This window comes from Corynebacterium lubricantis DSM 45231 (assembly GCF_000379425.1).
In the GTDB taxonomy this organism is placed as follows: domain Bacteria; phylum Actinomycetota; class Actinomycetes; order Mycobacteriales; family Mycobacteriaceae; genus Corynebacterium; species Corynebacterium lubricantis.
In genome coordinates this window covers 1-115,343 of sequence record NZ_KB902236.1, presented here as the reverse complement: position 1 = coordinate 115,343, position 115,343 = coordinate 1, and the positions used below count along the sequence as shown (strand labels likewise).

General features: G+C 60.1%; 103 protein-coding genes, 1 tRNA gene, 2 pseudogenes and 2 riboswitches (1 of these 108 running past the window's edge). Of the genes and pseudogenes, 69 read left to right on the top strand and 37 right to left on the bottom strand.

From position 1 onward, the window contains the following. From ssd to A37O_RS0112880, 7 genes are all read left to right on the top strand, one after another. On the top strand, positions 1-549 hold the 3' portion of the coding sequence (ssd, locus tag A37O_RS0112910) for a septum site-determining protein Ssd (RefSeq protein ID WP_026196373.1). It extends 510 nt beyond the left edge of the window; only the last 549 of its 1,059 coding nucleotides appear in the window; its start codon lies off the left edge, out of view; its stop codon occupies positions 547-549. Next, entirely contained in the window at positions 546-1,706 is a 1,161-nt protein-coding gene (locus tag A37O_RS0112905; protein ID WP_018297924.1) for a TadA family conjugal transfer-associated ATPase, read from the top strand. The genes ssd and A37O_RS0112905 overlap by 4 nt, the downstream gene beginning before the upstream one ends. Beyond that, complete coding sequence (locus A37O_RS0112900) at positions 1,706-2,473, top strand: type II secretion system F family protein (RefSeq protein ID WP_018297923.1); 768 nt, start codon at positions 1,706-1,708, stop codon at positions 2,471-2,473. Before A37O_RS0112905 ends, A37O_RS0112900 begins: the two co-directional genes overlap by 1 nt. Continuing rightward, positions 2,473-3,063: a type II secretion system F family protein gene (locus tag A37O_RS0112895; RefSeq protein ID WP_018297922.1), complete on the top strand. Its 591-nt coding sequence runs from the start codon at positions 2,473-2,475 to the stop codon at positions 3,061-3,063. The genes A37O_RS0112900 and A37O_RS0112895 overlap by 1 nt, the downstream gene beginning before the upstream one ends. A 43-nt stretch (positions 3,064-3,106) precedes the next feature. Then, positions 3,107-3,325 carry a DUF4244 domain-containing protein gene (locus A37O_RS0112890; protein WP_018297921.1) on the top strand — a complete coding sequence of 73 codons (219 nt, stop codon included), beginning with the start codon at positions 3,107-3,109 and terminating at the stop codon, positions 3,323-3,325. Between the two features lie 74 nt (positions 3,326-3,399). Then, positions 3,400-3,693, top strand: a complete 294-nt coding sequence (locus tag A37O_RS0112885) for a hypothetical protein (protein WP_018297920.1) — start codon at positions 3,400-3,402, stop codon at positions 3,691-3,693. Beyond that, a complete protein-coding gene (locus tag A37O_RS0112880) occupies positions 3,690-4,013 on the top strand; it encodes an Rv3654c family TadE-like protein (protein ID WP_018297919.1) in 324 nt (107 codons plus the stop codon). The genes A37O_RS0112885 and A37O_RS0112880 overlap by 4 nt, the downstream gene beginning before the upstream one ends. Here the strand turns inward: A37O_RS0112880 and A37O_RS0112875 are convergent. Continuing rightward, a complete protein-coding gene (locus tag A37O_RS0112875) occupies positions 4,010-6,355 on the bottom strand; it encodes a DEAD/DEAH box helicase (RefSeq protein WP_018297918.1) in 2,346 nt (781 codons plus the stop codon). The genes A37O_RS0112880 and A37O_RS0112875 overlap by 4 nt on opposite strands. 251 nt (positions 6,356-6,606) lie before the next feature. Between A37O_RS0112875 and cspE the strand changes: the two genes are divergently transcribed. Beyond that, complete coding sequence (gene cspE / locus A37O_RS0112870) at positions 6,607-6,810, top strand: transcription antiterminator/RNA stability regulator CspE (protein WP_026196370.1); 204 nt, start codon at positions 6,607-6,609, stop codon at positions 6,808-6,810. A gap of 84 nt (positions 6,811-6,894) precedes the next feature. Here the strand turns inward: cspE and A37O_RS0112865 are convergent, their stop codons facing one another. Next, positions 6,895-7,521, bottom strand: coding sequence for a DedA family protein (locus A37O_RS0112865; protein WP_018297916.1), 627 nt, complete (start codon positions 7,519-7,521; stop codon positions 6,895-6,897). A gap of 309 nt (positions 7,522-7,830) precedes the next feature. Here A37O_RS0112865 and topA point away from each other — a divergent pair, with 309 nt between their 5' ends. Together topA and A37O_RS0112855 are read left to right on the top strand one after the other, a co-directional pair. Further along, positions 7,831-10,794, top strand: coding sequence for a type I DNA topoisomerase (gene topA / locus A37O_RS0112860; protein ID WP_018297915.1), 2,964 nt, complete (start codon positions 7,831-7,833; stop codon positions 10,792-10,794). Positions 10,795-10,797: 3 nt separating this feature from the next. Beyond that, on the top strand, positions 10,798-11,529 hold the full coding sequence (locus A37O_RS0112855) for a lysoplasmalogenase family protein (RefSeq protein ID WP_018297914.1): 732 nt from the start codon (positions 10,798-10,800) through the stop codon (positions 11,527-11,529). A 17-nt stretch (positions 11,530-11,546) separates the two neighbouring features. Here the strand turns inward: A37O_RS0112855 and A37O_RS0112850 are convergent, their stop codons facing one another. Continuing rightward, positions 11,547-13,073, bottom strand: coding sequence for an adenylate/guanylate cyclase domain-containing protein (locus tag A37O_RS0112850; RefSeq protein WP_026196369.1), 1,527 nt, complete (start codon positions 13,071-13,073; stop codon positions 11,547-11,549). 64 nt (positions 13,074-13,137) lie between these two features. Between A37O_RS0112850 and A37O_RS0112845 the strand changes: the two genes are divergently transcribed. The 3 genes from A37O_RS0112845 (at position 13,138) to adhP (ending at position 15,714) form a co-directional block, all read left to right on the top strand. Continuing rightward, entirely contained in the window at positions 13,138-14,346 is a 1,209-nt protein-coding gene (locus A37O_RS0112845; RefSeq protein ID WP_033378217.1) for a DNA polymerase III subunit delta', read from the top strand. A 65-nt stretch (positions 14,347-14,411) separates the two neighbouring features. Next, positions 14,412-14,484: transfer RNA gene (locus A37O_RS0112840), tRNA-Thr, on the top strand. A gap of 192 nt (positions 14,485-14,676) precedes the next feature. Continuing rightward, on the top strand, positions 14,677-15,714 hold the full coding sequence (gene adhP / locus A37O_RS0112835) for an alcohol dehydrogenase AdhP (RefSeq protein ID WP_018297911.1): 1,038 nt from the start codon (positions 14,677-14,679) through the stop codon (positions 15,712-15,714). A 111-nt stretch (positions 15,715-15,825) separates the two neighbouring features. On the opposite strand, the gene A37O_RS0112830 is transcribed toward adhP, so the two are convergent. Then, positions 15,826-17,490 carry an AMP-binding protein gene (locus A37O_RS0112830; protein WP_018297910.1) on the bottom strand — a complete coding sequence of 555 codons (1,665 nt, stop codon included), beginning with the start codon at positions 17,488-17,490 and terminating at the stop codon, positions 15,826-15,828. A 304-nt stretch (positions 17,491-17,794) separates the two neighbouring features. Between A37O_RS0112830 and A37O_RS0112825 the strand changes: the two genes are divergently transcribed. From A37O_RS0112825 to A37O_RS0112805, 5 genes are all read left to right on the top strand, one after another. After that, on the top strand, positions 17,795-18,643 hold the full coding sequence (locus tag A37O_RS0112825; protein ID WP_018297909.1) for a GDSL-type esterase/lipase family protein: 849 nt from the start codon (positions 17,795-17,797) through the stop codon (positions 18,641-18,643). Between the two features lie 207 nt (positions 18,644-18,850). Next, the gene (locus tag A37O_RS0112820) at positions 18,851-20,860 is read left to right on the top strand and encodes a glycoside hydrolase family 3 protein (protein WP_018297908.1); all 2,010 of its coding nucleotides are present in this window, start codon (positions 18,851-18,853) and stop codon (positions 20,858-20,860) included. 54 nt (positions 20,861-20,914) lie between these two features. Next, positions 20,915-22,015: an S-(hydroxymethyl)mycothiol dehydrogenase gene (locus A37O_RS0112815; protein WP_018297907.1), complete on the top strand. Its 1,101-nt coding sequence runs from the start codon at positions 20,915-20,917 to the stop codon at positions 22,013-22,015. Then, positions 22,015-22,641 (top strand): MBL fold metallo-hydrolase, encoded by a 627-nt coding sequence (locus tag A37O_RS0112810; protein WP_018297906.1) that lies wholly within the window; start codon positions 22,015-22,017, stop codon positions 22,639-22,641. Before A37O_RS0112815 ends, A37O_RS0112810 begins: the two co-directional genes overlap by 1 nt. 11 nt (positions 22,642-22,652) lie before the next feature. Then, positions 22,653-23,561 (top strand): NAD-dependent epimerase/dehydratase family protein, encoded by a 909-nt coding sequence (locus A37O_RS0112805; RefSeq protein ID WP_018297905.1) that lies wholly within the window; start codon positions 22,653-22,655, stop codon positions 23,559-23,561. Positions 23,562-23,572: 11 nt separating this feature from the next. Here A37O_RS0112805 and A37O_RS0112800 read toward each other — a convergent pair whose 3' ends face one another. Genes A37O_RS0112800 through rfbB form a run of 7 tightly spaced genes read right to left on the bottom strand, consistent with a single transcriptional unit; the run spans position 23,573 to position 29,585 of the window. Next, positions 23,573-24,439 carry a DsbA family protein gene (locus tag A37O_RS0112800; RefSeq protein ID WP_018297904.1) on the bottom strand — a complete coding sequence of 289 codons (867 nt, stop codon included), beginning with the start codon at positions 24,437-24,439 and terminating at the stop codon, positions 23,573-23,575. Positions 24,440-24,483: 44 nt separating this feature from the next. Then, positions 24,484-24,831, bottom strand: a complete 348-nt coding sequence (locus A37O_RS0112795) for a DUF2304 domain-containing protein (RefSeq protein WP_018297903.1) — start codon at positions 24,829-24,831, stop codon at positions 24,484-24,486. A 3-nt stretch (positions 24,832-24,834) separates the two neighbouring features. Then, positions 24,835-25,530: a glycosyltransferase family 2 protein gene (locus tag A37O_RS0112790; protein WP_018297902.1), complete on the bottom strand. Its 696-nt coding sequence runs from the start codon at positions 25,528-25,530 to the stop codon at positions 24,835-24,837. A gap of 7 nt (positions 25,531-25,537) precedes the next feature. Beyond that, positions 25,538-26,338, bottom strand: coding sequence for a glycosyltransferase (locus tag A37O_RS0112785; RefSeq protein ID WP_018297901.1), 801 nt, complete (start codon positions 26,336-26,338; stop codon positions 25,538-25,540). Beyond that, a complete protein-coding gene (gene rfbA, locus A37O_RS0112780) occupies positions 26,338-27,210 on the bottom strand; it encodes a glucose-1-phosphate thymidylyltransferase RfbA (RefSeq protein WP_018297900.1) in 873 nt (290 codons plus the stop codon). The genes A37O_RS0112785 and rfbA overlap by 1 nt, the downstream gene beginning before the upstream one ends. 22 nt (positions 27,211-27,232) lie before the next feature. After that, positions 27,233-28,588 carry a sugar nucleotide-binding protein gene (locus A37O_RS0112775; protein ID WP_018297899.1) on the bottom strand — a complete coding sequence of 452 codons (1,356 nt, stop codon included), beginning with the start codon at positions 28,586-28,588 and terminating at the stop codon, positions 27,233-27,235. 10 nt (positions 28,589-28,598) lie between these two features. Beyond that, positions 28,599-29,585: a dTDP-glucose 4,6-dehydratase gene (rfbB, locus tag A37O_RS0112770; RefSeq protein WP_018297898.1), complete on the bottom strand. Its 987-nt coding sequence runs from the start codon at positions 29,583-29,585 to the stop codon at positions 28,599-28,601. Positions 29,586-29,650: 65 nt separating this feature from the next. On the opposite strand from rfbB, the gene A37O_RS0112765 reads away from it, so the two are divergent. Beyond that, positions 29,651-30,790, top strand: coding sequence for an HNH endonuclease signature motif containing protein (locus tag A37O_RS0112765; RefSeq protein ID WP_245533845.1), 1,140 nt, complete (start codon positions 29,651-29,653; stop codon positions 30,788-30,790). Here the strand turns inward: A37O_RS0112765 and A37O_RS0112760 are convergent. From A37O_RS0112760 to A37O_RS0112745, 4 genes are read right to left on the bottom strand one after another with little or no spacing between them, the layout of a single operon-like run. Beyond that, positions 30,751-31,983 carry a hypothetical protein gene (locus A37O_RS0112760; protein WP_018297896.1) on the bottom strand — a complete coding sequence of 411 codons (1,233 nt, stop codon included), beginning with the start codon at positions 31,981-31,983 and terminating at the stop codon, positions 30,751-30,753. The two genes, A37O_RS0112765 and A37O_RS0112760, sit on opposite strands and share 40 nt — an antisense overlap. Positions 31,984-31,999: 16 nt before the next feature. Then, on the bottom strand, positions 32,000-33,337 hold the full coding sequence (locus A37O_RS0112755; protein WP_018297895.1) for a M1 family metallopeptidase: 1,338 nt from the start codon (positions 33,335-33,337) through the stop codon (positions 32,000-32,002). Then, entirely contained in the window at positions 33,334-35,301 is a 1,968-nt protein-coding gene (locus tag A37O_RS0112750; protein ID WP_018297894.1) for a prolyl oligopeptidase family serine peptidase, read from the bottom strand. The genes A37O_RS0112755 and A37O_RS0112750 overlap by 4 nt, the downstream gene beginning before the upstream one ends. A gap of 27 nt (positions 35,302-35,328) precedes the next feature. Further along, positions 35,329-36,465, bottom strand: a complete 1,137-nt coding sequence (locus A37O_RS0112745) for an alpha/beta hydrolase (RefSeq protein ID WP_018297893.1) — start codon at positions 36,463-36,465, stop codon at positions 35,329-35,331. Positions 36,466-36,970: 505 nt separating this feature from the next. Between A37O_RS0112745 and lpdA the strand changes: the two genes are divergently transcribed. After that, complete coding sequence (gene lpdA, locus A37O_RS0112735) at positions 36,971-38,383, top strand: dihydrolipoyl dehydrogenase (protein WP_018297891.1); 1,413 nt, start codon at positions 36,971-36,973, stop codon at positions 38,381-38,383. Positions 38,384-38,449: 66 nt separating this feature from the next. Here lpdA and ramB read toward each other — a convergent pair whose 3' ends face one another. Then, positions 38,450-39,853, bottom strand: a complete 1,404-nt coding sequence (ramB, locus tag A37O_RS0112730) for an acetate metabolism transcriptional regulator RamB (RefSeq protein WP_018297890.1) — start codon at positions 39,851-39,853, stop codon at positions 38,450-38,452. A 450-nt stretch (positions 39,854-40,303) separates the two neighbouring features. Between ramB and A37O_RS0112725 the strand changes: the two genes are divergently transcribed. The 8 genes from A37O_RS0112725 to A37O_RS15510 all read left to right on the top strand — a co-directional run bounded on the left by A37O_RS0112725 (position 40,304) and on the right by A37O_RS15510 (position 47,241). Then, positions 40,304-41,062: a succinate dehydrogenase cytochrome b subunit gene (locus A37O_RS0112725; RefSeq protein WP_018297889.1), complete on the top strand. Its 759-nt coding sequence runs from the start codon at positions 40,304-40,306 to the stop codon at positions 41,060-41,062. Positions 41,063-41,078: 16 nt separating this feature from the next. After that, on the top strand, positions 41,079-43,088 hold the full coding sequence (locus A37O_RS0112720; protein WP_018297888.1) for a fumarate reductase/succinate dehydrogenase flavoprotein subunit: 2,010 nt from the start codon (positions 41,079-41,081) through the stop codon (positions 43,086-43,088). Continuing rightward, positions 43,088-43,837 (top strand): succinate dehydrogenase/fumarate reductase iron-sulfur subunit, encoded by a 750-nt coding sequence (locus tag A37O_RS0112715; protein ID WP_018297887.1) that lies wholly within the window; start codon positions 43,088-43,090, stop codon positions 43,835-43,837. The genes A37O_RS0112720 and A37O_RS0112715 overlap by 1 nt, the downstream gene beginning before the upstream one ends. 77 nt (positions 43,838-43,914) lie before the next feature. Beyond that, positions 43,915-44,283: a hypothetical protein gene (locus tag A37O_RS0112710; RefSeq protein ID WP_018297886.1), complete on the top strand. Its 369-nt coding sequence runs from the start codon at positions 43,915-43,917 to the stop codon at positions 44,281-44,283. 115 nt (positions 44,284-44,398) lie between these two features. Further along, positions 44,399-45,727 carry a DUF445 domain-containing protein gene (locus tag A37O_RS0112705; RefSeq protein WP_026196366.1) on the top strand — a complete coding sequence of 443 codons (1,329 nt, stop codon included), beginning with the start codon at positions 44,399-44,401 and terminating at the stop codon, positions 45,725-45,727. Between the two features lie 30 nt (positions 45,728-45,757). Then, on the top strand, positions 45,758-46,387 hold the full coding sequence (locus A37O_RS0112700; protein ID WP_018297884.1) for a CGLAU_01105 family protein: 630 nt from the start codon (positions 45,758-45,760) through the stop codon (positions 46,385-46,387). Next, complete coding sequence (locus A37O_RS0112695) at positions 46,388-46,696, top strand: DUF2516 family protein (protein ID WP_018297883.1); 309 nt, start codon at positions 46,388-46,390, stop codon at positions 46,694-46,696. It abuts the gene before it with no gap. 5 nt (positions 46,697-46,701) lie between these two features. Continuing rightward, positions 46,702-47,241 (top strand): beta/alpha barrel domain-containing protein, encoded by a 540-nt coding sequence (locus tag A37O_RS15510; RefSeq protein ID WP_018297882.1) that lies wholly within the window; start codon positions 46,702-46,704, stop codon positions 47,239-47,241. Here the strand turns inward: A37O_RS15510 and A37O_RS0112685 are convergent. From A37O_RS0112685 to A37O_RS0112675, 3 genes are read right to left on the bottom strand one after another with little or no spacing between them, the layout of a single operon-like run. After that, the gene (locus tag A37O_RS0112685; RefSeq protein ID WP_018297881.1) at positions 47,210-48,046 is read right to left on the bottom strand and encodes an LmeA family phospholipid-binding protein; all 837 of its coding nucleotides are present in this window, start codon (positions 48,044-48,046) and stop codon (positions 47,210-47,212) included. The genes A37O_RS15510 and A37O_RS0112685 overlap by 32 nt on opposite strands. Positions 48,047-48,060: 14 nt before the next feature. Next, on the bottom strand, positions 48,061-48,876 hold the full coding sequence (locus A37O_RS0112680) for a class I SAM-dependent methyltransferase (RefSeq protein ID WP_018297880.1): 816 nt from the start codon (positions 48,874-48,876) through the stop codon (positions 48,061-48,063). Between the two features lie 20 nt (positions 48,877-48,896). After that, positions 48,897-49,388 (bottom strand): DUF2505 domain-containing protein, encoded by a 492-nt coding sequence (locus A37O_RS0112675; protein ID WP_018297879.1) that lies wholly within the window; start codon positions 49,386-49,388, stop codon positions 48,897-48,899. A gap of 24 nt (positions 49,389-49,412) precedes the next feature. Here A37O_RS0112675 and A37O_RS0112670 point away from each other — a divergent pair, with 24 nt between their 5' ends. Then, on the top strand, positions 49,413-50,498 hold the full coding sequence (locus A37O_RS0112670; protein ID WP_018297878.1) for a UDP-N-acetylmuramate dehydrogenase: 1,086 nt from the start codon (positions 49,413-49,415) through the stop codon (positions 50,496-50,498). On the opposite strand, the gene A37O_RS0112665 is transcribed toward A37O_RS0112670, so the two are convergent. From A37O_RS0112665 to A37O_RS0112650, 4 genes are all read right to left on the bottom strand, one after another. Continuing rightward, positions 50,495-51,331, bottom strand: a complete 837-nt coding sequence (locus A37O_RS0112665; RefSeq protein ID WP_018297877.1) for a carbohydrate ABC transporter permease — start codon at positions 51,329-51,331, stop codon at positions 50,495-50,497. The genes A37O_RS0112670 and A37O_RS0112665 overlap by 4 nt on opposite strands. Further along, positions 51,332-52,348: a carbohydrate ABC transporter permease gene (locus A37O_RS0112660; RefSeq protein ID WP_026196362.1), complete on the bottom strand. Its 1,017-nt coding sequence runs from the start codon at positions 52,346-52,348 to the stop codon at positions 51,332-51,334. Between the two features lie 83 nt (positions 52,349-52,431). Beyond that, complete coding sequence (locus A37O_RS0112655; RefSeq protein ID WP_018297875.1) at positions 52,432-53,718, bottom strand: ABC transporter substrate-binding protein; 1,287 nt, start codon at positions 53,716-53,718, stop codon at positions 52,432-52,434. A gap of 101 nt (positions 53,719-53,819) precedes the next feature. Beyond that, positions 53,820-54,839 (bottom strand): ABC transporter ATP-binding protein, encoded by a 1,020-nt coding sequence (locus A37O_RS0112650; RefSeq protein ID WP_018297874.1) that lies wholly within the window; start codon positions 54,837-54,839, stop codon positions 53,820-53,822. An 80-nt stretch (positions 54,840-54,919) separates the two neighbouring features. After that, positions 54,920-55,039: riboswitch (SAM riboswitch) on the top strand. A 15-nt stretch (positions 55,040-55,054) separates the two neighbouring features. Between A37O_RS0112650 and A37O_RS0112645 the strand changes: the two genes are divergently transcribed. Continuing rightward, positions 55,055-55,312: a hypothetical protein gene (locus tag A37O_RS0112645; RefSeq protein ID WP_156802603.1), complete on the top strand. Its 258-nt coding sequence runs from the start codon at positions 55,055-55,057 to the stop codon at positions 55,310-55,312. 81 nt (positions 55,313-55,393) lie between these two features. On the opposite strand, the gene A37O_RS0112640 is transcribed toward A37O_RS0112645, so the two are convergent. From A37O_RS0112640 to A37O_RS0112615, 6 genes are all read right to left on the bottom strand, one after another. Next, positions 55,394-64,423, bottom strand: coding sequence for a type I polyketide synthase (locus A37O_RS0112640; protein WP_026196361.1), 9,030 nt, complete (start codon positions 64,421-64,423; stop codon positions 55,394-55,396). 169 nt (positions 64,424-64,592) lie between these two features. Then, the gene (locus A37O_RS0112635; RefSeq protein ID WP_018297871.1) at positions 64,593-64,853 is read right to left on the bottom strand and encodes a metal-sensitive transcriptional regulator; all 261 of its coding nucleotides are present in this window, start codon (positions 64,851-64,853) and stop codon (positions 64,593-64,595) included. 5 nt (positions 64,854-64,858) lie between these two features. Continuing rightward, positions 64,859-66,460 (bottom strand): FAD-dependent oxidoreductase, encoded by a 1,602-nt coding sequence (locus tag A37O_RS0112630; RefSeq protein WP_018297870.1) that lies wholly within the window; start codon positions 66,458-66,460, stop codon positions 64,859-64,861. Positions 66,461-66,777: 317 nt separating this feature from the next. Continuing rightward, on the bottom strand, positions 66,778-68,487 hold the full coding sequence (locus A37O_RS0112625) for a long-chain-fatty-acid--CoA ligase (RefSeq protein ID WP_018297869.1): 1,710 nt from the start codon (positions 68,485-68,487) through the stop codon (positions 66,778-66,780). 99 nt (positions 68,488-68,586) lie between these two features. Continuing rightward, positions 68,587-70,299: a long-chain-fatty-acid--CoA ligase gene (locus A37O_RS0112620; protein ID WP_018297868.1), complete on the bottom strand. Its 1,713-nt coding sequence runs from the start codon at positions 70,297-70,299 to the stop codon at positions 68,587-68,589. 110 nt (positions 70,300-70,409) lie between these two features. Next, on the bottom strand, positions 70,410-71,912 hold the full coding sequence (locus A37O_RS0112615; protein WP_018297867.1) for an HNH endonuclease signature motif containing protein: 1,503 nt from the start codon (positions 71,910-71,912) through the stop codon (positions 70,410-70,412). Positions 71,913-72,162: 250 nt separating this feature from the next. On the opposite strand from A37O_RS0112615, the gene A37O_RS0112610 reads away from it, so the two are divergent. The 7 genes from A37O_RS0112610 (at position 72,163) to A37O_RS0112580 (ending at position 79,354) form a co-directional block, all read left to right on the top strand. After that, positions 72,163-72,966 carry a (Fe-S)-binding protein gene (locus A37O_RS0112610; protein WP_018297866.1) on the top strand — a complete coding sequence of 268 codons (804 nt, stop codon included), beginning with the start codon at positions 72,163-72,165 and terminating at the stop codon, positions 72,964-72,966. After that, the gene (locus A37O_RS0112605) at positions 72,966-74,609 is read left to right on the top strand and encodes a LutB/LldF family L-lactate oxidation iron-sulfur protein (RefSeq protein ID WP_018297865.1); all 1,644 of its coding nucleotides are present in this window, start codon (positions 72,966-72,968) and stop codon (positions 74,607-74,609) included. Before A37O_RS0112610 ends, A37O_RS0112605 begins: the two co-directional genes overlap by 1 nt. After that, positions 74,606-75,247: a LutC/YkgG family protein gene (locus tag A37O_RS0112600; protein ID WP_018297864.1), complete on the top strand. Its 642-nt coding sequence runs from the start codon at positions 74,606-74,608 to the stop codon at positions 75,245-75,247. The genes A37O_RS0112605 and A37O_RS0112600 overlap by 4 nt, the downstream gene beginning before the upstream one ends. Positions 75,248-75,314: 67 nt before the next feature. After that, a complete protein-coding gene (mshA, locus tag A37O_RS0112595; RefSeq protein WP_018297863.1) occupies positions 75,315-76,580 on the top strand; it encodes a D-inositol-3-phosphate glycosyltransferase in 1,266 nt (421 codons plus the stop codon). A 51-nt stretch (positions 76,581-76,631) separates the two neighbouring features. Continuing rightward, the gene (locus A37O_RS0112590) at positions 76,632-77,378 is read left to right on the top strand and encodes a phosphoglyceromutase (protein ID WP_018297862.1); all 747 of its coding nucleotides are present in this window, start codon (positions 76,632-76,634) and stop codon (positions 77,376-77,378) included. A 33-nt stretch (positions 77,379-77,411) separates the two neighbouring features. Next, positions 77,412-78,665: a sensor histidine kinase gene (locus tag A37O_RS0112585; protein WP_018297861.1), complete on the top strand. Its 1,254-nt coding sequence runs from the start codon at positions 77,412-77,414 to the stop codon at positions 78,663-78,665. Next, complete coding sequence (locus tag A37O_RS0112580; RefSeq protein ID WP_018297860.1) at positions 78,662-79,354, top strand: response regulator transcription factor; 693 nt, start codon at positions 78,662-78,664, stop codon at positions 79,352-79,354. Before A37O_RS0112585 ends, A37O_RS0112580 begins: the two co-directional genes overlap by 4 nt. Before the next feature lie 24 nt (positions 79,355-79,378). Here A37O_RS0112580 and A37O_RS0112575 read toward each other — a convergent pair whose 3' ends face one another. Then, complete coding sequence (locus A37O_RS0112575; RefSeq protein ID WP_018297859.1) at positions 79,379-80,257, bottom strand: DUF3109 family protein; 879 nt, start codon at positions 80,255-80,257, stop codon at positions 79,379-79,381. A gap of 34 nt (positions 80,258-80,291) precedes the next feature. On the opposite strand from A37O_RS0112575, the gene A37O_RS0112570 reads away from it, so the two are divergent. From A37O_RS0112570 to A37O_RS16295, 5 genes are all read left to right on the top strand, one after another. Next, positions 80,292-81,236, top strand: a complete 945-nt coding sequence (locus A37O_RS0112570; RefSeq protein WP_033378207.1) for a Ppx/GppA family phosphatase — start codon at positions 80,292-80,294, stop codon at positions 81,234-81,236. After that, positions 81,237-82,199 carry a hypothetical protein gene (locus A37O_RS0112565; RefSeq protein ID WP_018297857.1) on the top strand — a complete coding sequence of 321 codons (963 nt, stop codon included), beginning with the start codon at positions 81,237-81,239 and terminating at the stop codon, positions 82,197-82,199. A gap of 40 nt (positions 82,200-82,239) precedes the next feature. Further along, positions 82,240-83,055: a pyrroline-5-carboxylate reductase gene (gene proC / locus A37O_RS0112560; RefSeq protein WP_018297856.1), complete on the top strand. Its 816-nt coding sequence runs from the start codon at positions 82,240-82,242 to the stop codon at positions 83,053-83,055. Between the two features lie 143 nt (positions 83,056-83,198). Further along, a complete protein-coding gene (locus tag A37O_RS0112555) occupies positions 83,199-83,390 on the top strand; it encodes a helix-turn-helix domain-containing protein (RefSeq protein WP_018297855.1) in 192 nt (63 codons plus the stop codon). A gap of 259 nt (positions 83,391-83,649) precedes the next feature. Beyond that, positions 83,650-83,751: a 30S ribosomal protein bS22 gene (locus A37O_RS16295; RefSeq protein ID WP_012359487.1), complete on the top strand. Its 102-nt coding sequence runs from the start codon at positions 83,650-83,652 to the stop codon at positions 83,749-83,751. A gap of 63 nt (positions 83,752-83,814) precedes the next feature. Here A37O_RS16295 and A37O_RS0112545 read toward each other — a convergent pair whose 3' ends face one another. Next, the gene (locus tag A37O_RS0112545; protein WP_018297854.1) at positions 83,815-84,855 is read right to left on the bottom strand and encodes an HAD-IB family hydrolase; all 1,041 of its coding nucleotides are present in this window, start codon (positions 84,853-84,855) and stop codon (positions 83,815-83,817) included. A gap of 117 nt (positions 84,856-84,972) precedes the next feature. On the opposite strand from A37O_RS0112545, the gene A37O_RS0112540 reads away from it, so the two are divergent. The 22 genes and pseudogenes from A37O_RS0112540 to A37O_RS0112435 all read left to right on the top strand — a co-directional run. Beyond that, positions 84,973-85,194 carry a glutaredoxin family protein gene (locus tag A37O_RS0112540; RefSeq protein WP_051077998.1) on the top strand — a complete coding sequence of 74 codons (222 nt, stop codon included), beginning with the start codon at positions 84,973-84,975 and terminating at the stop codon, positions 85,192-85,194. A gap of 80 nt (positions 85,195-85,274) precedes the next feature. Further along, complete coding sequence (locus tag A37O_RS0112535; protein WP_083912662.1) at positions 85,275-86,609, top strand: glutamyl-tRNA reductase; 1,335 nt, start codon at positions 85,275-85,277, stop codon at positions 86,607-86,609. Continuing rightward, entirely contained in the window at positions 86,610-87,491 is an 882-nt protein-coding gene (hemC, locus tag A37O_RS0112530; RefSeq protein WP_018297851.1) for a hydroxymethylbilane synthase, read from the top strand. Between the two features lie 2 nt (positions 87,492-87,493). Beyond that, positions 87,494-87,853 (top strand): hypothetical protein, encoded by a 360-nt coding sequence (locus tag A37O_RS0112525; protein WP_018297850.1) that lies wholly within the window; start codon positions 87,494-87,496, stop codon positions 87,851-87,853. 341 nt (positions 87,854-88,194) lie between these two features. Continuing rightward, complete coding sequence (locus tag A37O_RS0112520; RefSeq protein ID WP_018297849.1) at positions 88,195-89,904, top strand: bifunctional uroporphyrinogen-III C-methyltransferase/uroporphyrinogen-III synthase; 1,710 nt, start codon at positions 88,195-88,197, stop codon at positions 89,902-89,904. 43 nt (positions 89,905-89,947) lie between these two features. Beyond that, positions 89,948-90,946, top strand: a complete 999-nt coding sequence (gene hemB / locus A37O_RS0112515; protein ID WP_026196357.1) for a porphobilinogen synthase — start codon at positions 89,948-89,950, stop codon at positions 90,944-90,946. Next, the gene (locus A37O_RS0112510) at positions 90,943-91,614 is read left to right on the top strand and encodes a hypothetical protein (protein WP_018297847.1); all 672 of its coding nucleotides are present in this window, start codon (positions 90,943-90,945) and stop codon (positions 91,612-91,614) included. Before hemB ends, A37O_RS0112510 begins: the two co-directional genes overlap by 4 nt. Continuing rightward, positions 91,614-92,096 carry a hypothetical protein gene (locus A37O_RS0112505; protein ID WP_018297846.1) on the top strand — a complete coding sequence of 161 codons (483 nt, stop codon included), beginning with the start codon at positions 91,614-91,616 and terminating at the stop codon, positions 92,094-92,096. The genes A37O_RS0112510 and A37O_RS0112505 overlap by 1 nt, the downstream gene beginning before the upstream one ends. Positions 92,097-92,138: 42 nt before the next feature. Further along, positions 92,139-94,730, top strand: coding sequence for a heavy metal translocating P-type ATPase (locus A37O_RS0112500; RefSeq protein WP_018297845.1), 2,592 nt, complete (start codon positions 92,139-92,141; stop codon positions 94,728-94,730). 3 nt (positions 94,731-94,733) lie between these two features. Beyond that, positions 94,734-95,654 carry an endonuclease/exonuclease/phosphatase family protein gene (locus A37O_RS0112495; protein WP_018297844.1) on the top strand — a complete coding sequence of 307 codons (921 nt, stop codon included), beginning with the start codon at positions 94,734-94,736 and terminating at the stop codon, positions 95,652-95,654. 10 nt (positions 95,655-95,664) lie between these two features. After that, complete coding sequence (locus A37O_RS0112490; protein WP_018297843.1) at positions 95,665-96,015, top strand: VOC family protein; 351 nt, start codon at positions 95,665-95,667, stop codon at positions 96,013-96,015. A gap of 45 nt (positions 96,016-96,060) precedes the next feature. Next, the gene (gene hemE, locus A37O_RS0112485; protein WP_026196356.1) at positions 96,061-97,107 is read left to right on the top strand and encodes a uroporphyrinogen decarboxylase; all 1,047 of its coding nucleotides are present in this window, start codon (positions 96,061-96,063) and stop codon (positions 97,105-97,107) included. A 21-nt stretch (positions 97,108-97,128) separates the two neighbouring features. Beyond that, positions 97,129-98,505, top strand: a complete 1,377-nt coding sequence (locus A37O_RS0112480; RefSeq protein ID WP_018297841.1) for a protoporphyrinogen oxidase — start codon at positions 97,129-97,131, stop codon at positions 98,503-98,505. Positions 98,506-98,516: 11 nt separating this feature from the next. Then, positions 98,517-99,281, top strand: coding sequence for a DedA family protein (locus tag A37O_RS0112475; protein ID WP_018297840.1), 765 nt, complete (start codon positions 98,517-98,519; stop codon positions 99,279-99,281). A gap of 35 nt (positions 99,282-99,316) precedes the next feature. Next, positions 99,317-99,385, top strand: a riboswitch (guanidine-III (ykkC-III) riboswitch). A gap of 8 nt (positions 99,386-99,393) precedes the next feature. Then, positions 99,394-99,708 (top strand): DMT family transporter, encoded by a 315-nt coding sequence (locus tag A37O_RS0112470; RefSeq protein WP_018297839.1) that lies wholly within the window; start codon positions 99,394-99,396, stop codon positions 99,706-99,708. 52 nt (positions 99,709-99,760) lie between these two features. After that, on the top strand, positions 99,761-101,086 hold the full coding sequence (hemL, locus tag A37O_RS0112465) for a glutamate-1-semialdehyde 2,1-aminomutase (protein WP_018297838.1): 1,326 nt from the start codon (positions 99,761-99,763) through the stop codon (positions 101,084-101,086). A 6-nt stretch (positions 101,087-101,092) separates the two neighbouring features. Continuing rightward, positions 101,093-101,701, top strand: coding sequence for a histidine phosphatase family protein (locus tag A37O_RS0112460; RefSeq protein WP_018297837.1), 609 nt, complete (start codon positions 101,093-101,095; stop codon positions 101,699-101,701). A gap of 1 nt (position 101,702) precedes the next feature. Further along, positions 101,703-102,269, top strand: coding sequence for a TlpA disulfide reductase family protein (locus tag A37O_RS0112455; RefSeq protein ID WP_018297836.1), 567 nt, complete (start codon positions 101,703-101,705; stop codon positions 102,267-102,269). Between the two features lie 2 nt (positions 102,270-102,271). After that, positions 102,272-103,057 carry a cytochrome c biogenesis CcdA family protein gene (locus A37O_RS0112450; protein WP_018297835.1) on the top strand — a complete coding sequence of 262 codons (786 nt, stop codon included), beginning with the start codon at positions 102,272-102,274 and terminating at the stop codon, positions 103,055-103,057. A 69-nt stretch (positions 103,058-103,126) separates the two neighbouring features. Then, entirely contained in the window at positions 103,127-104,728 is a 1,602-nt protein-coding gene (locus tag A37O_RS0112445; protein ID WP_051077997.1) for a cytochrome c biogenesis protein ResB, read from the top strand. 65 nt (positions 104,729-104,793) lie between these two features. Then, a complete protein-coding gene (gene ccsB / locus A37O_RS0112440; protein ID WP_018297833.1) occupies positions 104,794-105,867 on the top strand; it encodes a c-type cytochrome biogenesis protein CcsB in 1,074 nt (357 codons plus the stop codon). 321 nt (positions 105,868-106,188) lie between these two features. Beyond that, positions 106,189-106,422: pseudogene (locus A37O_RS0112435) on the top strand (helix-turn-helix domain-containing protein); the annotation flags it as partial. 80 nt (positions 106,423-106,502) lie between these two features. Here the strand turns inward: A37O_RS0112435 and A37O_RS0112430 are convergent. Continuing rightward, positions 106,503-106,787: a hypothetical protein gene (locus A37O_RS0112430; protein ID WP_018297831.1), complete on the bottom strand. Its 285-nt coding sequence runs from the start codon at positions 106,785-106,787 to the stop codon at positions 106,503-106,505. A 55-nt stretch (positions 106,788-106,842) separates the two neighbouring features. On the opposite strand from A37O_RS0112430, the gene A37O_RS0112425 reads away from it, so the two are divergent. Next, positions 106,843-107,166 (top strand): DUF4229 domain-containing protein, encoded by a 324-nt coding sequence (locus A37O_RS0112425; protein WP_018297830.1) that lies wholly within the window; start codon positions 106,843-106,845, stop codon positions 107,164-107,166. Between the two features lie 9 nt (positions 107,167-107,175). Here the strand turns inward: A37O_RS0112425 and A37O_RS0112420 are convergent, their stop codons facing one another. Next, the gene (locus A37O_RS0112420; RefSeq protein WP_018297829.1) at positions 107,176-108,111 is read right to left on the bottom strand and encodes an AEC family transporter; all 936 of its coding nucleotides are present in this window, start codon (positions 108,109-108,111) and stop codon (positions 107,176-107,178) included. Positions 108,112-108,352: 241 nt separating this feature from the next. On the opposite strand from A37O_RS0112420, the gene A37O_RS0112415 reads away from it, so the two are divergent. Further along, the gene (locus A37O_RS0112415; RefSeq protein WP_083912661.1) at positions 108,353-109,426 is read left to right on the top strand and encodes an Abi family protein; all 1,074 of its coding nucleotides are present in this window, start codon (positions 108,353-108,355) and stop codon (positions 109,424-109,426) included. Here the strand turns inward: A37O_RS0112415 and A37O_RS0112410 are convergent. The 4 genes from A37O_RS0112410 to A37O_RS16580 all read right to left on the bottom strand — a co-directional run bounded on the left by A37O_RS0112410 (position 109,423) and on the right by A37O_RS16580 (position 112,331). After that, positions 109,423-110,322 (bottom strand): 1,4-dihydroxy-2-naphthoate polyprenyltransferase, encoded by a 900-nt coding sequence (locus tag A37O_RS0112410; RefSeq protein ID WP_018297827.1) that lies wholly within the window; start codon positions 110,320-110,322, stop codon positions 109,423-109,425. The two genes, A37O_RS0112415 and A37O_RS0112410, sit on opposite strands and share 4 nt — an antisense overlap. A gap of 26 nt (positions 110,323-110,348) precedes the next feature. Further along, complete coding sequence (gene menE / locus A37O_RS0112405) at positions 110,349-111,485, bottom strand: o-succinylbenzoate--CoA ligase (RefSeq protein ID WP_018297826.1); 1,137 nt, start codon at positions 111,483-111,485, stop codon at positions 110,349-110,351. A 2-nt stretch (positions 111,486-111,487) separates the two neighbouring features. Beyond that, complete coding sequence (locus A37O_RS0112400) at positions 111,488-112,081, bottom strand: hypothetical protein (protein ID WP_018297825.1); 594 nt, start codon at positions 112,079-112,081, stop codon at positions 111,488-111,490. A gap of 100 nt (positions 112,082-112,181) precedes the next feature. After that, the gene (locus A37O_RS16580; RefSeq protein ID WP_169332164.1) at positions 112,182-112,331 is read right to left on the bottom strand and encodes a hypothetical protein; all 150 of its coding nucleotides are present in this window, start codon (positions 112,329-112,331) and stop codon (positions 112,182-112,184) included. Positions 112,332-112,875: 544 nt separating this feature from the next. On the opposite strand from A37O_RS16580, the gene A37O_RS0112385 reads away from it, so the two are divergent. The 3 genes and pseudogenes from A37O_RS0112385 to A37O_RS16575 form a co-directional block, all read left to right on the top strand. Next, on the top strand, positions 112,876-113,772 hold the full coding sequence (locus A37O_RS0112385; RefSeq protein ID WP_211208380.1) for a GIY-YIG nuclease family protein: 897 nt from the start codon (positions 112,876-112,878) through the stop codon (positions 113,770-113,772). A gap of 512 nt (positions 113,773-114,284) precedes the next feature. Continuing rightward, positions 114,285-115,112: a CRISPR-associated endonuclease Cas3'' gene (locus tag A37O_RS0112380; RefSeq protein WP_156802602.1), complete on the top strand. Its 828-nt coding sequence runs from the start codon at positions 114,285-114,287 to the stop codon at positions 115,110-115,112. Between the two features lie 80 nt (positions 115,113-115,192). Further along, positions 115,193-115,343 (top strand): annotated as a pseudogene (locus A37O_RS16575) (IS256 family transposase); the annotation flags it as partial.

The window sequence follows — 115,343 nt, the reverse complement described above, 5'->3', positions numbered from 1 at the left end:
TTATTTGGCATCGAGGAGACAACAGGTGCTCGGTGGGGTGAAATCTCTTTTGGGGAGGGAGACATTCACCGTGGCGATGTGAGGCAGGCATTGCCTCTCACGCCTACCGGTGTGGCAGTGCTGACGTCGCCGCGCACCAAGATTAATGCACCGCTCTCCCTCGGCCAGGAAGAAGTAGACAAGGTGGTCACGCCTTTGTCGACCAGTGGGCTTACTGTGGTGGACACCCCGCCCGGATTAATTCCCTCGAGATGCGATGGCGTTGTGGTGATTGTTCCACTCGAGGTGCGCGCTGCGGCTGCTGCCGCGCGCATTGTCGCCGAGTGTCGTGCTTCCTCCTTGGAGGTTTTTGCTGTGGCGCGCCACCGAGACTGGTCGGGTATGACGGTGCCTGAGTTAGAACGCATCACCAGTACCGATGTGTGCGCGGAGATCACCACAGTTGCTCGATTGACGAAAACCGTCGAGGTGTCAGGACTACCGGCGAAGCTGCCGAAAGTGCTCAAGCGTGCTGCTCGCGCGGTATTAACACAGGTAGGTGTCGCATGACCTCACCAACGCTTGACCGGGACATGATGGAAAGGATCCATCAACGATTAGCTGATGAACAGGTGCGAGATGAGCCCGCCAAGTTAGCGGCACTCATCCGCGAGGAAGCAGTGGTTATCAGCGACTTGGATGTCCTCGACATTATGCGCACGCTCCGCCATGACTCGGTGGGAATCGGCCAGCTCGAATCCCTGCTCGGGATCGACGGGGTCACTGATATCTGTGTCAACGGTCCCTCTGCAGTTTTTATTGACCGCGGGCAAGGGCTCGAACCCGCCGAAGTGTCTTTCGCGGATGAACAAGAAATAAGAAAGCTTGCTGCTCGACTGGCGTCAGCTTGTGGCAGTCGACTCGATGATGCGCAGCCTTTTTGCGACGGCCACCTCACCCGAGAAGACGGGACGATCATTCGTGTACACGCGGCCTTGGCCCCGCTCGCTGCGAACGGCACCTGTTTGTCTCTGCGGATCTTGCGCAGCGCGACCACCACATTGGACCAGCTCGTAGAGAAGGGAACAGCTCCAGCAGAGCTTGCCGACGTCCTGCGTGGTCTGATCCGAAACAAGGTGTCGTTCCTTGTCGTCGGCGGCACCGGAACCGGCAAGACCACCATGCTGGGAGCCTTGCTGGCGGAAGTACCACCCGCAGAGCGCATCATCGCCATAGAAGACACCGTGGAACTTTCCCCGCCACACCCGCACTTAGTCAGCCTGACAACCAGAGGGGCAAACACCGAAGGCACGGGCGAAATCAGCATGAGTGACCTGTTGAAACAGGCTCTTCGGATGCGCCCGGATCGCATCGTCGTGGGCGAGATCCGAGGACGAGAAGTCGTCGACCTCTTAGCAGCGCTAAACACCGGCCATGAAGGAGGAGCCGGAACCGTTCACGCCAACTCTTTGGCCGAGGTGCCCGCGCGCATGGAAGCGCTGGGAGCACTGGGAGGGCTAGGAGCAACGGCCTTGCACGCCCAATTGGCAGCAGCCGTCAAGGTCGTCATAGTCATGAAAAGGACGTCGGGAGGAAAACGGGTAGTTGATCAGGTGGGGCTGTTGAGAGGCACCCCGGTCATCCCTGAAGTGTGCTGGGAATCCGAGCACGGCTCCCTCCACGCATTTGCCGAACTCATGGAATTAGCGGGGAGGGGAGCAAAGTGATGTTTGGGCTCCTCGCATGTGCAATCTTGGTCTATCCGGGTGGCGTTGCTGCGCGCGTCGAACAGCGCAGACTGAAAATCTCTTCGCGGGCCATCATCAGCCTTGCTGTGATTGCTTTCGCCGTCATTGCCATCGTGGCTGATCGGGTCATGGTAATTATTTCGGGATGCCTGGCTGCGCTGACTGTGCTTTATGTGATCAGCAAAGGTCGGCAGATAAAAAACGAGGAAAGGATCCACAGCCTAGTCGCGGATTACCTAGGCCATCTGCTTGCAGATATCCGAGCAGGCGCGACTCTCTCGCATGCCTGCGCCCACGCGTTGGCAGAGGTACCTGCGGGAGCCCCTGCGATAGTTCGCTCAGACTTGAGCCAGTTGAGCAACCACGTTGCTCACGGCGGGAACGGGGCCGACATCCTGGCCACGTCTTCGGTCGCCGAGCTGCGAAATCTTGGCACGATGTGGGCGTTGACCGAATCCCACGGTCTGCCCATTGCCACGCTGCTGGGAAATAACCGCGACAGAATGGATAAAGCAACAAGGCACCGGCGCGCCACCGCGGCAGCATTAGCAGGACCCAAGACCACCGCATCGGTGTTGGCAGCATTGCCCTTGGCAGGGATTGGAATGGGCATGATGATGGGTGCCAACCCGGTCGGGTTTCTCACCACAACACAGCTCGGAGGCGTCCTGCTTCTCGTCGGAACAGGGCTGACCTGCGCCGGGATTATCGCATCCCACGTCATCATGGCACGGGCGGCAAGCTAATGAATATTGCATTCCTGCTCATTCTCGGTGCCGCTCTGTGCGTACCCGCGCCAATTCCCGCAGTGCGGATAACTCCGATAGTCAATAACGGACGGACTTCGAAAACACCGCGGGACGGGCCGGTGGACTATTTCCAGATCGCCGCCGATATCGAACTCTTCTCGGCCTGTCTCCGCGCCGGCCGATCAATTACAGCGGCGGTAGACATCGTCGCAGCTACCTACACTGCTGCTCACGACAACAGCTCACCAGCCACTCAACAGTTGGCAAGCGCTTGGCGCACTGCATCCTCGCTCCACGCTCTCGGCGCTACAACCGACACCGCATGGCAAGAACTAGCCACAATACCCGGGCTGAAAGAAGTAGCGGCACTAGTCAAGCTTTCGGCGACCTCGGGGGCCAGCCTTGCCGATGGATGCGCGCGCATCGCCATATCGCTTCACGACGATGCCGCTGATAATTCCACCGCCCGCGCAGAGCGCGCCGGGGTACTGATCAGCATCCCGCTCGCTCTCTGTTTCCTGCCCGCCTTTTTCGCCCTCGGCCTCGCTCCAGTAGTGATCAGCCTGGGAGCGGAGCTCATGTCCTAACTACCTACTCACGTTCAAATTCCACCTCAAAGGAGAAATGACAATGAATCTCACACATTACGCCATCAAAACCCGGATCTACCTGGCTAAACGTCTCCGTGAAATAGACAATGACCGCGGGATGTCGACAATTGAATACGCCATGGGCTCATTGGCGGCGGCAGCGCTTGCCGCTGTCTTGTACATGGTGATCAACGGCAATGGAGTAGTCGATGCCATCGAAGGCATTATCACCGATGCCCTGTCCAACACTCCGGGTTAACGACACTTCCGGAAGCGAGTGAATACGATGCCTGAAAATACTGCGAAAACTAGTGGGGGAAGGAGTTGAAATCCATGCTGCGAGATGAGCGTGGCTCCGTAACCGTCGAGGCGGCTTTGTCACTGGCCACGCTCATGATCGTCGCGGCTGCCCTCGTTGCGGCCTGTGCGACGATGGCAGCCCAGATTGCCGCGACAGATATCGCCGGCGCCGCCGCTCGAGCCCATGCGATTGGCGTGGACTACACGGCGGAAAACGCAGAAATAGTAGTCAGCGAATCCGGCGGGATTGTCACCGTGTCCGTCACGAAACCAGCTGCGATTGGAAAGGTCACCGCACAAGCGAGTTACCCCGTGGAGTACCGATGAAAAGTCCGCTTCTAGACGATCGCGGATACGCGACTATTGCCTCAGTCGGCATCATCGCGGCGCTAGCAACACTCCTAATTGCCATCGCTGGGATCGCGCAGCACACTATTACCGCGCACCGAGTCAGAACCGTCGCCGACCTCGCGGCGATCGCCGCGGCGACGGCGCTGTATGAGGGCTTCGATCCATGCTCCACAGCAGGCCAGACCGCCGAACTCAACGCTGCAACTGCCATCGGATGCAGATCAGAAGAATCCGATGTCGTCGTGACGGTGCGACTCGGGCGTGCGGAATCTCAATCCCGGGCAGGTCCGCTCTAATCCATTGGCTGCGCAGTCATCGTGACCAGTGCACCGAGCAATTTCAGCGCAGCTTGCTTATCTAAGGGTTGGTTTCCGTTGCCGCATTTGGGCGACTGAACACAACTCGGGCATCCTGATTCGCACGCGCAGGAATTGACGGTCTCATACGTTGCGGTCATCCACTCGTGGAATCGGGAGAACCCTTCGTCGGCAAAGCCGGCCCCGCCAGGATTGCCGTCATAGACAAACACGGTGGGCAACATCGTGTCCGGATGCAGAGCAGTAGAGACTCCACCGATGTCCCATCGGTCACAGGTAGCCAGGAGAGGGAGGAGTCCAATCGCAGCGTGCTCAGCAGCGTGAAGCGCACCCGGGATTTCTCCTGCAGCGATGCCCATTTTCTCAAGCACCAAAGGATCGATGGTGTAGGCCACCGCACGTGTGATCAACGTTTGCTCAGGTAGTTCCAGCGGAATATGGTCGCTGATTGTCCCGTCGGACAATCGGACCACGTAGCCCGTGACGTGATCGGTGACTTCGACATCAACATTGGCGACCCAAAGCCCCGGAGAGAAATTGACTAAGCGTTCTGCCTCTCCAAGGATGCTGATCTCTGTAGTCGAGCGTGCCTGTGTGGAATAGTCAGGCATCTCAGGTTTTGCCAGCGCAACGTAGTTCTCAAGGTCGAGTTCCTCAATAACGAAGTATTCGCCCTGGTGGATATATACGGCTCCGGTATGCACTTGGGAGGCGGCGCGGGCTGAATCGACAGTGCCTAATAGCCTTCCGTCGGAAATATCCACGATCATCACTTGTTCGCCAGATCCACCACGAATAGAGACCGAGGAATGTGCCGTTTCTGGACTGATCTCTCCCTCAAGTTGAGGGACCGCAAACCACCCATTGGCGCGCTTTCGCAGAAAACCGCGCCCCACGAGATCGTCGACGACATCCTGGGCATGAAAGATCTCAATATCGGCCTGGCTCAGGGGCTTCTCTACGGCAGCGCAATAGACATGGCCGCGCAGAATATAAGGATTTGATGGATTGAACACGCTGTTTTCTACTGGTTTACCGAGTAGCGCCTCGGGGTGGTTGACCAGGTAGGTATCCATAGGCTCATCGCGGGCGACCATGACTACCAAGGAGCTTTGGCCGCGGCGCCCGGTACGACCGGCCTGCTGAGTAAAAGAGGCGACCGTGCCCGGGAAACCAGCCATGACCACGGCATCAAGACCGCCCACATCGATGCCCAACTCGAGCGCATTGGTAGTGGCGACACCGAGCAAATCACCATCGTCGAGACGGCGTTCTAGCTTGCGGCGATCCTCCGCGAGGTAACCCGCACGATAGGATGCGATCCGGCTGGCAAAGTCGGCGCGTCCAGCGACGACAAGTTCCTCGGATGCTCGCATTGCGACGATTTCAGCGGCGCGCCGGGAACGCACAAAAGTTAAGGTGCGGGCACCCTCGCGGACGAGAAGAGACATGATTTCTGCCGCTTCCGTGGTTGCGGCACGACGCACGGGAGCGCCATGTTCTCCCTCGGCACCTTCAATGAACCCTGGCTCCCACAACACCACGGTGCGCTCGCCCTTCGGGGCGGTATCGGCGGTAACAGCAACGACATCTCTTCCGCTGAGGCGGCGAGCCTGGCCAGCCGGATCGGCTGCCGTGGCGGAGGCAAAGATGACGACCGGTTCAGATCCATATGCCTGGGCAATACGGAGCAGCCTGCGCAGGACGAGGGCAATATTGGCGCCGAACACTCCGCGGTAGGTATGGCACTCGTCGACCACGATGTATTTGAGGTGCCGAAACAACCGCGCCCACCGCGGATGCGCCGCCAAAATGCCCGCGTGCAGCATGTCGGGGTTGGTGAATACGAATCGGGTTTGTTCGCGGATGCCTGCCCTGGCCTCTGAGGGGGTGTCGCCGTCGTAGGGGGCTGGGTGCACCCCGTGGAGATCGGGAATCTCCTTGATCCGTTGGAGGATGGAGTGCAGCTGATCGGAACCGAGAGCCTTCGTCGGAGTGATGTACATGGCGCATGCGGTGGGATCGTTAGCCAGGGTGGTTAGGATTGGGAGCTGGTAGCCCAGTGACTTTCCAGAGGAAGTACCAGTGGCAATAACAACATCGCGACCAGAGTATGCAGCATCCGCGCACTGAATTTGGTGACGATACGGAAGCGCGATGCCATCGTCGATAAGCGAATTTAGTAACCCCGGGTGTATCCATTCGGACCATGTCGAGAATTCGGCGGGTTGGGCCTCGGAGGTGGTGATGTGGGTGGCCCGTGAACTGGGGAAATGGTGTTTGAGTTCGTCGAGGAGCTCGAAACCAAAAATGTTGGGCACGCGTTTTCCACTCTTTATGGTGTGATAATTCGGTTGGCTTGAGAAGTTTAATTGTAGCTAACTGCGAAATTCTTTAGAGTTTCTGGCATACTTACAGGTGGTCACAGATTCTGTGTGCGCCTACTAGGTGCTCGCGAAGGAACTTTATCCGCGGGCACCAGGTTTAGTTAGACCTGGTGATTCGGAAAGACCCGGAGTCGACAATCGTCGGCACCGCAAATACAACCGGCTACCTAGAAAGGTCTATTAATATGGCTACCGGAACTGTCAAGTGGTTCAACGCTGAAAAGGGCTTCGGCTTCATCGCTCCAGACGACGGCTCGTCCGACGTCTTCGTTCACTACTCCGAGATCCAGGGCAACGGCTTCCGTACCCTCGAGGAGAACCAGAAGGTTGAGTTCGAGATCGGTGAGGGCGCTAAGGGCCCACAGGCTCAGCAGGTTACTGCTCTCTAAGCCTTCGCTTTTCGCGACAATAAATTAAGCACCTAAGCATTGCGCTTAGGTGCTTTTTCGTGCCCGCTTACCTGCGTGACGGCATTAGAGGGTGGAGTAGCCACGACGCTCGTCTGCCCACTCGAACAAGCGCTCCTGCGCCTTTTGAATGAGCGCGCCGACCACGGTGCCCAAGGTGACACCGACAATCATGCCCAGCAGTGGGTTTTGCTGGAACATTGCACCGCCGGCGTAGCCGATCAGGACGCTTTGGAAGGCCCAGATGATCGCGCCGATCGTGTCATAGATGAAAAACATTGCCCAGGGGTAGCGCACCGAGCCCAAGATGATTGTGGCTACCCACCTAGCCCAGGGCAAAAAGCGCGCAACAATAATGGTCACGCCGGCGCGACGGCGCATATTTCTGCGCACCCAGGTCACCGCTTGGCCAGCTTTGGATTCCGGGTCGAGGCGATTGACGAATTTCACGAGCTTCGTGCCCAGCAGGTAACAGATATTGTCACCGATAATCGCTCCAATGATGGCGGCGGATATGACCAACCACACGTTGGGAGATCCGGTGGAACCAGCGAAAGCGCCCGCCAAGTTAAGTACTGTCTCGGAGGGGATGATCGGCATGAGTGCGTCGCCGATGATGAGTAGGACGACCAGCGGATAGAAGATGGGCATCGTCATCAGTGTTTCTACCCACATGACGATTTGATCTGCCACCAGAACCTCCGCTGTGCCTGCTTATGCCTGCTAGTGCCTGCTTATGAATGCCTTTATTAGACTCTATGTCAATAATACGTTCGATGCAGATTTGGGGAGTGGTGTTATTGTCAGTTAAAACCACTTCAAGGTCGTAGCGTTGCGGGTGGAAAAATTACATTTTTTACCCCCAATGCATCTATCCGTGGTAAATCTCGGAATACAGAAGATACGAAAGTGGTGTTCGATAATGTCGTAGTGGTCCCGAATTATGGGCCGAAACTCGGAACTATCGAATGAAGCACCGAATACAAGCGAGGTACACACGCAGTGGCGGAAGGTAACGGGTCGGGCAAGACCCTGGTCATCGTCGAGTCCCAGACGAAGGCTAAGAAGATCCAGACTTATCTGGGCGACGACTACATTGTCGAAGCCTCGGTAGGCCACATCCGCGACCTTCCCGGACGCGCTGCGGATATTCCTGACAAATATAAAAAGGAACCGTGGGCAAAGCTGGGTGTGAACCCCGAGGACGGCTTTGAACCGATTTATGTTGTCAGCCAAGATAAGAAAAAGAAGGTCGCCGACCTCAAAGCCAAGCTGAAGCAGAGCGACAAACTGCTGCTGGCAACCGACCCGGACCGCGAAGGCGAGGCCATCGCGTGGCATCTGCTCGAGGTGCTGCAGCCAAAGGTGCCGGTTGAGCGCATGGTGTTCAACGAGATCACCGAGTCCTCGATTAAAGAGGCCGCGGAAAATACTCGCGAGCTGGATACGGACTTAGTCGATGCCCAGGAAACCCGCCGCATCCTGGACCGGCTCTATGGCTACGAAGTGTCTCCGGTGCTGTGGAAGAAGGTCATGCCGCGACTGTCTGCGGGACGTGTGCAGTCCGTGGCCACGCGCGTCATCGTCGAGCGTGAGCGCGAGCGGATGGCGTTTATTTCCGCTGAATATTGGGACTTAACGGCGACGGTGAACACCGGTCGCGAGGGGACCACAGAGGAACCCGCTGAGTTTGATACCAAGCTGTCCAGCGTGGAGGGTCGTCGCGTAGCGCAGGGTCGCGACTTCACTGACCGCGGCGAGCTGAAGAAAACTAACGACGATGTCTACGTGGTAGACAAGGCGGCCGCAGAAAAGCTGTCGGACGCGTTGGATAAGCAGCCAATGTCCGTGGCAGCGGTGGAAACTAAGCCGTACACCCGCCGCCCCTATGCGCCGTTTATGACATCGACGCTGCAGCAAGAGGCGGGGCGCAAGCTGCACTTCACGTCGGCCCGTACCATGCGTATTGCGCAGCGACTGTACGAAAACGGCCACATTACTTATATGCGTACCGACTCGACCTCTCTGTCGAATCAAGGCTTGAAGGCGGCGCGCGATGCTGCCACAGAGCTGTATGGGGCAAATTTCGTCTCCTCCTCGCCGCGTACCTACGACCGCAAGGTGAAGAACTCCCAGGAAGCTCACGAAGCGATTCGTCCCGCTGGCGAGCGCTTTGCCACGCCAGGTCAGCTGGCCAACTCGCTTGATGCCGAAGAATTTAAGCTCTACGAGCTGATTTGGCAGCGCACCGTGGCCTCCCAGATGGCGGATGCCAAAGGTGAGTCCATGAAGGTCACCGTCGCTGGTACCGCTACCACCGGCGAGGCCGTGGAGTTTACGGCCACCGGTCGCACCATTACCTTCCCGGGTTGGCTGCGCGCCTACTCGGATGGGCAGGACACGAAGGAATCCCACCTCCCGAATCTCGCCCAGGGCGACCCGCTGACTGCGGTGAAGATCGAGGCCGACGGCCACTCGACGAACCCGCCGGCCCGCTACACCGAGGCCAGCTTGGTGAAGAAGATGGAAGAGCTGGGCATCGGCCGCCCATCCACGTACGCCTCGATTATCAAGACGATCCAGGACCGCGGATACGTCTTCGTCCGCGGCAATGCGCTCGTGCCTTCGTGGGTGGCGTTCTCTGTGGTTGGCCTGCTCGAGGACAACTTCGACACCCTCGTTGACTACGATTTCACCTCCTCGATGGAAGATGAGCTCGACGAGATCGCCAGCGGTCGGTCGGATCGCACCGAGTGGCTCAACGGCTTCTACTTCGGCGACGCTGATGCGAACGATTCCATGGCGGAGTCGATTGCGCGCCGCGGCGGTTTGAAGTCGATGATCGAGGGAAACCTCGAATCCATCGATGCTCGCCAGGTGAATTCGCTCAAGCTTTTCGACGATTCCGAGGGCCGCGCCGTCAACGTGCGCGTTGGGCGCTACGGTCCCTACATCGAGCGCCAGGTCGGCATTGACAACGAGGGCCAGCCGGAATACCAGCGCGCCAACTTGCCGGAATCCGCGACCCCCGACGAGGTCACTCTCGAGATGGCCGAGAAGCTCTTCGCCACCCCACAAACTGGCCGTGAGCTGGGGGAAAACCCTGCTAACGGGCGCACGATTGTCGCCCGCGAGGGCCGCTATGGCCCATACGTGACCGAGCTGGTTCGCGAGGATGAGAAGGAAAAGGCCGTGGCCGAGGCGGAGAAGGTTCTCGCCGAGGAGCGCGCCGCCGAGGATGCGCAGCGCGCCGCCGAAGGCAAGCGCGCGAAGAATTGGGAGACCAAGACCGCCGAGAAGCAAAAAGAAAAGCGCATCGGGGAGCTTGTCGACGAACGGCTCATGCCGAAGACGGCCTCCCTGTTTAGTTCGATGGAATCCGCGACGATTACCCTCGACGAAGCACTCAAGCTGCTCAGCTTGCCACGCGAAGTGGGCGAGGACCCCGCAGACGGCGAGATGATCACTGCCCAAAATGGCCGGTACGGGCCGTACTTGAAGAAGGGGACGGATTCGCGTTCCCTGGCCAATGAGGAGCAGATCTTCGAGATCACTCTCGACGAGGCGCGACGCATCTACGCCGAGCCGAAGCGTCGCGGACGTGCGGCTGCGAAGCCACCGCTGAAGATGCTGGGAGACAACGACGTCTCCGGTAAGCCAATGACGGTGAAAGACGGACGCTTCGGCGCTTACGTCACCGATGGTGAAACGAATGCCTCGCTGCAGCGCGGCGACACTCCGGAAACCATGACCGACCAGCGCGCCAACGAGCTGTTGTCGGCGCGTCGCTCGCGTGAAGCCGAGGGCGGGTCGACGACGAAGAAGACCACCAAGAAGGCGGCGAAAAAGTCGACTTCCAAGACTTCTGCGAAAAAGACCACTAAAAAGGGTACTAAGAAAACAACTGCAAAAAAGCCTGCCCAAACGACGAAGCGAGTAGTCAAAGCAGGCTCAAGGAGGAAATAGGACATGCCACAGGAACTCGGCTACGGAGAATTCGCGCAGCGCACCAACCAGGGGATTGAGGCTTTTGTCTCGTCCGTGAAAAAGGTCAACGATCGCCCTGAGCGGATCGCCTTTCTCGGTGTGACTGAGTTGACCTGCTGGGCACGCACCTTCGGGTGGGACAAGGTGACCCGGGTCATCGAGCCATTGATCCTTCCCCTCCTCGCCGGTGAAGCCGTGCGTTCCTCAGAGAGCACGAACCAAAAGGTCGCGCTCGGGGCAGGCCTAGCAGCCGGAGCGGTCGCCTCCGTCGAGCAGGCACGCGTCCCAGAAAATCCAAGTGGCTTAGGTGTGGCAGCCGTTGTGGGAAATCAAGCTGGTTTCATCACACGCCTCGTCGATAAGCGTGCTGCAATCTCGGCCCCGAGTGCCATCGCCGCTGCCGGCGTGCTGGCCGCCGGAATTGGCCTTGCTGCCTGGAAAAACCCGAAGCTGGTGCCTGCCACCGCGATCGGCGGCGCGGCCACAGTGGTCACCGCGGCACTTGCTAACGACGAGCGCTTCCGCACCACGACCACTGAAGAAGCCGGAATCAGCCACGGCGCGAACCTGATGGTGCTTGCCGAGGGCGCTCGCGTTGTGCGCAATACCGTGTTCAAGGGCAAAAAGGGCCTGGGTGTGCGACTGCTCGAGGCGTGCACCACCGGTATGCAGTCCGTCGGTCAGATGCTGTTGACCGACGGAGTCGCCAAATAACTTCGTTATTTGGGAAATTAGGAACGATCCGCCAGCGTGGCGCGCACCGGGCGCGCCAGCTGGGTCATCTTGTGGCGACCACGTAGCTCGATGGACTTCAGTAGCGTCCAGCGCGCCTGCTCCACCTCGTTTGCGCCGCGCAAAGTAGCCGCGTTCGTGAGCACGCCACCCGGGGTGTCTTTGGCTAGGTCGGTCAGGCGCGCGGCGGAGTTCACGGCATCGCCGATGACGGTGTATTCGAAGCGATCGTGTCCGCCGACGTGACCGGCAACCACGTGGCCAGCAGCAACGCCGATGCCTGCCTGCAGCTCGAGGCCGCGTAGCTCGGAGCGCAGCTCACGCGCAGCCTGCAGGGCGTGGGACGTGGAGTCATTGAGGTTGAGGGGCGCGCCGAAAACGGCGAGCGCCGCATCTCCCTGGAACTTATTAATCACGCCCTTGTTGCGGTGGACCACATCGACGACGATTTCGAAAAACTCGTTGAGGGCATTGACCACTTCTTCAGGGGTGTGGTTGACCGCGAAGGTAGTCGAGCCCACGACGTCGATGAACACAACCGCGACCTTGCGGTCTTCGCCGCCGAGCTCGGGTTTTTCCTCGAGGGCCTTTTGCGCGACCTCAGTGCCTACGTAGCGACCAAAGATATCGCGCACTCGCTGGCGCTCGCTGAGACCGCGCATCATCTCATTAAAACCGGCCTGCAGGACGCCGAGCTCGGACCCGTCGTAGATATCGACCTGGGTGTCCGTCTCACCGCGACGGACCTTATTGATGGCCTCCTGGAGTTCTTCGATCGGGTCGACGACGCTCATGATGGCGAACATCATGCCCAAGAAGCCCGTGATCAACGCGGTGACCGAGATGGCGACGAGCGCGGGCATGAGCTCGCCCGGATTGCCGTCGAAGAAGCCACTGTGCTGCGCCCAGAGCAGCAACATAACGCCGAAGAGTGGCACTGCCGAGGTCATGAACCAGGTGATCAGCAGGCGGTACTTAATTGGGGGCTCCATCGTGGAGTCCTCGAAATTCCTGGCCAGGGCTTCAGCAGCGATGGGGCGGACCATGCGCTGGGTTTGCAGGTACGTCAGCAACGCGACAATGAGGCACACCAGTGACGTGGAAACGCCCACGACAATGGCGAATTGACCGCCGACACGCGCAGCCGCGAACACAGCGATGATGATTCCAACGACCCAGACCGCAACCACCACGACGGTTTGCCTGATAGGCAAGCGCATCACAAGGTTGCGCACCATGTTGGGGTCGTGTTCGTCAGGGTGGCGCTGCCAGTCTAAGACTGGCCGGACGATGATAAAGGTGGCCACGATACCGACCACCACGGCGAGGACAACATAGACGATGCCCAACGTGGAAATCTGTGAGGCTTCCGAGGCGAACTCTTCGACCTCAGACATAGGGATCAAATACCGGATGAACATCATGACTGCGATGGCGCCCAGCAGGTTAGTTACCAGCACGTTTATGGCGTACATCGGCCACGAAGTGCCCCATAGCCATTTCAGTCCTCGCCACAATCGGTTCATGGTTAGATAGTCTATCGTTTTCGTTAGACACGTTGTCGCGGACCGATGAAGTAGGGTGATTGAGGTGAATACTCGCAGCGTCTCTCAGCGGTTGGCAGACAGCCCTTCAGTGCGAGACACCATTCTTTCCGCCGCGCGCGCCGCTCGTGGTGAGGCCGGCGCCGATGCACATGCGATGACCCACTCATGGTTATTTACCGGCCCTCCCGGCTCCGGGCGATCCAATTCCGCCGTCGCCTTCGCCGCGGCGCTTGTCTGCACAGACCCCGACGAGCCGGGATGCGGCAAGTGCCAAAGCTGCATCGATGCCTTCGGTGATTCGCACACAGATATCGTGCACGTCGTGCCCCAAGAGCTTTCCATTTCCATCGAAACGGTGCGCAATGAAATCATCGCACCAGCAGCTCGCTTGCCGACGATCGCCTCGTGGCGCGTTGTCATCGTGGAAGATGCGGACAGGCTCAGCGCTCCCGCCCGCGACGCGTTGCTCAAGACTGTGGAGGAGCCGCCAGCCTCGACCGTAATTATTTTGTGTGCCCCGTCGACTGACCCGAAGGATTTCTCGCCGACTCTGCGTTCGCGTTGCAGGCACCTCTATATCCCGCAGCCTTCGATGCGTGAGGTGATGCGGATCCTGATGGAGGAGGAGGGAGCGTCGGAAAGCGATGCTCAGTTGGCTGCCGCAACGTCGCTGCGCCACATCGGGCGCGCTCGCGCGCTGATCCGCAATGAGGTGATCCAGAATCGTCGCGCCCAGGTGATTCAGCTTGCCGAGCTAATCTTCCACGGGGATCAATCTTTCCAAGCCGTCGGCGCGCTGCTGACCGCGATTAAGAAGGAATCCGAGGAGGCGCACGCTGAGCGGGACACAGAAGAGCGTGAAAAGCTTGAGCAGGCCCTCGGCATGGGCGCTAAAGGCAAAGGAGCCGCAAAGGCGCTCAGCGGTGCCTCTAAGGCGGTGAAGGATCTGGAGACGCAGCAGAAGAAGCGCGGCACTCGTCGTCAACGCGATGCCATGGATCTCGCGCTAGTGGACTTCGCCGGGGTCTACCGCGATGCGTTGATCCTGAAAGCCGGGTCTCAGTTGCAGCTGACGCATCCCGATTTCGAGGGGTTGTCACGCGAGATCGCCGAGAAGGTTTCCGTCGAGGGGCTCGTGGCCTGTCAAGATGCGATTGAGAAATGCCGGGTGCATATTTCCCAGTCGGTGGGTCCGCAGATCGCGTTTTTCGGCATGATCGGGGCGATCCGCAGGGCCTGCAAGGTGAAATAACCTGCGAGTTTTAAAGATTCGACTGACGTGGGTTAAGCTGTTATCCGCACGTTTCCGTGCAGATTGCCGCTTTAGCTCAGTCGGTAGAGCGTTTCACTCGTAATGAAAAGGTCGCGAGTTCGATTCTCGCAAGCGGCTCAAACAAAACCCCAGGTAGAACATGGTTCTGCCTGGGGTTTCTTTTCATGTTTGGGGAAATGTTCAGTGAAGTCCTTGTCAGTTCCTGAAGTGTGATCTAGGGTAAAAGTATTGCAACTCACTATAGCTTCAGTATCGGGATTGGCCCGATGGTGGGCCAGTGAGAACCAACCCTTACTCCAAGGAGAGCTTATGACCACCGCAGCACCCCAAGAATTCACCGCAGCAGTCGTTGAAAAATTTGGACACGAAGTGACCATTAAGGAGGTTGACCTACCGAAACCTGGACCTTTCCAGGCGCTAGTGAAGGTCATTACATCGGGAATTTGCCATACTGACCTCCACGCATTGGAAGGGGATTGGCCCGTCAAGCCGAATCCACCATTCATTCCGGGGCATGAAGGAATTGGCGAAGTTGTCGAGCTCGGTCCAGGTGACCATGACGTAGCCGTAGGAGATATTGTCGGCAACGCTTGGTTGTGGACGGCTTGTGGCACCTGTGAATTTTGCATTACTGGCCGTGAAACCTATTGTCACCAGGCGGAATACGGTGGCTACACCCAAAATGGTTCTTTTGGGCAATACATGCTCGTGGATACTCGCTATGCAGCTCGCATCCCCGATGGGGTGGACTACCTGGAGGCTGCACCAATTCTTTGCGCCGGAGTCACGGTATATAAAGCGCTGAAGGTTTCTGATACTCGACCCGGCCAATTCATGGTCATTTCCGGTGTGGGCGGACTTGGGCATATTGCAGTCCAGTATGCGGTGGCAATGGGTATGAGGGTCATTGCCGTCGATGTGGCGGACGACAAGCTTGAGCTAGCTCGGAAGCATGGGGCTGAATTCACGGTGAATGCGCGGAATGAAGATCCGGGAGAGGCGATTCAGAACTATACCGAGGGAGGCTCACACGGCATCCTGGTGACAGCAGTGCATGAATCTGCCTTTGGCCAGGCAATTGATATGGCTCGCCGGAATGGAACGATCGTGTTTAACGGCCTGCCACCGGGGGAGTTCCCAGCGTCGGTATTCAACATCGTGTTCAAGGGGCTTACGATCCGGGGATCGCTGGTGGGTACTCGCCAAGATATGGCGGAGGCACTTGATTTCTTCGCCCGTGGTCTCATCAAACCGACGGTTGCTTCGTGTTCGCTGGACGAAGTCAATGACGTATTTGAGCGGATGCGCGCAGGAAAGATCGACGGCAGGATCGCGATCCAGTATTAAGGGCGTTCTGAGCGTGGTCGATTCTAGAATCGACCACGCTCAGAAATGGGAGCTTTTAGGTCCAGAGCGACGGGCTTAAAAAGTGCATGGTCGATTCTGGTCCAAGCGCAATTAGTCCTCGCGCACTGATTCCGGCAGGAAGCGTGGGACGACCTTGCCCACTGCGTTGCGAGGCAGCTCGTCAACGAAGTTCACGTCGCGTGGAATCGAGTGGTTGGCCAGGTTGTCTCGCACCCAATCGCGCACGGCATCGGCGGTGAGGTTGCGGCCGGCCTCGTCGTCGCTACGCACGATCCACACCGCGATGCGGGCGAAGGTCTTCTCGTCGTCGACGCCGCCCGCGTAGAGGTCGGCGATGCCTGGCATGGGCTCCAAAATGTCGGAGACGGAAGCCGGGTAGACATTCTCGCCGCCCACGATGATCATGTCGTCGACGCGGCCGAGCACATGCAGGCGCCCCTGCTTATCGAAGTAGCCGAGGTCGCCCATCTCGACGAGGTCGCCGATCTTCACCAGCTTCGTATTCGGGTTGGAGTAGCCCACCAGTGAGGTGGAGTTATTGAGGAAGATGCGGCCAACGGAGCCCTGGGAGACTTCCTGGTCGTTGTCGTCGTAAAGCTTCAGTACGGTGCCCGACGAGATGTGGCCGGCGACGGTCGGGTCGGCCGCGACCTCCTCAGCCGAGGCTGCCGCGGCGAGGGTGAGCTCGGTGGAGCCGTAGATGTTCGCCAGGATGGGGCCGAAGCGGTCGTTCATGGTGCGCACGATCTCGGGGGTGAGCGCGTGGCCCGCGGAAGCGATGAACTTCAACGAAGAGGTGTCGTATTTCTCGTTGTCTTCGAGCTCCAGCATCTGCTTGAAGAAGATCGGCGAGGAGACAAGCGCGTCGCACTTGTAGTTGACGATCTGCTCGAACACCTTGCGCGGGTCGTAGTGACGCTGGGTGACCACGGTGTTGCGGGCGCCGAAGGCGATGTTTGTCGCCGACCAGCCCCAGGTGTGGAACATCGACGCGCTCATCTGCACGGTCATACCGGCGCGCCACGGGAGCTTCTCCAGCAGGCCGGCCAGCACGAGGGGGAGCTTCGGCTCGGGGCGCAGGATGCCCTTCGGAATGCCGGTGGTGCCCGAGCTCATCAGGACGATATTGCCGTGCTTGGGCCAGACGGGAAGCTTGTAGCCGTTATCCGGTGCGTGCACGATTTCCTTGACGGAAGGGTAATCCGTGTGTGGCTGCGAGGTGTGCGCGTAGCCGACGGTGAGACCCGGGTAGTCGGTGGGGATGCGGTCGGCGAATTCGTCGTCGACAAGCAGCACATTGATGTTATTTTCCTCGATGCAACCGAGGATCTGCTCCGGCGAGGAACCGACATTGAGTAGGTACAAGGTCGAGCCGGCGTAGCCCTTGGCGGTCATGGGCAACAGGATGCCGCGGCCATTGCGGGCCATGACACCGATGTGGAGCTCGTCGAGGCCCTCGCGGTCCTGGACCTCAAGGAACCACTTCGCCAGGCGCTTGGATTGGTCGCGCATCTGGCCATAGGAGAGGACACCGTCGTCGTCGATAAGCGCATTGCGATGCGGATTCTGTGCGGCACCTTGCTCGATCTCTCGGGCGGTGGTGAACCAGTAGCGCGCGAGCGTGCCGGGCAAGGTTGCGGCTGCTACGGGGCCGCCTTCGCTTCCGACGATGCCGGAGCGGACTACTGCGGGCACGAACTTGGCGAGCGCCTGCGCGTTGAAGGCGATTTTGCCCAGAGGGGAAAGTGTCGACATAAATTTCCTTGGATTGCGGGTCGGGCACGAAACATGACACGAAAACATGACACGGTGATTATCGGTATTGGTTTCCAAAGTGTTGCATATTTCCCGGCTGCGGGCGAGAATTTTCTTTTGGAACTCAAAACATATTCCATGACAACATAGATGAATGTGACTAAAGTTACCAATGTTGTTACAAGCTTTCTCGCCTAGATGGCTCCCAGCGTTTGCACTGAGTTGGTCATGGCGTTTAAGGTTCCCATGAACACTCTTTTATGAAATTCGTACGTACTTGACGGAAAACAAGAAAGTGGGCTCTATGCTGTTCTCAGCTTCCCGCCGCAAAATCGTTGCCCTCGTCGCGGTCCTGCTTGCTGCTATCGGCATGGTGGCCGCGCCTAACGCGCCAGAGGCGAACGCGCAGAATCGTAACCTGGTCATCTTCGGCGACTCCTGGGTCTCTGATCCCACCGTGCCCGAATGGGCCGCAGGCAAACTCGGCCTCGACCCACGTGGTTCCTCCGGCGTGGACACCTGGTGTCCGACCAGCAACACTAGCTTCGGCAAGGTTGCTGCCCGTCAGCTCGGCCTGGCTGCACACGACTACTCCTGCACCGGAACCGTCACCATTTCCCAGGGCCCGAAGCTGTCCACGCAGGTCAACCGTGCGGTCAGCGAGCGGGGGCTGAACGCGGGCACCGAGCGCGTGCTCATCTCCCTTGGATTCAACGACACCTACAACAATGACAATCTGCCGGATTCCGTCGTGCGTGAGCGTTTCGTTAACTACATGCGCCCACAGGTTGCCCGCATCCGCGCAGCCGCTCCGAACGCGCGTATCCAGTTCGTTGGCTACCCACAGATCAGCGATGGTCGCGGCAACGTTTGCCTCTTCCACGTCGCTCCCAATGTTTCGGACACCACGCCTTTCCAGAAGATCGGCGACTGGGAGGTCCTGGGCCAGTGGATGCTCGTTGACGCGGCCCGCGCCACCGGTTCCGAGTTCATTGACCTGAAGCCGTCCACCAAGGACAACAACATGTGCGCCCCTGATCACAGGCGCATGTGGGCTGGCCTGGTTGATTTCTACGCAGGCCCTGGTCACATGCCGTTCCACGTCAATCAGCGTGGCCATAACCACGTCGGAGCTGTCGTCGCAGCAAGCTAAAAAGACGCTTTACGACGACCGCCTCGCCGCCCATCCCCGCACCGCTGGGGGTGGGCGGTTTTGTGATTGGTATGACGATATTCGATTTCGGGGATTATCTTTCGTTACACTGGGAGTATTGAGTGTGTGACCTAACCAACGAGTTGATCGCGCAGTTGGCTGGGGCACAGGCCGGAATAATCACAACTACCCAAGGAGTACTCCGACATGCCTGATCAAAAACAGCTAGGCTCCCGCACCGACCGCTTCGTTGAGGCCGATGGTCTGAAATTCCGTGACCTCGATGGTGACGGCCAACTCACCCCTTATGAAGACTGGCGCCTGCCAGCCGAGGAGCGCGCGGCCGACCTCGTCGGACGGATGACCCCAGAAGAGAAGATCGGCATGATGGTCATCGGTTCGCACTACCCGGGGTACTCCGAATTCGTTCCCCATTCTGATCCGAATAACCTGCTCAACCCCGAGGATGAGTGGCGCGACCACAACCCCATCACTGGTCAGGAATACCCCGAGCCCATCCTGGTGACCTCGTCCACCGACAATGCCATTAACGTGCGCAACCAGCGCTTCCTCATCGTGCGCGATAACCTTTCCCCGCGTGACCTGGCGGTATGGACCAACGCGGTGCAGGAAGTTGCGGAGTGCTCGCGCCTCGGCATCCCGGTTGTCTTCGCCTCCAACCCCCGCAACCACTTCGCACTCGTCGCCGAATTCGGCGTCTCCGAGTCCGCGGGTGTGTTCTCCGAGTGGCCAGGTGAGCTGGGCCTCGCAGCGCTTGACGACGATAAGCTCATCGAAACCTATGGTCGCGAGATTGCCAAGGAGTGGCGCGCAGGAGGCATCCACAAGCTGTATGGCTACATGGCCGATGTCGCCTCCGAGCCACGCTGGTCGCGTTTCAACGGCACCTTCGGCGAGGACGTCGACTTGGTCACCCGCTATATCGGCGCGCTGACACGCGGCATGCAGGGCCCCGAGTTGTCTGAGAGGTCCGTGGCCACCACCGTCAAGCACTTCCCGGGCGGCGGCGTGCGCCTCGATGGCCACGACCCACACTTCGAGTGGGGTCAATCCAACGAATACCCCACCGAGGGGGCACTGGCGAAGTACCACCTGCCACCTTTCCAAGCAGCCATCGACGAGGGTGTCTCCTCCGTCATGCCGTATTACGCGAAGCCGGTGAACACCTCCGCCGCCCAGCTGCCAGAGGAAATGTGGGCCGGCCCAACCACCCAGTTCGAGGAGGTCGCGTTCGCCTATAACAACACCTTCATTCAGAAGCTGCTGCGCGAAAAGATGGGATTCAAGGGCTACGTGAACTCCGACTCCGGCATCATCGACGCGATGATGTGGGGCGTGGAAGACCTGACCAAGCCGGAGCGCTTCGCCAAGGCCGTGCAGACCGGCACCGATATCGTCTCCGACATGGCCGACCCGACCGAGCTGCAAAAGGCCTTCGACCAGGGCCTGCTGGAAGAAAAGTACCTCGACCGCGCCGTGAGTCGCCTGCTCACCGAGATCTTCCAGCTGGGTCTGTTCGACAATCCTTATGTCGACGAGGACAACGCCGAAAAGGTGATCGGCAACGCGGAGGTCACCGCGCTGGCAGAAAAGGCACAGCGCCAGTCCGTGACCCTACTGCGCAATTCCGAGTTGCTCCCGCTGGACCTGAAGGCAGAGAAGAAGGTCTTTGTCTTTACCACCGGCCGCACCAAGATCGAGGAAGTCGACCGCAAGGTCAAGGAATCCCTGCAGCAGGAGGCTCCGAACTACACCCTCGTCGATAAGCCTGAAGACGCCGACTTTGCCATTGTCTGGGCGCGCCCCGACATCGCGCTCTTCGAGGACGACAAGCCGGGAGTCTCCCTGTCGATTGATCCGCGCGACAACGGCGTCGATGTGGATCGGATCCTCGAGATCGAGGCGAAGGTGCCGACTATCCTCGCGGTTAACTTCACCAACCCGTGGATTCTGTCCGAGATCGAACCGCAGGCCTCCGCGGTCGTGGGCACCTTCGAGATCAACCCGGACAACCTGTTCCGCTCGCTCGCGGGCGAGGATGGCGGCCCGCAGGGCAAGCTGCCGATGTCGGTACCTGAATCGGCCTCGACCGTGGCGAACTCCCCGCGCGACGTACCGGGCAAGTACCAGGCTGGCTACGCGCACGTGGATCGCGAAGGCGTGACGTACGAAGCCGGCTTCGGATTGACATTCTAAGTCCCTTAATGAAAAAGTTCTCCCACCCTAATGAAAAATCGTTAGGGTGGGGGCATGACTCAAACAGTTAAAGGTGTAATCGCCCGCTCCAAGGGCGCAGAGGTTGAACTAACCGATATCGTGATCCCAGATCCGGGTCCGAACGACGTCGTGGTCAAGGTCCAGGCAACCGGCGTATGCCACACCGATCTGGCCTACCGCGACGGCGATATTAACGATGAATTCCCCTTCCTGCTCGGCCACGAAACCGCAGGTGTGGTCGAGGAAATCGGCGCCGATGTCACGCACGTGGCTGTCGGCGATTTCGTCGTGCTGAACTGGCGCGCTGTCTGTGGCGAGTGCCGCGCCTGCCGTAAGGGCGATACGAAGAACTGCTTTAATACCCACAACGCGTCCGTGCCGATGAGGCTGGAAGACGGCACCGTGCTCACCGCCGCACTCGGCATTGGTTCGTTTGCTGAAAAGACCCTGGTGCACGAGGGCCAGTGCACCAAGGTTAACCCTGAGGAAGACCCAGCGGCCGCTGGTCTGCTCGGCTGCGGCATCATGGCCGGCCTGGGTGCCGCCGTGAACACCGGCGACGTTCAGCGCGGCGAGTCCGTGGCAGTCTTCGGCCTCGGCGGCGTGGGCCTGGCAGCCGTTGCTGGTGCAGCGCTGGCAGGTGCGACGAAGATCATCGCCGTTGATCTGGACGAGCGCAAGACCGCCGCCGCCCTGGAAACCTTCGGCGCGACCCACGCGATCACCTCGAAGGGCATGAGCGAGCAGGAGGTCATTGACAAGGTTCGCGAGCTTACCGACGGTTTCGGCACCGACGTCACCATCGACGCCGTGGGCATCCAGCCCACCTGGCGCCAAGCCTTCTACTCCCGCGACCACGCCGGCCGCATGGTCATGGTCGGCGTGCCGAACCAGACCAGCAAGATCGAGATCCCAGCCATCGACGTGTACTCCCGCGGCGGCTCTGTGAAGCCAGCCTGGTACGGCGACTGCCTGCCAGAGCGCGACTTCCCGCTGTACGTTGACCTGCACCTGCAGGACCGCTTCCCACTCGGCGACTTCGTCTCCGAGCGCATCGGTGTCGAGGAGGTCGAGGCCTCCTTCGAGTCTATGAAGAAGGGCGACGTCCTGCGCTCCGTGGTGGTGTTTGACTAATGTCTTTCCGCATCGAAAACGTCGTCACCTCGGGCAAGTTCCGCCTTGACGGCGGCGAATGGGACGTGGACAACAATGTCTGGATCATCGGCGACGACTCCGAGGTGTACATCATCGATGCCGCCCACGATGCCGACGCGATTGCCGCGGCTGTGGGAGATCGCAAGGTGGCGGGCATCGTCGCAACGCATGGCCACAACGACCACATCGACGCAGCGCCGCGCCTAACCGAGCTCGTCGACGCGCCGATCTACCTCCACCCAGCCGACTCCATGCTGTGGGAGGAAACCAACCAGGATCTGCGCTACAAGGACCTCGAAGACGGCCAGACCTTCCAGATCGGTGGCACCGACATCAAGGTGCTTTCCACCCCTGGCCACTCGCCGGGCTCTGTGGTGCTGTACGTGCCGGAAGCGGGCGAGCTCTTCTCCGGCGACACCCTCTTCCAGGGTGGTCCGGGCGCGACGGGACGCTCCTTCTCCAGCTTCGACACCATCATTGAATCGCTGCAGAAGTCCGTTTTGGACCTGCCGCCGGAGACCATCGTGCGCACCGGCCACGGCGATCACACAACAATCGGCGACGAGGCCCCGCACCTAGAAGAATGGATTGAGCGCGGGTACTAAGATCGGGAGTTATGCATACTCTCGTGACCGGCGGAGCCGGATTTATCGGCTCTCATCTGGTGGATCTCCTCATCGAGGAGGGACACCAGGTTTCTGTCGTCGATAATCTCTCGCACAGCACCACGGCATACCTGAACCCGCAGGCCACCTTTTACGAGGCTGACCTGCGTACCGCCGATCTGGATCCGATCGTCGCGGGCGTCGAGGTCGTGTTCCACCTAGCGGCGCAGATCGACGTGCGCCACTCGGTCGCCGACCCAGTCTTCGACGCCGAGAGCAATATCACCGCCACGATCCGCCTCGCAGAAGCTTCGCGACGAGCCGGCGTGCGCAAAATCGTCCTCGCCACCTCCGGCGGAGCCATCTACGGGCGCCCTGAGAGCTTCCCGGTGAACGAATCCGCCCCGGTCGAACCCTATTCTCCCTACGCCGCCTCGAAGTACGCCGGCGAACAGTACCTGAACATGTTCCGTCGCTTGTACGGCCTGGAGTGCTCGCATATCGCGCTGGCGAACGTGTACGGGCCGCGGCAGAACCCAAAGGGAGAGGCCGGAGTGATCGCGATCTTTTCCAACGCGCTACTCAACGGCGAGCCCACCACCGTTTTTGGCGAGGGTGCGAACACACGTGATTACCTCTACGTCGGCGATGCCGTCCGCGCATTTTATGCGGTCTCCGGCGAGGTCGGCGGGGGAGAGCGCTTCAATATCGGTACCGGTGTGGAAACCACCGACCGGGAGCTACATGCGCTCGTCGCCAATGCTGCCGGGGCGCAGAACGAGCCGCAGGTCGCACCGGCCCGCCTTGGCGATGTCCCACGCTCCTGCCTGGATTACGGCAAAGCAAAAGAGACCCTTGGCTGGGAGCCGCAGGTCTCTATCGCTGAAGGGATTCAGCGCACCGTTGATTCGATGCGCTAGTTACGGGCGGCCTAGGCCTTCGCCTGGGTTGCCTCGAGCTCCTCGTTGATGACTTTTTCAAACTCCGCGAGTGGAAGCGCACCGCTGACTACTTTGGTGCCGATCACAAAGCCGGGGGTGCCGTCGATGCCAAGGCCGAGTGCGTAGTCGCGCGCGCCGGTGATGGCCTCGTCGTACTTGTCGCTCTCGGCGTCCTCGCGGAACTTCTCCACGTCTTCTACGCCTGCTTCTTCGGCGTAGGCGACGAAGTCGTCCAGGGTGTAAGGCTCGTGCTTGAAGTCGGCGAAGAGCGCATCCTTGAACTCGAAGAAGCGGCCCTGCTCGGCGGCGGCGCGTGCTGCGCGGGAGGCGGCTTCGGAGTTCTCGCCGTTGACTGTCAGATCATTGAACTCGATGCGTACGAGACCGGAATCGACGTATTGGCTGATGAGTTCCGGCTCCGTCTCGGTGGCGAATTGGGCGCAGTAGGGGCAGCCAAAGTCGCTGAGTTCGCTGATGACTAGCGGTGCGTCGAGCGCACCGATGGCCATCGGATCATTCGCGTCGCGACGAGGCACGTTGCCCACATCGTCCATGCTGTTCACCGGACCGGCCGCACCGTAGCCTTGGGCATCAAAGTGGCCGTCGGAGTTCGGTTCTGGGGTGGAGAAGTCGGTGCCGGGAGCAACATCGGGGATCTCGTTGGCCACGCTTTCGGAAGAATTCTGCGTACCCGTGCCTACGCTTGCCCCGTGGGCCGCCATCGCCTGGCCTTGTTCGCGACCCTCGTTGAGCCCGATGATGTAGCCGCCAACGGCTGCTGCCAGCGCCAATACGATGGCAAAAGCCCAGAACAGGGTAGGGATCTTGGTTTTAGTTTCAGGCTTGTTCGACGCCAACGCTTCTTCTCCAGTGTCTCCGGCAAGTATCTCTAGTTACCGTATCAGGCGTCGCGCGGGGCCTCCGGCGGGACTGCGTTTTGCAGCGCGACCGCACGCGCCAGCCTGGCATAGCGCACCTCTTGTTCCCTTTTGTCCACCCAGGAGGAAAGCGTGGTGGCAAAGAATGCCACAACGAGGCCGTAGGTCAGCAGGTCGGTGCCGCGGTCGACGCCCATCCAATTGGCTATCACGGTGAGATCGTCAGGGCGCAGGATCGCCCACACGGCCGCAATCGTGAGCAGGACGAAGGCGATTTTTACCCACGCCTTCGTGTGCGCCTTCTTCCGGCTATAGAAGAAGTACCCCAGCAGCAATACGGTGGCCAGGAGCAGCAGAAATTCAATCAGCATAAGTTACAGCCTCTTAGCTAGGAGCGAATCGGCCAAGATGTTCACGCCGTTGATCAGCGATTGGCCCTTCGCCATGGAGTATTCGGTGTACAAAATGTCCACGGGTTCTTCGGCCACGCGCCACTTCTTCTCGTCGATCATGGAAATGATCTCGGAGGCGTGCGACATCCCGCTCATCTTGATGTCCATCTCGCGTGCGACTTTCAAGTTGAATGCGCGCAGACCGTTGTGCGCATCGGTCAGCCCAAGACGTCGCGTGCGCGGCGACAGCCACACAACGGTCTTTAGCACGATGCGCTTGAGCAGTGGGACCTGGTCGTCGGCGGCTCGCGGACGACCAAATCGCGTGCCGACGATGATGTCTTTCTCCTCGCTGCGCAACCGACCGACCATGCGCACAACATCCTTGACCTGGTGCTGCCCATCGGCATCGAAGGTGACGAAGTACTGAGCACCAGGCTGCGCACGGGCGTATTCCACCCCGGTCTGTAGCGCCGCACCCTGGCCGAGATTGACCGGGTGGTTGACTAGGTGCGCGCCCGCGGCGTGAATCTCGGCGGCGGAATTATCCGCAGAACCGTCGTCGACCGCGACAATATTGGGGAACGTTTCCCGGGCATGCGAGAGCACTTTCCGGATGACCTGCCCCTCGTTGTAGCAGGGCACGATCAGCCAGGTATCGGCAAAATCTTGCGACATGGGCAACCTATCTATGAAAGAGTTTTGCGTACGCACGCTGCAACAGCCCGAGTGGCAGTGCTCGATAGAGCGTGCGGACAACCAGATTCATCGTAGCCCTCGGCTTCGACACGAGGCCATAAGAAACCAGATTTCTCTGCATTTCTCTTTCGGCCGCGAACATTCCTGTTGTGCGCCTGCTGAATTGCTCAGGCGAAACGCGGAAATAAGTCAGCGACCCTTCCAAATTGGCCAGCCCATATCCGCCGGCGACGAGGCGGGCATACAGGTCGTAGTCCTCCATGTGCTTGATATTTTTATACCCGCCGACAGCTTTCACGGCCTCCGTGCGCATCATCACCGAAGGATTATTGATCGGCGAGTTGATCTTCACGTACTTTTCCAACCCGTCGGTGGGCAGCGCGCGAACCGCCTGGCCGTCGCCGGGATGCGTACGAAACTCCTCCATTGCGGTACCCACAGCTGCCACCTCGGGGTGTTTCTCCAGGTAGTCGAGCTGTACAGCGAAGCGCTCCGGCTTGGCCACATCGTCGGAATCGAGTCGCGCAAGGTACTCGGAGGCAATCGTCGTTAAGCCTGCTTGAGACGCCAGCCCCGAGCCAACATTGTCTTTGAGTACAACGGTGCGAGCCTCAGGATGCTTTGCGACGAAGGCGTGGATCGTTTCGCTGACCTCGTGCGGACCGTCCTCGACGATCACGATTTCGTCGGCCGGACGCGTCTGTGCTGCCAGGGAGTCGAGGGCCAACTCGAGGGCTGTGGCGTCGGTGCCGCGGTAGACGGTGAGGAGGACTGCGAGAGTAGACATCAGTAATCCTTTTCGCGGGCGGCGTCGATGAGGTACGCGCCGTAACCGGACTTCATCATGGGCTCGGCGAGCTCGCGGAGGCGGGCCGCGTCGATGAAGCCCTCGCGGAAGGCGGCGACCTCAGGGGAACCGATGACCTGGCCGGTGCGCTTCTGAATCACCTCAACATAGGAGGCGGCCTCCGACATCGAATCGATCGTGCCGGTATCGAGCCACACGTCGCCGCGGTGGAGGCGCTGGACCTGCAGGGCGCCCTCGGCGAGGTAGGCCTCGTTGACCGCGGTGATCTCCAGCTCGCCGCGCTCCGACGGCGTAATCTGCTTGGCAATATCGACAACCTGGTTGTCGTAGAAATAGAGGCCCACGACCGCGAAATTCGACTGTGGGTGGGCGGGCTTCTCCTCGATGGAGGTGGCCGTGCCGTTGTCATCGAAGGCGACGACGCCGTAGCGCGACGGATCGGACACCTCGTAGGCGAAGATCATGCCGCCCTTGGGGTCACGGCAATGCGGCAGCGCCTGGGCCAGGCCGGCACCCTCGAAGATATTGTCGCCGAGCACGAGCGCGACCGAATCGTCGGCGATGAAATCCTCTCCGATAATGAAGGCCTGGGCGAGCCCGTCGGGGGAGGCCTGCACGGCGTAACTGAGCATGAGGCCCCACGACGAACCGTCGCCAAGCAGGCGCTGAAACGCCGGCTGATCCTCGGGGGTGGTGATGATCAAGATTTCCCGGATGCCCGCGCTGATCAGCGTGGAGAGCGGGTAATAGATCATCGGCTTGTCGTAGATCGGCATGAGCTGCTTCGAGATCCCCTTCGTGATGGGATAGAGGCGCGTGCCGGATCCGCCTGCCAAAATGATGCCTTTCATAGGCACTGATCCTAGTCGGGTCTTACTCAGGGATCACTGCTAGATAGAGCGCCAGCGCCGCGCGCCAGTTTCCGGGGGTAAATCCAGTGGCCTCAATCTTGGACAGGTCGAAGGTGGACTCCCTCGGGCGCGGTGCCTCGGGGCCGTTGATCTCCTGGTACTGCTGCGTGCTTACTGGGTGGACCTCGGCTGGGTCGTGGCCCATGCCGATAAAGACGGACATGGCGATCTCGTCGCGGCCCACGGTATCGCCGCCACTCGACAGGTTGTACACGCCGTAGTCTGCGCCGGTGTCTAACAGATGCTTGATGCCCTGGGCGAGATGCTCAGCGGAAGTGGGGCGGCCGCGTTGGTCGTGAACAACGTACGGCTCAATATCGCGCTTGGCCAGGGAGGCCATCGTGGCCATGAAGTTCGAGCCCTCGCCGAACACCCACGAGGTCCTGATGACATAGTGCTTCGGTGCGGTCTGCGCCGCGGTGTCTCCGGCGGCCTTCGAGGCGCCATAGGCGCTTAGAGGGCTGGGGGTTTCGTCTTCGGTGTGGATCTCTTTGGTGCCGTCGAAGATATAGTCCGAGCTGACGTGGACCAGCGTGAGGTTGTGCGCGGCGGCGATCTTGGCCAACTTCGCCGGAGCTTCAGCGTTGACCTGCCAGGCTTTCGCGCGTTCGGTTTCGGCGCCGTTGACGTCGTTGAACGCGGCCGTGTTGATGATCGCCTGGTACTGCGACCAGTCCCGCGCCGGGGGCTGAGTGATGTCGAACTCGCGGTGGCCCACAAATTCCACATGCGGGTCCTTATATACCTGCCGCAGCGCGCGACCCAGCTGTCCGTTCGCGCCGGTGACCAGGATCTTGCGCGGGGCGACAGGCGTGGCCTCCGCGAGCGGCGGGTGGTGCAAGTCCTTCTCGGAGATCTCCGTTGGCGTCAGTGGCCACGCGATCTCGTTCAGGTTCACGTTGGAATACTGCGCCTCTGGCGACCAGTGCGCGTTCACCAGGTAAACATAGGAGGTTTCCTCCAGCGCCTGGAACCCGTTGGCCACCCCGCGCGGCACGAACACGGCCTGCTCCGGGGTGATCTCGAAGGCGTGCTTCACGCCGAAGGTCTCGGAGCCCTCGCGCAGATCGATCCACGCGCCGAAGACGCGACCGTGCGCCACGGAGACGTACTTGTCCCAGGGCTCCGCGTGCATCCCGCGGGTCGTGCCGGCGGTGGCGTTGAAGCTGACGTTGTTCTGTACGGGGGCGAAATCAGGCAGCCCGGCCGCGACCATCTTCTCGCGCTGCCAGTTCTCCTTGAACCAGCCGCGCGCGTCGCCGTGGACGTCGAGTTCTACCGTGAGTAGGCCCGCGATGGGCGTCGAATTGACCTGCATGGGCCTAATCTTACTGTCCGCGCGCGGCGTATTTCTCCTCCACGGCCGACTTCGCGCCCGTCCACCACTGCTCGTTGTCGCGGTACCACGCAATGGTGCGCTCCAGCCCCTCGCGCATCGACGACGTGTAGCGCGGCGCCCACCCCAGCTCGCGGCGCAGCTTTGTCGAGTCCATGGCGTAGCGCTGATCGTGGCCGGCTCGGTCGGCAACATGTTCGTAGGTGCCACCCATAATCTCGCAGATCAATTCTATGACCTGCTTATTTGAGGTATGGTCGTTATCCGCGCCGATATTATAGGTCTCACCCGCACGCCCGCGCTCGAGGATGGCCAGCACGGCATCGTTGTGATCGTCGACGTGAATCCAGTCGCGCACCTGTGCGCCGGTACCGTAGAGTTTCGCCGGCCGGCCGGTGAGCAGGTTCGTGATCTGGCGCGGAATGAACTTCTCCACGTGCTGATAGGGCCCATAGTTATTGGAGCAATTCGAAATCGTCGCGTTGATCCCGAACGACCGAATCCACGCGCGCACCAAATGATCCGACCCAGCCTTCGTCGCCGAGTACGGCGAGGACGGATTATAGGCCGTCTCCTCGGTAAAGCGCGCCGGGTCGTCGATGGCCAGGTCGCCGAACACCTCGTCGGTAGAGATATGGTGCAGCCGCACCCCGTGTTTGCGCACCGCCTCGAGCAGCGTGAACGTGCCCACCAAGTTCGTGTCCACGAAAGGCGAAGGGTCGGAAAGCGAGTTGTCATTGTGCGACTCGGCCGCGAAATGAACGACGGTGTCTGTCTGCGACGTGAGCTCGTCGATAAGCAATGCGTCCGTGATCGAACCCTCGACGAACTCGATGTCCAAGCCCGCAAGGTTCGCGCGATTGCCAGCGTACGTCAGCTTATCGACGACCGTCACGCGCAGGTCAGGCACGCGCTCGAGCGCGAGGCGCACGAAATTCGCGCCGATGAATCCGGCGCCACCAGTAACAAGCATCCTCATAGCAGATAACACTACCTTTCGCTTCACGACGATCGCTCCCGCACCGAAATCTGTGGATAACTGAGTTGTTTCCACAAGCTGAGTTAGTGCTGGTTGCGGGATTATTTGGGTGGGTTAGTCTCAGGGCCATGAACGCATTCGAGCACTTCGCCTCCCAGTGGGGCCAGGCCATGGATATCCTGGCCGGCGCCTGCGGGCGCAGCGTGCTCGAGCTGTGCCAGGCGGGGCTGGACACGAAGATGGCGAAGCAGGTGGACAAACTCGCCGGGGTGTATTTCGGGAATACGAAGTCCACGAAGAAGCAGGCGAAGGCGCGTGGATGTTCCGGGGAGCAGGGCCACACGCTGTTTACGTTGGCGGAGATTGAGACGATCGTCGGGCGGCTCAATGACCAGAAGCACGCGTGGAAGGTGCGCGTCGAGCTGTGCAAAGAGCCGCCGATTCTGCGCACTCTTCAGGAGCGCGGCAAGGAGCTGATCGAGGAGTTCAACGGGCCCGAGGTACCGGAAAATAAGCCGTCTATGTCGGCGACGGCGATTCCGGGATCGACGTATGTGAACTTCCGCGCGTGCGCGCCGGGCTACCTGGTGCAGGCGGCAATGGACGCGCTCAATGCCGAGGAATCGGAGGAGCACCCGGCGGAGCGCGCCATGAAGATCCTGGCCGGCGGGGGTTCGGCCGGTGGCCCACCTGTGACGCCGGCGGTGATCATTTCGCTGGAGGATCTGGCGAAGGTCGAAGGCTACGAGGGCGATGACGTCATCCTGTCGCTGACCAACGGCACCCGGATGACGGGCAAGGAATTCGTAGAGGCCAAGATGACGGAGAAAGGCTACGTCATGTTGGTCGATCCGGTGGAAGGCCCGGTCAACGTGTATTACGGCAGCCGGAGTGCCACCCCGAAGCAGCGGCTGATGCGCAAAATCTGCGACCCCGTGTGCGTGGGCGATGGGTGCGGCGTCGGCGCGGATTATTGCCAGATGAACCACAACGTTGCGTGGTCAGCGGGCGGGCCGACGAACATCAACAATTTGTCCACGATGTGTAGCTTCCACAACGGGCGGATGGACGACGACCGGGGCAGCCCACTGCATGGGCACGTCGATCAAGTCAACGGACAGGTGTATTTCTTCCCGCCGTTTGGCGGAAAACCCAGGCTCAACGATCACCCGGTTGCCCGCGGAGGGGCAATGCGGGTGGTGTAGCCCAGCCCAATTGCGTGCACCACCCCGCCGGCGAGCGGCCCGACGATCAGCGAGAAGCAGACGGCCTCCACCAGGCCGAGCGGGGCGAGGAAGAGGATCGAATAGGCCACAACGGAGGCCACAATCCAGCCGGAGACGTACCATCCATGTTTTTCCAACGCCAGCACGGCCGTGCCGGTGATCATTAGCGTGCCCGTCAGCGCCGAGGCGAACGTCAGCGTGCCCAGGATCAGACCGGGCACAAACAGCGCCTCGCGATAGAGCAGCCGCAGAATCCAGGGGCCGATCGCCCAGGCCGCGACGAATCCGATCGCGCCGACACCCAGCACGAGGCCGACGGGCTTGGCCAGAGTGGTGAAAACCTGATCGCGAGCCTCCACGAACTTGACCACCAGCGCCGACTGGAAGCGCTGCAGCGGCACCAGGATCGGGGCGCGCGTGAGGGTGACGGCGTTAATAATGCCAGCGATGGTCACGGTGGTCGACGGGTCCTCGTTGGGAAAAGCCGCATTGAGAAACGTGGGATAGCCGGTGATCAGGGTCGCGGTCGCGCCCGACGCCAGCATCGCGGTAAGCACGCGGCGCAGGAACGCGTCGCGGTTGACATCCAGGGCCACGCTTATCGACGATCGCGCCACCCTCGAGCAGGCCAAAATCACCACCCAGCTCAATGCGCCGATCACCGTAATAACAAGGAACGCCGGCAGGCCCCAGCCGGCGGCCCAGGCGATGAGCACGAGCACGAGGCGCACACCGGAATCCAGGGCGACGAGACCAGCGTATTGGTTCCACAGACCCGCGCCTGAGAGCACGCCGGATAAGACTGCCTGGAAGACGTAACTGACCAGTCCAAACACCAATAGTGCGGTGCCCAGTTCCGGGCTGGTGGGCACGACACGGCCCATGACCAGCACGCCGATCGCCAGCGCGATCCCGGCCATGACCACTGCGAGAATCCCACCGGCTTTCCACGGGTTGGCGCCGCGATCCCGTCCGGTGCTCTTGGCACCCGCGACGGCGCGGGTGGTTTCCTGGGTGATGCCGTCGATGAGCCCGGTCGCGGCGAAGAACAGACCCCAGTAGGCCTGGAAATAGCGCAGCTGAGTCTCGGCGTCGAGCGGCCACTGGGCCACCCACATCACGATGAAGCCGGCGAGGGCCGCGAACACGGTCGCCAGCGACAGGGCCTTCACTATACGGCCTTCATAATTAAGGACACTCCGGCAATTCGGGGCGCTCCAACCAGGTGTGCAGGAGCTCGTCGACACGCGATGTTGCGAGCTCTTGGCCGCGTGCGGCCGTGTACAGCTCCCGCTTCAAATCCTGCACCTCGACCACGGAATGGCGACCGGTCGCAACGTAGCGGCGTATGGCTTGGAAGAAGGCCTCGTCGCCAAGCAAGCCGCGCAGCGCGTGCAACGTGATGGCGCCGCGCTTGTACACGCGATCGTCGAACATGTCGCGCGGACCGGGATCGCCGACGACGATGTCCTGGGGCTTCTCCGTCAGGATCTGATACTCGGCCTCCACGTTGACCTGTGCCGGCGTGCCCTTGTGCTCGAACCAGAGCCACTCGGCGTAGCAGGCGAAACCCTCGTTGAGCCAGATGTCGTCCCACTGGGCCAGCCCGAGCGAATTGCCGAACCACTGGTGCGCGAGCTCGTGGGCGATGAGCCGCTCCCAGCCCTCGAGGTGGTTGACGCCGAAAATCGACAGGCCCTGGGCCTCGAGCGGGATCTCGAGCTCATCCTCGGTGACCACGACGGTGTAATCGGCAAACGGATACGGCCCGAAGGTCGACTCGAAGAAGTCGAGCATCTCCTGCTGCTGATCGAAGGCATCGGTGGCGGCGTGCTCCGGCGACAGCCAGGCGTGCGTGTTGCGACCCAGATCCACGCGAACGTATTCGCCGACCTGCACCGTGGCCAGATAGGAGGCCATCCGATGCGTCGTCTCATACGTCCACGTCGTGCGGCTGCCGCCCGACTGCTTGCCGGTCAGCACACCGTTGGAAATGACCACATACGGGTCGTCGGCGCTGATCCGGATGGAATAGCTGGCCTTCTCATCGGGCGTGTCGTCGCAGGGGAACCACGTCGGCGCGCCGATCGGCTGGCTGGCCACGAGCGCACCGTTTTCCAGCTCCTCCCAGCCGATCTCGCCCCAAGTGGTGCGGCGCGGGCGCGGGTTGCCGCCATAAAAAATCGTCAGCGTGAACTCGGTATCCACCGGCACCTCGTTCTTAAACGTGATGCGCAGCTTCCCACCGGATTGCTTAAACCGCGCCACCTGCACGGTCCGCCCCGCGGAGCCCTGCGCCGTGACGCGCCTAGCCACCATGTTCGGCTGCAGATCCAACGTTAGGCCGCTCAGTGCTTTCCAATTGTCCATCCGCAGCGTCGCGGTACCCTCCAGCCGATTCGGCTCGACCCGGTAAGCCAGATCGAGGTCGTAGTGGCGGATATGGAAGCCGAGGTTGAAATCGACGCCGGTGTACGTATCGCGGGTACCGGGAACAGGGGTGGAGCGCAGCCTTTTGAGAATCATGATGCGGGAGAGTCTACTCCAACGTGTGCATCCAGCCACGAGTAGATCAACCCTTCCACGCGCGCGGTCTGTTCGTTGTCGGCGGCACCCGCGTGCCCGCCCTTGGTGTTCTCGTAGTAGTCAACGGGTTGGCCGGCCTTGGCCAGCGCGAGCGCGAAGGTGCGGGCGTGCGCGGGGTGGACGCGGTCGTCGCGGGTTGAGGTGGTCACGAGTGCCGGCGGGTAGTCGCTTTGCGACGACACGTTCTGCAACGGTGACCACCGCTCAATTGCCGCGCGTTCCTGTGGGTCCTCGGGGTCGCCGTATTCGGCCATCCACGAGGCTCCAGCCGACAGCGTGTGATAGCGCAGCATATCGGTGAGCGGAACCTGGACTACTGCGGCGCCGAAGGCCTCGGGGTACTGGGTCAGCGCGCCCGAGGTGAGCAGGCCACCGTTGGAGCCGCCGCGAATGCCGATTTGCTCGGGCGTGCAATAGCCACGCGCGACGAGGTCCTGGAGCACGGCATGGTGGTCCTCCCAGACTTTATGCCGGTTGGTTTTGACCACCTGTTCGTGCCAGGCCGGGCCGAATTCGCCGCCGCCGCGCAGGTTGGGTTGGACGTAAAAGTAGCCCTTCTCCAGCCAGGCGAGCCCGCGCACCGCCGAATACCCGGGGGTCAGCGAGACCTCGAAGCCGCCGTAGCCGCCGACCAGGGTGGGCCGGGCGCCGAACGAAAAGTCGCCGGTGATGAAGTAGGGGATCTCGGTGCCGTCGGCCGAGCGCGCCCAGTGCTGACGAGTCTCCAGGCCCGTGGCATCGAAGAGCGCGGGGGCAGACTTAATAGGTTCGCTTCCACGGTACAGCGTCGAGGGCGTGGTGAAAGAAGATGCGTTGATCCAGTATTCATCGCCGTCCAGCGGGCTGGTGGCAACAATGCTTGCCGACGAGTTCTCCGGCAACTCCAGCTCCGTGCGCTCCCAGGTGTCAAGCGTGAAGGCCGAGATGTGAGTGACCACGTCCACCAGGGTGGTTACCAGGACCTGCGACTGGGTAAAGGAGATCGCATCGACGGAGGTATGGGCATCGGGTTCGATGAGAGTGGTGAAGGTGGGGGAGCCGGCCAGGACGTCGTCGAGAAGCGACACCGCGAGTGCGCCCGCCGTAACCCCTGCGAAGCCGGTGCGGGGCAGGACGAAGAGCCATTGCTTGTGCGGGATGGCTTCGCAATCCCGCGGGATGTCCAGGAGCTGGCCATCAACGGAGACTTCGGTGGTGTAGAAATCGATTGCGCGGGTGGTTACGGTGCGTTCGAAACCGGGGGTGGAATCGTAGCCTGCGGCGACGAGGACGTCGGTGGGCTCGCCTTCGGCGATGATTTCGGCCACGTGGATGTCCTGGCCACGGTGCCAGCGCCGGACCTGGCGCGGATAGCCGGACTCGGTGAGCGAACCCTCGCCGGTGTCGGTGCCCACGAGCAGGGTATCCAGATCGACCCAGCTCACATCGGTTTTCGCCTCGGGCAGCGTGAAGCCGTCGGTGATGAATGCGCGGGAGGGGATGTCGAATTCGCGCACGACGGAGGCGTCGGCGCCGCCGCGGGAGAGACGTACGAGCGCACGGTCGTGGTGCAGGGGGCGCACGGTCGCACCCTTCCAAACCCAGTCCTCGTCCTCAACGATGGCCATCTTGTCGATGTCGAGGAGGATCTCCCACTCGGGATCGTCGGTGCGGTAGCTCTCCAAGGTGGTGCGGCGCCACAGCCCACGCGGGGAGGCGGCGTCGCGCCAGAAGTTATAGAGGTACTCGCCGCGACGGGAGACGTACGGGATGCGGGCGTCGGTGTCTAACACCTCGCGGATCCGGTCCTCGAGGGCGGAAAAGTCCCGTTGAGAAAGGGTCTGAGACGACCAATCCTCGGCCCACGCAAGGGCCGAGGATCCGGTGATGTCGTCTAACAGCTGGGGGTCAATCGAAGTGCGCATGACCCCAGTCTAGGGCGTGGAGAAAAATTACAGCCCGAATGCTGGCTTAATGGTCTTGGTCCACGACAGCTCGAGGTCCTCGCGCCAGCTTGGCCAGGAGTGGGTGCCGGTGTTGCGCAGCTCGTAGTGAGTTCTGTCAGCCATGCCCAAGGAATCGGTCTTAGCCTTCAGGTCGTGGGTGCACTGGTTCATTGCAGCCTCGATGACGCCGCCCTCAACCTGCAGGACACCTGCCTGTGCCGACGCGGTAGTAGCGTCCATGCCACGATCGCGGTAGTAGCCGGCCATGTCGGTTTCGCCAGCCAGGCCGGTACCGGTAGAGACGTAGAGCTTGGTGTTGGTGTCCTGGAAACGGTGCGCGCTCAGCAGCGCATCGTTGTGACGGTTGTGACGGCTGCCCATAGGGCCGACCATATTCTCAGGTTCCGAGCCACCGCGGTTGACCGTCAGGCGCATGTACTCGTACGTATTGAAGGTCGAGGTAGCAGCGCAGCCAGAGAAGGAGCCCACCGCGTCGTAGAAGCCCGGATTGTGCTGGGCGTGCAGCAGGGAAGAGGTTGCCGACATGGAGAAGCCGACGGTTGCGCGCTGGTTGTTCGCGCCCAGCTCAGCCTCGATTGGGCCAGGCAGTTCCTTGGTGATGAAGGTTTCCCACTTCTGCGGGCCACCCTGCAGGTAGCGGGTGTTTACGTCATCTTCCCAGTCCATGTAGTAGCTGAAAGCACCAGCCTGTGGGATGACAACGTTGACACCCTTGTTCTGGTAGAAGTCCAGGCCTTCGGTCTGGCGCAGCCAGTCAGCGTCCTGCTCGGCGCCACCAGCACCGTTGAGCATGTACACGGTAGGAGCATTGTCCACGCGGTTGCCGTCTGCGTCACGCGCAGGAATCACGGCGACAGGGATCTCGCGGTTATTCATCGACGGCGAGGTGACAATGTAAGCCTCAACCTTATCGCCGTCAACGTAGTCCGCGTACCACTGCTGTGGCGCACCGGTGGTGACCGCGTTAGGAACATCTGCCGAGGTCATTGGGCGGACAGTGCCAACGGCAGCGTTGCCGGCAACTTCAGCTGGGGTTACGGTTGCGGACTGGGCAACTGGCGCGGCGCCAAGTGCAATGGCGATCGCTGCGCCGGCAGCGAGGACGGAACGCTTGAGCTTCATATGGCGAGGCTTCCTTACCTTAAAAATAATTGTCAGAACAATGGGGTATCGTACCGCGGTTGCCAATTGTTAGCAGGATGTGCGGAATAATCTCACAGTCGACCCTAAACTTCGCCACCCTGTTGCGCAAGTGGTATCTGGGATTTAGATTGTTTGAGTAATGTCGCTCAATCTTCTGTGAAATACCTGTAACAATCTGGCCGTTTCCAGCGACAGGCACTTGAGAGACTTCCCAGATATCCCAGCCGCAATAGATTAAGGAAAATAACAGTGTCCATTCTTGAAATCATCCAGGTTCAAATCAACGAGTTCCTCGGCCAGTTCGTCCACATGGGCTCCTCCGCATCTTCCCAGGCTGCACTGATGCTGGGTTTGATCTAAGCGTCACTCCCTCCGACAAGCCTCTGCCAGAAAATGGCAGGGGCTTTCGTCGTTAAGCGAACTCGTGCCCCCACAGGGGTGCAAAACACACACCTCTATATGAAAAGGACGTATCCTGTGAGGCGTGACTAATGAACATTATGACGTAGTAGTACTCGGCGCAGGCCCTGGTGGCTATGTGGCCGCCATCCGCGCAGCACAGCTCGGCAAAAAGGTTGCTGTTATTGAGAAGCAGTACTGGGGCGGTGTCTGCCTGAACGTGGGCTGCATCCCTTCCAAGTCGCTGATCAAGAACGCCGAAGTGGCGAACACTTTTAACCACGAGAAGGATGTCTTCGGCATCAAGGGCGACGTGACCTTCGATTACACCGACGCTCACAAGCGCTCCCGCAAGGTCTCCGACAAGATCGTCGGCGGCGTGCACTACCTGATGAAGAAGAACAAGATCACCGAGATCAACGGTGTGGGCTCCTTCAAGGACGCGAAGTCCATCGAGATCACCGAGGGCGACGACAAGGGCAAGACCGTCACCTTCGACGATTGCATTATCGCGACCGGTTCCGTGGTCAACAGCCTGCGCGGCGTGGAGTTCTCTGAGAACGTTGTTTCCTTCGAGGAGCAGATTCTTAACCCTGAGGCGCCGAAGAAGATGGTTATCGTCGGCGGCGGCGCAATCGGTATGGAGTTCGCATACGTTCTTAACGCATACGGCGTCGACGTCACCGTGATTGAGTTCATGGACCGCGTCCTGCCAAACGAGGACAAGGAAGTTTCGAAGGCCATCAACAAGGTCTACAAGAAGCTGGGCGTGAAGGTCCTTGCTGGCCACGCCACCACCGCTGTGCGCGACAACGGCAGCTCCGTCGAGGTGGATTACCAGAAGAAGGGCACCGACAAGACCGAGACCATCACCGTTGATCGCGTGCTGGTGTCCGTTGGTTTCCGTCCTCGCACCGAGGGCTACGGCCTGGAGAACACCGGCGTTGAGCTCACCGAGCGCGGCGCGATTGCTATCGACGATTACATGCGCACCAACGTCGAGCACATCTACGCCATCGGCGATGTCACCGCGAAGCTGCAGCTGGCTCACGTCGCTGAGGCGATGGGTGTTGTCGCGGCCGAGGTTATCGCCGGCGCTGAGACCCAGACCCTGGGCGATTACATGATGATGCCTCGCGCAACCTTCTGTAACCCACAGGTCGCGTCCTTCGGCTACACCGAGGAAACCGCGAAGGAGAAGTGGCCTGAGAAGGACATTAAGGTCGCATCCTTCCCATTCTCCGCGAACGGTAAGGCTGTTGGCGCGAACGCGACTGAGGGCTTTGTCAAGATCGTCGCTGACGGCGAGTACGGCGAGCTGCTCGGCGCGCACATGGTCGGCGAGGGTGTTTCCGATCTGACTCCGCAGCTGACGCTGGCTCAGAAGTACGACCTGACCGCGGGCGAGATCGCACGCAACGTGCACATCCACCCAACATTCTCCGAGGCCATGAAGGAAGCTGCTCACGGCATCGAAGGTCACATGATCAACCTGTAGTTCGCTTCACGACGATTGCCCGACCACAGCAGTGGCCGGGCTTTGTTGCGTCTTGGGGTCCCGGGGTTAGTACGGTGCGATCGCGGTGGAGTGCGGGTCGATGTCGAGCGGCATGTGTACCGCCGGGAAGGCGCGCTGGGCACAGTTCTGGCGCGGGCAGACGCGGCAGCCGGCGCCGATCTGGTCGGCCTGCTCGGCGTCGTCGAGAGGCAATCCGGAGGCATAAATGGTGCGCTCGGCGTGGCGGGTCTCGCAGCCTAGGCCGATAGCGAAGAGCTTGTCGGTGTCCTGGAACTTGCGGCGGTGGTGGCGCACGGTGCGCGCGACCCACAGGTAGGTGCGACCGTCGGGCATCTGGGCGTGTTGGCGCACGATGTCGCCGGGCTGAGCGAAGGCGTCGTAGAGTGCCCACAGCGGGCACGTGCCGCCGGAGGTGGAGAAGTGGAAGCCGGTGGCCGACTGGCGCTTTGACATGTTGCCGGCCCGGTCCACGCGTACGAAGGTAAACGGCACGCCGCGCAGGTTCGGCCGCTGCAGGGTGGACAGCCGAGAGGCGACGGTTTCGTAGCCCACGCCGAAGATATTAGAGAGGTATTCCACGTCGTAGCCGGCTCTCTCAGCCTCGGAATGGATCAGGCCGTAGGGCAGGATCGTGGCGGCGGCGAAGTAGCTGGCCACGCCGCGGCGGGCGAGGTTGACTGAGGATTCGTCGGAGAGTGGTTCGTCGACAAGTTCATCGTCGATAAGCGTGCCCGTTTCTAGATAGGCCAGCTCGCTGGCCATGCGGAAGGCGCGCTGGCCGGTGGAGAGCAGCGTGGACAGAGAAAGGACGCCGCGCTCGGCGTCGAAGGTGTGCAGGGTGCCGTCGACGGCGGAGGAGTCCTCGACGGTGATGTTGTGTTTGTCGCGCAGGCGCGCCTCGAGGGCTTCCTCGGTGTCGCGGATGCCGAAGCGCTCGATGCCGAGCTCGGCCGCGAGGTCCTCGGCGGTGTGGTCGATCTCGTCGAGATAGTTCTGGCGCGAATAGAAGAAGTCGCGCACCTCGTCGTGCGGCATGGAGATCGCGGAATCGCTCGTGGTGCGCTGATCGGTAGCGATGGTGAGCTTGTCGCGAACGTTGCGATAGCGCCGGTGCATGTCCACCATGGCGCGCGCGACCGTGGGGTGGTTGTACACCAACTCGGAGAGCTCTTGGAGTTCGACGTCGCTGGCCGCGATTTCTTGGTCGCCGACGACGTCTTTGAGCTCGGCGAGGAGACGGGAATCGTCGTCACGCGAAAAAAAGGTGGCGTCGACGCCGAAGGCCTCCGTGATGCGCAGGAGCACGGGCACGGTCAGTGGCCGCACGTCATGCTCGATCTGATTGACGTAGCTGGCGGACAAATCGAGTGCGGAGGCCAGAGATGCCTGGCTTAAGTTTCGCTCGCGGCGCAATTGGCGGAGGCGCGAGCCCACGTACGTCTTTCCCATGCGCACATCTAACCAAAAATTGTGAAGAATTGTGTGGGTATGGCTGCGAAAAAAGTTAACTCTCAGGCAAATCGGATATTCCCCTGCAGGTGGATTTTTGGGTCCGTCGAAAGTAGGACCACTTTGGGGGTGAAAGTTAGTGGGAACTGACCGTGCGATGGGTGGTGGTGGCAAAGATCACAGGCGGCACCTACTTCGGGCACCTGTGTAGCCGATGTGAAGAGTCGAAAAACATTGTGTGAAGTCGAATCGCGCAGCACGTAGGGTGACCTGCACGCATTCTTCGCAGAGTTGCGAAGGTGGCTCTGTTAGGAAGCGGGGAAGTGGCGAAGAAAACCGCCAGGGGCGAACCGCCTGCGGAAAGGGGGTCCGACAGTGTGAAATGGAAAATCGTGTAACTAGGACGTGACCGACTTAACCACGTAGAGTGATTACGACACTGGAGGTGCCATGACTGTACAAAACGCAGACCGTGACGCAATTCGCCACGGTAAAATTACCGAAAAGCCGCTGCGCGAGCGGCCTTCGTATCCAACGTGGGCGCTGAAGCTCACAATGGCCATCACCGGCCTGATCTTCGCGCTATTCGTACTCGGCCATATGGTCGGTAACTTGAAGCTTTTCATGCCAGACCACGGTGGCGTGCCTGCGTTGGACACTTACGGTGAATTCCTGCGCACCATGGGCGAGCCACTGCTCCCACGCGAGGGCTTGCTCTGGATTATCCGCATTGTGCTGCTGGTCTCGATCGTGCTGCATATTTACGGCGCATTCGCCCTGCACGGTCGCTCGAGCCGCTCCCGCGGTAAGTTCAAGCGCACCAACCTGATGGGTGGAACGCAGTCCGTCGCTGCACGCTACATGCTGGTCACCGGCGTTATCTTGCTGCTGTTCATCATTTTCCACATCCTCGACCTGACGCTGGGCACCGTTGTTGCTTCCAGCTCGTTCGAGCACGGTGCTGTGTACAACAACATGGTTGCAACCTTCGCCCCCGAGCGCTGGTGGGTCACCCTGGTTTACGTTGTTGCAAACCTGGCTCTGTTCCTGCACCTCACCCATGGCATCTACCTGGCTGTCTCCGACCTTGGTTGGTTGGGCAAGCGCGGCCACGTGATCATGGTAATCCTGGCGTACTGGCTGCCAGCCATCGTTGTCATTGGCAACATTGTTATGCCGTTGTCCATTACATTCGGTTTGATCTCGTAGGAGGAGCTAAGCAAACATGACTACTGATCAGGGCGCACAGCGCGCCGAATTTACCCACCCGACATCCATCGTCGAGGGTGTTACCGCGGGTACCATCCTGGAGAGCAACGAGCCGAAGGGCGTCCCAATGCGGGACATGTGGAACTACAACAAGGACCACATGGAACTTGTTTCTCCACTGAACCGTCGTAAGTTCACCGTTCTCGTTGTCGGTACCGGCCTGTCCGGCGGTGCCGCAGCAGCAGCACTCGGCGAGCTCGGCTACAACGTGAAGTCCTTCACCTACCACGACGCTCCACGCCGTGCGCACTCCATTGCTGCGCAGGGTGGCGTGAACTCCGCACGTGGCAAGAAGGTCGACAACGACTCCGCTTACCGCCACACCAAGGACACCGTGAAGGGCGGCGACTACCGCTGCCGCGAGTCCGACTGCTGGCGCCTGGCCATCGAGTCCGCTCGCGTGATCGACCACATGAACGCCATCGGCGCACCATTCGCTCGCGAATATGGCGGCACCCTGGCAACCCGTTCCTTCGGTGGTGTGCAGGTCTCCCGTACCTACTACACCCGTGGCCAAACGGGCCAGCAGCTGCAGCTGTCCACCGCGTCGGCTCTGCAGCGCCAGATTCACCTGGGCAACGTGGAGATCTTCACCCACAACGACCTGGTTGACCTGATCGTGACCGAGAAGGACGGCAAGAAGCGCTGCGAGGGCATCGTTACCCGCAACCTGATTGACGGTTCCATCACCCCGTTCACCGGTCACGCAGTGATCCTGGCTACCGGTGGTTACGGCAACGTCTACCACATGTCCACCCTGGCTAAGAACTCCAACGCTGGCGCCATGATGCGCGCCTACGAGCAGGGTGCTTACCTGGCGTCGCCTTCCTTCATTCAGTTCCACCCGACGGGCCTGCCTGTCAACGCTGAGTGGCAGTCGAAGACGATTCTGATGTCCGAGTCCCTGCGCAACGACGGCCGTATCTGGTCGCCAAAGGAAAAGGACGACGACCGCGATCCGAACACCATTCCGGATGAAGAGCGCGACTACTTCCTCGAGCGCCGCTACCCAGCGTTCGGCAACCTGGTCCCACGCGACGTTGCATCCCGTGCAATCTCGCAGCAGATCAACGCCGGCTACGCAGTTGGCCCGCTGAAGAACTCCGCTTACCTGGACTTCCGCGACGCCATCGAGCGCCTCGGCAAGGACACCGTGCAGGAGCGTTACTCGAACTTGTTCGAGATGTACCAGGACGCGATCGGCGAGGACCCATACACCACGCCAATGCGTATTGCTCCGACCTGCCACTTCACCATGGGTGGTCTGTGGACGGACTTCAACGAGATGACCTCCATCGACGGCCTCTTCGCTGCCGGCGAGGCATCCTGGACCTACCACGGCGCGAACCGTCTGGGCGCGAACTCGCTGCTCTCGGCTTCCGTTGACGGCTGGTTCACCCTGCCGTTCACCGTGCCAAACTACCTGGCAAACCACCTGGGCGAGCCTGTTCTGGCTGAGGATTCCGCGGCCGCTCAGGAAGCTGTCAACCGTTCGAAGGCACGCCTGGACAAGCTGATGAGCGTCGAGGGCCCGAACCCTCACGGCTCTGACTACTACCACCGCCAGCTCGGCGAGATCCTGTACAAGTACTGTGGCGTTTCTCGTAACATCGAGGGCCTCAAGCAAGGCATCAAGGAAATCCGCGCGCTGCGCGAGGATTTCTGGACCAACGTCCAGGTTCCTGGTGGCACCGACTACATGAACCAGGCGCTCGAGCAGGCAGCACGCGTTGCTGACTACATCGACCTGGGCGAGCTCATGTGCGTTGACGCACTCGATCGTGACGAGTCCTGTGGTGCGCACTTCCGCGACGACCACCTCTCCGAGGATGGCGAGGCAGAGCGTGACGACGAGAACTGGTGCTTCGTTTCCGCATGGGAACCAGCTGGCGAAGAAAAGTTCGTCCGCCACGCAGAGCCACTGTACTTTGAATCGATTCCGCTGATGACAAGGAACTACAAGTAATGAAACTGACACTTGAGATCTGGCGTCAAGCCGGACCTGAAACCGGCGGCGCATTTGAAACCGTTCAGGTCGACGACGCTGTTGAGCAGATGTCCATCCTGGAGCTGCTCGACCACGTGAACAACAAGCTCATCGAAGAGGACAAGGAACCATTCGCGTTCGCTTCTGACTGTCGCGAGGGCATCTGTGGCACCTGTGGTCTGACCGTTAACGGTCGCCCACACGGTGCTGGCGAGAACACCCCTTCTTGCCAGCAGCGCCTGGTGAACTACAACAACGGCGACACCCTGAAGATCGAGCCTTTCCGCTCCAACGCATTCCCTGTGATCAAGGACATGGTCGTCGACCGTTCCGCACTGGATCGCGTAATGCAGCAGGGTGGCTACGTCTCCATCCAGGCAGGTACCGCACCAGACGCGGATACCTTGCACCTGAACCACCAGGATGCTGAGAAGGCACTCGACTTCGCAGCCTGCATCGGCTGTGGCGCTTGTGTTGCTGCCTGCCCGAACGGCGCAGCTCACCTGTTCACCGGCGCAAAGCTCAACCACCTGAAGCTGACCCCACTGGGTAAGCAGGAGCGTGGCAAGCGTGCCCGCCAGATGGTCGACGAGCTGGAGACCAACTTCGGCCACTGCTCCCTGTACGGTGAGTGCGCAGACGTCTGCCCAGCAGGCATCCCGCTCGAGGCTGTCGGCGCTATCAATAAGGAACGCGCACGTGCCGCATTCCGTGGCAAGGATGACTAGGATTAAACCTAGTTGTGTTTAATGTCTTGTCGGCCCCCATGCCGCAAGACAATCGTGAATGAAAGAGAGAATTGGCAATGAGTGCACATAACTCCGTAGCGGACATCAAGTCTGAGTCTCACCCGGAATACTCCGGGAAGCTCCAGGACACCTACATTGATGGCTACGACCCAGTTTCCCTGTCTGCACCTCACTCTTCCCTGGTCCGTTCCTCTACGTGGATCGGCATGGGCCTTGTGATGGCTTCGCTGGCTTTCGTCGGCACGCTCCTGTGGGGAATCGGTACCGGCATCTGGGGCACTGGTACGGCGACGGATCACAGCAGCCTGCTGATGATCATCGGCGGCGTCGGCGCTGTTGTTGGCTTCGGTCTCGGTTTCGGCCTGATCTTCCGTGGTCGTCGCTACTACCGCGAGTACCGTGAGGAAACTGGTCGCCAGAACTAATTCTCTTTGCACGAACACCCCCTTGCCCCGACGCGGAGCAAGGGGGTTTCGCGCTATTCGCACTACTATGGGCGTGAAGAGCACCTTCTGATCAACTGAAAGACTAACTTCTAACATGGGTAGACATGCTTTGTCGGAGGAATCGGCGACCGAAGCCGCGACCACAACCTCCATGCCGGGGATGAGCGCGGAGAAGGAAGCGGAACGTCGGCGCGCCCTGCGCAATCACCAGGCTTTCGCCACCGGCTTGCTGCTGATCGCGGCCGTGATTTTCCTGACGTGTTCATGGTGGCAGTCGCAGGGCACGGCACCGGGCTGGATCGGCTACGTCCGCGCCGCCGCCGAGGCGGGCATGATCGGCGGCATCGCGGACTGGTTCGCCGTGACGGCGCTATTCCGGCACCCGATGAAAATCCCCATCCCGCATACCGCGCTGATTCCGAAGAAGAAGGACCAACTCGGCGATGCACTTTCGGGTTTCGTCGGCGAGAATTTCCTCAACGCCGAGCTGATCACCGAGAAGGTCAACCAGGCCAATATCCCGGAGAAGGTCGGCCAGTGGATGGCTAAGGCCGACAACGCTGAGCTGATCTCTCGCAAGGCGAGCGAGTTCGGCGTGTACGCGATCCGTTCCCTGGATCCGAAGGACGCCGAGGATCTGATCAATTCTCAGGTCATCGCGCGCATCGCCGAGCCGACCTGGGGCCCGATCGCCGGCCGCGCGCTCGAGGGCCTCATCGCCGACGGTAAGACGGAGCCCGTCGTCGATGCGCTGATCTCGTGGGGTCGCGACAAGGTAGACGGGATGGAAGATTCCATCGTTTCGCTTATCGACGAGCGTATGCCCAACTGGGCTCCACGCTTCGCCAAGGAGCTTGTGGGCGAGAGGGTCTACAAGGAACTGGTGAAGTTCATGGAGGATGTTGACACTGATCAAAATCACCAGGCTCGCCAGGCCATCCGCAAGCAGCTCAATCAGCTGGCCCAGGACCTGCAGTTTGACGGCGAGATGATCACCAAGGTGGAGAATTTCAAGTCCGAGGTGATGGGGTCAAAGGTGGTCCAGGGGGCTGCTTCCGAGATCTGGACAAGCGTGTCCACCTCGCTCATCGACGCTCTCTCGGACCCGAGTTCCACGATGCGTCGTCGCATAGCGGAATTGTCTGTCCATTGGGGCAACAGGATCCAAACTGACGAGGAAGTCCGCTCGCACCTGGACAAGATGATTTCCGGCACTGCGTCGTACCTGGCAGATAACTATGCTGGGGAAGTGACGGGAATTATCTCGGAGACCATTCAGCGCTGGGACGCGGACGAGGCCAGCGAGAAGATCGAGCTCATGGTGGGCAAGGATCTGCAGTATATCCGCGTGAACGGAACCGTGGTCGGTGCGTTGGCTGGCTTGGTTATTTACACTGTAAATCAGCTGCTCTTTGGTGTGTAACCCAACTGATTGCGAAGGAAGTAGATCACAATGACCGAACCAAATAACTCTCTGAAAGGTATCGGGGAGGCACTGGTCAACGCGGGCGGCCGCCTGGGCGATGTCGTGGGCGATTTCACCGACCGTTTCAAGGCCGACTCGCCGGAGGGCAACGGCCTCGGAGATCAGGTCAAGCAGGCGGTGGCGCGTGCCCGCACCTCGTTTAGTGAGGCAAGCGACGCTGACCAGTACAAGCGCGCCTCTGCCTCCTTTGCGGGCGACGCGGAAAGCATCTTCCGCGATCTGGCGGGCTCCGTTTCCCGCGCGGCCCAGGGCACCAAAGACTCGGCGGAACTTGGGGCGGCCCGCGAGTCGCTGAATTCCGCAATGGATCAGATTCGCCAGGCCTTCGACCAGAGCGTCGGCCAGATCCGCGAGCGGACCGAAAAGTCCGGCACCGACCAGGACAAGAAGGAAAGTGAAGGCTTCATCAACGACATGCGCGGTCGCCTTGAGGGAATGATCTCGCGCGTCAACGAGGGCCTCGATAACGCCAAGGATTCGACCAAGGATTCCGCCAACACGGATGCTCCGGATATCATTGACGGGGAAGTCGTCACTGAGTCCGACTCTGAGTCCGACACTGACACGAAAAACCCACCTACCGGAGAAAATTCCTAAATGCTCGATGCTTCAAGCACCACGTCACTGATCGCCAGTCTCCCGTCTCTTCTAGAGCAGCTCATGTTTTTGCTGGTGGCAATCGCCGGTGTGGTGGGAGCGGTGATGGCAGCAACCACCCGCGACGACGCTTTTGAGGCGGCAAACCGCCAAACCAAGTGGATCTGGGTGGCCATCCTCATCGCCAGCGCCTTTGCTTGCCTGCTGGGGCTGCCTTTCCTCTCCTGGATCGGCGCGATTGCGATCGGCGTGTACTTCTTCGATGTGCGCCCGCATATCAACAGCATCCTGCGCGGCGACTACTACTAATCAGCATGGATGATCTCGAATGGCTGGCCACGAAGGTAGGAACCTTCGCGGTCAGCCCTACTGGTATCCAGGGTGTAGCACCGAGCCCCGCGGGCATTATCGTTGAGCCCACGCACATCACCCAAGCCCGCAAGCTCAGCGATCATGTGATCGCGCTGGCGGGCTGGCCGACGGGTCGCCACCACACGCTGGTCAAGGCCGCCGAGGCGCGGCTTGCAGGGGAGACGGGAGCCAGTGAGGTGTGGGTGGTCGTCGATAAGCTTAGCGACGAGACCGCGACCCTCTCAGAGCTCATCGCCCTGCGGCAATCCGTCGAACCGCCCGTGCGCCTCGGCGCGATCGTGCCGCAGGGGCAGGAGGCGGTGGCTGTTCAGGCTGGCGTCGACGTGATTGCTGTCGAATACGGCAGCGACATCCCGGCGGGAGAGGTGGCTGTCTACGGGGCGGTGCCTGACCTGGAGGCGACGATTGAGCTGCTCTCGGCGGGCGCGAGTCGCGTCTTCGCCGCTGATCCTATGGCTGCTTTGGGGCAGGGGCAGACGTAGAGCTAAGCTCGTCGAGGTTGACGTTGTCGCCGGTCAGGGTGACGCGGAAGCCGTCCTGAATCACGGTGAACTGCTGGATCTGCAGCGGGCCGACGAGCTCTTCTTGAATGCCGGACTCGCTGAGCTGTTTCAGCGCGTCGGTGGTCTCGGGTGGTAGGTCGAAGCCGAAGAGGCGGGACGATTCTACCTCGAACTGCAACTGGCCGTCGACCATGACGGGCAGCAGCTCGATTTCGAAAATGCCCTGGGTAATGGCCAGATCGAAGGTGCCGGAGGTCGGATTCGCGGCGATGTCCGAGATGCCGAGCACGTTGATGATCTCGGAGTAATCGCCCGCGTTGCCACCTGAGATGGCCTCTTGGAGCTGCATCTGCATGGCGGTTTCCAGGAAGTCATCGGGGATCTCCGAGGTGACCTGCAGATGGCCTACGTTGTTGTCGCCGCGGATGGACAGGTCCTTCAGCTCCACCTGGGCGGCCGGGCTGCCGTTGATGAAATCGTCGCCGATTTCCAGCGTCGACGGGGTATCCAATGTCATGCTCGGGATGGTGCCGGTGAACAACGAGAACGTCAGCGGGGTCGGGCCGAAGGAAAGCTGCGGTTCGCCCTCGACGGTAACGTTTGCCGGGATCCCCTCCTCGAAGCCGTCGCGGAACTGCTTCGACATGTACCAGCGCATGCCCACCTCGGCGACGAGGAAGAGCACCAAAATGACCACGGCGATGCTGATGAGGACCTTCCACACGGTAGATTTACCGGTGGTTTTCCCGGCTTTTTTACCGGTCGATGGTGTACTGCGACTCATTGTGGAAAGGTCCCTCAATTCTGCTCTGGAGCAACGGCATCCCATCTTACCGTGAATAGGTTGTCTCTTACTCTTCTGCGTTGTGGGATAAGCGGCACACCCTCGTCGATAAGCATCTCTTGTGCCTTGCGCCACCGCACCCGCGGACCATGCGGCGCCCACCCGGCGGCGCGCGACCACGTGGAATCCGCGGCCGCCAGCAGCGCGTGGATTTTCTCGCCGTCCTTATTTAGGTGAATCAGTTTTTTCGGCAGCCGCTCGGCGACATCGCTGGGCGAGGAGACGTCGAAGGGGTCCCAGGCGAGCGTGAGGGTTTGCGGCCCGTTTTCGTCCAGGAGCACCCATGCGGCGCGGCGGCCGATCTCGTCGCAGGTGCCCTCGATGAAGTATCCGCCGGGCGCCAAGCGCGAGCAGACCTCGGCCCACACCATGTCCACCTGGTCCACGTCGTATTGGCGCAGCACATTAAAGGCGCGGACCAGGTTGGGGCGGTAGCCGGCCAGCTCGAAGCCGCCGAGTTCAAAGCGCACGCCGTCGCGCGGCGGCAAAACCCGGGAGGGGTCGATCTCGAGGCCAACGACTCGGGTGTGGGGGTTGACGCGGCGCAGCCAGCGCGCCCACTCAACGGTCGTCGTAAAGCTAGCGCCGTACCCCACATCCACCGCAAGGGGGCTGCTCACCCCGCGCAGGTAAGAGGAAATCTCGGGGTGGTAGCGGGTCCAGCGGTCGGAGCGGCGCAGGCGGTTGTAGCCGGTGGTGCCGCGGGTGATCACGCCAAAAGGCCGACCTGCGCCTGCCTGCGCGCGCAGGTTATGGGCATGGTCGGCCATGGGTGATCTCGAAAAGGGGCTTAGAGGTTCTCAGAAATCCAGGTGTTGGTCAGCTGACCTTCCTGGTCGAAGAGGCCGGCGAGCGCCTCGGCGACCTTTGGCTCGATGGCAGGGCCCATGAAAGGAATGTCGACGGTGACTTCGTTGTCGTAGGCCAGGGTGGTGGTCTCGCCCTCGCCGGCGAGCTTGATGTCGCCCTTGAAGCTGACCGGGGTGCCCTTCACGGACGCGTCGTAGTTCACGTCAGCCTTGCCGTCAGCCAGGTCGCCGATGGTGACCACGCGCTTGAGCTTCAGGTTCTGCGACACCATGGAACGCACTGCCTCTGGGAGCAGGTCGAGCGGAAGAACCTCGAAGAGGGTGGCTACGTTGCCGGAAAAATCATTGACTTCGCCTGGCTCTGGGGACAGGTTTGCCACGATGTATTCCCAGTAGTCCTGGTTTGTCAGCGCGGTGTGAACTTTTTCGGCCGGCTGATTGATAGTTACGGTGTTTTCGCTACGAGATGCCATGCCTTACAGACTACCGTGGGAAGGGTGTCTGATTCATGTAAGGCCCGCTTTGAAGGCCGTGTCGCAGAGAACTTGTCCGCCACCCCTGGGGTAGAGGTCATCGACCCGCCCGCGTTCGCGCAGTTGACCACGCTGCGCATCGGTGGCACGCCGGTCGCGGCTGTGCGCGCGAAGACGTCCGAAGCGCTGGCTACAGCCGTTTCGCTTCTCGACGAAGCCCAGGTCCCACTCCTCGTCGTCGGCGGTGGCTCCAACTTGGTGGTGGCCGACGGCGAGCTCGATCTGGTGGTGGTGCTGGCAGAGAACGATGCGCTGGAGATCGCGGCCGGCGGCCTGGTGCGCGCGGGCGCGGGCGCGGTGTGGGACGAGGTTGTCGCCGCCACGGTTGAGGAGGGCCTGGGCGGCATCGAGGCGCTGTCCGGCATTCCCGGTTCCGCCGGTGCCGTGCCGGTGCAAAACGTCGGCGCGTATGGTGCCGAGGTCTCCGACGTGCTCACCCGCGTCAACCTGTACAACCGCTCGACTGGAGAGTCTGGCTGGGTGCCGATCTCGGAGCTGGAGCTGGCGTATCGCTACTCCAACCTGAAGTTCACCTCCCGTGCGGTGGTGCTCGACATTGAGATGCAGCTGGACCCCACCGGCATCTCGGTTCCTTTGCGACACATGAAAAACCGCCGCATTTCCGTCGCCGCCGCCCGCGCCTCCGTGCTGGAGGTCCGCGCCTCGAAGGGCATGGTGCTCGACGCCACGGACCACGACACCTGGTCGGCCGGTTCGTTTTTCACTAACCCGGTGGTTGATTCTGCTCTCGCGGATGCCATCGACGCGCAGGTCGGCGAGGAGGGCATGCCGCGCTTCCCGCAAGAAAACGGCGAGAAGCTCTCGGCAGCCTGGCTGATCGAGCGCGCCGGCTTTAGCCGCGGCTTCCCCGCAGAAGACGCACCAGCTCGCTTATCGACGAAGCACACGCTCGCCTTGACCAACCGCGGAAATGCGAAAGCGAGCGACATTGCATCGCTCGCTCGCACCGTACGTGATGGGGTGGAAGAAAAGTTCGGTGTCCGCCTAGTTCCCGAACCGGTGTGGGTCGGGATGTCGATCGACGACTAGCCCTTCACACCGCCGGCCGTCAGCCCGGAAACAATGCGGCGCTGGAAGATCAGCACCATGATGATCAGCGGCACCGTCACTAGGGCACCGGCCGCCATCGTGGCCGCATAGGGGTATTCGAAGGAGCTCGGTCCGGTGAATCGCGCGATGGCCACGGTGACGGGCTCGGTGGCATTCGTCGACAATTGCTGCGCCAACATGTATTCGTTCCACGCCGAGATGAACGCCAAGATTGCCGTGGTAAAGAGGGCCGGGGTGGCCAGCGGCATCATGATCATCCGGAAGGCCTGGGAGCGTGAGGCCCCGTCGACGCGTGCGGCTTCCTCGAGTTCCCAGGGCAGCTGGCGGAAGAACGAAATCAGGGTATAGATGGTCAGCGGCAGCACGAAGGAAATATTCGGCACGATCATCGCCTGATAGGTGCCGATCCAGCCGATCTGGCTGAACAGCTGGAACAGCGGGGTGACCAGGGCGATGCCGGGGAACATGGACGCCGCCAGGATGATCGCGGTGACAAAGCCCTTGCCTCGGAACTGGAGGCGGGCCAGCGCGTAACCGGCACCGACTCCCACGACGAGGGCGACCAGGGTGGTGGCCACCGAAATGATCAGCGAGTTGCCGATGGCTCGGGCGAAGTTATTGCCCTTGTCGGTGGCCAGGGCGTCGCGGAAGTTATCCAGCGTGATGTGGGTCGGCCACGGGGTGGTATCGAAGGTGAATGTGGAGTCGCGGAAGGCGACCACCAGCATCCAATAGAACGGCGCCAGGCCCCAGAGCAGGATGAATGCCACGCCGACATAGTGCAGGATAGTGGCCCATTTTTTGCTTCTCATTTAGCTAGCTCCCATCTGTACTGTGGCTGCCTTAGCTTCGCGCTTTTGTCGTCGTTTAGCTTCCTTCTTCGCGGCTCTCTGCTCGCCGGTACCGGAGACGTCGGCGCCGAGGAAGCGGATGAGAATGAAGGCGACGAAGAAGATGAACAGGAAGATCAGCGTGGACAGGGCCGAGGCGGAGTTGAAATTGCCCTGGCGCATGTCCTCGACGACGAGCTGGCTGATCACGGCTGTGGGCGAGTTCGACGACGGCGAGATCATGATGACCGGCAGGTCGTACATACGCAGCGCGTCGAGGGTGCGGAAGAGGACGGCGACCATGAGCGCGGGGCGCACGAGCGGCAGGGTGATTAGCCAGAACTGCTGCCAGCGCGAGGCGCCGTCGACGCGGGCGGCCTCGTAGGTTTCCTTCGGGATCATCTGCAGGCCAGCCAGGATGAGCAACGCCATGAACGGGGCGGTTTTCCACACGTCGGCGATGATGACGGCGAAGCGCGCGGCCCAGGGGTCGGTGGTCCACATGATGTCGGTGCCCAGGACCGAGTTCACGATGCCCTGGGGTGCGAACATGAACTGCCACAGCTTCGCCGTCACCGCGGTGGGGATGGCCCACGGGATGAGTACGGCGGCGCGCACGAGGCCGCGGCCCTTGTAGTTGCCTGCCATGATCAGCGCCATGATCATGCCCAGGATCGTTTCCAGAGTGACGGTGGCCAGCGTGAAGCCGACGGTATTTGTCAGCGCCGGCCAGAAGTCGGTGGAGAGCACGCCCGGCGGGCAGGTGGTGGCCAGGCCGTCGGAGCCCATGCAGCGCTGGTTGAGCCAGTAGAGGTAGTGCTGGAATCCGGCGAAGCCACCCTCGACGAATACACCGGTGTCGGGGTCGAGGTGGCGGTCGGCTTGGAAGGATAGGTAGATGGCGCGCAGCACCGGGTAACCGATGACCACTGCCAGCACGATCAGCGCCGGCGAGAGCAATAAGAGCGCGCGCCTGGCTTGTTGGGCTCTAGTGCGCATGGGCATGACTCCGATTTCAGGTTTTTAAGTGATAAACACCTGCCCGGGTTTTCGCGGGCAGGTGTTTGGGGATCGCACTCGAGTTAGTTGGAAGCGTTCTCGATTGCGCTCTTCATGTCGGCGGTAGCGTCGTCGACGCTCTTGCCGGCGGTCAGGGCTGCGTAGGCGTTATCCTGCACGGCCTTGGAAATTGCTGGGTAGAACGGGCTGACCGGGCGAGGCGCCGCGTTTTCCAGGGAGGTCTTCAGCGCTGGCATGTATGGGTGCTCCGCGATGATGTCTTCGTCGTCGTAGATGGACGCCAGAACCGGTGGGAAGGATGCCTCAGCGAAGGAGAGCTGGTTTTCTTCCGAGACGATGAACTCGATGAAGTCGCGGGCTGTCATCTTGGCCTCGGAGTTGACGTTGATGCCGTTGTTGTAGCCGCCCAGGGTGGACACGCCGACGCCATCCTTGCCCACGAGTGGGCTGACCTCGACATTGCCGGCGATCTCGGAGGCTTCGCCCTCAGCGTTGGAGTACATGTATGGCCAGTTGATGGCATACGCGGTGCGGCCCTCGACGAAGGCGAGGTTGGTCTCTTCCTCGGTCGCGGCGGTGGAGTCCTGGGTGATCACGCCGTCGGCGTAAGCGTCGACAAGCGCCTGGAGGCCCTCCTTGGATTCAGCGGAATCGACGGTGACAGAGGTGCCGTCCTCGCCGAGAACGGAGCCGCCCCAGCCTTCCATGAAGCCCACGGTGTTCACCGTCAGGCCCTCGTACTGGGAGAGCTGGGTGGTCAGGCAGCCCACGCCGGCGTCCTCGGCGGCGGTGCAGGAATCGATGAGTTCCTGGAAGTTGGTTGGTTCCTCAGGCACGATCTCGGTGTTGCGGAAGAGCAGCTGGCCGTTGGTGTTCTGCGGCATCGCGTAGAGGGTGTCGTTGTAGGTCGCGGATTCCACGGTGGCCGGCAGCAACGCGTCGGTGTCCACGGCGAGGTCGCCCTCAAGTGGTGCGAGGTACTGGTTGGCGGCGAAGTCGGCGGTCCAGACAACGTCGAGCGCCATCACGTCGTAATCGCTGTTGCCAGCCTGCAGGGACTGCACGAGGGTTTCGCGCTGTGCGTCGGCCTCGCCGGGTAGCTCGCGGAGGGTGACTTCCTCGTCTGGGTGCTCGGCGTTCCATGCCTCGATGATGGGGACGAGCTTGTCCACGTCGTTGGCGCCCATGGCAAACGTGATGGGGCCGCGGGCCTCTTCGCCCGAAGCGCCCTCGGTGGCGGAAGGGGAAGCGGAGTCAGATTCGCCGCTCGAGCAGGCGACGAGGGTAGCCGAGGCAACAGTGACAGCGGCGAGGGTGCCCAGTGTGCGGCGCGTGATGCGGTGCGTCATGCGAAGAACCTTTCAGGAATTTTTAATGGTTCTTCTAGGTTAGTGATGCACCCCATAGCGCCGAAGCAAAATGGTTCAAATCATACTTTTCGGGGGTAAATTTAGATGCGCTGCCCGGTTTCCTTATCGAAGCGGTGCGCGGCCTCTGGGTCATAGGTGAGTTCAGCGTCGGCACCAATGCGGGGGACATGTCCTTGAGGGACCTTAGCGACGAGCCGATCTCCCTCAGTGGCGACGTAGGCGTAGGCCTCGGAGCCGAGTTCCTCGACGAGCTCGACGGTGCCGCTGCGCACAACCCAGCCGGTCGGTGCCGGATGATCGGCGGTGACCAGGTGCATCGCCTCGGGGCGCACGCCGAGGCGCACGGACTGGCTGGCGCCGCGATCGTCGAAAAGGTTCATGGCGGGTGAGCCGATGAAGCCGGCGACGAACTCGTTGACCGGGTTGGCGTAGAGCTCCTTGGGTGCGGCAACCTGCTGGAGCACGCCCTTATCAAGCACGGCGACGCGATCGCCCATGGTCATCGCCTCGACCTGGTCGTGGGTGACGTAGACGGTGGTGGTGCGCAGGCGGCGCTGCAGGGCGGCGAGCTCGGCGCGGGTCTGCACGCGCAGCTTGGCATCCAGGTTGGACAGCGGCTCGTCCATCAGAAAGACCTTCGGCTCGCGCACGATGGCGCGACCCATGGCCACGCGCTGGCGCTGACCACCGGACAGGTCCTTGGGGCGACGATCCAACAGTTCGGTCAGGCCGAGCAGCTCGGCAGCCTCGTTGACCTTCGCGTCGATCTCGGACTGGGGGAGCTTGGCCAACTTGAGGGCGAATCCCATGTTCTTCGCCACGCTGAGGTGCGGATACAGCGCGTAGTTCTGGAAGACCATGGCCACGTCGCGTTCCCCGGGCTCCAAATCGGTGACGTCGGTGTCGTCGATAAGAATGCGTCCCCCGCTGGTCGGCTCGAGGCCGGCGAGCGCGCGCAGCGTGGTGGACTTACCGCAGCCAGACGGGCCGACGAGCACGAGGAACTCGCCGTCGGCGATCTCGAGCTCGAAGTCGCGCACCGTGGGTTCGTCGGCGCCGGGGTACTGAATATCTACGTGATCGAAAGTAATCGATGCCATGGATAAGCAGATTAGCAGCGTGGGTCACTATTGGGGGCAGACTTGCAACTAGACCAAGCGGTATATATTGTGGTGGACACGATCAAGAAGATCAGCCGCTAACGCCCTTCGGCAGGCTGACTGGCAACCGCGTATCGCACACGGTGCCCCCGAAGGAAGATCGGCCTCGTTCGAGCACACGCCGCGAGGAAGACGCGATTTTTAGGAGCACTCCCATGAGTACACCACTTCGCCGGATGGCCATTACCACCGGCACCGAAAAGTTCCACAGCCAAGCAGAAGCGGCCATCAATAGTGGCGGCTGGCAACGCGTGCGCGACTTTTCCTTCGACGACCAGCGCACCGAGCTACGCACCATCACGAATCAGGCGCGTCGCAGTGGCCAGCCGATCTGGTGGCACCCAGAGCGGGGACTATTGCGGGTTGATCTAAGCAACACGGCCTCGTTCGTCTTCGATTCCGCAGCGGCCTAAAGAGCAGGTTCCGCTAGACGACGAAGTGCCCACCGGAAACTTTCTCCGGTGGGCACTTTCTAGCTAGCTACCTTTTAGCGCTTAGGCGCTTGGGTAGACGCCGTCGTCGCCAAGGCGCGCGTTCTCGTCGAGAAGCAATGCGATCTCGGCCTCGTGCGCACCCTTCTCCGGGAAGCGACGGCCTTCGACCTGCTTGAACAGCTCGGTGCGGCCGATCATGCCCGCCTCGAGGTGGTTCGCGCCGGCACGCAGGCGGTCGGTGGCACGCTTGCGCCATGCCTCGACATCCTGGCCAGACTTCGCCAGAGCAGCCTCGAAGACGCCTGGGTGAGCCAGGACCAGCAGGGCGCCAACGTGGCCGAAGCCCAGGGAAGTCAGCGCGGCTGCCTTCACGTTGCCCTCACCGAGAGCGAGAGGGGAGCGCAGCCAGACCAGGTTCTTCGACTTTGGCTCGAGCAGCGGATCCACACAGTCCAGGGAAGCGTTCTGTGGGATGTTGCCCGTGCGCAGCACGTCGATGATGCCGCCGGTCTGGAACAGCGCCGCACCTGCCTTCGAGTGGCCGGTGAGCGTCTTCTGCGAGATGACGTACATCGGCTTCTTCGGATCGCGACCAATCGCAGGCCACAGCAGGGAGTGCAGCTCGGACTCGTTTGGATCGTTGGCGTTGGTGGAGGTGTCGTGCTTGGACAGGACGCTGACGTCGTCTGGGGTCAGACCCAGGGACTTCAGGTTCTTCGCCAGGCGCGAGTTCTCGCCGCCGCGAGCCGAAGCCAGCACACCCAGGCCAGGAGCCGGAATCGAGGTGTGGGCGCCGTCGCCGAAGGAGGAAGCGAAGCCAATGACAGCCAGGACAGGCAGACCCATCTCCGCAGCCAGGGAGCCACGAGCGATGAGCACGGTGCCGCCGCCCTCAGCCTCGAGGAAGCCGCCGCGACGGCGGTCGTTCGCACGAGAGATGAAGCGGTCGTCGATGCCCTGGTCGGTCATCTTCTTGGTCTCGGCGGTAGCGTTCATGTCGCCGAAGCCCGCGAGGGATTCGACCTGAACGTCGTCGATACCGCCGGCGACCACGAAGTCAGCCTTGCCCAGCGCGATCTTGTCCACGGCTTCCTCGACGGAGACCGCGGCGGTTGCACAAGCGCCAACCGGGTGGATCATCGAGCCGTAGCCGCCGACCAGCGACTGCATGACGTGAGCCGCCACAACGTTTGGCAGGGCTTCCTGCAGGATGTCGCTCGGGCGCTCCTCACCGAGGAAGCGGGAGACGAACACCTTGTGCAGGGACTCCATGCCGCCGATACCGGTGCCCTGGGTGGAAGCCACCTGGGCTGGGTGGATCGACTTCATCAGCTCAGCCGGGGTGAAGCCAGCGCCGACGAACGCGTCGATGGCGGTGACCAGGTTCCACACGGCAATGCGGTCCAGGCCGTCAACCATCTGGGCTGGGATGCCCCAGTTGGTTGGGTCGAAGTCGTCAGGCATCTGGCCAGCAACGGTGCGGGTCAGGGTGGCCTTGCGAGGCACGCGTGCCGTCGCACCAGCCAGGCGGGTCACGGTCCACTCGCCGTCGATGAGCTCGACCTTCGTCTTGGAAGGATCGGCCTCTTCGATGTCGTGGGCCTCGTCCTCGTTGGCGACGGTGAACGTGATGTCGCGATCGAGGAAGACCTCGGTCAGATCGATGGAGCCGCGGTCGGTGAGGAAGTACTTGTCGGTCAGCTCGCGCACACCGGAGCGTGCGACAACCTCGTCGCGGAAGCGGTCGTAGATGTCCTCTTCGGCGATCTCGGTGCCGTCGGCGTCGTACCAGCCTGGGTTTGGATCCTCAGCCCAGTGGACCAGGTTCATCATCCAGGCCATTTCAAGGACACCAGCGGCGGTGAGCTCGGCGGTACCGTCGCGCTGCATGCCGTACTCGGCCTCGGCGCGGGTGCGACCCAGACCCCAGGAGGAAACCTCGCCGAGGCCCACGATGACGATCATGTCGTCGAGGTCGCAGGTGACGTCGCCAACTTCGGCGGCTGTCGCCTGCGTTGGGTGAGCGGTATTAGGTAGCGCCTTGATGGTGACAGGTGCCTCAACCTCGGCGGTTTCTGGCTCGGCGTTGGCGGCCTCTTCTTGAGCCTGCTTCGCCAGAGCGGAGATGGAGATCTTGGAATCTCCCAGGCCACCGGTGAGATCCAGCTCGATCGGAGCCTCGGCTGCCTGCGCGCGGGTCTCCTTGGAAGCCAGACCGATCAGAGCCGAGGAGATCTCTTCTGGATCCCACACGTGGATGCCAGCCTTCTCGGCGGCAGGCACGAGGCCGTCGTTGCCACCCATCAGGCCAGTGCCGGCAACCCAGCCGATCTTCGCCTGAGCCAGGGTCACGCCTTCAGGCCAACCAGCCTCAGCGGACCACTTCGCCTGGATGGCGTCCATAGCAGCCTTGACCTCGCCGTAGGCGCCGTCGCCACCGAACATGCCGCGGTTCGGGGAACCAGGCAGAACGATGTGTGCGCGGGTGGACGGGAAGTCGTCGGCACGCTGTGCGAGCTCGGAGAGACCCGCGATGGTGCGCTCGACGGACCAGAGCAGCAGACGTGCCTGGTTCTCGGCCGGTGCGCCCGCATCGGCCAAAGAACCGGAGACGGAAGGAGCCGCGAATGGGTACGCCAGGGTTGGGATGAGCGCTGGCTTGGTCACCTTGACCGTGTTGCCCACGGTCTCGCGCTGCTCGGAGCCGATCCAGTCGATCAGGGCATCGATGTCGCGGTACGACGAGAGGTTCGCCGGTGCGATCCACAGCTGCGCGGAGACGGAAGCGTGGTCGCGGTACAGCTGGCGAGCGAATTCCTTACGCGCCTGGGACACGTTCGACGCGGTCATGATCACGGTCGCGCCGCCCTCGAGCAGGCGCTCGACGACTGCGGTCGCAATGGAGCCCGGTGCGGCACCGGTGACCAGTGCGACGTCGTTCTTGAACTCCTCGTCGGCCTCGCCGCGTGCGGCGGTAGCGATCTCGGAGAGCAGGTCAGCGTTCTCGTAGCCGTTGGCCACGTACCATTCGGCCTGCTCAGCGACGGTCTCGCCGGTGCCCGCAAAGCGAGCGACGTCGATGGTGACCTCGCCGAGAGCGATGCGTGCCAGGTCCTCGCGGGCCTGGGCCCAGCGGTCGTCGAAAAGCACGGCGCGCTTGGCATCGAAGGATGGGGTGACCAGTTTGACCCAGTTGGAGCCGAGCTCGGCCTCAACGGTGTCGATGACGGTGGTATCAGGGACCTCGACGGCCTCGACCTCGTCGACGACACCGAGCTTGTTCAGCAGGGTGCGTGCGGTGGACACGAGGGTGTCGGTGACGGTCTCGGCGTAAGCGTCGAGTGCCGCGGAGTCGACCACGCCACCGCCACCGCCGGAACCACCAGCGTTCATGGAGACGGAGACACCGTGACGGTTAGCTACCGACTGGATGGCCGCGTCGATGAGGGCGTCCACGTCAGCCTTGGAGGAAGCCGAGGTTGGGATGGTCGCCAGGGTGCCGCCGCGGACCGATTCCTCGTCGCGGGAGCCCAGCAGGATTTCTGCTTCGACATGTGCGGCCCAGGAAGCTGGCAGGCCCCAGGCACCGGTGACGCGCTCGCCGACATAGGCAGGCTTCACGCCGGCTGCACCGGTGAGCTGGCGCAGGCGGGCGGTGATGGCCTCGGAGAGCACGGAGCCGAATGGCGAGTAGCCAGGGGCTGCGGTCTTGACCTTGTCGCGCAGGGTGGCCACGTCGGCGTCGGCCGCGCCGTCGATGGCAGGCACGCCGATCTCGGCGGACATGTCCATCAAGAGCTGGTTACGACGAGAGGACACGCCGTTGGTGAGCTCCTCGACGGTATCCGAGTCGTTGATCTGCTCGTAGCGCATCTTGTTCTGGAAGGAGAACAGGACCATGATGGCCTCGGCTGCGGTAAACGCCAGCTCAGGGGCATCGGCGGCGGAACCGCCGGCGGCCGCTGGCGCGGCCGGAGCAGGAGCTGCGGCTGGGGCGGCTGGCGCAGCCGCTGGCGCGGCTGGGGAATCGGAAGCGGCGGAAGGAGTCGGGTCGGCAGAGTCGTCGTCAAGCGAAGGCTCTTCGTGTGCAGGTGCCTCGACGGCATCCTGCAGCATGACCTGATCCTGGTTGGCCTCGACGTTGAGGACCGGGATGTGGTGGCCGATGACGTCCATCTCGCGCTTGGCCAGGTTGGTCAGGGTTGGCGAGGAAGCCAGGCCGACCTCGATCATCTGGTCGTTGGACTGCAGGAGCAAGTCCTGGGTCTCGATCCAGCGCACAGGGGACGCGAACTGCCATGCGAGCAGCTCGATGAGCAGCGTGCGCGCCAGGGTGTTCGCGTCGGTGTTCTCGGCGGTGATGTTATCGAAGGCGGTGGTTGGCACCTCAGCCTTGATGGCATCGATGAAGTCCTGGGTCAGCTCGAATGGGCGAGCAACCAGGTTTGGCACGTAGCGGCCGACGAGTGCGTCCACGTCGATCTCGGCTGGCAGGAGCTCATCGAGCTTCTGGGCGAAGGCAGGAACGCCGTCGCGCAGCACGGAGGAGTGGAACGGAACGTCGATGCCAGGCACGGTGACGAAGGCGCGGTCGCGGATGCCGTTGGCCTGCGCCTTCAGCTGTGCGAGGCCCTTCTTGGTGCCCGCGATGGAGTACTGCTGGCCTGCGATGTTGTAGTTGACAATCTGCAGGAACTCGCCGGTCTCCTCGGACACCTTGGCCACGTAGGCCTCGACGTCGTCGGCGGAAACACCGATCATGTTCGGGCGCAGGGCGCCCATGCCGTACTCGGAGTTGCCGTCGGCGTCGCGAGGGACCAGGGTGCCCATGGCGGAGCCGCGGGAGTAGACCACGTCGATGACGGACTCGAGGTCGAAGATGTTGGCCAGGGAAGCCAGGGCGGTGTACTCGCCGAGGGAGTGGCCGGCGTACATGGAGCCCTCAGCCAGCGCGTTGCCCTCGCGCAGACGCTCGGTCTGAGCGTAGGCAACAACGGCGAGCGCAACCTGGGTGAACTGGGTCAGGTGCAAAACACCCTGTGGGTGCTTGAACTCGGTGCCCTTGACGTTCACGCTGGTTGGGTTCTCGTCGATAATGCGCTGGATGGAGAAGCCCAGGTTTGCGCGGGTGTGGCGATCGGCGCGGCGCCAGATGTCGCGCGCTGCAGGAGAAGCGTCGCGGTCGCCCTTGCCCATGCCCTCGGTCTGGATGCCCTGACCTGGGTAAACGTAGGCGGTCTGAGGTTGTGCCATGAGCGCCTGGCCCACGGAGACGACCTCGCCGTCGATGCGGCAGGTGACCTCGAGGGCCTGGTGGATGCCCTTGCGTCCAACGCGCTCGACGGTGATCTCGACCTCGTCGTTAAGCTGCACCATGCCGTACATGGAGTAGGTCCAGCCCACGACCTCGCCGTGGCGGCCAGCAAGGTGCTGCGCGGTGGCAGAGAGCCACATGCCGTGCACCAGCGGTGCCTGGAGGTTGACAAGGCCGGAGGCGTTGTAGGAGGTGTGGATCGGGTTGTAGTCGCCGGAGACCAGCGCGAAGGCGGTCATATCGGAAGGTGCGGTGACGGTGGCGCGGTCCACGAAGGAGCGCGGGGTGGACTCGACCTTGGTCGAGGACTTGCCGCCGCCCCACTCAGGCGCAGGGGTTGGCACGTTGGTGCCGGTCGCGCGGCCGCGGATGGCGAAGCGCTGCATTTGCGTTGCGACGAGGTCACCCGACTCGCGATCAAAGAGCTCGAGTTCCACGGTGACGATGCGGCCGGAGGCGGACTCGTCGATAGCCGTGCACTTCGAGGTCACGTCGATGGTGCGGCCGTTGGCCAATTCCTCGAGTGGGACGCGCAGGTCGACGACGTGGTTGAGGTGGACAGCGTTGAGCAGGCCCTCGATGACTGGGTAGCCGTCGGCAAGCTTGCCGGAGCCGAGCGCGGTGTAGATTGCTGGCCACGCAGGGCCGACGAGTACGTCAGGGGTGCCGGCCTTGACCTCGCCAAGGGCTGCGCCGGTGACGTTGGTGTGCGCGGTGAGCAGCGAGGCTGGGAAGGTGAAGGAGTACTTGGCCACGCCGAATGGTGCGTCCTCGGACTCGGAGCCCTCGATGATCTGTGGCATTTCGGTGATCTCGTCGCCGTTCTCCGAAGTGGAGCCGACGCCAGCGAGGCCCTCGAGCAGTGCGAACACGGAATCAGGGAGGCGCTCGTCGGACACGACAGGAGACGCGCCGGTTGCGGTGCCCTCGGACAGGTCCAGCGGGATGGTGACTTCGCGGACGTAGAACGGACGCTGCTCTTCTGGCAGGTTATCCCAGTAGGAGTCGGAGTTGATGCGGATCGACCAGGATCCTTGCGGATCCTGAATTAAATCGTAAGCGTCGTCGTTCATCTCGTAGGCAGGGTTCGCCATGAGGTGGCCGTGCCAGACGATGGTCGGTGCGGCCTTGATGAATTCCTCAGCCGACTGTGCGTCGGAGAGGCGGGAGTAAAGCTCGGTCTCCTCGACGCCTGCGGACTGCAGGGCCTCGGTGGAACCGGACTCGAAGCGGCCGAGCAGGTCTGCGACGGGCTCGTTCTTCTTGGTGATGCCCGCAACAGCGACAGGACCTGGGATGATGCGGACCTGGTCGGCGGTGTAGCGCTCGTCCTGGGCCTGCCACAGGGTGTCCTTGCCGAACCACGTCTTCAGGTCGCCGTCGATGGCTGGGACCCATGGCATTGGCTTGACGTGCTTGTAGTTCAGGGAGATCCACCAAGCGGCGTCGCGAGGGGAGACCTGAATCTCGTGTGCGGCCGGGTACGCCTCGAGCAGGCGCTTAGCCATTGCTGGTGCGTCGGCGACCTCGTCGATATCTGCGAACAGGGTCTCGATCTCGCCGTGGTCGGTCTCGTTGAGGCGAGCCTCGATGCGGTGCAGGAGGTCGAGGAAGCGGTCGTCCCAGGTTGGGTCGACGAATGGGTGAGCCAGCTCGACGAAACGCTCGACCCACTGTGCGTAGGTCATCTCTTCGACGTCGCCGAAGTAAGGCTTGGAGGTCTTGCTCAAAGCCTCGATGATCTCGTCGCGGTGAGCGTCGTAGTCCTCGATATCCAGCGAGGTGATCAGGCGCGATGCAGCTGCAAAGGAGTTGTCCAGGTCGTGGATGTCGGCCAGCAGGTGCGACTGCGAGGAGGCAACGCCGTTGGTGCCGGAGCCGCGGGCGACCCAGCCGCCGTTGTCTTCGATAGGCAGGCCCTTGGTGTTGACCAGGAGGTCCTTGACCGAATCGGTGGCCTTGGCTTCCTTGGTGGCCATGGCGACGGTGCCGATGAAGACGGCGTCGACAGGCATGGCAGCCAGGCCGTACTTCTCGGACCAGGAACCGGTGATGTAGGAAGCAGCGCGGTCAGGCGAGTAGATGCCGCCGCCGACTGCGAGCAGTGCGTTCGGGTACTTACGCACCTCGGCGTAGGTGTCCAGCAGCATGTCGTCGAGGTCGGTCCAGGAGTGGTGGCCACCAGCGTGGCCGTCCTCGACCTGCAAGATGACAGGGAAGTCAGGGTTCGCGGCGGCGATCTTCAGGGCGTCGCGGATCTGCTTGGAGGTACCAGGCTTGAAGGAGATATATGGGAAGCCGTCGGACTTGAGCTGTGCGAGCAGCTCGGTAGCCTCGTCGACCTCAGGGATACCAGCGGAGATGCACACACCGTTGAAAGGTGCGCCGGCCGCGCGGGCCTTTGGCACGATGCGGGTCTGACCGAACTGCAGGTTCCACAGGAAGCGGTCGAAGAACATGGTGTTGAACTGGGCGGCGCGGCCCGGCTCAAGGAAGGACTCCATGGTGTTCTTGTGCTTGGTGAACACCTCGTCGGAGTACATGCCGCCACCCGCGAGCTCGGTCCAGTAACCGGCGTTTGCGGCGGCCGCGACGATTTCGCCGTCGGCCGAGGAAGGGGTCATGCCGCCGAGCATGATCGGCGAGAGGCCGGTCACGGACGAGAAGCGGGTCTGGGTGTAGGTTTTGCCGTCAGGCAGGCGGACCAGGCGTGGTGCGAAGTCGGAGTAGTCGACGGCCTCGGGCAGCTCGCTGCCCGGGGTGGCCAGCTCGTCGCGCGCGGCAGCGGAGTCGGCGGTGATCACGGGAACGCCGTGGCCTGCGACAAGCTTCGAGGTCAGCGACGCCAGGGACTTGTCCAGGGCGACGATGTGGGTGGCGCCGTCGTCGAGAAGCTTTGCGACGATTGCCGGCCAGTCATGCTGGTCGTGCAGGATCGCCTGGGCGAGCTCGCGAGGGGTGGTTTCACCCAGGTCGATGCCACACTCTTCGGCCCACTGGGCTGCCAATTCCACGGCCTCGGCGTTGGAGGAGTTGTGGAATGGGTAGGCGACTGGGAGCTCGTCGAAAAGCGGATTGAGCTCGGAACCACCGAACTCGGCGGATTCGAGGCGCGCGTTGTGAGCGTCCGCGATCTTGGTGATCGCTTCCTGGGCTGCTTCGAGGGAATCCGGGGTGCCGGAGAGCACGATGTGGCGCGGGCCGTTGATGACGGCGATCTCGGCGCCTGCGGCTGCTGGGGTCTCAGCGAGCACTGCTGCCACATCGTCGCGGGACAGGCCGCGGATGGAGAGCATGTGTGGGCGCTCGTCGGTGGCACCGTGCACGTGGGAGGCGGCGGTGCCGAGCAGGAAGGCAAAGGCCAGGGTCTGCTCTGGGTGGCGAGCGGCCGAAACGCCGAGGGAGCCCTGCGAGTGTCCCGCAAGGAGGGTATCGGAGATGTTAAGCCCCAGGTCGCGGAGCTGATCAACGGCAGCGATTTGGCCGAGCACGATGCCCGGGACGCTGACCGCTGGATGGACGTCGATCGCTGCAGGGGTAGCTGCAGCGTCTTCGGCAATCAGTTCGCGGAGGCGTTCTGCCATTCCGGGGACCGTGGAAGCCAGCAAGCGGGCAACCGGTCCGGTGGTGGTGCGCGCGCCATCGATGAGGTCAGCGAGGCGGGTGCGGGTCAGCGGGGATGCAGCGGCATCGGAAAGCGCGTACTGCCAGTTAGAACCCTGCCCGGCAAATGCGAGGGCAGGGTTCGTCATGGCAAGAAGGGGCGTTAAAGACATGCGGATGTTCCTTCAAAGTGTTTAGGGGTCGGAAACAGTGCAACTACGACACCGTAACTTACGAACTCGTAGGAAGTGAACGACACGCCCTGTATTGTGAGGGAACTCTCATGTTTTGGACAGGATTCGGGTGTGACCCCTTTGCTTATGCGGGGGCCTAGGCCAAGGCTTAGGCCAGGGACAAGAAGATTTTTTCCAATCTCTCCTGGTCAAGGGAGTTTGGCCCCTCTTCCTCCATGCATTTTTGCATGCCCTTGGAGATGACAAGGAAGCCAGCGCGAGAGACCGCCGTGGAGGCCGCGGAGATCTGCGTGGCCACCTTTTCGCACTCCTCACCCTCCTCGAGCATGCGGATGATGGCATCAAGCTGGCCACGCGCACGCTTAAGGCGCGTGATCGCTGGCTTAGCCTCCTCTGCAGTTATTTTCATAGCCCCTACTGTACAGACGACCATGTGACGTAACCGCCGTCCAAGTTAGCCACGTCGATGTCATGGTTGCGCAGGAGTGATGAGGCCGTGTGGCCGCGCAGGCCGACCTGGCAGTGGACGACGTACTTGCCACCCTTGAATTCCTCGATCCGGTCGCGCAGATCATTGAGTGGGACGTTGCGTGCCCCCGGGATCTGGCCGGCCGCGAACTCGCTCGGCTCGCGGACGTCGATCAGCTCCCAGCCATCTTCCAGATACTGCTCCAGCTCGTGGAACTGGACCGTCTTCTCGCCCTGGACAATGTTGTCGTTGATGAAACCTGCCATGTTGACAGGGTCCTTCGCCGACGAGAACTGGGGCGCATACGCGAGCTCGAGGTCCGCAAGATCAGAGGCGGTCAGTCCGCCACGCATGGCGGTGGCAATGACGTCGATTCGCTTATCGACGCCGCCCTCGCCCACACCTTGAGCGCCCAGGATGGCATCGGTGTCGGCGTTGACAACGAGCTTCAGGTGCATCTGGTGCGAACCAGGGTAGTAACCGGCATGGTCGGCGGGGTGCAGGTGGATGACGCGCGGGTTCAGGCCGGCTGCCTTCGCCTTGCGTTCGTTCCAGCCCACGGCTGCGGCCGAGAGTCCGAAGAGGCCAACGATCGAGGTGCCCAGGGTACCGGTGCGGCGGACGTCGCGGCCGGAAATAATGTCGGCGACCAGGCGACCGTGACGGTTCGCGGTCTGTGCCAGTGGGACCAGCGTGTCGGAGCCGTCGACGCCGTCACGCTTCTCGGCGGCGTCGCCGAGAGCAAAGATGGCCGGGTCGGAGGTGCGCTGGTAGTCGTCGACAACGATGCCACCGCGGGCGCCGATGTCGAGGCCGGCGTCGCGTGCCAGCTCGGAAGCGGGGCGGACGCCGATGGCGGCGACAGTAATATCTGCATCGACTGTGGTGCCGTCGGCGAGGGTGAGGCTGTTCTCGCCGATGAGGGTGGTGTCGGCGTTAGTGAGGACGGTGACGCCGTTGTCTTCCAGGTACTTCTGGACGAGCGCTGCCATCTCTTCGTCGAGAGGTGCCATGATCTGTGGGCTGCGCTCGATCACGGTGACCTTCAGGCCGCGGTGAGTGAGGTTTTCTGCGAGCTCGAGGCCGATGAAGCCACCACCGATCAGTGCTGCCGACTTTGCGCCCTCGAGATGGGCGACGATGTTGTCGACGTCTTCGACGGTGCGCAGGGTGAGTGCGCGTTCGATGCCCTCGATGGGTGGCAGCAGTGGGGTCGCGCCGGGGGAGAGGACGAGGGAATCGTAGGAGATTTCTTCGCCTGAGTCGGTAGTGACCGTTTTCTTGTCGCGGTTGATGGCGGTGGCGCGGGTGTTGGCGCGGACGTCGAGGTTGAACCTGTTCTTCAGGGATTCAGGTGTCTGCAGCAGGAGGTCCTGGCGCTCGGTGATGACGTCGCCGACGTAGTAGGGGAGGCCGCAGTTGGCGAAGCTGACGTTTCCGGAAGCCTCGAGAACGATGATTTCGCGGTTCTCGTCGTTGCGACGCAAGCGCGTTGCGGTGGACATGCCGCCGGCGACGCCGCCGACGATGACGGTGGTTGGTTTCATGTTTCTACTTTGTCTACTTTCCGAACAGTCGAGAGAGGAAGCTTTGTGGCTCTGGCTTTGAACAAGTGCACCATTGTCCGGCGGGGACGGTGGCCTTTACTTGATCGACGTGTTGGCCGCATCCGGCCCAGGTGGTTTTTCCGCAGTTAGAGCAGGTGGCAGGTTGGCACATTATGAGGAGACCTTTCAGTGTTTTCTATACCCCGGGGGGTTTACGAAAATTAATATACCCCAGGGGGTATATAGGACGCATGAAAATACCCCCAAACCGGGGGTGGTTTGGAGGTATTTGTGCTGGTCTTAGCTGTGCTTGAGGCTTAGCTCTCCTCGAGAAGCTTGAGCAAGTCTGTCCGCACTTCGCGGCGACGAATCTTGCCCAACTGGTCCGACTTCAACTCCTCGAAGTGGTAGAAGGTACGGGGAACCTTGTAGTTGGTGAGTCGTTCGGCGGCGAATGCCTTGAGGCCTTCGGGGTCCAGGGCTGAGCCATCACGAAGGATGACGCAGGCCACTGGGTCTTCGGAGCCGTCTGCGCGAGGGCGTCCGACGACCGCGACATTGACCACATCGGGATGCTTGCGGACGACATCCTCGACTTCGGCTGGGTAAACATTGAAGCCGCCGGTAATGATAACTTCCTTGGTGCGGGCGATGACCTTGATGAAGCCGTCCGATTCCATGATGCCGACGTCGCCGGTGCGGAACCAGCCATCGTGGAAGGCCTCCGCGTTGGCCTCGGGGTTTTCGAGGTACCCGCTAAACACCTGCGGGCCACGGCAAAGCAGCTCGCCTTCCTCGCCATCTGGCATGGTCTCGTCCAAGTTCTCGGGGTTGGCGATGCGAACTTCGGTGTCGGGGAAGGGGACGCCAATGTAGCCCGGGCGGCGGTTCCCGTCCATTGGGTTGGCGACCAGGACTGGGGAGGTCTCCGAAAGGCCATAGCCCTCGACGAGGAGGCCACCAGTTAGTTCTTCCCACGCCTCAACTGTTGCCACTGGGAGCGGGGCGGCACCGGAGAAGGAATTCCTGATGCCCCGGATCTCGATGTTTTCTTCCTTCGCAGCCTCGATGATCTTCGTGTACAGAGTCGGCACTGCTGGGAGCCAGGTTGGCGTGTGCTTCTTCATGATGTCCATGATGAGCGGGATACGCGGGGCAGGCATGAGGATCATCTCGGCGCCGACGTGGACGGCGAGTACGCCAATCAGAGTCAGACCGTATGCATGAAACATGGGAAGGGCTCCCATCATGCGTTCGTCGCCCTTGCCAAATTCGGGAACCCAGGCTTCGCCCGCCTTGCAATTGGAGTAGATGTTGGCGTGTGAGAGGGGAACACCTTTTGGCTTGCCGGTAGTGCCGGAGGTGTACAGGATGATGGCCGTATCTTCCTTATTAATCACCTCGGGGAACTTCACGTGTTCGACGGAGCCGCCGATGGCATCGCTAAGGAGGGTCTTCCACTCGATCGCGTTCGGCGCGTCGCCGGTCAGGGCGGAGCGCTTCTCCCGGATGGACGGAAGCGGGATCCGCAGCAGGGCTTGCTGCAATTTTGGCATGGCCTCGACCATGTTCACGCTGATGATCGTTTCCAGGTTTGAGTCTTTGCGGAGGTTATCCACGATGGGAACTGCCTTGTCCCAGACGATGGCGACGCGGGCACCATGGTCCTGGAACAAGCCCTTGAGTTCGTGCTCGGTGTAGAGCGGGTTGTGTTCAACAACGGTGGCGCCGAGCTTGAGCACGGCGTAAAGGGCGGCGATGTGCTGGGGGCAGTTCGGCAGCACGATGGCGACGCGGTCGCCGGGGCGGACACCGAAGGCCTTGAGGCCAGCCGCCGCCGCTTTCACCTGTTGGTCGAGGGCACCATAAGTTTGGGTCCTGCCGAAAAACCAGGTTGCTGATTTGTGCGAGTTTTTCTTCAGATTGTTGTCGTATACGTCAACGAGGGTGGTGTCCCCATATTCCAGGGTGGTGGGGGTCCACTCTGCGTATTGCTTTGTCCATGCTTTAGTTTCGAAGGCCGACACGGGGGCACCTTTCGGTCAAATGTGATGCAGGTCATGATTGGTTAGTTTTTTAGTATGCCACACATTTGCGAAACGAACCACAATTCTTAGTTAATTAATTTACTTCTTTTGCTCCAGCAGTTTAAGCAGGTCCTTTTGTACTTCTCGGCGACGAATCTTGCCAAGCTGATCGGTATTTAGCTCTTCAAAGTGGTAGAAGGTACGCGGAACCTTGTACCGAGTGAGACGCTCCCGTGCGAACTCTTTCAGGCCTTCTGGATCGAGGGCGGCGCCATCGTTCAAAGTCACGCAGGCAACCACATCCTCGGAACCGTCCTCGCGCGGACGGCCAACAACGGCAACTGTGTCGACATCGGGATGATCGCGGATCGTGTCTTCTACCTCGGCGGGATAGACGTTAAACCCACCGGTGATGATGATTTCCTTCAGGCGAGCGACGAGACGGATAAACCCGTCTTCGTCCATGATGCCCATGTCGCCGGTGCGGAACCAGCCATTGTGAAAGACCTTTTCGGTTTCTTCGGGCTTGTTTAGATAGCCCTTAAATACCTGGGGGCCGCGGGCGAGGAGTTCTCCCTCTTCGCCGTCAGGCATTGTTTCGTCCAAGTTGTCGGGATTGGCGATGCGGATTTCCGTGTCAGGGAAGGGAATACCAATGTAGCCGGGGCGGCGTGCTTCGCTCATGGGATTACCCACAAGAATCGGCGAAGTTTCTGTCAGTCCGTAGCCCTCGACGAGGAGGCCATCGGTAAGACGTTCCCACTTTTCTACAGTGCTCGTGGGCAACGTGGAAGCACCGGAGAATGCGTTGCGGATTCCCTTGATTTCGATGCCTTGTTCCTCAGCCGAGTTGGCGATCTTCTCGTAAATAGTGGGAACACCAGGAACCCAGGTTGGAGTGTGCTTTTTCATCACGTCCATGATCAGTGGAATCTGTGGGGAAGGTAGCAACACCATCTCTGCGCCGATGTAAACGGAAAGCGTACACACCATGGTCATGCCATAAGCGTGGAAGAGGGGAAGAGCCGCCAGCATGCGCTCGTCGTAGTCGCCGAGGCCCTTGACCCAAGCTTTGCCCTGCAGGAGGTTTGCGAAAAGATTTCCGTGTGAGAGTTCAGCTCCCTTCGGGGAACCTGTAGTTCCAGAGGTATAGAGGACTAGGGCCGAAGATTCCTTAGTGACGGACGGTTCCGAGACAATGTCATCGCCTTCGCCACCGATCGCGGAGCTGATGAGCGTCTCCCAAGGAACTGTGTTTGGTGCTGGGGCAGTCAGTTGGTCGCGTGAATCGCGCAACTTTTTGATTGGAATCTTCAGAGCAATCTGTTGCAGCTTAGGCATGGCATTGACCATGTTGACGCTGATGATTGTCTCTAGTTCGGTGTCTTTGCGGAGCTCGTCCAATGTTCCAGCTGACTTGTCCCAGCCGATAGCCACTCGGGCACCGTGATCTTGAAATTGTCCGCGCAGCTCATGAGCCGTGTACAGCGGGTTGTGTTCGACCACGGTTGCGCCAAGCTTAAGTACTGCATAGAAAGCTGCGATGTGCTGAGGACAGTTGGGCAGCATGATGGCGACGCGGTCGCCGGGGCGAACACCGAAAGCTTTGAGGCCGGCAGCTGCGCGGCGAACGACTTTGTCGAGTTCGTCATAGGTTTGGCGGCGACCGAAGAACCAAGTCGCCGGTTTGTCGGCATTAATAGCAAGGTTGTTGTCATAGAGATCCAGCAGAGTGGTGTCCCCGTAATCCAAATTTTTCGGAGTCCAAGGTGTGTAGTGATCCAACCAAGCTTTTGTTTCAAATGCCGACATTCAATAATCCAATCGTTATTGCTTTAGGTTCAAAGCTGAGAAATATGATGTAAACGCCGATTATAACGCCGAGGGAACGACCACGTCATCACTACGACGAGGGCCGATACTTAGGCAGAACTATGCTCTGAGAGGTTTGGGACTGGGAACAAGGGAGGATCAGGTTGCCGGGGTGGGCCAGTTTTGCTGTATTTCTTTTGGCCTCGCCGCTTCAGCTTCTGTCCTGCGGACTGTTCGTATTGGTGAGTGGTATTAGGCTGAGGAGCTCCACCGTTCGCAGGGAATACTGCTACTTCTCCGGTTTCAGGATCCCGGTCGATGTAGCCTTTGTTTCCTGCTCCATCGCGGTTGTCATTGTTGCAGCGATGATGTTCTCGACATAAGGCAAGGAGATTGTCTATGTCTGTCAGCCCACCTTGTATGTAGGCCCGTATGTGGTGGATTTCTAATTCGGAGAAAGGCTTAGTGCAACCGAACCAGGCGCATACTGCCTGAGCCGCCAGTATTGCCATGCGAAGGTAAACATCGGCGAGTCGGGTTTCGCCCATGGAGAGTGGAATTCCGGTGAAGGAATCAACCTGAACCACGAAATCCGTTCCGGTGAAGCCGAGACGCAGGGCATCAAAGCAGTCGATGTCGATTCCGGTGTTGGTGGGGAATTGGGTGTTTTCGTCAGCGTTAGCGAGGTCATCCATCGTGACAGACAAGACGACGCTTCCGACACCTTTATTATTCTTGGATTTTTCGTTCGAGAAAGAACGAAGGATCTTCATAAGCTGATCGAATCCACGCTGAGACCGAGTGCGCTTATCTTCTTTGGAGCCGTCAGGCATGTTGGACCCTGGAGCATAGCCTGCATCGAGGTGGCTCTTCAGAAGTGCTGCTTCGCCGGCCGGCGCCATGATGACGATTTTGCTGAGGCCTTGCGAGTCTGGTTCACCGATCTGGATGCTGCGACGCTTAAAAGCAGCGAATGGATCTCGTTTGCCCGATGTATCCCGTGCCTGCCGGTTGGCTTGGCGCACTAGATTCTCAACGAATTTGCGAAGATCCTCGGGGCCGCGGGTTTTCGCAGCTTCCATGGCTTGTGCATAAATTTCAGACCGACCTGGTTGTGAGTGCTCGGACAGGTCACGTAGAGCTTGATTGATGATGCGTTGTTTTTCTTCCGAGGCAGCACGCTCTTTGGCCTGTTGGCGTGCGCGTGCTTGAGCTTTGCGCTCCTCGTCTTCTCTCCGCTTGCGCTCCTCTTCTTCTCGAGCCTTGTCTTCCTCGTCATCGGGGAGGACCTCTGGCTCGGGAATGTTGATTGGCTGGAAGAGTGCTTTCCCTCGCTCAATGCGATCGAAGCCCGCTCGGCGGCTCAGCCCAAGGCGTTGGGTGAGATATTCAATCGGGTAATTGGCGCCGACAAGTTGACCAGCATTATCGCGATCACAGACATAGGCGAAAGAGGCATCAATTCCTGACTTGAGATTGAATGCGGATTCGAGCCGCTCAAAGTCCTCATGGATTTCCTGTAGGGCAAGGGAATCGGGATCCATCATGATGTCAGACAGTCGTTCGAGAGACTGTTCTATCTGATCAACAATTTGCGTGATTTCATCTGCCATAATTCCCCCTTAATCGACTATGTGTTCGACTTGATGTTTTCGATAATACATGTAATCATGGAAATCGCAAGAGGAAGTTAGAAACTATGTTCTATGGAAGTGCTGGAGGGGATTCGGGCGGGAGCAATCGTCGATTAGCGAAATGTAATTAAACGCTCATCGGGTAATTACTGGAACGAATGACAGCCACGCGACCATAAATATCGTCCTACGATAGGTGACACTTGCTCCCGGGTGAACGGAGAAAACTATGAAGATTGCGCTTTTTAGCACTTGTATCGTCGATGCGATGTATCCGAAAGTTGCTCTTGCGACTGTGCGGATTCTTGAAAGGCTTGGTCACCAGGTGGTGTTTCCATCTGGGCAGGGGTGCTGCTCCCAGATGCATGTGAATTCCGGCTACTTTGATGACGCGTTGCCGGTCGTGCGAAACCATGTACAGGCATTCACTAAGGAAAGCTATGACGTCGCCGTTGCGCCTTCGGGTTCATGTGTGGCGTCGCTGGGGCATCAACAACCAATGATCGCTAGGGCAGGTGGGGACGAGGCTCTTGCAAAAGAGGCCGAGGAAGTGGCGGCAAACACATACGAACTCGCTCACCTTCTCACTGACGTATTAGGGATTACGGATGCCACGGAACAGCTCGGATCCTGGTTCCCGAACAAGGTGACCTACCACCCTTCGTGTCATGGAATGCGCCTTCTCAAGCTCGGGGATCGGCAAAAAGTCTTAGTGAAGTCGGTAGAGGGGATCGACTTTTATGAGCTTCCAGACGCAGAAGAATGCTGCGGCTTTGGCGGAACGTTCTCTTTCAAGAATCCAGACGTTTCTGGAGCAATGGCAGATGCGAAAATTCGCAATATTGAAAAATCGGGAGCCGATATTTGCACTGGTGGAGATGCCTCGTGCCTTCTCCATCTCAGTGGTGCAATGTCGCGGAAGAAATCGACCCTAAGCACCATCCATTTAGCTGAAATCCTTGCCTCCACGAAAGCCAATCCACTCGATGTTTCCGGTCCAGTAGAACTTTCCATCACCGAAGGAGCGAAATAATGGCTGCAACATCGCTGGGAATGCCGGGAGTCCGCCATGCTTCGGACTCGAGCAACGTCTACCTCAACGTCCCGTTCCCTGAATCTGCCAAGCATGAACTAAAGAACTCTCAGATGCGGAAGAATATCGGTCATGCGACCCATTCAATCCGCAACAAACGTGGAGAAGTGGTTTCTGAGCTGCCGGATTGGGAACAACTGCGCGACGCTGGTTCGGCGTTAAAAGAACGCACCATGGCCCAGCTGCCTGAGCTTTTGGAAGAGTTTGAAAGAAATTTCACGGCTCGTGGTGGGCACGTGCATTGGGCGCGCGATGCCGTCGAAGCCAATGAGATCATTACAAAGCTCGTGGCAGATACAGGTTCGAAGGAAGTCATCAAGATTAAGTCGATGGCTACCCAGGAGATCAACCTGGAGGAGCACCTCAATCGTCATGGAATTACCGCCACCGAGACGGACTTGGCTGAGTTAATTGTCCAGCTTGGACACGATAAACCCTCGCACATCCTGGTGCCAGCGATCCACCGTAACCGCGATGAAATCCGCGAGATTTTCCTCAAAGAGATGCCGGAGGTCGACTCGGATCTGACAAACGAACCACATGATCTTGCCGATGCTGCCCGTACGTATCTGCGCGAAAAGTTTCTGACCACTAATGTCGCCATCTCTGGTGCCAACTTTGGCGTGGCGGATTCGGGCACGCTGACGATTGTCGAGTCCGAAGGCAACGGCCGGATGTGTCTGACTCTGCCCGATACGTTGATTACGGTCATGGGCATTGAAAAGCTCGTGCCTACGTTCTCCGACTTAGAGGTCTTCCTACAACTCTTGCCTCGCTCATCAACGGGCGAGCGGATGAATCCATACACCTCGATGTGGACTGGGGTAACGCCAGGCGATGGACCTCAGAACATGCACGTTGTCTTGCTAGATAATGGTCGCTCCGCGGTGCTTAACGACGAGAAAGGCCGCTCCGCACTCCATTGCATTCGTTGCTCCGCTTGCCTCAACGTATGCCCAGTCTATGAGCACGCAGGTGGGCATGCGTACGGTTCGACCTATCCGGGACCGATCGGTGCGATCTTGTCTCCGCAGCTCACCGGAATCACTTCGGCCGAAAACGCGTCACTGCCTTACGCGTCTTCGTTGTGTGGTGCCTGCTACCAAGTGTGTCCAGTCAAGATCAACATCCCGGACATTTTGGTGCACCTTCGCGACGAGGACGTTCGGGCGCAACATTCAAAGTCTGACGACGAGAAAACAACCGAAACCCCAGCAAACACGGACAGCTCTCAAACGAAAGAATCAAAGCGAAAACTGCCGTCGCCGCCTTCGCAGATGGACGTGATAATGAAGGGTGCATCGGTCGTGATGTCTTCCGGCAAGCTCATGTCCGCGGCAGAGAAGGCATTGCCACTTGGTCGTGTTGTTGCTGGTAAAGATCGCGAAATTAGTTGGCTGCCAGGCATCGTTGGCGGGTGGACTGCGCAGCGCGACATTCCTGCTCCACCGAAGCAATCGTTCCGCAACTGGTGGAAGAAGCATGAGAATGAATCGTCCGAGCGCGTTGCACGTGATGGTGGTCTGCGTACAAACACCACAAACTCCACAAACGCCCCAAACAAAGAAGAGGATGAGCAGTGAGCGACACCAAAACTGAGATTCTCGCAGGGCTGCGTAGCGCCCTCGCCGACCATCCCGCTGCCCCTGAGGTACCGCGGGAATACCGTAGGTCCTCGGAGATTTCTGCCGCTGACACCTTGGACATGCTCGAAGACCGCCTGATTGACTACAAAGCCAATGTGTATCGAGAAACAACCGGCTCGATTGCGGGGCGCATCGCGGAGCTCCTGGGAGAAAGCACCAGAGTTGTCCTCCCGCCGGAGCTTGATGGCCAGTGGCTGCCAGAAGGGGAGCAGTACCAGTGGATCGTAGATACGCGTGGATCTGAGGAAGGAGAGACGCTGACGGCGGAGGAACTCAACAACGCTGATGCGGTGGTGACATCCTCCACGGTGTCGTGCGCCGAGACGGGCACGATCTTTTTGTCCGGCCAGAAAGACGAAGGGCGTCGCGCGATCACGCTGGTACCAGATCATCACATTTGCGTGGTGCGCACAGACACAGTGGTCGAGTTGATTCCTGAATCCCTCGAAAGGTTGGACCCCGTCGCGCCAATCACCATGATTTCGGGCCCATCGGCAACTTCGGACATTGAGCTCGTTCGTGTCGAAGGTGTTCACGGCCCTCGCACCCTCGACGTGATCTTCCTCCAAAGCTAACGTCGAGTCGAGAGCCCGGCACTTTTCCCTGTATCACCGCTGAGGGGAAAGCACTATTATTGCTTCCATGCGCGTTGCGATGATTTCTATGCACACATCTCCGCTGGAACAACCTGGTTCCGGCGATGCGGGTGGAATGAACGTTTATGTCTTAAATATTGCACGCGAGTTAGCAAAGCAGGGGATCGAGGTCGATGTATTCACTCGTGCGACTCGACCGAGCCAGGGCGAGATCGTGCAGGTCTCTGAGAAGTTCCGTGTAGTCAACATCGTGGCAGGCCCTTTCGAGGGTTTGTCTAAGGATGATCTTCCGACGCAGCTCGCAGCCTTCGCCGGCGGGATCGTCCAGTTCACACGCCAGAACGCACTGGAATATGACCTGATTCATGCCCACTATTGGCTCTCGGGGCAGATCGGGTGGCTGTTCCGAGATCTCTGGAACATTCCTTTGATCTTCACCGGCCATACCTGGGCCGCAGTCAAGAATGCACACAGCTCGGCAGACGATGCCCAGGAGAGCGAGGCGCGGCGCATCTGCGAGCAGCAACTCGTCGACAACGCAGATGTCCTGGTAGTCAACACGGTGGATGAGATAGACGCATTGTGCATGCACTACGACGTGAACCACTCGAAGATTGAGGTGGTAACACCCGGCGCCGACACAACTTTGTTCACCCCGGGGACGAACCGAAACACGGAGAATGCCCGTCGCGCGTTGGGAGTCCCGCTGCACACGAAGGTCGTTGCTTTCATCGGTCGCCTTCAAGAATTCAAGGGGCCTCAGGTCTTGCTGCGCGCCGTGGCGGAGATGCTCGAGCGCGATCCTTACCGCAATATTCGGGTGCTCATCTGTGGCGGAGCCTCTGGAAATGCCTCGTCGGTGGAGTTTTACCAGGCGCTGGCCCACAAACTCGGTGTCTCTCGCCGCGTGCGCTTCCTGGAGCCACGCCCGCCAGAGGAACTTGTCTCCATCTACCAGGCGGCCGATGTCGTGGCGGTGCCAAGTTACAACGAATCTTTTGGGCTCGTCGCCATTGAAGCTCAAGCGACGGGCACGCCAGTCGTCGCGGCGCGCGTTGGCGGCCTGCCCATCGCGGTCGCCGACGGCGAGACGGGCATGCTGGTCGACGGGCATGAGCCGACCGCGTGGGCTGATGCGCTCGAGCAGATGCTTGACGACGATGACATGCGCATCTCTATGGGTGAGCGCGCAGTTGAGCGGGCACGCAAATTCTCCTGGGAGGCCTCGGCAACCGAGATGTTGAAGGTATATAACAAGGCGTTGACCGAGATCGATCCGAAGGGTTCACCGCGCCGGGCACAGGGCGCCTGAATTAAGGGATTTGCCCAGCGAGAACCCTGAAAAGATGGCACACTAGTGAGTATGAGTAACGGAAAATTGATCTTGGTCCGCCACGGCCAGTCCGAATGGAATGAATCGAACCAGTTCACCGGCTGGGTCGACGTAGATTTGACGGAAAAGGGCGTAAACGAAGCTGTTAACGCCGGCAAGCTGCTCAAGCAAGAGGGCCTGCTCCCAGATGTCGTATTCACCTCTCTCCTGCGTCGCGCAATCCGCACCGCAAACATCTCTTTGAACGAAGCTGACCGCCACTGGATTCCAGTCGAGCGCAACTGGCGCCTCAACGAGCGTCACTACGGCAAGCTGCAGGGCTTGAACAAGGCCGAAATCCGTGAGGAGTTCGGCGAGGAGCAGTTCATGACGTGGCGTCGTTCCTACGACACCCCGCCACCAGAGATCGATGTGGACAACCAGTACTCGCAGTCCGATGATGCTCGCTATGCATTCTTGCCAGAGGTGCCTCGCACCGAGTGCCTGAAGGATGTCGTTGAGCGCCTCATCCCTTACTTCATCGACGTCATCCGTCCTCGCGTGATCAAGGGCGAGAACGTCATGGTCGCAGCGCACGGTAACTCCCTGCGTGCACTGGTGAAGTACCTGGACAGCATCTCCGATGAGGACATCGCAGCGCTGAACATCCCAACTGGTATGCCGCTGGTTTACGAGTTCGATGAGAACGGTACCGTGACCAACCCTGGTGGTACTTACCTGGACCCAGAAGCTGCTGCTGCAGGCGCTGCCGCAGTTGCTAATCAGGGTAATAAGTAGCCAGTCTGACCGTAGTTTCTTAAACTAACTTTGGTGTCCACTGTTCTTGCTTTCGTTTTAGGTGTCGTCCTTACCGTGGCCGCGATTCCCGTGGTCCGGTGGGTCAACGAGTGGCGTGACCGCGCGCGTAATTCGGCGAGCCTGCAAGACAGTCGTGTCACCACGGTCAGTCAGGTTCTACACCTCGTAGTCCAGGGCGCTCCGACCGCAATTACTGTGGTGGACCGCGCTGGCGAGGTGATTTTGTCTAATTCTCGCGCGCACGAGATGGCCATCGTGCACGATCGCACTCTCAATCCCGAGGTGTGGGTCGTCGGCCAGGAAGTCTTCGAAGACTTAGAAACGCGCACCATTGATCTTGCTATGCCCCGTCGTTCCACTGGCAACCGAGTGTCCGACGTGAAGGCCTTGATCAAGCCGTTGACGCTGGTAGATAACTACTTCATCATCGTCTACGGCACGGACGAGTCGGAGAATGTCCGCATGGAGTCCGCTCGCCGCGACTTCGTGGCCAACGTCTCGCATGAGCTGAAAACCCCAGTGGGTGGTATGTCGCTGTTGGCCGAGGCACTCCTGCAGGACCCGAATGATCCCGACATGGTGGAGTACTTCGGCAATAAATTGCTCAATGAGTCGCACCGCATGGCGGAGCTGATCACGGAACTCATCAGCCTGTCGAAGCTTCAGGGCGCCGAGGCGCTGCCGGAGATGATGCCTGTCAAGGTCGACGAAGTTATCGACGAAGCCATGTCACGCAATCAAATCAGTGCGGACAACGCGGGCATCAAACTCACCCGCGGCGATCGTACTGGGGTCGAGGTGATGGGGGATCGGCCGATGTTGGTTATGGCGGTGTCTAACCTGATTTCGAATGCGGTGAACTATTCGTCGGAGTCGCAGCCGGTCAGTATCACTCAGAAGATCGTGCGGGAAAATGTCATTCTCATCCGTGTCACAGACCGCGGCATTGGCATCGAGCCCGAGAACCAAAAGCGCGTATTCGAGCGGTTTTTCCGCGTCGACAAGGCACGATCTCGCCAAACCGGGGGCACCGGTTTGGGCCTAGCTATTGTTAAGCATGTGGTTGCAAACCATAGCGGTAATATTAAGTTGTGGTCTCGTCCTGGTACGGGATCTACATTTACAATTGAACTTCCCATTTATGTTCCAGAGCCGGAGCCCGAGCAGTTAGAGCTTTTGGAGGAAGACGATCAACCGTCAACTCCTACATTCCGGGAAGCGGTAACTCGTGCAACTGCACGGAGGAAAGAAAAGGAGAAGCAATGACGACGACAATCCTCATCGTTGAAGACGAGGAATCGCTCGCAGACCCGCTGGCGTATTTGCTGCGAAAAGAGGGCTTTGAAGCCATCGTCGCACCAGATGGTCGGACAGCTCTGGAGGAGTTTGATGCTAACGACGTCGATTTGGTTCTCCTCGATCTGATGCTCCCCGGCATGTCGGGAACCGATGTGTGCAAGCAGCTCCGCGCAGTTTCAATGGTGCCTATCATCATGGTCACGGCTCGCGATTCGGAGATCGATAAGGTTGTCGGCCTCGAGCTCGGCGCCGACGATTACGTGACCAAGCCGTACTCGTCCCGCGAGCTCATCGCGCGCATTCGCGCCGTCCTGCGTCGCGGCCCCGAGGCCGAGGAAACAGAGGAGTCAGAGGATCAGATCCTCGAAGGCGGTCGCGTCAAGATGGACGTTGAACGGCACACAGTGCTTGTCGACGACCAACCGGTTCCCATGCCACTGAAGGAGTTCGACCTGCTGGAGTACTTGCTCCGCAATGCAGGTCGCGTGCTCACTCGTGGCCAGCTGATCGATCGGATCTGGGGCGCAGATTATGTCGGCGACACCAAGACCTTGGACGTTCACGTCAAGCGTTTGCGCTCCAAGATCGAGGTGGAGCCTTCCCGCCCGAAGCAGTTGGTTACTGTCCGCGGGCTCGGCTACAAGTTCGAGGCCTAACCGAATGCCGTAGGCCCGAAGGGCCTACCCCCGAGCATCCTTCTCGGCCGCCAGTGCGGTGGCTGGGTGCACGGACTTGAACTTGCTGGGTAGTTCGGCGCGGTTCCGGCAGTGTTCGGCCACGTACTCATACGGTTTGTCGCCAATGAGTTGACGCAACTCTTGCTCCATCGATTGCCACACTGGCACCCCGCCGGTGTGGCAATCGCTGTCTCCGGTGCACCACCAGTCGAAGTCTTCGCCACCCCCGCCCCATTGGCGACGGTCGTATTCGCCGATCGTGGTGCGCAGGATTTCCTGACCGTCGGAACGTTCTTCCCACGCATCTTCGCGGGAAAATGGCACCTGCCAGCACACTTCCGGCTTCGAAGAGATGATGTTGCGGCCCTCTGCCATTGCCCATTGGTGCAGCGCGCACCCAGGTCCGGCGCCGGTTGATCGTCGATTAGCGAAAATGCATGCCCCGTCGACGCGCGCCGTCTTCAGCGACGGTTCGTCCTCGTCATCGTCCCATTCGAGCCAAGGCTCGAGGATCGCGGGGTTGGCGGCCTCGATGTAGCTGTCCACGTCCTCGGGGCGCAGCTCCCAATACTTTGCGGGCATTTCGGCGACGGCATTGTAGAGCTCATCGCGGTCGGTTTCGTCAGACAGGTAAGCGCCGTGAATGCAGCAGCCGACGACGGGCAGATTCTCGTCGATTCCATGGCAAGCAGACGTGCCAAAACGACACTGCCACGTGGACTCTACCCAGGTCAGATCGATGGAAAAGTAGTGGTGGGGGTCATCGGGAAGGTTGAACTCGAGCCATTCCCGGGCAAAATCGGGCGGTACTTCGCGCCCAGCGAGGATGGATTTTCCCGCAGGAGATTGTGCGGGAAATCCAAGAAACACAGGTTGATTCACACTTCCCAACGGTAGACCGTCTACCCTAGAACGTGTGAGACTAGGTGTATTAGATGTGGGCAGCAACACCGTTCATCTTGTTGCAGTAGACGCCCGGGCCGGCGGACGCCCTTCGCCGATGAGCGACTGGAAGCAGTCGTTGCGGCTTGTAGAGATGCTTGACGACGATGGCGCTATCGACGACAAGGGCATAAACAAGCTCACTAGCGCGGTTGAAGAAGCCGCTGATCTAGCCACGAAGCTCAAGTGCGTTGAGATGGTGCCGATTGCTACTTCGGCAGTGCGCTCCGCAACGAACTCCGATGAGGTTCTTGACCACGTGGCGAAGCAAACCGGCGTTCGCCTGGAGGTCCTTTCGGGAGAAGAGGAAGCACACCTCACCTTCTTAGCCGCGCGACGCTGGTACGGATGGTCGGCTGGTCGCATCACAAACCTCGATATCGGGGGTGGCTCTCTGGAGTTGTCCACCGGTAACGACGAGGTGCCGGACCTCGCGGTGTCCCTCGACCTCGGTGCGGGCCGTTTGACCCACGAGTGGTTTGATACCGATCCGCCTGAGCGCAAGAAGATTAATGCACTGCGCGATTTTATTGACGCTGAGCTTTCAGAACCTGCGCAACAGTTCGCGGCCCTGGGCCCAGCGGGGCATGCGGTGGCGACCTCGAAGACGTTTAGGACCCTGGCGCGCCTCACCGGTGCGGCGCCTTCCTCGGATGGTCCGTTCGTGAAACGTACACTAACAGCGCCAGGTTTGCGTCAACTTATTGCCTTTATCTCTCGCATGACTGCGGCAGATCGTGCAGAGTTAGAAGGGATCAGTTCCGATAGGTCGCATCAGATTGTTGCGGGCGCGTTGGTTGCTGAGGCTTCCATGCGAGCATTGAAGCTTGATAGTTTAGAAATCTGTCCTTGGGCATTGCGCGAAGGGGTCATCCTGAGGCGTATTGATAAGGGACTCGACGGAGGAGATGACGAGTAGATGTCAGACGATGACAAGCAATTGACAGTCGCCGAGCTTCTCGCCCGCGCGCAAAAAGATCAGCCAGAAGGTGAACGCCCTCGCCGACGCCGACGTCGCAGCCTCGAAGAGGGTGGCATCTCGGTTGCTGAGCTGACCGGGTCGATTCCGAAGGTCGAGAAGCGCCCTGCGGAGGCGAAGCACTCTTCCGTCCCATTGGATGCCGAGGAGACTCCCACGCCCGCGCCTGTTAAGAAGCCTGAACCTGCGAAAAAGCCGGAACCAGCCAAGGCAGCTGAGCCTGCCAAAAAGCCAGAACCTGCGAAGAAGCCGGAGCCGGTCAAGGCAGCAGACAACTCGGCACTGGCCGACGAGACTCGCGAGATCCGCAAGGTAGAAGGCGACATCCGCCCGAAGGACAAGGCCACCGCGCCGAAGTCTGCGAAGGCAGCGGGAACAGCAGCAGCCGGAGCGGCTGGAGCAGCTGGGGTTGCAGGTGCAACCAAGGGCGCAGAGGCTAAGAGCGCTGCAGCAGCGGCCAAGTCTTCACCGAGTATCGAGGAAACCGGCGAACTTCAGGCGATCAAGGATGAGCACCTGGCGCACGATTTCGAAGCCGATGCTCGCGCGAAGGACTCTGCCCAGCTAGAAAAGTGGCAGGACGACGCAGACACCGATCAAGACGTCGACCAAGACCTGGACCATGATCTCGACGACGAAGACGAAGGCGGCCTCAACGGCTTCGCCCTCATCGGCCTGATCCTGGCCGGTCTCGTGATTGGCGTTCTGGTCTTCCTCGGGTTTGAGTACCTCTGGCAGCGCCTCAACGCTTGGCTGGTTGTCGCATTGGCAATCGTCGTCACGCTCATCATGATGGGTGTCGTTAAGGCGATGCGCACCGAGCGCGACGGCTTCTCCATGGGTCTTGCCGGCGTCGTCGGTCTGCTGATGACCTTCGGCCCAGGCCTGCTCGTTTACCTATAAAAATTCTCATTGCCTGGCATCATGTGGCACCCTTGATGCCATGAACAAGATTGCAGTACTTGGTGGCGGTCAGATCGGCGAGGCATTGATCTCGGGTCTGATCTCCGCAGGACATGATCCGAAGAGCATTACGGTCACGAATCGTCGCGAAGCACGAGGCGAAGAGCTTGCGGACCGCTACGGGGTCTATCCCACAACTGATAATGAAGAGGCCGCGTCGAACGCAGACGTGGTCTTTTTGTGCGTAAAGCCCGCGGGCATCCTCGCCGTGATCGAAGAGATTGCGGAAACCATCGCAAGCAACGATGTGTCCACGATGGTCGTGTCCATGGCAGCGGGCATCAGCTTGGAGCGCATGGAAGATGCGATCCCGGCTGCCGGTACCCCCGTATTGAGGGTCATGCCGAATACGTCGATGCTCGTCGGCAAAGGCGTCTGTGCGCTCAGCCCGGGCAAGCATGTCTCCCAAGAGCAGACCGAGGCCGTTGTGGGGCTGCTGGAGGCTACAGGGACGGTTGTGGTTGTCCCTGAGTCGCAGATGGATGCCGTGACAGCCGTGTCCGGTTCCGGCCCGGCCTATATCTTCCTCGTTGCAGAAGCGCTTATCGACGCAGGTGTCTCCCTCGGCCTGACCCGCGACGTTGCCCGCGACCTGACGAACGCGACCATCGCGGGTGCCGGAGCCATGCTCGATCAAGAAGGGGCAGACCCGGTGGCATTGCGCGCCGGGGTGTCGTCGCCAGCGGGCACTACGGTCGCCGCAATTCGGGAACTTGAGGAATCAGGCCTCCGTGGCGCGTTTTATCGGGCCCTGGAAAAGAACGCTCAGCGCTCTCGTGAGCTGGGCGGACGCTAGAAGCTGAAAATTTCTTGTACGAAATGTTGCACTTAGGTCGCAAGAGTCACACGGTTCACGCTAGACTAGTCCAGGCACGTGCGTGTTCGTCCTGTGGGAGGGGAAGCCTACAGCGCGCCACTTGCTGAAGGGTTAACTAACATATGGCAAACGAAGATAAAGGTAAGTTCCTCACCGTCGCAGAGGTCGCAGAGATCATGCGCGTCTCCAAGATGACGGTGTATCGCTTGGTTCACTCCGGTGAGCTGCCAGCAGTCCGCGTGGGACGGTCGTTCCGCGTGCACGAATCGGCAGTGACCGAGTACCTCGATTCGTCTGTGTACGACGTCGGGTAATCACTCGGACAACCATCGCGTTGGGCTTATAAGCGCAACTGGGGCACCCACTTTCTCTGGGCATGTTTAATAGCATGTCGCAGGGTCGGTGGGTGCCCCAGTTTTATTCGCAGGTGTAGTCGGTTGTATGCTTGTGAGACGTTCGTGTTGACGAATGGCGATTGTTTGAGTGTGCACCTCAAGCTGGGCGCCACGGAAGTGGAAGGCCGCGCCCTCACAACACTTATTTGTACGTACAACTAAGAATTGAGGAAACCTTATGGGTTCAGTTATTAAGAAGCGTCGCAAGCGCATGTCGAAGAAGAAGCACCGCAAGATGCTGAAGCGTACTCGCGTGCAGCGTCGCAAGCTGGGCAAGTAAATCTACTTGCTTGACGCACTCAATCCCGGTCAACCACACCTTGTGGCCTGACCGGGATTGTTTTTATTTCGACCGCTTGCGCAGGCGCTTCCAGCCTGCCAAGGAAAATGCCGCAGTGACAAGCGCCGGCACGCCCCAGGTGCGCACAGCACGACGCATATTGCGATAATCGCGCACAGTCCAGCCGCGGCGCTCGGCTTCTGCCTTGAGCGGTTTATCCGGGTTGATGGCCACAGGTGTGCCCACCATGGTCAGCATGGGAATGTCGTTGATCGAATCTGAGTAGGCGGTGCACTGCTTCAGGTCAAGGTGTTGGATCGTCGCGAGGGCTGCCACAGCGTGTTTTTTACCGGGACCGTGCAAAATATCGCCCATGAGGCGTCCCGTGAACTTACCGTCCTCCTCTTCGGCAACGGTGCCGAGCGCGCCCGTGAACCCGAAGCGCTCCGCCAGAATCTGCCCGATCTGGACCGGGGTAGCAGAGACAAGCCACACCTGTTGGCCAGCGGCGATGTGCATATTCGCCAGCTCGATGGTCTCGGAATAGCTCTTGCGCAGCATCGAATTATCCACGATCTCCTCGCAGAGCTCGCGCAACAGTGCGACGTCTTTGCCCTTCACGAACTCGAGCGCCTGCTCGCGACCGGATTGCATGTCAGCCGCGTTCTCGCTGCCACTTAAGCGGTAGCGGAGCTGTTTCACAGCAATCGGGACAATTTCGCTGAGCCGGAAATAGCGTTTCCTCGCCAGACCCAGGGCGAACATGATCAACGACGAGCCCTGGATCACCGTATTATCCACGTCAAAGAAGGCCGCGGCCTGGGTGTCCTGGGGAATATCGGGATCAGGCGTGGTGATGTGGCGGCTTCCCGCGATGGTGAAGGCACCAGTGACAGAATCGTGTCCCGATTCAAACTCTTCGAGGTCAATGCCAAAAGTTTCCTCAACCGCGGCCGCAGCGGCGGCCTGGCCTGCTTCGCGCTGCGATTCGTCGTCAATCGGCGGAACAGCCGTGTCTTCTAGGAAGCGACGAACATTTCCGCGCGAGGCGGACCAATTAGCCAAGAACTCTTGCGGGCTAGATGGAAAACTCTCCGATGACACGGCCGGGTAGGGTCCTTTCTCGGCGGCGGGTAACCTTACCCATGTTAGGCGGATTGAAAGCGATGCGCCCGGCGAGGAGAAAAGAAGGAGCCTGAAGTGGCAAAGAATGTCGAGCTGATGGTGCGGGAAACCTGCGGATCGTGCGAGCGCGTGGCACAACAAATCGCACCAGTCATTGCTGCCGCCGACGCGACGTTGACACTCGTCGACGTAGACGCAGACCAGGAACTCGCGATGGAATACGGCGACCGCGTCCCTGTTGTAGTGATTAATGGAGAAGAGTTCGCGTGCTGGGAAGTTGACAACGACGAACTAGCTCAGGAGCTCGACCGGAACTAAAGGAACCGACCCCTCTTCGTGACTTTGTGGGCACAGGGGGTATTCTTTGGTTTGATTCTAAAGCTATCTGGAGGACTTACGTGAGTGTGCTTGTTGTGGGAATGTCCCATCGTTCTGCACCCGTCGCGCTACTTGAGCGACTGAGCATGGACGATAATGTTCAGACCCAAACAACCTCGGCGCTGGTCGAGCGGCAATCTTTGTCCGAGGCCATGATCATTTCCACCTGTAACCGCCTTGAGGTGTACACGGTCACCAACGCCTTCCATACCGGGGTGCAGGACGTCGTCGACGTCCTCGAGGAGATCTCCGGTGTGGGCGAGGAGGAGCTGCGCGGCTACCTTTACGTGCGCTACGCGGATGCCGCAGCCGAGCACATGATGACGGTGGCCTCGGGCCTGGATTCGATGGTGGTTGGCGAGCAGCAGATCATCGGCCAGGTTCGCACCTCCTATCAAGACGCACAAGAGCGCGGCACCGTCGGCCCAGGCCTGCACGCGCTCGCGCAGACCTCGTTGCGCGCAGGCAAGCGGGTCCACGCAGAGACAGAGATTGACGACGAAGGCGCCTCCATGGTCACCTACGCCCTGGATGAAGCAGAAGCTGCCATGGGCATCGACGATTTCAAGGGCAAGACCGCACTCGTCCTCGGAGCAGGCGCGATGGCCTCCCTCGCCGCGACGCATCTGGGCAAGCGGGGGATTGACAAGCTGATCATCGCCAACCGCACCCGCTCGCGCGCCGAGCGCCTCGCCGAGCACTCTCGTGAGGCAGGTGTTGCCGCCGAGGTCGTGGATTTCGAAGCCCGCGCTGGTGCTCTTGGCCGCGTCGATGTCGCGGTCTCTGCCACCGCGACCGACGAGTACACCATTACTGCCGATGATATTTCCGGCCCCGTAATGCTGGTCGATCTGTCTCTGCCTCGCGATATCGACGACAACGTCACCACCCGCGAGGGTGTGCAGCTGGTCAATATCGAATACCTCCACGAAAAGCGCAAGGGCGGGGATGCGGAATCAGAGGCACACCGCGTCGCTGAGGCGATTATTGAAGAGGAGCTGGCCAGCTACTCCTCGTCGCAACGCGTACGCGACGTCACGCCTGCCGTGACACAGCTGCGACGTTCCGCGGCCTCGCTTGTCGACGAGGAATACCGCCGACTGCAATCTAAGCTGCCTCACCTGGATGAAGAGGAGCTGCGCGAGGTCGCCCGCAGCATGAAGCGCGTGGTGGACAAGCTGCTGCATAAGCCCACCGTGAAGGTCAAGGAATGGGCTGCGGGCGATGGTATGATTTCTTATTCCTCGGCGTTGCAAGAACTCTTTGACCTGCCAGTACAAACCGCGCCACCCGTTTCCGTGGATGCGCAGAAGCTGCCCGGGCTCGATGAGCTTGACGGACAAAAGGAGAAGTAGATGCTGAAAATTGGTACCCGTGGTTCGAAGCTTGCCACCACCCAGGCAGGCCACCAGCGCGACGCGATGAATGCCGCAGGGTTTGAGACCGAGCTGCATATCGTGACCACCGCCGGCGATGTGAACATGGCGCCGGTGGAGCGCATCGGTGTCGGTGTGTTTACCGCTGCTCTACGCGAGGCCCTTTTTAATGGCGAGTGCGACATTGCCGTGCACTCCTTCAAGGATCTGCCCACCGCGCACGAGCCCCGCACGCACCTGATTACTCCGGTCCGGGAGGATCGTCGTGAAGCGTTGATCGCCCGCGACGGACTCACCCTGGACACGCTGCCCGAGGGCGCCCGCGTGGGTACCTCTGCGCCGCGCCGCATCTCCCAGCTCAAGGCACACCGCCCTGACCTGGACATTTGCCCGCTGCGCGGCAATATTGAGACGCGGATGGGCAAGGTCACCGATGGCGAACTCGACGCCGTGGTCCTGGCGTACGCCGGTCTCTCACGCGTGGGGCTCGGCGATCGTGCCACCCAGATCTTTGATCCGACCGTGATCATGCCGGCACCCGCGCAGGGCGCACTCGCCGTCGAGGCACGGACCGACGATGAGCAGGCACGCTCGGCCATCGATTCGCTTGCCGACGATTCCGTGTACACCGCCGTCTCTGCAGAACGCACCCTGCTCGCCGCCTTGGAAGCCGGCTGCACCGCCCCCGTTGCCTCCTATGCAGAGCTCGATGGCGAGACCATCACCCTGCACGCCGGCGTGTTCTCCCTCGACGGCACAACGCAGCTGGTCGAGACCGCTCAGGGCACGGATCCAATACAATTGGGCCACAATGTGGCAGATTTACTCATTGCGAGGGGTGCAGCGCGTATCATCGGGTAACTATGGCAAGCCTGAGTATCTCTGACGACCGATTGACCGTCACCCTGGACTGGTGGGAGAAGATCGTAGCTAGGCGTTCTCACCTGACCATCCCGCTGCGCTCGATTACTTCAGTGACCTGCGTGGAGAATACTCGGGCAGCCCTGGGGCGTGGCAAGCGCACCTCGGCGACCAACATCCCGCGCCTGACGTATGCGGGCACGATGAACCGCGATATCGACGACCGTGTGCTGGCCATCTGCCATCGCCATAGCGCTGGCATCATGATTGAGCTGAAAGACGCGACGTATTCCGCGATCTTTTTGTCCACGCCGAATGCGAAGGAATATGCGGCGAAGCTGGAGAGCCTGACCTCTCATTAATTGGGGCATTAATTGGGGCCGAAATAGGCTAAAGAACTCAAACCCGACCCGATGTAATTCGGGGTAAGGGGAGGCAGTAAGATAACGCCGTTTTTTGTTTATGGGCTTCCTAAATTAAGGTGTAAATATCATACGTTGATTTAGCGGCTTTGCATCTGGTCCCTTTAGGGCCAATGCGTAGTGTCTAGGTGCTGGTCTTAATGCATCTACCTGCAAATATGTGAAGCTGTTCGACATTCTCTAAAACCCGTAAACCTGCTTGAAATTTTGGCTTGCCAGGCCAAGGCACCCGATCATATCCGTGTGTCTTCCAGTGAGCCCGACTTAGAAAAGAACCGTCTATGACCAAGGCCCCTCAGTCGCCCCAACCGGGAAGAATCATCTTCGTCGGTGCAGGCCCGGGCAACCCTGATCTCCTTACCGTCCGCGCGCGTGAAGTACTAGCAAACAACACCTATGCCGTGGTGGATGCTGATGTACTTCCGGGAGTGCGTGCGGTCATCAGTGAGAACCTTCCCGTGCCGCAGGCCAAGAAGGAGATTGCTCGCAAGGAGTACGAGAAGATCTGCGCCGAAGCGAAGGAAGCGGGCGCGCGTCGCAAACCGCCAAAGCCGGAGGATCCGTCCGCTGCTGAAATAGAAGAGGCAGTTGAAGGTACCGCTGAGGTTGTTGAGCAGCTCAAGCGCGTGGTCCAACTATCCGCGGACGCGATTGCTGAAGGCGAGGCTGGTGACGGCGACGTTATCCGCCTTGTTTCCGGTAACCCGCTGACCCGTGATTCTGTCATGGAGGAAATCTCGGTCATTGCCAGCGCGGGCTTGGAGTTCCAGGTCGTTCCCGGCATGTCTTTGCCCTCGACGGTTCCCTCGTTTGCCGGCATTGGGCTCGGTTCTACGTTCACCGAAGCAGACGTGGCGAACCAGCCAGTGGACTGGGATCAGTTGGCTCAGGCCCCGCAGCCGTTGGTGCTGCAGGCGGAAGCAGCTGACCTGCCCGTGATTTCTGAGGAATTGATGGCGCGCGGATTCGCCGCCACCACTCCCGTCTACGTCACCACCAATGGCACGACTCGTTTGCAGCGTACTTTCGATGCCACCTTGGGCACGCTCGGCAAGTTGGATGCAGATCTGCCCGGTCAGCTCGTGGTCACGTTGGGTACCGCCGTGGATGATCGCACGAAGTACTCGTGGTGGGAGAACCGCCCCTTGTACGGTTGGCGCGTTCTCGTCCCACGCGCGAAAGAGCAGGCAGCGGCCATGTCCACGCGTCTGAGCGGTTACGGTGCGATCCCGCAGTCGGTGCCTACGATTTCTATGGAGCCACCGCGCAATCCGGCACAGATGGACCGTGCGATCAAGGGCATCGTCGAAGGTCGCTACCAGTGGGTCGTATTTACCTCGGTCAACGCGGTCAACGCCGTGTGGGACAAGTTCGAAGAATCCGGCCTCGATGCCCGCTCCTTCGCAGGCGTCCACCTGGCAGCCGTAGGCACCAAGACCGCGGACGCGATCCGCGCGAAGGGCATGACACCTGAGCTGGTCCCGCACCGCAAGAAGCAAAATGCAGCTGGGCTCGTTGAGGTGTTCCCTGAATACGTCGAGGACATCGACCCGGTGTCGCGCGTGCTTCTCCCGCGCGCCGATCTGGGTACCGACGTGCTCGTCGAGGGCCTCCTTGAGCTGGGCTGGGAAGTCGACGATGTCGTCGCCTACCGCACGGTGCGTGCGGCCCCACCTGCACCGGAGGTGCGCGACATGATCAAGTCGGGCGGCTTCGACGCCGTGTGCTTTACCTCGGCCTCGACGGTGAAGAACCTCGTCGGCATCGCCGGCAAGCCGCACCAGCGCACCATCATCGCCTGCATCGGGCCGATGACGGCGGCGGAGGCACGTGAGCAAGGTTTGCGCGTCGACGTCGTACCTGAGGTCGCAGACGTTCCTTCGCTTGTCGACGCGCTCGCCGACCACGTTGCCACTCTGCGTGCAGCGGGGCAGCTGCCTCCTCCACGCAAGAAGCGCCGGGCACGACGCAAGAGCGTGGAAAGCGTCTAGCGGGAGCTTGCTGGGGAAACAGGTGGCGGTAGGATAGAACACCGTGAGTACTTTTGATTTCCCCCGCCGCCCTCGTCGTCTTCGTCAAAACCCCGCAATGCGTGAGCTGGTTGCTGAAACCCGCCTCCACCCGGCGGATTTTATCCTGCCCATGTTTGTCGCAGACGGCATCGATGAGAAGAAGGAAATCTCGTCGATGCCAGGCGTGTACCAGCACACCACCGATTCCCTTCTGCGCGCCGTGGAAGAAGCAGCGGAGGCGGGAATCAAAAGCGTGGATCTATTCGGCGTCCCGCTCGACGCCGACAAGGACGCCCAGGGTTCGGTGTCCTGGGACCCAGAAGGTGTATTGAACCGCAACCTCACCCGTCTGCGGGAAGAATTCGGCGATGACATGTTAATCATGGCAGATACCTGCCTGGATGAATTTACCGATCACGGTCACTGCGGAGTCCTGTCCACCGACCGGCACGGCAACACCATCGTGGACAACGATGCCACCTTGGACAATTACCAGCGCATGGCTGTGGCCCAGGCAGAGGCTGGCGCCCACATTGTCAGCCCATCGGGCATGATGGACGGCCAAATCGAGGCCATCCGCGCAGCACTGGATGAGAAGGGTTTCCAGGACGTCGCCATCATGGCGTACTCCGCGAAGTACGCGTCTGCCTTCTTCGGTCCTTTCCGCGAAGCAGTGGGCTCCTCACTGCAGGGCGACCGTCGTACCTACCAGCAGGATCCCGCCAACGTGCGCGAGTCGCTTCTCGAGGTCCAGATGGACATCGATGAGGGAGCGGACTTTGTCATGGTGAAGCCGGCAATGCCGTACTTAGATGTGCTGACCAAGGTTGCAGAAATCTCGCCTGTCCCGGTTGCCGCGTACCAAGTGTCTGGCGAGTATGCGATGATCCAGGCAGCTGGCCGCAACGGCTGGGTTGACCTGGATGCCGTGATGATGGAGTCGCTCATGTCCATTAAGCGCGCGGGTGCGAATCAAATCCTGACCTATTTCGCCGTCGATGCAGCAAAGGCACTTTCATGACAGAAGCCCCAACGACACCCTCCTCGGAAGCGGCACCGCAGCCGCCACCAGCAGAGCAAATCCCAACACAAACACCTGCACCGAAGAAGCCCGAGATGCCGGAAACCGTCCGCGCAGTGGTTCTCGTGTGGGCCATTGCCATCGGCGGTGAGCTCATCCACCAGCTCTTCAGCATCATCTCCAGCATCGTCGACCCTTCCGCGCTGCGCCGGGCTGCGAACGAATCGGCGGATCAGAGTACTGCGGATGGTGCAGCGGTACCTGACTCGGTAGTCAACATGTCGGTCTACCTCTCCATCGGCGTCATGGCGGTAATCACCCTGGCGATCGTCGGACTGTTGACCTGGATGCTTGTCCTCTTCGCGCGTCGGCATAAGTGGGCGGGCTATGCCAGGCGGCTGCTGTATCTTTTCTCCTTCTTCTTCGCCTTCCGCCTCCTGCTCGTATTTATGACCACCTCGGTCGCCTCGGATATTCCTGTGTGGCTGGTTGCCACCGACGGTGCGGTGCAAATTGCAGTTGCCGTCGCCGCGATTTGTGGCATCATTCTTGCGGGACGCGAAGAAGTCTTAAAGTGGACTGGCGAAGACGAAGACTTGAAAAAGCTTCTGCAAGCACGCGAAGAAAAAGAAAAACAAAAGAACGATAAGTCAGGAAAGAGCAATTAATGCCGTCGATGTTTCCTTCGTTTAGTGCCCACCCGGACGACCGGAACCGGCGCTATGACGAACCCGAGGTCGGCGACGACTGGCCTCGCAGCCTGCAAATCGGTTTCTGGCTCATCGTTGCAGGCGCGATCATGATGGTGCTCACCGCGATGCTCATGGTGGCAGCCGGATTCCCCGGTGACCCCGCCGACACCGAACTGCGTGATGCCTACATGCGCAACATGTGGTTCATGGCAATTTTCAACGTCATAGTTGCCTTGGTTATGGGTGGTGCCGCCTCCTATTTGCGCAAGGGTTCGAAGAACGCGCGCCGCGTTGTCGCGGTGTGCATCGCATTGGCATGTTTTTTCAACGCTTTGGCGTTTGCCCTGCGTGTTGGCGCACTTTCGATGATGGTGATCGTGGTGCTCCTGGCTTTTGCTGCACTATTTATTTTCCGCCCCACCGCGAACGCGTATATTTCTGCTCAGAGCAATAAGTAGGCAATAAGTAGCAGCAGATTCCACAGGAAGGCAGGACTCGTTGTGACTGCTTCCGAGCAAGACAAGACGACACAGGCCATTGACGTGGCAGTGGACGCGGCGCGCCGGGCTGGCATCAATATCGATCGCGATGCGGAGCTGTCCCTCGATGTTGAGAACCGCCCCAAGGTCTCCTATTCCTTCGAGCTGACCAATCTGCCTGACGCCCCCGACGTCGGCGACATTGAGCGCGCGTTGGAGGAACTCCCCGGCGTGCACGCGCGTCTTGTCCACCCGCAGAAAACGGTGTGGGTGACAGCCCCCGATATCACCGATCCCTCCGAGCTCGTTCGCGTCATCGAACAGTTCGGCGTGAGCGCAACGATGTCGGAGACATCGTTGCGGCGTCGGATCGCATGGGTTAGGGCGCCAGAGACAGTCGCTTATCGACGATCCACTCGTGGTTCCACGGGCATGTCGGCTTCGCTGCGCCGCCATCAAAACGACGAAGCGAAAGCACTCGAGTCTGCACGCTCGGCCGGTTTCTTGAAAGAATCCGCCAACCAAGCTCGACGCGATACCCACAGCACCGACGTGCTGTACACGGCCCGCAACCTGATCACACCCCTGCGGTTGATCATCGCCTTGTTGTTCTCCATCCCGGTGGTGTTGGTGTCCTACTTCAAGGATCTGCAGTTCCCGGGTTGGCAGTGGGCAGCCCTGGCCGCTGCGACCCCGGTGGTGCTGTGGTGTGCGTGGCCCTTCCACCGCGCGTTAGTCGGCGGGGTCCGCAGGGGATTGACCGCGCTGGACGGTGCGAGTTCGCTGGCAATTATCGTGGCTTATATCTGGTCGATCGTGTTGCTCGTGGCCACCCCGGCAGGAGAGATCGGCTGGACCTCCGAGCCCAAGCTGTTGGCCTTTAACCACAGCACGCTGGCAGACGGTGAGCTCTTCCTTGACGTCGCCTGCGGCATGACAGTTCTCCTGCTCGCGGGCAGGCTGTGGACGATGAGGGCGCGGCCGAGCTTTGTCGAAGAAATAGACAAGCAGCGCGTCGATCCGGCAACCCTGGTCAAAGTCAGCCAGCGAAACCGCTCGACGGGTGCGGTGACCCAATCGAAGGTGCCATTGGCAGAGGTTAACCCCGGCGACGACATCGCATTGCGGGCGGGCGACATCATCCCCGTGGACGGCAATGTCATTGGTGGATCCTGCACGCTGGACCCGGGAATCGTCGATACGCGAGAAAACACCAAGGTCAAGGTCGGCGCCGAAGTTTATGCCGGCGCCCAGATCATCTCGGGGAAGATTAAGGTCCGCGTCGAGCGCACGGGTCACCGCACGCGCCTGGCGGCGATCCGTCGCTGGGTGCAGGAGGCGGCTGAGCATCAAAACCATGCGACGTTCCTCTCGACCCGGACTGCGTCGTGGTTAATTCCAGTGGCGGTCGTACTCGCCATTGTCGATTTCATCGCGTGGGCCGCGTTGACCAACAACTTCAATGCCGCGATGGCCACGGCGCTGGCGGTGCTCGCCTCAGTGGCCCCGACCGCGCTCGCATTGTCACCTTCGCTCGCGGTACGCCTCGGGCTAGAATCCGCCGCGCGCAACGGCATCATGGTGCGCGATGGCTCGACGCTGCGCCGCCTGGATCGGGTGGACACGGTGATTTTTAACCGCGTGGGCACCCTGGTGGAGCCGGGGATGTACGTCGAATCGGTTGTTGCCGAGCGCGGAGAGAACCCCGACATGGTGCTGCGCGTCGCCGGCGCGCTGTCGATGGAATCGGACCACCCAGTCTCCCAGGCACTCGTCCGCGCGGCGCGAGAAGCCCGCGATCACGCCTCCGACGACACTGAGGTCCCACACTGGATCGAGGTCTCCCACTTTGAGTCCGGGGCGGACGGCAGCTTTAAGGCACGCATCGACATCACCACGAAGGATGCCCGCGGCGAGGACCAAGTCCACCAAGTTGAGGCGATGCTGTGGCGTCCCACCAACCTGTCCCGTCTGCGCGGGCGCCTCGCCGCCGCCGCAACTTCGGGCGGCACCCCGATCGTGGTGCGCTGGAAGGGCAAGGACCGTGGCGTGATCACTCTCTATGACCCAGTGAAAGATGACGCAGGGGAGTCGGTCGATCGTCTCGAAGAAATGGGCATCGAAACCGTCATGCTCTCCCGCGACATCTACCCAGTCGCGCGACGCTTCGCAGACCACCTGGGCATTTCCACGGTGCTCGCCGGCATCGAACCCAAGGACAAACCCGGTGCGGTGCGCGCCATGCACACCCAAGGCGCATGCGTGGCCACAGTCGGAGACCTATCCGTCCTCCCGTCGCTGCGGGCCTCCGATGTGGGTGTGCTGGTCAGCGCGGGGGAGAATCTCGACCTCGGGCGCGACCTGAGGCGCGAGCTTTCCCTTGTCGTGCTTCGCGACGATGTCGCTGCCATCCCGCAGCTCATCGAGCAGGCACGCCGCGTGTGCTCGGTAATCGACCGCAACATCGTTGTGTCGTGGATTTACAACCTCACCGTGATGGCCGTGGCCGTCTCCGGTGTGCTGCACCCCATGGTCGCAACGGTGCTCATGCTTGGTGCGTCCTTGTTTGTTGAGGCGCGTTCTGTTTCCGTGAAGAAATTCCCGCGCGACTAGTAGATGATCTCGATTCTTCTCTGGGGGCTGGCCGTCCTCACATTGGTGCTCGCGCTTCTACCAGGTCCGCTGAGCACGGTTCCCGGATTCGCGCATGTGCTGGCCTTCCCCCACATCTCTGGCGCGCTGCTGATCATCGCGATCGTGTTCGTGGTGTGGAAAACCCGCAGGTGGCGCCTGCCCGCCACAGCAGTGGTGCTGGCAGCCGCCCTGCTCGTAATGTTCCCCGCTGCCTCACCGCTGGTGTCGGCACCGAGTGGCGCACCAGCTTCCGGCGGAGAGAGCCGACCGCTGACGATCGTGTCCTTTAACTCGAAGCACACGTTCACGGCGAAGGATTTCGAACAGCTGCAGGGCCGCTTCCACCCAGATGTGTACGTGTTGCCCGAGACGGATCTGAAACGCGCCGAGATCGCTCTGCGCGGCTCCAACTTCCAGATTTTCGTTTCTGGTGACGGTCGCACGAGTGTGGCGGTGGCTTCGTCGCTAAGCGACTACGTGCAGGTCGACGCGCCTGACATTACCTTTGGGGCCGTCGCGCTTGAGCACGCTTCGCTGCCCACGATTGTTGGCCTGCACTCCGCACCGCCGCTGCCGGATCTGATGGGGCAGTGGCGCGACGACCTGCAACGAGTTGGGGAGTTCGACGGTGGGGAGAACCTCATCGTGGCGGGGGATTTCAACGCGACGCTGCGCCACGGCACCCTCGGCGAACGCGAAAACCTGGTGGATGCCTTCCAAGAGTGCGGCTCGAAGAAGGGGTCGTGGCCCGCCGCGCTGCCGAGCCTGATGCGCACGCAGATTGACCACGTGTTCGTCTCCCCGGAGATCCATGTGGCCAGGTGCGAGGCCGTGGAAATCGGGCGCTCGGATCACCTTGCTTTAGCTGTGACTCTTGCGTTGCAGGGTGAGAATTCGGGCTAGAATTGCTGCCATGGCCAACAAATACCTGGACTCTGTCATCCCTGTCCTTGCTGTGAACAAACTCAGCGAAGTACACGAATTTTATAAGAGCATCTTCGGCGAAACCGATATCGAACCCGCCGAAGGCGTTGCCGAGTGGGAAGTTGTCGAGGGCCACTATATCCAGGTCACCGAGATCCCCGAGCGTGCCGGGAAGAACGCGGTAGTGGTCGGGTGCACCGATATTGCAGCGTTCGTCGCCGAACTGCGCGAGAAAAACATCGAGGTGTCGGATCCCGTGGACTACGGTGTGGTCATTGTCGCGGTGACCACCGACCCGGCGGGCAACGAGATCCAGTTCGCTCAGGTGGTTGACGAATAGGGGCGCGGTTTCCTAATCTCAAACTTTTGAACCACAATGGTGAACATGAATCGACGCGACCTGAATAACGCTCCGCTGCTTGAGGCCGCCCACGGCCGGACCCCATCGCGCACCCCAGTTTGGTTTATGCGCCAGGCTGGGCGTTCGCTGCCTGAATACAAGAAGGCGCGCGAAGGCGTGTCCATGCTGGACTCCTGCTTTATGCCCGAGCTTTTGGCCGAGATCACGATGCAGCCCGTGCGCCGCCACGATGTGGATGCCGCGATCTTGTTCTCTGACATCGTGGTGCCGCTGCGCGCCGCCGGTGTCGGGGTGGAAATCGTACCGGGCCGCGGCCCCGTGATGGACAAGGCCATCACCACCCGCGCCGACGTGGATGCGCTGCCCATTCTGGACCATGAGGTCACCGAAATTTCCCAGGGCATCGAGATTATTCTCGACGAGCTCACCGACACCCAGGCCCTAATCGGCTTTGTTGGCGCACCGTTTACCCTGGCCAGCTACCTGGTCGAAGGCGGCCCCTCGAAGAACCACGAGAAGACCAAGGCCATGATGCACGCGGAGCCAGAGACCTGGCACGCCTTGATGCAGCGCCTAGTGCCCACCATCGTGACGTTCTTGCGCACCCAGGTCGAGGCCGGCATCGACGCGATGCAGCTCTTCGATTCCTGGGCGGGCTTCCTCACAGAGCGCGATTACCGCGAGCACGTGCTGCCTTATTCCGTGGAGATCCTTGAGTCCGTTGCGGGCGAGATCCCTCGCATCCACTTTGGTGTCTCCACCGGCGAGATCCTCGGTGCGATGAGCGAGGCCGGCAGCGAGGTCATGGGCGTGGACTGGCGCGTCCCACTGGACAAGGCCGCCACCCGCTTTGCTCAACCACGCGTGCTCCAGGGCAACCTCGACCCCGCGATGCTCTTCGCCGGCACCGACGTCGTGCGCTCCGAGGTTGAACGCATCAAGTCCGAGGCACAGGCCGCAATCGACGCAGGCACCGCCACCGGCCACATCTTCAACCTGGGCCACGGGGTTCTGCCCAACACGGACCCCGATGCGATCACCGAAGCGGTGCGCATCATCCACGAAAACTAATTTTTACTTCGGGAGCAACACATGAACTTTGCCATCATCGGCGCCGGCCTTGCAGGATTGACCAGTGCGTATGAGATCCGCAAGCAGCACGCGGACGCCACCATCGATGTCTACGAGGCCACCGACCGCATTGGTGGCAAACTTTTCACCGTCCCCTTCCAAGCAGGCCCCACCGACATGGGCGCCGAGGCCTTCCTCTACCGCCGCAAAGATGCCGTGGAATTCTTCGCCGAGCTCGGACTCACCGACTCGATCGTCTTCCCCTCGGGCATGAAATCCCTGGTCTACACCGGCGGTGCGACCCAACCGCTGCCCGCGGGCGGCGTCATGGGCATCCCGGCGTCGTCGGAGCCGCTGGCGCATGTGGTCAGCACAGAGACAGCAGCGCGTATCGACGACGAAGCCAACCAGCCAGGCATCGACTGGCCAGTAGGGGGCGACCTCAACGTCGGAACACTCGTGCGCGCACGCCTCGGCGACGAGGTAGCCGACCACGTCGTCTCTGCACTTTTGGGTGGCGTGTACTCGTGTACCGCGGATGACCTCGGCGTGCGCGCCACCATGCCCGCCTTGGCAGAAGAGCTTGACCGCCTGGTCGAGGCAGGGGAGCAAGCCACCCTGACCGGGGCCGTGCGCAACCTTGCTGCGGACAAGACCAAGTCCGATGAGCCGGTCTTCGGCACATTCAAAGGCGGCTACACCGAGCTCTATGAAACCCTGGCGGAGAAGTCCGGCGCCGATATCTACGTCGACGCGTTTGTCTCAGGCATTGAGAAGACCGACGGTGGCTACAAGATCACCGGCGGTCAGGACACCATCTACGACCGCGTGTTGATTGCTACCCCGGCACCGACCACCGCACTGTTACTGAAGAAGGTGGCACCTGAGGCCTCTGAGACACTCAAGGCAGTGAAGCTGGCGGATTCCGCCCTCGTCGGTATGCGCTTCGAATCAGCTGAGGGCCTGCCCGATAACTCCGGAGTGCTGGTCGCCTCTGATGAGCCCGACGTGCACGCGAAGGCATTTACCTTCTCCTCGAAGAAGTGGCCGCACATCGGTGATCGGGGTGGGGCACTCGTGCGCGCCAGCTTCGGGCGCTTCGGCGATACCACCGCCTTGCGTGCCAGCGAGGACGACCTGGTTGATTGGGCGCTCGACGACCTAGAGAAGATCACCGGATTCGACGGCCGGGCCGCTGGCCTCGAGGAGATCTATGTACAGCGCTGGTTCGGCGGGCTGCCACGCTATAACGAAACCCACCTGGCCACAGTCGAAGAAGTCCGCGGGCATCTGGCAGGGGTCGCGGGCATCGATGTGACCGGCGCCTGGGCAGGCGGGGTAGGAGTGCCCGCCGTGATCGCGGACGCCAAGTCCGCTGCTGCCCGCATTTCCGAGTAAGTTGAGTACGCATGGCAGATAACCACGATCCGCACGACGAGATTCCCGCCGAAGCTTCCGCTGATGCCAACACAGAGGCGGAGCCCGAATGGTGGGAAGAACCCGGCATGCCGTGGAACAAAAAGCCCGGCAGAGCCGATTATTGGTGCCTGGGCTGGATCGGGTTCATCGGGCTGTTCGGCATGGCCATGATCCCGCTGCGCGCGTGGCTTCTGGGCTTGGATCCGCAGGTCATGCTCGCACTGACTGGTTCGCGCATTGGTGCGGCCTCGACAGGTGCGCTCGCAGCTGTTGGTGAGGCACCGAACTGGATCTGGTACCTGCTCATCGGCTCGCTGGTGGCCATCAAGTTCGACTGGGTCTACTGGTGGGCGGGCAAACTCTGGGGCCGCGGCATGCTGGATGTGTACGCGGAACAATCGCCACGCACGCACCGCAATATTCAGCGCGTGGAGCGCTGGACAGCAAAACTCGGCTGGGTAGGCATCTTCCTGGCCTATGTGCCGATTCCCCTGCCGATCGCACTGGTGGTCTTCGTCATGAGCGGCGCCACCGGCATGGGCGTGCGCAAGTTCATGGTGCTCAACTTCATCTCGAAAACCATCTGGTCGCTGGGCTATTTCGCCCTGGGCTACGCCATCGGCGAGCCGGTTGTGTTCGTGCTCGAGCAGTACCAGCGGGTGGCCAACTGGATCGCCATCGGCCTTGTCGTGGTGATCTTCGCGTCGGTGTTCTTCAAGCAGTCGAAGAGCGAGAAGAAGGCGGAGCAAGCGTAAGTCGTCGTCAAGCAATCTTTTGCTAGGCTCTTGTCTGTGTGCCGCTAACGCTGCGGTGCGTCGGACGAGGGAGCCGTACCCGACCACACGACAAGACGGCCAGAAAGGTCCCATGAATTGGGTAATTCTGATCGGTTCCGGACTCTTCGAGGCAGCGTGGGCAAACGCGCTGGGTCGCTCGGAGGGATTTACTAAACTCTGGCCCACAATCATCTTCGCCGTCACCGTGGTGATCTCCATGGGAGGTCTGGCGTGGGCCATGAAAACCATTCCCGTTGGTACCGCCTACGCGGTCTGGGCTGGTGTTGGCGCGACCGCCACGGTGATCATTTCCATGGCCACAGGCCAGGAATCGGCCACCATTCTCAAGGTGGTTTTCCTCGCCATGATCATCGGCGGCATCGTGGGATTAAAGATGGTTGCCTAGGACACACTTGGCGGGCTGTGAGTCCGCGAGGCGAACACCTACAATAGAGCGCATGACTGCCCGAGAACTGACCTCTCATAACACCCAGAAGTCCCAAGCACTCTTTGAAAAAGCAGTGCAAGTAACCCCGGGTGGTGTGAACTCCCCAGTTAGGGCCTTCGGCTCCGTTGGTGGACATGCCCGTTTCATCGAATCCGCACAGGGTTCCCAGCTGACCGACGTAGACGGCAACAAATACGTTGACCTAGTGAACTCGTGGGGTCCGATGATCCACGGCAACGCGCACCCAGAGATCCTGGCCGCCGTTGAAGCCGCGGCGAAGAAGGGTCTCTCCTTCGGCGCCCCGACCGAGGCCGAAATCGACTTGGCGCAGGCCATCATCGATCGCACCAGCGTCGAAGAAGTACGCCTAGTCAACTCCGGCACCGAGGCCACCATGTCCGCCGTGCGCCTGGCCCGCGGATTTACCGGGCGAGCAAAATTACTGAAGTTCGAGGGCTGCTACCACGGACACGTCGACGCGCTACTGGCCTCGGCGGGTTCCGGTGTGGCCACCTTCGCGCTGCCGGATTCCCCAGGTGTGACCGGCGCTCAGGCGGCCGATACCATCGTCGTTCCTTATAACGACCTCGACGCCGTACGCGCGGTATTCGCGGAGCACCCCGGCGAGATCGCAGCCATTATCACCGAGGGTGCCGCCGGCAACATGGGCACCGTCGCCCCAGAGCCAGGCTTCAACGCCGCGCTGAAGGAGATCGCACATGCCGACGGTGCACTGCTAGTTATCGACGAGGTCATGACCGGATTCCGTACCTCCTACTCCGGCTGGTACGGCGTAGACGAGGTCGCCGGCGACCTCACCACCTTCGGCAAGGTCGTCTCCGGTGGCCTGCCCGCGGCAGCATTTGGAGGTCGCGCCGACATCATGGGCCACCTCGCACCCAACGGTCCCGTGTATCAGGCGGGCACGCTCTCGGGTAACCCTGTGGCCATGGCTGCGGGCCTGGCCTCGCTGCGCCTGGCCAGCAAGGACATCTACGCCATCCTTACGGCGAACGCCGACATGCTGGAGAAGCTGATCACCGAGGCACTCGATCGCGAAGGCGTGGCGCACCACATTCAGCGCGCCTCCACCATGCTGTCCGTGCGCTTCGCGGAAGGGGAGGGCCGCAACTTCGCGGATATGCAGGCTGCGGACACGTTCCGTTTCGCACCTTTCTTCCACGCGCTGCTCGATCACGGCGTCTACGCACCACCGAGCGCGTTCGAGACCTGGTTTGTCTCCACGGCACTTAACGACGCGGACTACGAGCGCATCGAGGCCGCGCTGAAGCCAGCCGCTCAAGCCGCCGCGGCCGCGACACCTGAAGGGGAATAATCAGCCATGACCACCACACTTGTCCACCTGGTGCGCCACGGTGAAGTCCACAACCCGAAGAAGATCCTTTACGGACGCCTGCCCGGGTACTACCTCTCGTCGCGAGGCAAGTCCATGGCCGCGGCCACCGCGAAGTCCTTCACCGGCCACGACGTGACCCACCTTGTGGCCAGCCCGATGGAGCGCGCGCAGGAGACTGCACTTCCGTTTGCCGAGGTCACCGGCCTGGACATCGCCACCGACCACGACCTGATCGAATCCGGCAACCAGTTCGAGGGCCTGCGTACCAAGGGGTGGCGCTCCCAGCTGCTCAACCCGATTCGGTGGCGTTTGATGCGCGATCCTTCCATTCCTTCCTGGGGCGAGCCCTACGACGACGTCCTGGCGCGCATGATGGATGCCATCGAGCGCGCGCGCTTAAGCGCCGAGGGCCACGAGGCCATCTTGGTGTCCCACCAGCTGCCGATTGTCATGGTGCAGCGCGCCATCGCCGAAAAGCCACTGCCTCACAATCCGTTGGACCGTCAGTGCGATCTAGCGAGTGTGACTTCTCTGCTGTTTCGTGATGAAATACTGACAGATTCTTTCTACTCAACCCCGGCTCGAGAAATTTGAGATGCGTAATCGTTTAACTTTGGTGGCAACCCTTTCTGTGGTGGCCCTCGGCCTGACTGCGTGCAGCCAGCCGGAGGCCCAATCGGAAACCTTCGCCTTCCATACCCCTGGTGGTCAGGTGGAAATCTTCTACGACGAGGCGGAACGCGTGCCTTTACAAGAGTTTTCCGGCGAGTCCCTCATGGAAGAGGGCTCCACCATCAACCTGTCGGATTTCGAAGGCAAGGTTGTTGTCCTCAACGCATGGGGGCAGTGGTGCGGGCCGTGCCGCGCAGAGGTCGACGATTTGCAGCGTGCGCATGAATCGCTTGGCGACGATGGCACCGTCCTTGGTATTAATGTCCGCGATTACAACCCGCAGATCGCCAGGGACTTCGTCACCGATAATGGCGTGACCTACCCGTCGGTCTATGACCCACCGTTTAAAACAGCGGGCGCGCTCGGTGGCGTACCTACCTCGGTCATCCCCACCACGATCATCCTGGACCGTGAGCACCGTCCGGCCGCAGTATTCCTGCGTGAAGTGTCCGACCAAGACATCCTCGACGTGACGGATCAGCTGATTTAACCATGGGCGAAGTTTTTGCAGATATGGCCACCTCCGGCCCGTTGCTCATTGGGCTCTTTGCTGCCGCGGCAGCAGGACTGGTCTCCTTCGCATCGCCGTGCGTGGTGCCTCTGGTTCCCGGCTACATGTCGTACTTGACCAGTATTGTTGGCGGCGAAATGGTGCTTGATAAAGAGCACGGTGTCAAGGTGGGCAAGAAGAGAAACCGCGCTGTTGTCGGCGCGGCCTCGCTCTTCGTTTTGGGCTTCTCCGTCGTGTTCATTTTGATGACGGTCTCCGTTTTCGGCGTGATCAGCTTGATCCAGCTGAATCAAGATATTTTGATGCGCATCGGCGGCGTGGTCACCATCATCATGGGCCTGGCCTTTTTGGGCATGGTCCCCGGTCTGCAGCGCGATACCCGCATGCAGCCCAAGAAGTGGACCACCTGGTTGGGTGCCCCAATGCTCGGCGGCGTCTTCGCGCTGGGCTGGACTCCGTGCTTAGGTCCCACCCTGGCCGCGATTATCTCCGTGTCCGTGGGCACCGAAGGCATGACCGCCGCGCGCGGTGTGCTTCTGATTCTGGGCTACTGCCTCGGATTGGGCCTGCCCTTCATCCTGGTGGCTATCGGCTCTTCCAAGGCGATGGGGGCGTTCGAGTGGCTGCGCAAGCACTCGCGTACGCTGCAGATCATCGGCGGCGTCATGATGATCCTGGTCGGTATTGCCCTGCTAACCGGTGCGTGGAACTACTTCATTAGTTGGTCCCAGTCGCTCGTTGTGGGCTATGGCACGACAATTATTTAAAGAAGAAAGTTGGATTACGTGCGCACAGTGTGGACGTGGCTGAAAAAGGGCTGGCACTGGCTCACCAGTATGCGTACTGCACTGGTGCTGCTCTTCTTGCTTGCACTTGTTTCGATTCCTGGGGCACTTTTGCCGCAGCGCTCGATCAGTGAAACTCAGGTCAACGAGTACAAAGACTCGAACCCCACCATGGGCGAAATCTACGATCGCCTGCAGCTGTTCGACGTGTTCGGCTCCTCGTGGTTCATTGCCATTGTCACCTTGTTGATGATCTCGCTGGTGGGCTGCATCATCCCGCGTTCGTGGGACCACTACAAGGCGTACACAACCCCGCCGACGAAGGCACCGAAGTACCTCACTCGTATGCCGCTGCACACCGAGGGTGTTGTGGATAAGCCTCTCGACGAGGTCGCGGCGGATACGAAGAAGTACCTGAAGCGCTGGCACATCAAGGAATACAGCGCGGAAGAAGACCGCGCCGGCGCACAGTCGTTCGCCGCCGAGCGCGGCTATGGCCGCGAAGTAGCCAACCTGATCTTCCACATTGGGCTTGTTGCCATGCTGGTAACCATCATGGTCGGACGCCTCGCGTACTACGAGGGCCAAGTCATTGTCGTGACTGATTCGGAATCCGAGCACGCCGTGCCCGTCGAGCAGTCCCAGGAATTCTGTAACACCTCGCCGGCCAACTTCGACAGTTTCCGCGCGGGCCCGCTTTTCGACGGCACCGGCCTGACACCTTTCTGCTTCGTCTCGCACAACTTCGCCACCGAATACACTCCGCAGGGCCAGGCCTACGATTTCACCTCGGATATCTCCTATGCTCTCGGCGATGACATGTACACCGATAAGGAAAACTGGGAAGACTACCAGCTGCGCGTGAACCACCCGCTGCGCATCGGCGGCGATCGCGTGTACCTCCAGGGCCACGGCTTCGCACCACAGGTCACCGTGACGTGGCCAAACGGCGAGTCGCGCACCCAGATGATCCAGTTCCAGCCGGACGACCCAACCTTCTTCCTCTCCTCCGGCGTCCTGCGTTTCGACCCGCCTGCCGGCATGTACCCGGACCTCTACGAGCGCCGCCAGAACCAGATCTCCATCGAAGGCCTGTTCGCTCCGACCGCGGAGTGGGAAGGTGAGAACGGGGACCTGCTCACGTCCGTGTACCCGTCTATGGAAGACCCAGCCATGGCCGTGGACATCTACCGCGGCGACTCGGGCCTGGATTCCGGGCGTTCCCAGAACATCTTCGTGCTGGATCAGAGCCTGATTGCCACCGGCCAGCTCCAGAAGGTCGACCGCGTCAACCTCGTTCCCGGGGAAGAAGTCACCATCGACGGCGGAGTCACCGTGCGCTTCGACGGCGCCGCGGAGTTCGCCAACTACCAGATCTCCCACGACCCTTCGCAGGGCTGGGTCCTGGCCACAACCGTGATCATGCTGGGTGGCTTGATCGGTTCGCTGATGATCAAGCGCCGCCGCGTCTGGGTCCGCCTGCGCCCTGCGGACAACGGTGGCACCCACGTCGAAATCGGTGGCCTTGCGCGCACCGACCGCGCGGGCTGGACCGGCGAGTTCGAAACCGTCTCGGCGAAGATCCTCGGAAAAGACGACGATGACGACGACGGCGACGATTTCGACGATAAAGAGCGGTTTGACGACGAATAAAAGCGCTGTGGATCACGCTGCTCTAATCTTGTACCTTTTCTCCTCGGTGGGGTAGCGTGAAGTGCATGTTTGTTAATGCCGAGTTGGCAAGTCTCTCTGATTTGTCATTCCGTACAGCCTTTGTGATCTACCTTGTCGCCCTTGTCCTCTCTCTGATTTATTACGGTCGGATGCAAGGCGTGATTGATATGCGCCGCGTCCGTGACGCGCAGCAAGAAGAAGCCGAGAACGCAGAGGCGAAGGAACTCGTCCATGCGGGAGCATCGTCGTCAAGCACTGGCGAAGCCGATGCAGATGCGGTAGACACCGCCGACTCTGACTCCGACCGTGGCCTCGTCGACGAGCCTTTTGATGAGGCTGAGTACGGCAAGCGCGTGGCGGGTGCGCGCAAGTTTGCGGGCATGACCCAGGCGATGGTCTGGTTCGGCATCGCCTTGCATGTGGTGTCCTTTGTTACCCGTGGTTTTGCTACGGGGCGCTTCCCGCTGGGCAACATGTACGAGTACATCTTGTTCATGTCGGCCGTGGTGATGATCATCGCTGCAGTGGTGGCTCAGACGAAGGGCTGGCACACGATGTGGCCGTGGGTTCTGACCCCAATGGTCATCTTGATGTTCTTCAACTCCACGGTGCTGTACGCGGATGCCGCTCCTGTGGTTCCTGCTCTGCAGTCCTACTGGCTGCCGATCCACGTCTCGTCGGTCTCTATCGGCGCGTCCATCGGCATTATCTCCGGTATCTTCGCGCTTTTGTACCTGCTGCGTATTTGGCAGCCAAAGGGCAAGGAGAAGGGCTTCTTCGGTGCCCTGGCGAAGCCTCTGCCAAGCGCGAAGAAGTTGGATTCGCTGACGTACAAGTCGGCAATTATTACGCTGCCACTGTTGGGCATTGGCATTTTGCTCGGCGCGATCTGGGCAGAGGCAGCATGGGGTCGCCCGTGGGGCTGGGACCCGAAGGAAACGGTCTCCCTGATCACCTGGATCCTGTACGCGGCCTACCTCCACGCGCGAGCAACGGCTGGCTGGAAGAACTACAAGTCCGCCTGGATTAACGTCCTGGCCATGCTGACGTCGATCTTCAACCTCTTCTTCATCAATATGGTTGTCTCGGGTCTGCACTCTTACGCTGGCCTGAACTAAGGCTTAAACCAAAAGTTCACTCTCGGCATTAAAACGGCTGCGGGAAGCATAAAGCTTCCCGCAGCCGTTTTCGTATGAAATCGTTGTTCTTTTGTGTCCAAACTGTTCTCCTGGGTGGGAGAGGACACACATTACCTAGATATGCGGGCGAAACGAGTCGAGCACATCCACGTGATCCCCTGGGAGTATGTGTTTTGCGGCTGGTTTTGGGTGTGCGTTGCTCAATCTGTGAAAACACTAGGTGGATTCCAGATAAGATGGCGAAAAAGCGCAACGAATGCGTGACAGCAGTCACGCTCATCCATTCTGAAGGAGAACGTCGTGGCTGGACCAAGGAACAAGGCCGGTAAACCGGCGAGCGAGCACCCGGTCCTTATCGAGTTGGGCGAAACCTTGGCCACGCGGCGGCGCGATACCGGCCGACTCCAACAGGAAGTCGCCGAGGCCGCCGGAGTGTCACGCTCGACGCTGCACACCATCGAACATGGTGGAGCTGGAGTGCGTTTTGAAAAAGTAGTCGCAGTGGCCCACGCTCTGGGACTGGAGCTAGGCTTCTTTGAGCCGAACGAGGCCGCAGGCGACAACGCAAGCGCCCCGCAGGGAGAGAAAGAAAACGCAGAGGCAGTCGAGCAGAACTAATCGATCTGCTCGTCGGGTCCAGGTTCATCCTTGCGGAATTTTCGCTGGCGTTCTTCTTCCTCTTTAGCGCGCCGATCTGCTTCTTCCTTCGCGCGCCGTTCCTTAAAACGGGTCTTCTCAATGTTCCAGAGAAACTCTTCGTCGTCGTCTGGACCTTTAATCGCCGGCGATTGATTCGGCGAAGACATGGCATCAAGGCGTTTCTGACTGCCCGGCCCGAACGCGCGCCACAGCAGCCAGATGGCCACGATGATCAAAATGACTAATAAAATGCGTCCCATGCCTCCACGATACTAGTTAGGGGTTACCACTTTTGATTGAGTAGGGTAGTAGATTGTGTCCACCCCTCAGCAGAACTCTGAAGCCCCACAGCTCGACCCCGCAGTGCGCAAGCGCGCCAACAAGGCCGTGACCGTGTATGGGCTGCTCCGCCTCCTACTTTTCGTTGTACTCACCATCGTAATCCAAGCTTTCGCCCTCATGGTCGGCGCTCCGGTTCCGCTGGTGATGTCCGCGCTTCTTGCCCTGATCGTTGCCTTCCCGCTGTCGATGCTGATCTTCAAGAAGCAGCGCGTCGAGGCGACCCAGGCCGTCGCAGCATGGTCCGAGCAGCGGGCAGCGAAGAAGCAGTGGGTACGCGACCAGCTCGCGGACCGCTAGAATCCAGCGCTAGTTACCGAAGAGCAACGCGATCACGATCATGGCGGGCAGCGCCAAGAACGTCGTGATGAACACCGTGTCGCGCGCAACGGCCTCACCGCGCTGATACGTCGCGGCATAGTTGTACACGTTCTGGGCCGTTGGCAGCGCCGCCAGGATCACGCTGGCATACATCAGCTCGGTCGACAGGCCCATGGCCATGCCAACGGCCCACGCAATCAGCGGCATCACGGCGAGTTTGAGCGCCGAGGCAGTAATCACCGCAGGGCGATCAGGCTTCGATTGAAGAATGGATCCGCCGTAGAGCGAGGCACCGAAACTCATCAAGATCATCGGGATGGAGGCACCACCCAGGATCTCAAGCGGCGCCATCACAGGATCGGGCACGGTCCACCCCATCGCCGCGACGAGGAGCCCGAGCAGCGGCGCGATGACCACAGGGGAGAAGATGCCGCTGCGGATCGCATCAAAGATCTTGCGGGCACGAGACGTTGTCGACGATTCGTCGACACTCAAGCCCGCAATCACAAACGGCGTGATCAGCACCATCTGCACGACGAGCACAGGGATGACCCACGTCGCGTCGCCGATGACGTAGATGGAGATGGGCAGGCCGATGTTCACCGAGTTGAAATAGCTTGACGACGCAGCCCCTGCCGTCGTTGTGGGAATGTCTTGCTTGAAAAAGATCCGAGACAGGATCCAATACAGCGCCGCCGTGGCGAACGTAGCGATGGTGACCACGAGGACAACCGGGGAGACGAACGTGGAGACATCGGAGACCGCGACCGACGAGAACAACAGCGACGGAGTAGCCACATAGAAGGCCGTGCGGTTGAACATGAGACGTTCTTTGCCGGGACCGATGACTCCGCCACGGGCAAGGAAATAACCCGCGCCGATGACAACGAAAATAATGGAGAAGCCAGTGAAGACGTCTAGCACGTACTTTGATCCTTACCTAATTAACCCTGTTTTGCCGAGACTCCACCATCTGTAGGTGATTGAGGGCGCGAATTAACACACGCCGAGAACTCTACTCGTTGAAGTGATGGGCTGGTCAATCAAAGTGATTGGCTGGAATTTCATAACGATGTCCACTACACTTATTTTTATAAACACAGCCTCCTCTCCAAGCCTTCAGCTTATGACGGGGCTGTTTTCAATTTTCATATAGAGTCAAATTATGTCGGGGACAAGAGGTGGGTCAGGAAAGCAACCGTACTCAAAATCATATTTGACGTATGAGCAGCAGCTGGATCTGCTCGCTTCGCGAGGGATGCCGAGTTCCAATCCTGAAAGTGCAGTAGAGGCTTTACGCCGGATTGGCTATTACAGACTATCCGGGTACGTATATCCATTTAGGAAGATAAAGCCAATAAACGAGCGGTCTAGCTCAACAAATTATCGCTATGACGAAGTGGTACCAGGACATACCATCGAAGACTCGATCGATTTATACAATTTCGATCAAAAGCTCCGTAGTCACATTCTCTTGGGTATTGATATCCTTGAAACAGGGATCAAGGCACTCGTTGCTTATCACGGTGGGTACCAGCACCCATTTATCCATATCACTTACAAAGAATTGAACCCAACAAAGAGCAAAGTCCAGAAGGGGCGAGGAATCAACAATTTTGACTCCTGGATGGAGTATTACAATGAACTGTTGAAACGAGCTAAAAGTGAAGATCTCATTAGGCACAACACCGAAATCTATGAAAAATTACCGATATGGGTTGCTACCGAAGTTCTTGACTTTGGATCATTGAGCCGTTTGTTCAACTTGCTACCGCACAATGTGCAAAGCAGGATTAGCGGGCAATTAGGCATAAATAACGGCAAGTCATTTGCTAAGTGGCTGCCAGTCATTAATTTTGTGAGGAACAAATGCGCACATTTTTCACGCGTTTGGAACCGAACAATGACTTATAAGTGGGGGCATTTCAACGAAAACCTCTTCCGACCTTCTTTGTATCACCTGCTCAATCGAAATGATTCAAAAGAGCATGATGACAAGATCTATCCGGCGCTGGCTATTATCACTTATTTGATAAGTTTCCTGCAATCTGATGATGAGTGGCGCGTTAGGCTAGTTGAATTACTAGACGAGTTTCCAAACATTGATGGGGTATCGCTAGAAGCATCAATGGGATTTCCTTTGGACTGGAAATCGCTAGATATATGGGTGACAGAGCACGAATTCATTGACGGGTCGATGACGATAAATAGCCTGGGACGACGTCACGAATCTACTTAAGCAGCCCCACCAAAGAACAACGCCATCGCCGTCAGAATTGCCCAGAGCAGCATGGCTCGGCCGTTCATGCCAAGCACGGGGATGAGGGCCACCCCCTTGGTACCCTTCAGTACCGTGAGCGTGCTCTGCAGAGCGAACGGCAGTGCCAGGAAACCAATCAGAACAGGTGTGTAGGCAGCCGCCATAAGCAGGCTCATGATGAATGGCATCATCGAGAGCAAAGCGAACAAGCGCCGCGAATTCTTTTCACCCAGGCGAACAGCCAAGGTGATTTTACCGGCAACCTTATCGGAAGGGATGTCGCGAATATTGTTTGCCAGGTTCACGCTGGCAGACATTGCGCCGATGCCCACGGCAGCCGCAAGGCCGACCCAACTGACCTGCAGCGACTGAGTGAACTCGGTACCGAGTACGGCGACAAGACCGAAGAAGATGAATACGGCGACTTCGCCAAGCCCGCGGTAGCCATAAGGGTTCTTGCCACCCGTGTAGAACCACGCCGCGACAATACACACGGCTCCGACGATGATGAGCCACCAGGCAGACCACAGCGACAAGATCACGCCAGCGACGGCGGCGACACCAAAGCAGAGGAACGCCGCGCTCTTGACCTGTTTCGGGTTCGCTAGGCCGGAGCCGGTGAGGCGCGTCGGGCCGGTGCGATCATCGTCCGTGCCACGGATGCCGTCGGAGTAGTCGTTGGCGAAGTTCACGCCGATGATCAGTGCCCACGCCACGATCAAAGCGAGCAGGGCGCGCCCGAGGTGCGCACCGTCGTTGAAAGCGGCGGCACCGGTGCCAGCGATGACGGGGGAGAAGGCATTGGCCCAAGTGTGGGGCCGGGCGGCCTGCCACCAATCGCGACGGGTTGCAGGGTAGGTAGCGCTATTGCTCATGAGTTCAATAATGCTCCAAACTTGGCTTAAACGCTAAAGAGCTCCAGAACCCGATTCCGGTCCACTTTGCCAGGACCGATCAGCGGCATCTGGTCGAGCTGTTTCACTTCCTTGGGGATTTGCCACCGCGGCAAATGATCGAAGGCCTCAAGGAGATCGGCCAAGGTAGCTGAGCCCGAGTAGGCAGCGGAAATGCGCTGGCCCAGGCGGTCATCGGGCACGCCCACCACGCACGCGGCATCGACGCCATCGACACCCAGCATGAAGTTTTCCAGCACCTCGGGGTGCAGCTTCAGCCCACCGGAATCGATCACCGCGTCGAGGCGGCCGGTGACGGTTAACGTGCCGTCGTCGCTAAGCGTGCCCCCGTCGGAGGTGGCGAACCAACCGGGCTCGGTGAACGCTTCGTGGTCGGGCATGTTGCGGTAGCCCTGGGCGATCATAGGGCCGCCGAGATGGATGCGACCGTCGGTGACGCGCACCTGCGCGCCGGCGATCGGCGTGCCGTTGTAGACGCAGCCACCGGAGGTCTCCGAGGAACCGTAAGTGGTAACCACGTTGATGCGCAGGGCCTTGGCGCTGGTGAGCAGGCGCGGGTGGATGGAGGAACCGCCGACGAGGATGGCGTCGAAAAGTCGTAGCGCCTCGATGCCCTCGAGGGTTTCCATGGCCTTGTCTAGCTGCATCGGGGTCAGCGAGGTGTAGCAGCGATCGCCCGTGGATTTCAGGTCGAAGGCGTGGTGCGCGAACGCCGAGATGTTGAATCCGCGCGTGAGGTCGAGGGCGGCGGGCTCGACACCTGCGATGAGGCTGCGGATGAGCACCTGGAGGCCGGCGATGTGGTGCGCCGGCATGGCAAGCAGCCACTGGCCAGCGCCGCCCAAGTATTGATGTGTGGCATCCGCGCTGGAGACCAAGTTCAGCGGCGTGAGCTGCGCGCCCTTCGGCTTGCCCGTCGAACCCGAGGTGGACACGACGAGCGCGATGTCCTCGCTGATATCCGAGCCCGCGCGCTGCGTATTTACCAGCAGGTCCGCGCGCGCCTTGTCGCTGAGCGGGACGGGCAGTACCGTGCGTTGCCCCGAGATCGCTTCCTCCAGGGCAGGCAGGATCGCCGTGGGGTTAGCGGAATCAACCGCCAACACCTCCAGAACGTGGGTCACCTTTAGCTCTCCGAGTTATCCGGCGCGGTGAAATCCTCGAGGTTTTCAGGCAGCTCGCGGAAGCCCGGCAGGGGAGAGGTCTGCTCTTCGTCGACAGCAACGAGCGTGCGCTGGATCAGCAGCGACGGCTCCTTGAACGGGGTCTGCTTGCCCTTGGTATCCAGCGGCCACCAGTTGAACAGCGTTGCGGAATAGAACTGCAGCTGCTCGTCGCCCACAAGCGATACGAAACGCGTGTTCAGGCTCGCCTGAGCGTGATGGTCGTATCGCTTATCGACGACACTCGTGGTCTCTACATCAGCCGCATCGTCAGGAGTGGGCTCGGTGAGATCTTCGAAGATGGCACGAAAGGGAACCGAACCATCGAGGACCCACGCGTAGGTGGCGATGTTCTGGTGGAAGGCGTGGTTACTCTCTGCTTCGCTGAGCAGCATCACACCAGACTCCAACACCGGCGACTCCGTGACCTGCTGGGTAACGTCGTCCCAGCCCTCGGGCAGCTCCCAGAACGTGCCCGGGGTGCCGAAGCCGTAGGGGGAGATCCCTCGGATGGCGATGTCGTGGAAAGCGAGGCGGTCGGCAAGAAAATCCGTCATGGTTTACAGACTAATCGGTGGTGTACGTGGGTGGAGTGTTGTGGTGGGGGAATGTGTTAAGGGCAGCGGTTTCAAGTTAATTCGAGAGCTATTTTTGAATCTACAAAATGCCGAAAAAGGCTAATAACACGACAACTATCACAGCTAACACGACAACTATCACAGCAATCCCGATTCCAATAAAGATGCCTTTCCGCATGCCTTTTTTCTGGCCGTTATGAAATCCATGGCCCCAAGCAGCATTGCCCATTTCGATCCCCATCGTTCTATAGTCCGCGTTTATGGATTGGTGGAATTCAGTTTAAATTATTAATGCAGGATGTCGAGTCGATTTCCCGATATCACGTTCAAACTTCAGCGGGCAGTGCGAGAAAGAGGATAGAAACTGATCGGATTTTGGGAAGACCATTTACCAGCATGCTGCAAGCCCTCGAGATTCAATCCTAGGCATCGCTCACGACCTTACGTTCTTAGCCAGATTTTGAAATCAGTCAAGATTTAGATTGCTTCAGCCGAATTCACTGATATCTGCTTCCAAATGAATTTTGTCTAGAAGTAATGGAAATTGATGGCAGTAGTTACCGACTAATTGTGTGTAAGGTCCCGTCAAGTGAAACTCGAGAATTCCTAGCAAAAATCCTTGCCAAGAAATGATGGCTTGGGCAACCGTGATTGTTTTACTAGATAAGCTCAACTGTATTGAGATCTGTGAGCAGCTAGACGGATTGCTCATTTGGGCTGACTTTGGTGCGTAGCCAAGAAATACGAGGTGACAAGTGGCAAGGCCCAGAACTGTGAAGCTATTCCTAATGGATGGTTCACCCAAAGGTCGCATTAAGTGTTCTTTGGGTAATTGGGTGGGCAAGGTCTACCTCGTCCCTCGAACCGAGATCACCCGCTCTAAGGATCGTCCCGAGCTCAGCCAGACCGGCCTCTACATGCTATTCGGTACTGACACAGAGTCCGGTGACGAATTGCTCTATGTTGGGCAAGCGCGCGAACGTAAAAACGGCAATGGCGTGCTAGGTAGGGTGGCTGAGCACCTTAGTGATGAGAAGCTGGATTACTTTACACACGCTATCTTGATTATCGACTCGGATAATTCGTTTGGGCCGACCGAAATTTCTTATCTTGAAAACGCCTTCTACCGGCAGGCCATCGCTGCCGGACGAGTTCGGACAGTCAACGGAAATGATCCATCACCGGGCAACGTCACCGAGGAAAAACAGGCTGAGCTCGATGAGTTTATCGCTAATGCGAAAATTCTCATCGGCTCACTCGGCTACCGAGTTTTTGACGAGGTCAATGATTCGACGGTAACAAGTCACCATTCATCCGAGGTTGCACAACCCGGTATTGAGCCGTTGCTGTACCTTAAAGCCAAAAGCGCGTCGGGCAGTGGCCGACAAACAACTGATGGTTTCGTGGTCTTAGCGGGAGCGAGGCTTCGAAAAGAATTCACGGACTCAGCTCCTGATTCTGTGAAGAAAAACCGAGAACGGTTTACAGAGAGGATAAGTCCAGATGGACAGCTGCTAAGCGACACATTGTTCAGCTCGCCCACAGCGGCTTCCAATTTTCTCACCGGGTCTTCCACTAACGGAAAGTTGACCTGGGCCACAGGCGAGGGTTCCACTTTGAATGACCTCGAACAAGCAGAATTGGAAACCGTCACCACTTCGGATCTTTGATCGCAAGAGGTGTCACGACCATGCAAAACTTAGCTAATCCGATCAAGAATTGAGATTCAAGATCACGAAGCCTCGGCCCGCGCAATTTTTAGGACCTCAGTGCTCTGTAGGGAACAAGCTGCGCCCCATCTTTGGGCGAAACTATGGAAGAGGATTACGTAGTGTGTCAGGCTTACAGATTTCCACGTTGCAGGAATCTGCATTCACTCAATATTTGTTCACTGCGCCGTTGATTTGGTCGCCGTTTCCGGATTGCCTGGACCTTCGTACCGAGGGAAAGGGTGTTTTCAGTTCTCTTTCTTTATGAATGTGGGTATTAAAAAGCCCCGCTTACGCGGGGAAGTGATACCGAGACACTAAATTAGGGCTCATGCCTGCATTCGCAGGCGAAGTTGCATCACGTTGCCCATATTAACCTGTGGGCGAGAACGTTGAAAACCCCGTGTCAAAAGTTTTTAACTAATTAAGAGTATCGGTTGACAGAATATATAAACCTCATTTATGCTACAAATATGAACACTTCAGGTGGGGCTCCCACTCAAGAACTTTCTCAATCAACCATCGCATGCTCGTCCGACAAGTTCCTGGCGAATTGTTCGAATGTGTCGAAAAGTCTCTGGGCTAAAACAGGGGATGACGAACAATGGATGAACTTGCCTCAGCACATGGCAGATTCCATGTGTGCAGCTGGATATGTCTGGGCGGATTGGCTCGCCGACTCGGTTAAGATCGCGCTTTGCCGTTTTACAGGCCTGGAGGTTGGCGAAGTTCAGCGGCTCTATCTGTTCTTGGCTTTTGGTCACGATTTAGGGAAGGCTCATCCGGATTTCTCGGGTATGGCAATTAAAATTCCAGGTCAAGGCCATCTAGCAGAGGCTGTTGAAGATGCAGGCCTTAGCCTGCATTGTATGCACGAGCGGACAGATGAGAGATGGCTTCCGCACGGAAGATCCTCTGGTTACATAATGAGGACTAATTTGACGGGACTGGGCTATAGTCCTCGATTGGCAAATGCTCTTGGGTCGGTGGTGGAAGCTCATCACGGGATCTCATCCGCAGTGAAATGGAAGAATTTGGATTCCAGTTTTCGTCGCCTCCCAGATGAATGGAAGTCCGTCCAAACAGAATTGTTTGAAGGGGTTTATCTGGCAACGGATGTTGAGCAAGTTTTGAAGACGCTCGAGGTAAACGGAAAAGATCTCAATGCTGATGCCCTGCAACTTCTCACTGGCCTTGTTGTAATGGCCGATTGGATTGCGTCGAATACCAAAGCCTTCCCTCTTCAGATAGAAGGTGGACGGTTGCGTCCAATAGTGTGGTGTACAGCTACCGCCTGGTGAACCCCCCCTGCCGACCAGCAAGGAGACCACCGCGGTACCTTTCGACTCAGCTCCTACACATCCTCGAAAGGACACCAACGATGGCCTCCGCGCCCAATCATATCGNCCCCACCGGATACCTCGACGNCCTGCTGGCCCAAGCCTCACCCGATCTGATGCGCCAGATGCTCCAGGACACCATCAACCTCCTGCTGTCCGCCCAAGCCGACCAGGTCTGCGGCGCCGAATACG

What these genes read in the sequence shown, in the direction of transcription:
- A37O_RS0112580 (WP_018297860.1), top strand. Translation starts at nt 78,662, where the DNA reads ATGACGACGACAATCCTCATCGTTGAAGACGAGGAATCGCTCGCAGAC.
- A37O_RS0112755 (WP_018297895.1), bottom strand. Translation starts at nt 33,337, where the DNA reads ATGATTCTCAAAAGGCTGCGCTCCACCCCTGTTCCCGGTACCCGCGAT.
- A37O_RS0112685 (WP_018297881.1), bottom strand. Translation starts at nt 48,046, where the DNA reads ATGAGTCGCAGTACACCATCGACCGGTAAAAAAGCCGGGAAAACCACC.
- A37O_RS0112805 (WP_018297905.1), top strand. Translation starts at nt 22,653, where the DNA reads ATGCATACTCTCGTGACCGGCGGAGCCGGATTTATCGGCTCTCATCTG.
- A37O_RS0112775 (WP_018297899.1), bottom strand. Translation starts at nt 28,588, where the DNA reads ATGCAGGTCAATTCGACGCCCATCGCGGGCCTACTCACGGTAGAACTC.
- A37O_RS0112905 (WP_018297924.1), top strand. Translation starts at nt 546, where the DNA reads ATGACCTCACCAACGCTTGACCGGGACATGATGGAAAGGATCCATCAA.
- A37O_RS16295 (WP_012359487.1), top strand. Translation starts at nt 83,650, where the DNA reads ATGGGTTCAGTTATTAAGAAGCGTCGCAAGCGCATGTCGAAGAAGAAG.
- cspE (WP_026196370.1), top strand. Translation starts at nt 6,607, where the DNA reads ATGGCTACCGGAACTGTCAAGTGGTTCAACGCTGAAAAGGGCTTCGGC.
- rfbB (WP_018297898.1), bottom strand. Translation starts at nt 29,585, where the DNA reads ATGAGGATGCTTGTTACTGGTGGCGCCGGATTCATCGGCGCGAATTTC.
- A37O_RS0112655 (WP_018297875.1), bottom strand. Translation starts at nt 53,718, where the DNA reads ATGACGCACCGCATCACGCGCCGCACACTGGGCACCCTCGCCGCTGTC.
- ramB (WP_018297890.1), bottom strand. Translation starts at nt 39,853, where the DNA reads ATGGGAAAGACGTACGTGGGCTCGCGCCTCCGCCAATTGCGCCGCGAG.
- A37O_RS0112635 (WP_018297871.1), bottom strand. Translation starts at nt 64,853, where the DNA reads ATGAAAATAACTGCAGAGGAGGCTAAGCCAGCGATCACGCGCCTTAAG.
- A37O_RS0112890 (WP_018297921.1), top strand. Translation starts at nt 3,107, where the DNA reads ATGAATCTCACACATTACGCCATCAAAACCCGGATCTACCTGGCTAAA.
- A37O_RS0112480 (WP_018297841.1), top strand. Translation starts at nt 97,129, where the DNA reads ATGAACTTTGCCATCATCGGCGCCGGCCTTGCAGGATTGACCAGTGCG.
- A37O_RS0112745 (WP_018297893.1), bottom strand. Translation starts at nt 36,465, where the DNA reads ATGAAGCTCAAGCGTTCCGTCCTCGCTGCCGGCGCAGCGATCGCCATT.
- A37O_RS0112590 (WP_018297862.1), top strand. Translation starts at nt 76,632, where the DNA reads ATGAGTAACGGAAAATTGATCTTGGTCCGCCACGGCCAGTCCGAATGG.
- A37O_RS0112630 (WP_018297870.1), bottom strand. Translation starts at nt 66,460, where the DNA reads ATGAAACCAACCACCGTCATCGTCGGCGGCGTCGCCGGCGGCATGTCC.
- A37O_RS0112815 (WP_018297907.1), top strand. Translation starts at nt 20,915, where the DNA reads ATGACTCAAACAGTTAAAGGTGTAATCGCCCGCTCCAAGGGCGCAGAG.
- A37O_RS0112445 (WP_051077997.1), top strand. Translation starts at nt 103,127, where the DNA reads ATGCGTACTGCACTGGTGCTGCTCTTCTTGCTTGCACTTGTTTCGATT.
- adhP (WP_018297911.1), top strand. Translation starts at nt 14,677, where the DNA reads ATGACCACCGCAGCACCCCAAGAATTCACCGCAGCAGTCGTTGAAAAA.
- A37O_RS0112700 (WP_018297884.1), top strand. Translation starts at nt 45,758, where the DNA reads ATGACCGAACCAAATAACTCTCTGAAAGGTATCGGGGAGGCACTGGTC.
- A37O_RS0112525 (WP_018297850.1), top strand. Translation starts at nt 87,494, where the DNA reads ATGGCAAGCCTGAGTATCTCTGACGACCGATTGACCGTCACCCTGGAC.
- A37O_RS0112615 (WP_018297867.1), bottom strand. Translation starts at nt 71,912, where the DNA reads ATGGCAGATGAAATCACGCAAATTGTTGATCAGATAGAACAGTCTCTC.
- A37O_RS0112650 (WP_018297874.1), bottom strand. Translation starts at nt 54,839, where the DNA reads ATGGCATCGATTACTTTCGATCACGTAGATATTCAGTACCCCGGCGCC.
- ccsB (WP_018297833.1), top strand. Translation starts at nt 104,794, where the DNA reads ATGTTTGTTAATGCCGAGTTGGCAAGTCTCTCTGATTTGTCATTCCGT.
- A37O_RS0112640 (WP_026196361.1), bottom strand. Translation starts at nt 64,423, where the DNA reads ATGTCTTTAACGCCCCTTCTTGCCATGACGAACCCTGCCCTCGCATTT.
- A37O_RS0112645 (WP_156802603.1), top strand. Translation starts at nt 55,055, where the DNA reads ATGAGTACACCACTTCGCCGGATGGCCATTACCACCGGCACCGAAAAG.
- mshA (WP_018297863.1), top strand. Translation starts at nt 75,315, where the DNA reads ATGCGCGTTGCGATGATTTCTATGCACACATCTCCGCTGGAACAACCT.
- A37O_RS0112785 (WP_018297901.1), bottom strand. Translation starts at nt 26,338, where the DNA reads ATGTCTACTCTCGCAGTCCTCCTCACCGTCTACCGCGGCACCGACGCC.
- A37O_RS0112705 (WP_026196366.1), top strand. Translation starts at nt 44,399, where the DNA reads ATGGGTAGACATGCTTTGTCGGAGGAATCGGCGACCGAAGCCGCGACC.
- A37O_RS0112400 (WP_018297825.1), bottom strand. Translation starts at nt 112,081, where the DNA reads ATGACGGATTTTCTTGCCGACCGCCTCGCTTTCCACGACATCGCCATC.
- A37O_RS0112605 (WP_018297865.1), top strand. Translation starts at nt 72,966, where the DNA reads ATGGCTGCAACATCGCTGGGAATGCCGGGAGTCCGCCATGCTTCGGAC.
- A37O_RS0112895 (WP_018297922.1), top strand. Translation starts at nt 2,473, where the DNA reads ATGAATATTGCATTCCTGCTCATTCTCGGTGCCGCTCTGTGCGTACCC.
- A37O_RS0112695 (WP_018297883.1), top strand. Translation starts at nt 46,388, where the DNA reads ATGCTCGATGCTTCAAGCACCACGTCACTGATCGCCAGTCTCCCGTCT.
- A37O_RS0112455 (WP_018297836.1), top strand. Translation starts at nt 101,703, where the DNA reads ATGCGTAATCGTTTAACTTTGGTGGCAACCCTTTCTGTGGTGGCCCTC.
- A37O_RS0112430 (WP_018297831.1), bottom strand. Translation starts at nt 106,787, where the DNA reads ATGGGACGCATTTTATTAGTCATTTTGATCATCGTGGCCATCTGGCTG.
- A37O_RS0112675 (WP_018297879.1), bottom strand. Translation starts at nt 49,388, where the DNA reads ATGGCATCTCGTAGCGAAAACACCGTAACTATCAATCAGCCGGCCGAA.
- A37O_RS0112415 (WP_083912661.1), top strand. Translation starts at nt 108,353, where the DNA reads ATGTCGGGGACAAGAGGTGGGTCAGGAAAGCAACCGTACTCAAAATCA.
- A37O_RS0112490 (WP_018297843.1), top strand. Translation starts at nt 95,665, where the DNA reads ATGGCCAACAAATACCTGGACTCTGTCATCCCTGTCCTTGCTGTGAAC.
- hemL (WP_018297838.1), top strand. Translation starts at nt 99,761, where the DNA reads ATGACTGCCCGAGAACTGACCTCTCATAACACCCAGAAGTCCCAAGCA.
- A37O_RS0112810 (WP_018297906.1), top strand. Translation starts at nt 22,015, where the DNA reads ATGTCTTTCCGCATCGAAAACGTCGTCACCTCGGGCAAGTTCCGCCTT.
- A37O_RS0112460 (WP_018297837.1), top strand. Translation starts at nt 101,093, where the DNA reads ATGACCACCACACTTGTCCACCTGGTGCGCCACGGTGAAGTCCACAAC.
- A37O_RS0112665 (WP_018297877.1), bottom strand. Translation starts at nt 51,331, where the DNA reads ATGAGAAGCAAAAAATGGGCCACTATCCTGCACTATGTCGGCGTGGCA.
- A37O_RS0112660 (WP_026196362.1), bottom strand. Translation starts at nt 52,348, where the DNA reads ATGCGCACTAGAGCCCAACAAGCCAGGCGCGCGCTCTTATTGCTCTCG.
- A37O_RS0112495 (WP_018297844.1), top strand. Translation starts at nt 94,734, where the DNA reads ATGATCTCGATTCTTCTCTGGGGGCTGGCCGTCCTCACATTGGTGCTC.
- A37O_RS0112900 (WP_018297923.1), top strand. Translation starts at nt 1,706, where the DNA reads ATGTTTGGGCTCCTCGCATGTGCAATCTTGGTCTATCCGGGTGGCGTT.
- A37O_RS0112450 (WP_018297835.1), top strand. Translation starts at nt 102,272, where the DNA reads ATGGGCGAAGTTTTTGCAGATATGGCCACCTCCGGCCCGTTGCTCATT.
- A37O_RS0112880 (WP_018297919.1), top strand. Translation starts at nt 3,690, where the DNA reads ATGAAAAGTCCGCTTCTAGACGATCGCGGATACGCGACTATTGCCTCA.
- A37O_RS0112795 (WP_018297903.1), bottom strand. Translation starts at nt 24,831, where the DNA reads ATGCTGATTGAATTTCTGCTGCTCCTGGCCACCGTATTGCTGCTGGGG.
- A37O_RS0112830 (WP_018297910.1), bottom strand. Translation starts at nt 17,490, where the DNA reads ATGTCGACACTTTCCCCTCTGGGCAAAATCGCCTTCAACGCGCAGGCG.
- A37O_RS0112470 (WP_018297839.1), top strand. Translation starts at nt 99,394, where the DNA reads ATGAATTGGGTAATTCTGATCGGTTCCGGACTCTTCGAGGCAGCGTGG.
- A37O_RS0112565 (WP_018297857.1), top strand. Translation starts at nt 81,237, where the DNA reads ATGTCAGACGATGACAAGCAATTGACAGTCGCCGAGCTTCTCGCCCGC.
- A37O_RS0112825 (WP_018297909.1), top strand. Translation starts at nt 17,795, where the DNA reads ATGCTGTTCTCAGCTTCCCGCCGCAAAATCGTTGCCCTCGTCGCGGTC.
- A37O_RS0112680 (WP_018297880.1), bottom strand. Translation starts at nt 48,876, where the DNA reads ATGGCCGACCATGCCCATAACCTGCGCGCGCAGGCAGGCGCAGGTCGG.
- A37O_RS0112885 (WP_018297920.1), top strand. Translation starts at nt 3,400, where the DNA reads ATGCTGCGAGATGAGCGTGGCTCCGTAACCGTCGAGGCGGCTTTGTCA.
- A37O_RS0112725 (WP_018297889.1), top strand. Translation starts at nt 40,304, where the DNA reads ATGACTGTACAAAACGCAGACCGTGACGCAATTCGCCACGGTAAAATT.
- A37O_RS0112855 (WP_018297914.1), top strand. Translation starts at nt 10,798, where the DNA reads ATGCCACAGGAACTCGGCTACGGAGAATTCGCGCAGCGCACCAACCAG.
- A37O_RS0112610 (WP_018297866.1), top strand. Translation starts at nt 72,163, where the DNA reads ATGAAGATTGCGCTTTTTAGCACTTGTATCGTCGATGCGATGTATCCG.
- A37O_RS15510 (WP_018297882.1), top strand. Translation starts at nt 46,702, where the DNA reads ATGGATGATCTCGAATGGCTGGCCACGAAGGTAGGAACCTTCGCGGTC.
- A37O_RS0112410 (WP_018297827.1), bottom strand. Translation starts at nt 110,322, where the DNA reads ATGAGCAATAGCGCTACCTACCCTGCAACCCGTCGCGATTGGTGGCAG.
- A37O_RS0112520 (WP_018297849.1), top strand. Translation starts at nt 88,195, where the DNA reads ATGACCAAGGCCCCTCAGTCGCCCCAACCGGGAAGAATCATCTTCGTC.
- A37O_RS0112715 (WP_018297887.1), top strand. Translation starts at nt 43,088, where the DNA reads ATGAAACTGACACTTGAGATCTGGCGTCAAGCCGGACCTGAAACCGGC.
- A37O_RS16580 (WP_169332164.1), bottom strand. Translation starts at nt 112,331, where the DNA reads ATGGGCAATGCTGCTTGGGGCCATGGATTTCATAACGGCCAGAAAAAA.
- proC (WP_018297856.1), top strand. Translation starts at nt 82,240, where the DNA reads ATGAACAAGATTGCAGTACTTGGTGGCGGTCAGATCGGCGAGGCATTG.
- hemC (WP_018297851.1), top strand. Translation starts at nt 86,610, where the DNA reads ATGCTGAAAATTGGTACCCGTGGTTCGAAGCTTGCCACCACCCAGGCA.
- A37O_RS0112475 (WP_018297840.1), top strand. Translation starts at nt 98,517, where the DNA reads ATGGCAGATAACCACGATCCGCACGACGAGATTCCCGCCGAAGCTTCC.
- rfbA (WP_018297900.1), bottom strand. Translation starts at nt 27,210, where the DNA reads ATGAAAGGCATCATTTTGGCAGGCGGATCCGGCACGCGCCTCTATCCC.
- hemE (WP_026196356.1), top strand. Translation starts at nt 96,061, where the DNA reads ATGAATCGACGCGACCTGAATAACGCTCCGCTGCTTGAGGCCGCCCAC.
- A37O_RS0112850 (WP_026196369.1), bottom strand. Translation starts at nt 13,073, where the DNA reads ATGAACCGATTGTGGCGAGGACTGAAATGGCTATGGGGCACTTCGTGG.
- A37O_RS0112820 (WP_018297908.1), top strand. Translation starts at nt 18,851, where the DNA reads ATGCCTGATCAAAAACAGCTAGGCTCCCGCACCGACCGCTTCGTTGAG.
- A37O_RS0112620 (WP_018297868.1), bottom strand. Translation starts at nt 70,299, where the DNA reads ATGTCGGCATTTGAAACAAAAGCTTGGTTGGATCACTACACACCTTGG.
- A37O_RS0112510 (WP_018297847.1), top strand. Translation starts at nt 90,943, where the DNA reads ATGACAGAAGCCCCAACGACACCCTCCTCGGAAGCGGCACCGCAGCCG.
- A37O_RS0112505 (WP_018297846.1), top strand. Translation starts at nt 91,614, where the DNA reads ATGCCGTCGATGTTTCCTTCGTTTAGTGCCCACCCGGACGACCGGAAC.
- A37O_RS0112750 (WP_018297894.1), bottom strand. Translation starts at nt 35,301, where the DNA reads ATGCGCACTTCGATTGACCCCCAGCTGTTAGACGACATCACCGGATCC.
- A37O_RS0112720 (WP_018297888.1), top strand. Translation starts at nt 41,079, where the DNA reads ATGACTACTGATCAGGGCGCACAGCGCGCCGAATTTACCCACCCGACA.
- A37O_RS0112555 (WP_018297855.1), top strand. Translation starts at nt 83,199, where the DNA reads ATGGCAAACGAAGATAAAGGTAAGTTCCTCACCGTCGCAGAGGTCGCA.
- A37O_RS0112790 (WP_018297902.1), bottom strand. Translation starts at nt 25,530, where the DNA reads ATGTCGCAAGATTTTGCCGATACCTGGCTGATCGTGCCCTGCTACAAC.
- A37O_RS0112380 (WP_156802602.1), top strand. Translation starts at nt 114,285, where the DNA reads ATGAACACTTCAGGTGGGGCTCCCACTCAAGAACTTTCTCAATCAACC.
- A37O_RS0112540 (WP_051077998.1), top strand. Translation starts at nt 84,973, where the DNA reads ATGGTGCGGGAAACCTGCGGATCGTGCGAGCGCGTGGCACAACAAATC.
- A37O_RS0112710 (WP_018297886.1), top strand. Translation starts at nt 43,915, where the DNA reads ATGAGTGCACATAACTCCGTAGCGGACATCAAGTCTGAGTCTCACCCG.